General features: G+C 63.1%; 113 protein-coding genes, 2 tRNA genes and 5 pseudogenes (2 of these 120 running past the window's edge). 56 read left to right on the plus strand and 64 right to left on the minus strand.

Translation table 11 applies throughout. The features are described from left to right. Positions 1-269: the 3' portion of a DUF1176 domain-containing protein gene (locus NKJ26_RS06280; protein WP_352694542.1), read on the plus strand. 784 nt of this gene lie to the left of the window's left edge; 269 of the gene's 1053 nt are visible here — the last part of the coding sequence; its start codon lies beyond the left edge, outside the window; its stop codon occupies positions 267-269. Between the two features lie 27 nt (positions 270-296). Here the strand turns inward: NKJ26_RS06280 and NKJ26_RS06285 are convergent, their stop codons facing one another. From NKJ26_RS06285 to NKJ26_RS06315, 7 genes are all read right to left on the minus strand, one after another. Continuing rightward, positions 297-1148 carry an alpha/beta hydrolase family protein gene (locus tag NKJ26_RS06285; protein ID WP_352694709.1) on the minus strand — a complete coding sequence of 284 codons (852 nt, stop codon included), beginning with the start codon at positions 1146-1148 and terminating at the stop codon, positions 297-299. Between the two features lie 63 nt (positions 1149-1211). After that, positions 1212-2822 (minus strand): NTP transferase domain-containing protein, encoded by a 1611-nt coding sequence (locus tag NKJ26_RS06290; protein WP_352694544.1) that lies wholly within the window; start codon positions 2820-2822, stop codon positions 1212-1214. Positions 2823-2891: 69 nt separating this feature from the next. After that, a complete protein-coding gene (locus tag NKJ26_RS06295) occupies positions 2892-3629 on the minus strand; it encodes an XdhC family protein (protein ID WP_352694546.1) in 738 nt (245 codons plus the stop codon). A 6-nt stretch (positions 3630-3635) separates the two neighbouring features. Further along, on the minus strand, positions 3636-3974 hold the full coding sequence (locus NKJ26_RS06300) for an XdhC family protein (protein WP_352694548.1): 339 nt from the start codon (positions 3972-3974) through the stop codon (positions 3636-3638). Positions 3975-4028: 54 nt separating this feature from the next. Then, complete coding sequence (locus NKJ26_RS06305; protein WP_352694550.1) at positions 4029-5279, minus strand: vWA domain-containing protein; 1251 nt, start codon at positions 5277-5279, stop codon at positions 4029-4031. 4 nt (positions 5280-5283) lie between these two features. Further along, positions 5284-6213: an AAA family ATPase gene (locus NKJ26_RS06310; RefSeq protein WP_027028140.1), complete on the minus strand. Its 930-nt coding sequence runs from the start codon at positions 6211-6213 to the stop codon at positions 5284-5286. A gap of 25 nt (positions 6214-6238) precedes the next feature. Further along, entirely contained in the window at positions 6239-6733 is a 495-nt protein-coding gene (locus NKJ26_RS06315) for a flavin reductase (RefSeq protein ID WP_352694552.1), read from the minus strand. 179 nt (positions 6734-6912) lie between these two features. Here NKJ26_RS06315 and NKJ26_RS06320 point away from each other — a divergent pair, with 179 nt between their 5' ends. Beyond that, positions 6913-7986: a branched-chain amino acid ABC transporter substrate-binding protein gene (locus NKJ26_RS06320; protein WP_352694554.1), complete on the plus strand. Its 1074-nt coding sequence runs from the start codon at positions 6913-6915 to the stop codon at positions 7984-7986. Next, positions 7986-9011, plus strand: coding sequence for a P1 family peptidase (locus tag NKJ26_RS06325; protein WP_352694556.1), 1026 nt, complete (start codon positions 7986-7988; stop codon positions 9009-9011). The genes NKJ26_RS06320 and NKJ26_RS06325 overlap by 1 nt, the downstream gene beginning before the upstream one ends. A 15-nt stretch (positions 9012-9026) precedes the next feature. On the opposite strand, the gene NKJ26_RS06330 is transcribed toward NKJ26_RS06325, so the two are convergent. Next, positions 9027-9281: a DUF2171 domain-containing protein gene (locus NKJ26_RS06330; protein ID WP_352602329.1), complete on the minus strand. Its 255-nt coding sequence runs from the start codon at positions 9279-9281 to the stop codon at positions 9027-9029. 131 nt (positions 9282-9412) lie between these two features. Here NKJ26_RS06330 and NKJ26_RS06335 point away from each other — a divergent pair. From NKJ26_RS06335 to purB, 3 genes and pseudogenes are all read left to right on the plus strand, one after another. Next, positions 9413-9619, plus strand: a pseudogene (locus NKJ26_RS06335) (DUF2259 domain-containing protein); the annotation flags it as partial. Positions 9620-9770: 151 nt separating this feature from the next. Beyond that, positions 9771-10184, plus strand: coding sequence for a hypothetical protein (locus NKJ26_RS06340; RefSeq protein WP_352694558.1), 414 nt, complete (start codon positions 9771-9773; stop codon positions 10182-10184). Positions 10185-10243: 59 nt separating this feature from the next. Then, positions 10244-11551 carry an adenylosuccinate lyase gene (purB, locus tag NKJ26_RS06345; RefSeq protein WP_352694560.1) on the plus strand — a complete coding sequence of 436 codons (1308 nt, stop codon included), beginning with the start codon at positions 10244-10246 and terminating at the stop codon, positions 11549-11551. Positions 11552-11778: 227 nt separating this feature from the next. On the opposite strand, the gene NKJ26_RS06350 is transcribed toward purB, so the two are convergent. Continuing rightward, positions 11779-12591 (minus strand): VOC family protein, encoded by an 813-nt coding sequence (locus tag NKJ26_RS06350; protein ID WP_352602335.1) that lies wholly within the window; start codon positions 12589-12591, stop codon positions 11779-11781. Positions 12592-12833: 242 nt separating this feature from the next. On the opposite strand from NKJ26_RS06350, the gene NKJ26_RS06355 reads away from it, so the two are divergent. Both NKJ26_RS06355 and NKJ26_RS06360 read left to right on the plus strand, forming a co-directional pair. Then, positions 12834-13382: an RBBP9/YdeN family alpha/beta hydrolase gene (locus tag NKJ26_RS06355; protein ID WP_352694562.1), complete on the plus strand. Its 549-nt coding sequence runs from the start codon at positions 12834-12836 to the stop codon at positions 13380-13382. Positions 13383-13553: 171 nt separating this feature from the next. Further along, positions 13554-14723: an acyltransferase family protein gene (locus tag NKJ26_RS06360; RefSeq protein WP_352694564.1), complete on the plus strand. Its 1170-nt coding sequence runs from the start codon at positions 13554-13556 to the stop codon at positions 14721-14723. Between the two features lie 39 nt (positions 14724-14762). On the opposite strand, the gene NKJ26_RS06365 is transcribed toward NKJ26_RS06360, so the two are convergent. Beyond that, on the minus strand, positions 14763-15536 hold the full coding sequence (locus NKJ26_RS06365) for an HpcH/HpaI aldolase family protein (protein ID WP_352694566.1): 774 nt from the start codon (positions 15534-15536) through the stop codon (positions 14763-14765). Positions 15537-15639: 103 nt separating this feature from the next. After that, positions 15640-15960, minus strand: a complete 321-nt coding sequence (locus tag NKJ26_RS06370; RefSeq protein ID WP_027028128.1) for a DUF1476 domain-containing protein — start codon at positions 15958-15960, stop codon at positions 15640-15642. Positions 15961-16234: 274 nt separating this feature from the next. On the opposite strand from NKJ26_RS06370, the gene purC reads away from it, so the two are divergent. The 7 genes from purC to NKJ26_RS06405 are packed head-to-tail and all read left to right on the plus strand — an operon-like array spanning position 16235 to position 20018. Then, on the plus strand, positions 16235-17029 hold the full coding sequence (gene purC / locus NKJ26_RS06375) for a phosphoribosylaminoimidazolesuccinocarboxamide synthase (protein ID WP_352602343.1): 795 nt from the start codon (positions 16235-16237) through the stop codon (positions 17027-17029). Positions 17030-17058: 29 nt separating this feature from the next. Continuing rightward, on the plus strand, positions 17059-17301 hold the full coding sequence (gene purS, locus NKJ26_RS06380) for a phosphoribosylformylglycinamidine synthase subunit PurS (protein WP_352602564.1): 243 nt from the start codon (positions 17059-17061) through the stop codon (positions 17299-17301). Between the two features lie 18 nt (positions 17302-17319). Beyond that, the gene (locus NKJ26_RS06385) at positions 17320-17574 is read left to right on the plus strand and encodes a hypothetical protein (protein WP_352602345.1); all 255 of its coding nucleotides are present in this window, start codon (positions 17320-17322) and stop codon (positions 17572-17574) included. Then, positions 17571-18239 carry a phosphoribosylformylglycinamidine synthase subunit PurQ gene (gene purQ, locus NKJ26_RS06390; protein WP_352694569.1) on the plus strand — a complete coding sequence of 223 codons (669 nt, stop codon included), beginning with the start codon at positions 17571-17573 and terminating at the stop codon, positions 18237-18239. Before NKJ26_RS06385 ends, purQ begins: the two co-directional genes overlap by 4 nt. A gap of 56 nt (positions 18240-18295) precedes the next feature. Continuing rightward, on the plus strand, positions 18296-18961 hold the full coding sequence (locus NKJ26_RS06395) for a glutathione S-transferase family protein (RefSeq protein ID WP_352602347.1): 666 nt from the start codon (positions 18296-18298) through the stop codon (positions 18959-18961). A 5-nt stretch (positions 18962-18966) separates the two neighbouring features. Further along, on the plus strand, positions 18967-19365 hold the full coding sequence (locus NKJ26_RS06400) for a hypothetical protein (RefSeq protein ID WP_502903089.1): 399 nt from the start codon (positions 18967-18969) through the stop codon (positions 19363-19365). Between the two features lie 2 nt (positions 19366-19367). Further along, entirely contained in the window at positions 19368-20018 is a 651-nt protein-coding gene (locus tag NKJ26_RS06405; RefSeq protein ID WP_352694573.1) for a Pr6Pr family membrane protein, read from the plus strand. Here NKJ26_RS06405 and NKJ26_RS06410 read toward each other — a convergent pair. Further along, positions 19999-20250, minus strand: coding sequence for a DUF1127 domain-containing protein (locus NKJ26_RS06410; RefSeq protein ID WP_352602351.1), 252 nt, complete (start codon positions 20248-20250; stop codon positions 19999-20001). The genes NKJ26_RS06405 and NKJ26_RS06410 overlap by 20 nt on opposite strands. Before the next feature lie 93 nt (positions 20251-20343). On the opposite strand from NKJ26_RS06410, the gene NKJ26_RS06415 reads away from it, so the two are divergent. The 6 genes from NKJ26_RS06415 to NKJ26_RS06440 all read left to right on the plus strand — a co-directional run bounded on the left by NKJ26_RS06415 (position 20344) and on the right by NKJ26_RS06440 (position 27028). Then, positions 20344-21759: an aminotransferase-like domain-containing protein gene (locus NKJ26_RS06415; protein WP_352694575.1), complete on the plus strand. Its 1416-nt coding sequence runs from the start codon at positions 20344-20346 to the stop codon at positions 21757-21759. 163 nt (positions 21760-21922) lie between these two features. Next, complete coding sequence (gene purL / locus NKJ26_RS06420; protein WP_352694577.1) at positions 21923-24154, plus strand: phosphoribosylformylglycinamidine synthase subunit PurL; 2232 nt, start codon at positions 21923-21925, stop codon at positions 24152-24154. 70 nt (positions 24155-24224) lie between these two features. Next, positions 24225-24758, plus strand: a complete 534-nt coding sequence (locus tag NKJ26_RS06425) for a hypothetical protein (RefSeq protein ID WP_352694579.1) — start codon at positions 24225-24227, stop codon at positions 24756-24758. A 121-nt stretch (positions 24759-24879) separates the two neighbouring features. Beyond that, positions 24880-25113, plus strand: coding sequence for a BolA/IbaG family iron-sulfur metabolism protein (locus tag NKJ26_RS06430; protein WP_192253559.1), 234 nt, complete (start codon positions 24880-24882; stop codon positions 25111-25113). A 185-nt stretch (positions 25114-25298) separates the two neighbouring features. Next, positions 25299-25634 (plus strand): Grx4 family monothiol glutaredoxin, encoded by a 336-nt coding sequence (gene grxD / locus NKJ26_RS06435; protein WP_010909091.1) that lies wholly within the window; start codon positions 25299-25301, stop codon positions 25632-25634. A 140-nt stretch (positions 25635-25774) separates the two neighbouring features. Continuing rightward, positions 25775-27028 (plus strand): multidrug effflux MFS transporter, encoded by a 1254-nt coding sequence (locus NKJ26_RS06440; RefSeq protein ID WP_352694582.1) that lies wholly within the window; start codon positions 25775-25777, stop codon positions 27026-27028. A gap of 4 nt (positions 27029-27032) precedes the next feature. On the opposite strand, the gene NKJ26_RS06445 is transcribed toward NKJ26_RS06440, so the two are convergent. The 3 genes from NKJ26_RS06445 to rpsD all read right to left on the minus strand — a co-directional run bounded on the left by NKJ26_RS06445 (position 27033) and on the right by rpsD (position 29489). Then, on the minus strand, positions 27033-27860 hold the full coding sequence (locus tag NKJ26_RS06445; RefSeq protein ID WP_352694584.1) for an inositol monophosphatase family protein: 828 nt from the start codon (positions 27858-27860) through the stop codon (positions 27033-27035). Beyond that, entirely contained in the window at positions 27850-28743 is an 894-nt protein-coding gene (gene ttcA, locus NKJ26_RS06450) for a tRNA 2-thiocytidine(32) synthetase TtcA (RefSeq protein WP_352694586.1), read from the minus strand. Before ttcA ends, NKJ26_RS06445 begins: the two co-directional genes overlap by 11 nt. 128 nt (positions 28744-28871) lie before the next feature. After that, positions 28872-29489 (minus strand): 30S ribosomal protein S4, encoded by a 618-nt coding sequence (gene rpsD / locus NKJ26_RS06455; RefSeq protein ID WP_023773182.1) that lies wholly within the window; start codon positions 29487-29489, stop codon positions 28872-28874. 377 nt (positions 29490-29866) lie between these two features. On the opposite strand from rpsD, the gene NKJ26_RS06460 reads away from it, so the two are divergent. Next, a complete protein-coding gene (locus NKJ26_RS06460) occupies positions 29867-30064 on the plus strand; it encodes a hypothetical protein (RefSeq protein ID WP_027042433.1) in 198 nt (65 codons plus the stop codon). Between the two features lie 112 nt (positions 30065-30176). Here NKJ26_RS06460 and NKJ26_RS06465 read toward each other — a convergent pair whose 3' ends face one another. Genes NKJ26_RS06465 through NKJ26_RS06475 form a run of 3 tightly spaced genes read right to left on the minus strand, consistent with a single transcriptional unit; the run spans position 30177 to position 32126 of the window. Continuing rightward, positions 30177-30365 carry a DUF3008 family protein gene (locus NKJ26_RS06465; protein WP_352602367.1) on the minus strand — a complete coding sequence of 63 codons (189 nt, stop codon included), beginning with the start codon at positions 30363-30365 and terminating at the stop codon, positions 30177-30179. 59 nt (positions 30366-30424) lie between these two features. After that, on the minus strand, positions 30425-31213 hold the full coding sequence (gene murI, locus NKJ26_RS06470; protein ID WP_352602369.1) for a glutamate racemase: 789 nt from the start codon (positions 31211-31213) through the stop codon (positions 30425-30427). After that, the gene (locus NKJ26_RS06475; protein ID WP_027028109.1) at positions 31206-32126 is read right to left on the minus strand and encodes an RNA methyltransferase; all 921 of its coding nucleotides are present in this window, start codon (positions 32124-32126) and stop codon (positions 31206-31208) included. Before NKJ26_RS06475 ends, murI begins: the two co-directional genes overlap by 8 nt. Before the next feature lie 213 nt (positions 32127-32339). Between NKJ26_RS06475 and NKJ26_RS06480 the strand changes: the two genes are divergently transcribed. Continuing rightward, positions 32340-33551 (plus strand): NADP-dependent isocitrate dehydrogenase, encoded by a 1212-nt coding sequence (locus NKJ26_RS06480; protein WP_352694590.1) that lies wholly within the window; start codon positions 32340-32342, stop codon positions 33549-33551. A 21-nt stretch (positions 33552-33572) separates the two neighbouring features. Continuing rightward, positions 33573-34200: pseudogene (locus tag NKJ26_RS06485) on the plus strand (glutathione S-transferase family protein). A gap of 282 nt (positions 34201-34482) precedes the next feature. On the opposite strand, the gene alaS reads toward NKJ26_RS06485, so the two are convergent. Beyond that, positions 34483-37149, minus strand: a complete 2667-nt coding sequence (gene alaS, locus NKJ26_RS06490; RefSeq protein ID WP_352694592.1) for an alanine--tRNA ligase — start codon at positions 37147-37149, stop codon at positions 34483-34485. Positions 37150-37413: 264 nt separating this feature from the next. Beyond that, positions 37414-38511: a recombinase RecA gene (recA, locus tag NKJ26_RS06495; protein WP_027028105.1), complete on the minus strand. Its 1098-nt coding sequence runs from the start codon at positions 38509-38511 to the stop codon at positions 37414-37416. A 280-nt stretch (positions 38512-38791) separates the two neighbouring features. Here recA and NKJ26_RS06500 point away from each other — a divergent pair, with 280 nt between their 5' ends. Then, positions 38792-39736, plus strand: a complete 945-nt coding sequence (locus tag NKJ26_RS06500) for a carbohydrate kinase family protein (RefSeq protein WP_352694595.1) — start codon at positions 38792-38794, stop codon at positions 39734-39736. A gap of 76 nt (positions 39737-39812) precedes the next feature. Continuing rightward, the gene (locus NKJ26_RS06505) at positions 39813-40730 is read left to right on the plus strand and encodes a pseudouridine-5'-phosphate glycosidase (protein WP_352602382.1); all 918 of its coding nucleotides are present in this window, start codon (positions 39813-39815) and stop codon (positions 40728-40730) included. A gap of 112 nt (positions 40731-40842) precedes the next feature. Here the strand turns inward: NKJ26_RS06505 and NKJ26_RS06510 are convergent, their stop codons facing one another. Beyond that, the gene (locus tag NKJ26_RS06510; RefSeq protein ID WP_352602384.1) at positions 40843-41166 is read right to left on the minus strand and encodes a TfoX/Sxy family protein; all 324 of its coding nucleotides are present in this window, start codon (positions 41164-41166) and stop codon (positions 40843-40845) included. A gap of 92 nt (positions 41167-41258) precedes the next feature. Here NKJ26_RS06510 and NKJ26_RS06515 point away from each other — a divergent pair, with 92 nt between their 5' ends. Then, positions 41259-41756 carry a GFA family protein gene (locus tag NKJ26_RS06515; protein WP_352694598.1) on the plus strand — a complete coding sequence of 166 codons (498 nt, stop codon included), beginning with the start codon at positions 41259-41261 and terminating at the stop codon, positions 41754-41756. A gap of 126 nt (positions 41757-41882) precedes the next feature. Here the strand turns inward: NKJ26_RS06515 and sufA are convergent, their stop codons facing one another. From sufA to NKJ26_RS06550, 7 genes are all read right to left on the minus strand, one after another. After that, positions 41883-42263: a Fe-S cluster assembly scaffold SufA gene (gene sufA / locus NKJ26_RS06520; RefSeq protein ID WP_352602388.1), complete on the minus strand. Its 381-nt coding sequence runs from the start codon at positions 42261-42263 to the stop codon at positions 41883-41885. 112 nt (positions 42264-42375) lie between these two features. Next, positions 42376-42768: an SUF system Fe-S cluster assembly protein gene (locus tag NKJ26_RS06525; protein ID WP_027028098.1), complete on the minus strand. Its 393-nt coding sequence runs from the start codon at positions 42766-42768 to the stop codon at positions 42376-42378. A gap of 5 nt (positions 42769-42773) precedes the next feature. Continuing rightward, positions 42774-44015 carry a cysteine desulfurase gene (locus tag NKJ26_RS06530; RefSeq protein ID WP_352694601.1) on the minus strand — a complete coding sequence of 414 codons (1242 nt, stop codon included), beginning with the start codon at positions 44013-44015 and terminating at the stop codon, positions 42774-42776. A 45-nt stretch (positions 44016-44060) separates the two neighbouring features. Continuing rightward, positions 44061-45329, minus strand: coding sequence for a Fe-S cluster assembly protein SufD (sufD, locus tag NKJ26_RS06535; RefSeq protein ID WP_352694602.1), 1269 nt, complete (start codon positions 45327-45329; stop codon positions 44061-44063). A 40-nt stretch (positions 45330-45369) separates the two neighbouring features. Continuing rightward, complete coding sequence (gene sufC, locus NKJ26_RS06540; RefSeq protein ID WP_352694604.1) at positions 45370-46125, minus strand: Fe-S cluster assembly ATPase SufC; 756 nt, start codon at positions 46123-46125, stop codon at positions 45370-45372. Positions 46126-46152: 27 nt separating this feature from the next. Continuing rightward, the gene (sufB, locus tag NKJ26_RS06545) at positions 46153-47670 is read right to left on the minus strand and encodes a Fe-S cluster assembly protein SufB (protein ID WP_352694606.1); all 1518 of its coding nucleotides are present in this window, start codon (positions 47668-47670) and stop codon (positions 46153-46155) included. Positions 47671-47858: 188 nt separating this feature from the next. Next, the gene (locus NKJ26_RS06550) at positions 47859-49022 is read right to left on the minus strand and encodes a cysteine desulfurase family protein (protein WP_352694608.1); all 1164 of its coding nucleotides are present in this window, start codon (positions 49020-49022) and stop codon (positions 47859-47861) included. 238 nt (positions 49023-49260) lie between these two features. Between NKJ26_RS06550 and NKJ26_RS06555 the strand changes: the two genes are divergently transcribed. Both NKJ26_RS06555 and NKJ26_RS06560 read left to right on the plus strand, forming a co-directional pair. Further along, entirely contained in the window at positions 49261-49935 is a 675-nt protein-coding gene (locus NKJ26_RS06555) for an alpha/beta hydrolase (RefSeq protein WP_027028091.1), read from the plus strand. Between the two features lie 24 nt (positions 49936-49959). Beyond that, the gene (locus NKJ26_RS06560; protein ID WP_352694710.1) at positions 49960-50610 is read left to right on the plus strand and encodes an FMN-binding negative transcriptional regulator; all 651 of its coding nucleotides are present in this window, start codon (positions 49960-49962) and stop codon (positions 50608-50610) included. 69 nt (positions 50611-50679) lie between these two features. Here NKJ26_RS06560 and NKJ26_RS06565 read toward each other — a convergent pair whose 3' ends face one another. The 4 genes from NKJ26_RS06565 to NKJ26_RS06580 all read right to left on the minus strand — a co-directional run bounded on the left by NKJ26_RS06565 (position 50680) and on the right by NKJ26_RS06580 (position 54355). Next, complete coding sequence (locus NKJ26_RS06565) at positions 50680-51366, minus strand: phosphatase PAP2 family protein (protein ID WP_352694611.1); 687 nt, start codon at positions 51364-51366, stop codon at positions 50680-50682. A gap of 180 nt (positions 51367-51546) precedes the next feature. Then, on the minus strand, positions 51547-53196 hold the full coding sequence (locus NKJ26_RS06570; protein WP_352694613.1) for an ArnT family glycosyltransferase: 1650 nt from the start codon (positions 53194-53196) through the stop codon (positions 51547-51549). A gap of 96 nt (positions 53197-53292) precedes the next feature. Continuing rightward, positions 53293-53628 carry a lipid-A-disaccharide synthase N-terminal domain-containing protein gene (locus tag NKJ26_RS06575; protein ID WP_027028088.1) on the minus strand — a complete coding sequence of 112 codons (336 nt, stop codon included), beginning with the start codon at positions 53626-53628 and terminating at the stop codon, positions 53293-53295. Next, positions 53621-54355, minus strand: a complete 735-nt coding sequence (locus NKJ26_RS06580) for a glycosyltransferase family 2 protein (protein WP_352694615.1) — start codon at positions 54353-54355, stop codon at positions 53621-53623. Before NKJ26_RS06580 ends, NKJ26_RS06575 begins: the two co-directional genes overlap by 8 nt. 364 nt (positions 54356-54719) lie before the next feature. Between NKJ26_RS06580 and tyrS the strand changes: the two genes are divergently transcribed. Then, complete coding sequence (gene tyrS / locus NKJ26_RS06585) at positions 54720-55973, plus strand: tyrosine--tRNA ligase (RefSeq protein WP_352602412.1); 1254 nt, start codon at positions 54720-54722, stop codon at positions 55971-55973. A 284-nt stretch (positions 55974-56257) separates the two neighbouring features. On the opposite strand, the gene NKJ26_RS06590 is transcribed toward tyrS, so the two are convergent. From NKJ26_RS06590 to NKJ26_RS06625, 8 genes are all read right to left on the minus strand, one after another. Beyond that, complete coding sequence (locus NKJ26_RS06590) at positions 56258-56815, minus strand: hypothetical protein (protein ID WP_352694617.1); 558 nt, start codon at positions 56813-56815, stop codon at positions 56258-56260. Next, entirely contained in the window at positions 56812-57600 is a 789-nt protein-coding gene (locus tag NKJ26_RS06595) for a DsbA family protein (RefSeq protein ID WP_352602416.1), read from the minus strand. The genes NKJ26_RS06590 and NKJ26_RS06595 overlap by 4 nt, the downstream gene beginning before the upstream one ends. A gap of 41 nt (positions 57601-57641) precedes the next feature. After that, positions 57642-58325, minus strand: a complete 684-nt coding sequence (locus tag NKJ26_RS06600; protein ID WP_352602418.1) for an SCO family protein — start codon at positions 58323-58325, stop codon at positions 57642-57644. A gap of 57 nt (positions 58326-58382) precedes the next feature. After that, a complete protein-coding gene (locus NKJ26_RS06605; RefSeq protein ID WP_352602420.1) occupies positions 58383-58928 on the minus strand; it encodes a TlpA disulfide reductase family protein in 546 nt (181 codons plus the stop codon). 6 nt (positions 58929-58934) lie between these two features. Next, positions 58935-59375 carry a DUF411 domain-containing protein gene (locus NKJ26_RS06610; protein ID WP_352694620.1) on the minus strand — a complete coding sequence of 147 codons (441 nt, stop codon included), beginning with the start codon at positions 59373-59375 and terminating at the stop codon, positions 58935-58937. A gap of 37 nt (positions 59376-59412) precedes the next feature. Then, complete coding sequence (locus NKJ26_RS06615) at positions 59413-60849, minus strand: multicopper oxidase family protein (protein ID WP_352694622.1); 1437 nt, start codon at positions 60847-60849, stop codon at positions 59413-59415. Positions 60850-60987: 138 nt separating this feature from the next. Next, positions 60988-61365, minus strand: coding sequence for a hypothetical protein (locus NKJ26_RS06620; RefSeq protein WP_352694624.1), 378 nt, complete (start codon positions 61363-61365; stop codon positions 60988-60990). A 158-nt stretch (positions 61366-61523) separates the two neighbouring features. Continuing rightward, positions 61524-64922 carry a YhdP family protein gene (locus tag NKJ26_RS06625; RefSeq protein ID WP_352694627.1) on the minus strand — a complete coding sequence of 1133 codons (3399 nt, stop codon included), beginning with the start codon at positions 64920-64922 and terminating at the stop codon, positions 61524-61526. Positions 64923-65017: 95 nt separating this feature from the next. On the opposite strand from NKJ26_RS06625, the gene NKJ26_RS06630 reads away from it, so the two are divergent. The 7 genes from NKJ26_RS06630 (at position 65018) to NKJ26_RS06660 (ending at position 72192) form a co-directional block, all read left to right on the plus strand. Beyond that, entirely contained in the window at positions 65018-65485 is a 468-nt protein-coding gene (locus tag NKJ26_RS06630; RefSeq protein WP_352694630.1) for a peroxiredoxin, read from the plus strand. A gap of 220 nt (positions 65486-65705) precedes the next feature. Then, complete coding sequence (locus NKJ26_RS06635) at positions 65706-67010, plus strand: peptidoglycan DD-metalloendopeptidase family protein (protein ID WP_352694632.1); 1305 nt, start codon at positions 65706-65708, stop codon at positions 67008-67010. Positions 67011-67285: 275 nt separating this feature from the next. Beyond that, on the plus strand, positions 67286-68452 hold the full coding sequence (locus NKJ26_RS06640) for an ROK family transcriptional regulator (RefSeq protein ID WP_352602434.1): 1167 nt from the start codon (positions 67286-67288) through the stop codon (positions 68450-68452). Further along, positions 68449-69213 carry an ATP-binding cassette domain-containing protein gene (locus NKJ26_RS06645; protein WP_352602436.1) on the plus strand — a complete coding sequence of 255 codons (765 nt, stop codon included), beginning with the start codon at positions 68449-68451 and terminating at the stop codon, positions 69211-69213. Before NKJ26_RS06640 ends, NKJ26_RS06645 begins: the two co-directional genes overlap by 4 nt. Positions 69214-69252: 39 nt before the next feature. After that, complete coding sequence (locus NKJ26_RS06650; RefSeq protein WP_352602438.1) at positions 69253-70293, plus strand: sugar ABC transporter substrate-binding protein; 1041 nt, start codon at positions 69253-69255, stop codon at positions 70291-70293. A 119-nt stretch (positions 70294-70412) separates the two neighbouring features. Beyond that, entirely contained in the window at positions 70413-71408 is a 996-nt protein-coding gene (locus NKJ26_RS06655; RefSeq protein ID WP_352694635.1) for an ABC transporter permease, read from the plus strand. Between the two features lie 13 nt (positions 71409-71421). Beyond that, positions 71422-72192 carry an SDR family oxidoreductase gene (locus tag NKJ26_RS06660; protein WP_352694637.1) on the plus strand — a complete coding sequence of 257 codons (771 nt, stop codon included), beginning with the start codon at positions 71422-71424 and terminating at the stop codon, positions 72190-72192. 68 nt (positions 72193-72260) lie between these two features. Here NKJ26_RS06660 and NKJ26_RS06665 read toward each other — a convergent pair. Beyond that, positions 72261-72336, minus strand: a tRNA-Val gene (locus tag NKJ26_RS06665). Positions 72337-72553: 217 nt separating this feature from the next. Here NKJ26_RS06665 and NKJ26_RS06670 point away from each other — a divergent pair. Further along, positions 72554-72630: transfer RNA gene (locus tag NKJ26_RS06670), tRNA-Asp, on the plus strand. Positions 72631-72754: 124 nt separating this feature from the next. On the opposite strand, the gene rbsK is transcribed toward NKJ26_RS06670, so the two are convergent. From rbsK to NKJ26_RS06685, 3 genes are read right to left on the minus strand one after another with little or no spacing between them, the layout of a single operon-like run. After that, on the minus strand, positions 72755-73675 hold the full coding sequence (rbsK, locus tag NKJ26_RS06675) for a ribokinase (protein ID WP_352694711.1): 921 nt from the start codon (positions 73673-73675) through the stop codon (positions 72755-72757). Positions 73676-73703: 28 nt separating this feature from the next. Continuing rightward, entirely contained in the window at positions 73704-74156 is a 453-nt protein-coding gene (locus NKJ26_RS06680; RefSeq protein ID WP_352694639.1) for an RbsD/FucU family protein, read from the minus strand. Between the two features lie 27 nt (positions 74157-74183). Beyond that, on the minus strand, positions 74184-75233 hold the full coding sequence (locus NKJ26_RS06685) for an ABC transporter ATP-binding protein (RefSeq protein WP_352694641.1): 1050 nt from the start codon (positions 75231-75233) through the stop codon (positions 74184-74186). A 269-nt stretch (positions 75234-75502) separates the two neighbouring features. On the opposite strand from NKJ26_RS06685, the gene NKJ26_RS06690 reads away from it, so the two are divergent. The 3 genes from NKJ26_RS06690 to NKJ26_RS06700 all read left to right on the plus strand — a co-directional run bounded on the left by NKJ26_RS06690 (position 75503) and on the right by NKJ26_RS06700 (position 79315). After that, a complete protein-coding gene (locus NKJ26_RS06690) occupies positions 75503-77167 on the plus strand; it encodes an ABC transporter substrate-binding protein (RefSeq protein WP_352694643.1) in 1665 nt (554 codons plus the stop codon). A 96-nt stretch (positions 77168-77263) separates the two neighbouring features. Beyond that, entirely contained in the window at positions 77264-78385 is a 1122-nt protein-coding gene (locus tag NKJ26_RS06695) for a carbohydrate ABC transporter permease (protein ID WP_352694645.1), read from the plus strand. A gap of 12 nt (positions 78386-78397) precedes the next feature. After that, on the plus strand, positions 78398-79315 hold the full coding sequence (locus tag NKJ26_RS06700) for a carbohydrate ABC transporter permease (protein ID WP_352602452.1): 918 nt from the start codon (positions 78398-78400) through the stop codon (positions 79313-79315). A 191-nt stretch (positions 79316-79506) separates the two neighbouring features. On the opposite strand, the gene NKJ26_RS06705 is transcribed toward NKJ26_RS06700, so the two are convergent. After that, positions 79507-80250, minus strand: coding sequence for a creatininase family protein (locus NKJ26_RS06705; protein ID WP_352694647.1), 744 nt, complete (start codon positions 80248-80250; stop codon positions 79507-79509). Positions 80251-80252: 2 nt separating this feature from the next. Then, positions 80253-80819 carry a 6-phospho-3-hexuloisomerase gene (gene hxlB, locus NKJ26_RS06710; protein WP_352694649.1) on the minus strand — a complete coding sequence of 189 codons (567 nt, stop codon included), beginning with the start codon at positions 80817-80819 and terminating at the stop codon, positions 80253-80255. 160 nt (positions 80820-80979) lie between these two features. Here hxlB and NKJ26_RS06715 point away from each other — a divergent pair, with 160 nt between their 5' ends. After that, positions 80980-82002: an aldo/keto reductase gene (locus tag NKJ26_RS06715; protein ID WP_352602457.1), complete on the plus strand. Its 1023-nt coding sequence runs from the start codon at positions 80980-80982 to the stop codon at positions 82000-82002. Positions 82003-82079: 77 nt separating this feature from the next. Here NKJ26_RS06715 and NKJ26_RS06720 read toward each other — a convergent pair whose 3' ends face one another. The 4 genes from NKJ26_RS06720 to clpP form a co-directional block, all read right to left on the minus strand. Continuing rightward, positions 82080-82352, minus strand: coding sequence for an HU family DNA-binding protein (locus NKJ26_RS06720; RefSeq protein WP_023674657.1), 273 nt, complete (start codon positions 82350-82352; stop codon positions 82080-82082). A gap of 196 nt (positions 82353-82548) precedes the next feature. Further along, the gene (gene lon, locus NKJ26_RS06725; RefSeq protein ID WP_352602459.1) at positions 82549-84960 is read right to left on the minus strand and encodes an endopeptidase La; all 2412 of its coding nucleotides are present in this window, start codon (positions 84958-84960) and stop codon (positions 82549-82551) included. Between the two features lie 273 nt (positions 84961-85233). Further along, on the minus strand, positions 85234-86508 hold the full coding sequence (gene clpX, locus NKJ26_RS06730) for an ATP-dependent Clp protease ATP-binding subunit ClpX (protein ID WP_013532190.1): 1275 nt from the start codon (positions 86506-86508) through the stop codon (positions 85234-85236). 296 nt (positions 86509-86804) lie between these two features. Continuing rightward, complete coding sequence (gene clpP / locus NKJ26_RS06735) at positions 86805-87434, minus strand: ATP-dependent Clp endopeptidase proteolytic subunit ClpP (protein ID WP_013895939.1); 630 nt, start codon at positions 87432-87434, stop codon at positions 86805-86807. 338 nt (positions 87435-87772) lie between these two features. Between clpP and NKJ26_RS06740 the strand changes: the two genes are divergently transcribed. Beyond that, positions 87773-88363, plus strand: coding sequence for a hypothetical protein (locus NKJ26_RS06740; protein WP_352694652.1), 591 nt, complete (start codon positions 87773-87775; stop codon positions 88361-88363). A gap of 35 nt (positions 88364-88398) precedes the next feature. On the opposite strand, the pseudogene NKJ26_RS06745 reads toward NKJ26_RS06740, so the two are convergent. Then, positions 88399-88872: pseudogene (locus NKJ26_RS06745) on the minus strand (SMI1/KNR4 family protein); the annotation flags it as partial. 67 nt (positions 88873-88939) lie between these two features. Then, positions 88940-90043, minus strand: a complete 1104-nt coding sequence (locus NKJ26_RS06750; RefSeq protein ID WP_352694655.1) for an NAD(P)/FAD-dependent oxidoreductase — start codon at positions 90041-90043, stop codon at positions 88940-88942. 103 nt (positions 90044-90146) lie between these two features. Between NKJ26_RS06750 and NKJ26_RS06755 the strand changes: the two genes are divergently transcribed. Continuing rightward, complete coding sequence (locus tag NKJ26_RS06755) at positions 90147-91397, plus strand: cytochrome P450 (protein ID WP_352694657.1); 1251 nt, start codon at positions 90147-90149, stop codon at positions 91395-91397. Positions 91398-91452: 55 nt separating this feature from the next. Here NKJ26_RS06755 and NKJ26_RS06760 read toward each other — a convergent pair whose 3' ends face one another. The 6 genes from NKJ26_RS06760 to NKJ26_RS06785 form a co-directional block, all read right to left on the minus strand. After that, positions 91453-91800 (minus strand): cupin domain-containing protein, encoded by a 348-nt coding sequence (locus NKJ26_RS06760; RefSeq protein ID WP_352694659.1) that lies wholly within the window; start codon positions 91798-91800, stop codon positions 91453-91455. Positions 91801-91887: 87 nt separating this feature from the next. After that, complete coding sequence (locus NKJ26_RS06765) at positions 91888-93168, minus strand: O-acetylhomoserine aminocarboxypropyltransferase (RefSeq protein ID WP_352602468.1); 1281 nt, start codon at positions 93166-93168, stop codon at positions 91888-91890. A 158-nt stretch (positions 93169-93326) separates the two neighbouring features. Further along, on the minus strand, positions 93327-93848 hold the full coding sequence (locus NKJ26_RS06770) for a CoA-binding protein (protein ID WP_352602470.1): 522 nt from the start codon (positions 93846-93848) through the stop codon (positions 93327-93329). After that, positions 93835-94626, minus strand: a complete 792-nt coding sequence (locus NKJ26_RS06775; RefSeq protein ID WP_352694661.1) for an AAA family ATPase — start codon at positions 94624-94626, stop codon at positions 93835-93837. The genes NKJ26_RS06770 and NKJ26_RS06775 overlap by 14 nt, the downstream gene beginning before the upstream one ends. Further along, positions 94626-95048, minus strand: a complete 423-nt coding sequence (locus NKJ26_RS06780; protein ID WP_027028057.1) for a VOC family protein — start codon at positions 95046-95048, stop codon at positions 94626-94628. The genes NKJ26_RS06775 and NKJ26_RS06780 overlap by 1 nt, the downstream gene beginning before the upstream one ends. Positions 95049-95064: 16 nt before the next feature. Further along, positions 95065-95886 carry an enoyl-CoA hydratase gene (locus NKJ26_RS06785; protein ID WP_352694663.1) on the minus strand — a complete coding sequence of 274 codons (822 nt, stop codon included), beginning with the start codon at positions 95884-95886 and terminating at the stop codon, positions 95065-95067. A gap of 145 nt (positions 95887-96031) precedes the next feature. Between NKJ26_RS06785 and NKJ26_RS06790 the strand changes: the two genes are divergently transcribed. The 4 genes from NKJ26_RS06790 to rpsI all read left to right on the plus strand — a co-directional run bounded on the left by NKJ26_RS06790 (position 96032) and on the right by rpsI (position 98396). Then, a complete protein-coding gene (locus NKJ26_RS06790; RefSeq protein WP_352694665.1) occupies positions 96032-96478 on the plus strand; it encodes a PaaI family thioesterase in 447 nt (148 codons plus the stop codon). 64 nt (positions 96479-96542) lie between these two features. Next, positions 96543-97190, plus strand: a complete 648-nt coding sequence (locus NKJ26_RS06795) for a LysE family translocator (RefSeq protein ID WP_352694667.1) — start codon at positions 96543-96545, stop codon at positions 97188-97190. Between the two features lie 257 nt (positions 97191-97447). Then, on the plus strand, positions 97448-97912 hold the full coding sequence (rplM, locus tag NKJ26_RS06800; RefSeq protein ID WP_010915638.1) for a 50S ribosomal protein L13: 465 nt from the start codon (positions 97448-97450) through the stop codon (positions 97910-97912). A 1-nt stretch (position 97913) separates the two neighbouring features. Continuing rightward, positions 97914-98396, plus strand: coding sequence for a 30S ribosomal protein S9 (rpsI, locus tag NKJ26_RS06805; protein WP_027028053.1), 483 nt, complete (start codon positions 97914-97916; stop codon positions 98394-98396). A gap of 230 nt (positions 98397-98626) precedes the next feature. On the opposite strand, the gene NKJ26_RS06810 is transcribed toward rpsI, so the two are convergent. Both NKJ26_RS06810 and NKJ26_RS06815 read right to left on the minus strand, forming a co-directional pair. Then, positions 98627-99685, minus strand: a complete 1059-nt coding sequence (locus NKJ26_RS06810) for a glycerophosphodiester phosphodiesterase family protein (RefSeq protein ID WP_352694669.1) — start codon at positions 99683-99685, stop codon at positions 98627-98629. A gap of 95 nt (positions 99686-99780) precedes the next feature. Further along, positions 99781-100128, minus strand: coding sequence for a hypothetical protein (locus NKJ26_RS06815; protein WP_352602487.1), 348 nt, complete (start codon positions 100126-100128; stop codon positions 99781-99783). Here NKJ26_RS06815 and speB point away from each other — a divergent pair. Then, positions 100112-101119: an agmatinase gene (gene speB / locus NKJ26_RS06820; RefSeq protein ID WP_352694671.1), complete on the plus strand. Its 1008-nt coding sequence runs from the start codon at positions 100112-100114 to the stop codon at positions 101117-101119. The two genes, NKJ26_RS06815 and speB, sit on opposite strands and share 17 nt — an antisense overlap. Before the next feature lie 30 nt (positions 101120-101149). Then, positions 101150-102076, plus strand: a complete 927-nt coding sequence (gene argC, locus NKJ26_RS06825) for an N-acetyl-gamma-glutamyl-phosphate reductase (protein WP_352694673.1) — start codon at positions 101150-101152, stop codon at positions 102074-102076. Between the two features lie 8 nt (positions 102077-102084). Here argC and NKJ26_RS06830 read toward each other — a convergent pair. Continuing rightward, positions 102085-102251, minus strand: a pseudogene (locus tag NKJ26_RS06830) (aminoglycoside phosphotransferase family protein); the annotation flags it as partial. Between NKJ26_RS06830 and NKJ26_RS06835 the strand changes: the two are divergent. Then, positions 102249-102386, plus strand: a pseudogene (locus tag NKJ26_RS06835) (3'-kinase); the annotation flags it as partial. The pseudogenes NKJ26_RS06830 and NKJ26_RS06835 sit on opposite strands and share 3 nt — an antisense overlap. Before the next feature lie 15 nt (positions 102387-102401). On the opposite strand, the gene NKJ26_RS06840 reads toward NKJ26_RS06835, so the two are convergent. After that, the gene (locus NKJ26_RS06840) at positions 102402-103493 is read right to left on the minus strand and encodes a COX15/CtaA family protein (RefSeq protein WP_352694675.1); all 1092 of its coding nucleotides are present in this window, start codon (positions 103491-103493) and stop codon (positions 102402-102404) included. Positions 103494-103645: 152 nt separating this feature from the next. Between NKJ26_RS06840 and NKJ26_RS06845 the strand changes: the two genes are divergently transcribed. Then, on the plus strand, positions 103646-103861 hold the full coding sequence (locus tag NKJ26_RS06845) for a DUF2842 domain-containing protein (RefSeq protein ID WP_352602495.1): 216 nt from the start codon (positions 103646-103648) through the stop codon (positions 103859-103861). A gap of 22 nt (positions 103862-103883) precedes the next feature. Here NKJ26_RS06845 and NKJ26_RS06850 read toward each other — a convergent pair whose 3' ends face one another. Then, positions 103884-104942, minus strand: coding sequence for a polysaccharide deacetylase family protein (locus NKJ26_RS06850; protein ID WP_352694677.1), 1059 nt, complete (start codon positions 104940-104942; stop codon positions 103884-103886). A 92-nt stretch (positions 104943-105034) separates the two neighbouring features. On the opposite strand from NKJ26_RS06850, the gene NKJ26_RS06855 reads away from it, so the two are divergent. Beyond that, positions 105035-106261: a GNAT family N-acetyltransferase gene (locus NKJ26_RS06855; RefSeq protein ID WP_352694679.1), complete on the plus strand. Its 1227-nt coding sequence runs from the start codon at positions 105035-105037 to the stop codon at positions 106259-106261. Between the two features lie 48 nt (positions 106262-106309). Here the strand turns inward: NKJ26_RS06855 and NKJ26_RS06860 are convergent, their stop codons facing one another. Continuing rightward, a complete protein-coding gene (locus NKJ26_RS06860) occupies positions 106310-108562 on the minus strand; it encodes a GumC family protein (RefSeq protein ID WP_352694681.1) in 2253 nt (750 codons plus the stop codon). Positions 108563-108819: 257 nt separating this feature from the next. On the opposite strand from NKJ26_RS06860, the gene NKJ26_RS06865 reads away from it, so the two are divergent. The 3 genes from NKJ26_RS06865 to NKJ26_RS06875 form a co-directional block, all read left to right on the plus strand. Then, a complete protein-coding gene (locus tag NKJ26_RS06865; protein WP_352602503.1) occupies positions 108820-109383 on the plus strand; it encodes a polysaccharide biosynthesis/export family protein in 564 nt (187 codons plus the stop codon). Between the two features lie 10 nt (positions 109384-109393). Further along, the gene (locus tag NKJ26_RS06870) at positions 109394-110524 is read left to right on the plus strand and encodes a glycosyltransferase family 4 protein (protein ID WP_352694683.1); all 1131 of its coding nucleotides are present in this window, start codon (positions 109394-109396) and stop codon (positions 110522-110524) included. A 95-nt stretch (positions 110525-110619) separates the two neighbouring features. Beyond that, positions 110620-110869 carry the 5' portion of an undecaprenyl-phosphate glucose phosphotransferase gene (locus NKJ26_RS06875; RefSeq protein ID WP_352694685.1) on the plus strand. The gene runs 1286 nt beyond the window's last position, so only the first 250 of its 1536 coding nucleotides appear in the window; the start codon lies at positions 110620-110622; the stop codon falls past the right edge of the window.

The following is a 110869-nucleotide window of genomic DNA, read 5'->3' on the forward strand; positions in this document are numbered from 1 at the left end:
GCTATGTGAACAACGACACCGAAGGCAAGGTCGAATCCATGCACATCATTGGTTTCCAGACCACAGGCTGGGCCGTCAATTCCGACTATGACCAGAATGCCCACACGATCACCACATTCAACAAATGGCGCGGCATAGGCGACGCCTCGTCATCGGGCACCTATCTGTTCCGCAACGGCGATTTCTCGCTGGTCCAGTACGATGTCGATGCATCCTATGACGGAGAACAGAACCCTCAGACGGTCGTCGACTACAACACCGCGCCCTGAACGCAGGACCGGCTTCCCCTATGGCGATCAAGGCGCCTTCGACAGCATCCAGTTGAGCGTGCCGCGCCAGTCGACCATGCGGATCGGCGTGCCGTGGGTGCCTGTCTCGAAACGGACGAAGCGGGTCGGGTAAGTCTTTGATTTGGCGAGGATCGATCGAAAGAACGCTTCCTGGCTGGCCACGGGGAAGACCACGTCATGGCTTCCTTGGCCGAAGAAGACCGGCACACGCCGCTTGAAAGCGGGGCTGGCGAAATAGCTTTCGTCCCACAGCGACCCAAGCAGCAGCAAGCCATCGATGCGGCCGCCCGTGTCCTTGCGGGCGGCGAGTTTCCAGCACAATGCACCGCCCATGGAGCCGCAAGCGACGAAGATTTTCGCGGCCGGCGACTGTTGGGCATAATGATCGATCAGGGCTGCCACCTGTGCGGCGCCCTTGTCGCCGAAATCGGGGAAGTCGGGACTGAGATAGAGCCCGCCATTGCCGGCCATCAGATTCTTGAGCCGATTAAAGTTTCCGCCGAAGGTGAAGTCGTCGATCCCCTGCTTGCGGCTGCCGCCCTGCCCGTGCAGGTAAAGCACGATGATGCCGGCACCCTCGGTCTTGCCGACGGCAATATGCCTGACATCGCCGGCATCGGTCTTCAGCAGCAGATCCTGCTGCATCTTGCGCACGCTGGTGTCGGTGTACTGGGCATGCACTCGGCGCTCGGGCACCTGGTCGCGCTGGTTGATGTCGCGCAGTTCCCGGTAGTCGATGACCGTGTAAGCGCCGCTGGTGTCGGACGAAAGCGCGGCCGGATAGGCGAAGAGATCGTCCTTGAATGGTTTTAGCGACAGCGAGTCGGCATTGACGGCCGAAGAAAACAAGAAAAGCATTGCCGTGAGGAAAGCGGTACGAACAGCCATGCCAGCAGGCATGCGTAATTCAGCTCGCGTTTGTCAATCCTGCAGCACGCCGCCGGCGTCTTCGAGCGCCTCACGGGTGTCGACATCGACCGATGCCGCATCGCCGATCTCGACATCGATGACATCGAACCCTTCGGCCTCGACCAGGTGGCGCGCGCCGGTGTCGCCCTCGAGATGAGCGATGGCCGCAAACAGCGAGCGCGGCAACAGAACAGGGTTGCCACGCTTGCCTCCATGCGATGCGCGGACGACCGAAGTGCCGCCGGCCTTGCGGAACGCATCGATCAGCCTGTCGAGATCGTCGGACGAAACGCCCGGCATGTCGCCGAGAACGATCATAGCGCCGGCGGCATCTTCAGGCAGACAGGCAATGCCCGCCTTCAGCGATGTCGACAGGCCGTCGGCAAAATCCGGATTGTCGGCGAAGGCCACATCAAGTCCTGCCAGCGCCGTGCGCACTCTCTCGTCCTGATGGCCGGTGACGACAATCGTGCGGGACGCCTCCGAGGCCACAGCGCGCTCGGCGGTGCGGCGCACCAGCGGCTTGCCGTCGAACAGCGCCAGGAGCTTGTTCGGCCCGCCCATGCGGCTCGACCGGCCGGCCGCCAGAAGCACGATCCCGACCTTGAGTTGGTTTTTGCCCGGCAGCGGCTCGCGCGGCTGCGGCCGTGTCGGGATCTCCATCAGCAGACCGCCGACCCCCATGCCGGCAATATCCTTGGCGGTGACGTCGAGACCGGCAATCAGCCGGTCGAGAACCCAGTCGAAACCGTTCTCCTTGGGACTGCGGGCGCAGCCTGGCGCACCGATGACGCGCCTGCCGCCGAGCGTGCCGAGCACCAGAAGATTGCCGGGGTCGACCGGCATGCCTGCCCGGATGACGGTGCCACCAGCCTTCTCGATCGCCGCCGGAACGACATCCGCGAAATCGCTCATCGCCGAGGCGCCGAAGATCACCACGAGGTCGTTGTCGTGCGCAAGTGAAGCCGCGGCTTCCGCCACCGCTGCCACCTCGTGCGGCGTGCGGCGCTCCGCCGTCAGCCTGCCACCCGAGCGCGCCAGCCGCGCCTCGGTGACACGCAGGGTCTTATCGAGCACGCTCGGCTTGATGCCCGGCAGCACCGTCTGGATGACGCCGACACGCACCGGCTGCCAGGCGTTGACGGCAAAGATTTCGCCGCCGCCGCAAATTCTCGTCACGGCGTCGACCAGCACGGAGCCGACCGCGAAGGGGATGATCTTCACCGTGGCCACCATCTGCCCCTTCTCGACCGGCGCATGCTGGGGCAGCGTGGCGATGGTGATGACGGGATCGATGGCGTTGATGGCGTCGATCATCGCGGCATCGACCGTAAAGATGCCGGACGACCGCGCATGAAGGTTGACGCGCCCGGTCGCGGCCGGCCTGGCCTCGATGCCGCGAACGATCATGTTCTCGGCAATTTTTTGCGCGGCGGCGTCCTCGCCCAGATCGTCGGGAGCGAGCACCGCCGCGACGACTTCAGAAATGCCCGCCACTTTAAGTACCGCGACATCTTCGGCGCTCAGCCTGTGAGCCTTGCGAAAACGCCGCTCGCCGGCGGTGGTGGCATGCGCCAGCACGGCACCCTCGGCCGCCTCGATCGGGATCGGGCCGAATTTCACGCCGCTGCACCTGCAGAGCGCCGCGCGTCCTTCTGGACGCGCAAAGGACGCTCTACCGTTTTTTTGAATCTATGCATCGTGCTTTTCCAAAATTGATTCCGATTTTGGAGCCGATGCGGCGGCGTCGAGGCCGCGCGAACGGAAGGCGTGGATGGTCTGCGCGAGAATGGCGACGGCGATCTCGGCGGGGCTGGCAGCTCCAATGTCGAGCCCGATCGGCGCATGGATGCGAGCGATCTGGTCGGCGCTCGCGCCGAGCGCCAGCAAGCGCTCGACCCGCTTGGCGTGGGTCTTTCTGCTGCCGAGCGCGCCGACATAGAAGCATCCGGCGTCGAGCGCCGCCTTCAAGGCGAAGTCGTCGATCTTCGGGTCATGGGTCACCGCGGCGAGCGCGGTATAGCTGTCGAGCGGCTGGCGTTCCAGCACATCCTGCGGCCAGGCCGCATGCAGCGCCACATCGGGAAAGCGGTCCGGTGTGGCAAAGGCGGTGCGCGGGTCGATGATCTCGACGGGATAGCCGGCGATCTTCGCCATCGGCGCCAGCGCCTGGCTGATGTGGACAGCACCGATTACCACCAGGCGTGGCTGCGGCAGATGCGCATTGAGAAAGAAGGTCCGTCCCTCGGCCTCGACCGAGCTCGAACTGCCTGATCGAAACGCCTTGGCGATCGCGGCTCCGAGATCTCCGGCGACATGATCGCCTTCGCGCACGATACGGTCGCGACCATCACCGAGATCGGTGACAAGGATCGCCGCGCGGCGGGCGCGGCGTTCGGCGTTCAAAGTTTTTAACGCGTATGGATCCATCTGAGATCAGCCCACTCTTTCAACATAGACCTTGATGCGCCCGCCGCAGGACAGGCCGACCTGCCATGCGGTTTCGTCGGCGACACCAAACTCCAGCATCCTGGGCTTGCCTGTGTCGATCACGTCGATGGCCTCGGTCACCACGGCGCCCTCGACGCAGCCGCCCGAGACGGAACCATGGAAATTGCCCTCCGCGTCGATGACCAGGTGACTGCCTGCCGGCCGAGGCGCCGACCCCCAGGTCTCGACCACGGTGGCGACGGCCACGTCCTTGCCTTCCTTCATCCAGCCTTCCGCGATGATCAGGGGGTCGCGGGCCTCATCGAGATAGATGCTGTTTTCCATGATCGCTTCTCCGAGAGTCTGTTTTTCCGGGAGTCTGTCTTCGCAAACATATGGTCATGCGGCGTGCAGTGCGCCAGCGTCCAACCACCGGCGCGGGTCGACGGAAAGAGCCGATTTCTTGTCCAGCGAAGCGCAGAGATCGGCGAGCGCATCGAGGTTGTGCACCGAGCGGAATTCGTCGACATGCGGCAGCATCGCCTTGACGCCGCGCGCGCGCGCCTGGAAGCCGTCGAAGCGCAGCAACGGGTTGAGCCAGATCAGCCGCCGGCAGGATTTATGCAGGCGCTCCATTTCCTCGGACAGGCCGGCGACGTCGTCGCGCTCAAGACCGTCGGTGATCAGCAACACCACAGCGCCCTGCCCCAGCACGCGCCGCGACCATGTCAGGTTGAACTCGGCGAGCGCATCGCCGATGCGCGTGCCGCCCGACCAGTCCCTGACCGCAACGGAACAGTCCGCGAGCGCGGCATCAGGATCGCGATGACGCATCTGCCGGGTCAAATTGGTCAGCCGGGTGCCGAAGACGAAAGTGTGCACGCGCCGGCGTTTTTCGGTCAGCGCATGCAGGAAATGCAGGAAGATGCGTGTGTACTGGCTCATCGAGCCGGAAATGTCGGCGAGCACCACCAATGGCGGATGGACCTCGCGCGGTGAGCGGAATTTCGGCAGGATCAGCTCGCCACCGGTACGCGCGGCCGAACGCATCATGGCGCGCGGGTCGATGCGGCGGCCATGTGCATCGGACTTGAATCGCCGGGTCCGCACCAGGTCGAAAGGCAGCCGCAGCTGGGCGATCGCCTTCCTGGCGTCCGCCATTTCCGCGGCATCCATCTGGGCAAAGTCCTTGCCCCGCAGAACCTCGTTGCCGGAAAAGGTGAAGCGGGCATCGACCTCGATTTCGGGGATTTCCTGCGCCGGCTGGTTCTTCCGGTGGCCCTCGAACATCGCCTGGCTGACGCGATTTTCGGCGGGGCGCGGCTTCTGCTTTTCCCTGACATCCGGCGCCACCGGCGAGAACATCGCCAGCAGCTTTTCGATCAGTTCGCGCGATTTCCAGAATAGCCGGAAAGCTTCGTCGAAAATGGCATGGTCTTCGTGACGCGACACCAGCACTGCGTGCAGCGTCCAGTAGAAATCATCACGCGAGCCGATGCCGGCGACGAGTACCGCCTCGATGGCGTCCTTGACCGATGCCGGTCCGACCCGCATCCCCGCCTTTCGCAAAGTGCGGCCGAAATAGACGATGTTGTCGGCGATGCGCCCGTCCGCTCTCGCCTCTTCCGGTTCGGCGCGGGAGATTGTCATGGCCCTACTCCGCCGCCGAGAGTTCGGCCTTCACCTCGTTGAGGATGCGCCTGCCCTCGCCCTCGCCAATACGGGCAATGTCGTCCTGGTATTTCAGCAGCACGCCGATCGTGTCGGACACGGTTTCCGGATCGAGCGCCACCTTGTCGAGTTCGGTCAGCGCACCGGCCCAGTCTATGGTCTCGGCGACGCCCGGCACCTTGAACAGCTCGATCTGGCGCAACTTCTGGATGAAGGAGACCACTTCGGCCGAAAGCCGCTGGTTGGCCTGCGGCACCTTCCGGCGCACGATCTCCAGCTCGCGTTCGGCGTTGGGATAATCGACCCAGTGATAGAGACAGCGCCGTTTCAGCGCGTCATGGATCTCGCGGGTGCGGTTCGTGGTGATGATGACGATAGGCGGTTCCTGCGCCTTGATCGTGCCGAGTTCGGGCACCGTCACCTGGAAATCGGAAAGGATTTCGAGCAGGAAGGCTTCGAACGCCTCGTCGGTGCGGTCGAGCTCGTCGATCAGGAAGACCGGGGCAGCGCCCCCTTCGCCGGTCAGCGCGTCGAGCACCGGGCGGCGGATCAGATACTTCTCGGAGAAGACATTGCGCTCCATGGCGGAGCGGTCGACCTTGCCGGCCGCCTCCTCCATGCGGATCTCGATCATCTGCGCGGCATAGTTCCACTCGTAGACGGCGGAGGAAACATCGAGGCCCTCATAGCATTGCAATCGGATCAGCCGGCGGCCGAGCGCCTGCGCCAGCACCTTGGCGATCTCCGTCTTGCCGACGCCGGCTTCGCCCTCGAGGAACAATGGCCGCTTCATGCGCAGCGACAGGAACAGCACGGTCGCCAGCGACCGGTCCGCCACATAATCCGCGCCGGTCAGGAGATCGAGCGTCTCGTCGATCGTCCGCGGCACGGCTCGCGCCTTCAACTCGGCCATTCTCTCTCCGTGAATGCAACCATCGTCAGAGAACGTAATAGCCGCGGTCGTGATAGATCAGCGGCCGCAAATTATCGCCCATGCGCAGGCCTGTCACCTTGCCAAAAAGCACACGATGGGTGGCCAGATCCTTGGTATCGATCAGCTCGCAGTCGAATACGGCGAGCGCGTCCTTCAAGGTTGGCGCTCCAGTTGAGATCACGTCCCATTCGGCAAGCGCGAAACGCTCCCCGACCGGCAGGCCGGTGATGCCGGAAAAGCCGATCGACAGCGGCTCCTGGTGCGAAGCCAGCGTGTTCAGGGCAAATCTGCCATTCTTCACGAACGGTTCGTTCTTGGGATTTTCGCGGTTGAGGCAAACCAGAATGGTCGGTGGCGTATCCGATACCGAACAGGCAGCGATCACCGTCGCGCCGCGCTTGCCGGCGGGCCCGTCGGTGGTAACCACATGGACGTGACCGGCAAAATGGCTCATCGCGTCGCGATAGGCTTGCGGTCCAATATCATTCTTCTTCAGCAACAGAATTTTCCAAGGCCAGAAACACCACCGCTATATATGGCGAGATATGACATGCCACAAGCGAAGTGCTTGGCCCATATCCCGAATTCGCGTGTTGCACCGAGACCGGGCAGCCTTTAGGTCTTGGCGGGAAATGACGCTTGCGAAATGCCGCAGGCTTGGAGGAACACTTCAACAGGATGGGATCCGGGGCAACGATATCCGCCGCACTGGCCTGGCTGTTCCTGGCCGGCGGCGCCAGCGCCCAGACGCTAACGGTCGGCGTCGCCGCCCCCTTGTCGGGACCATCGGCTATCCTCGGCAAGCAGATCGAGGCCGGCGCCGGGCTCGCGGCGGAAGCGAACGGCATCGATCTCAGGACCGTGGATGACGCCTGTACCGCGGATGGCGGCAGGGCCGCGGCCGGGGAATTCGCCGCCGCCAAGGTCAATGTGGTGGTCGGCTTTCTCTGCACCGAGGCGATCGAGGCGGCGATGCCGATCCTGAAGGACGCCAACATTCCGGTAATCACCGTCGGCGTGCGAACCGAAAGCCTGACCGACCGCCGCGCCAAGACCGGCTGGCCGGTCTATCGCCTCGGGCCGCGCGGCGACGACGAGCGCAACGCCGTCGCCTCTACCCTCACCCGCTTGTGGCAAAACGAATTGTTCGCCGTCATCGACGATGGCACCATCTATGGCCGCGAGCTCGCCGAAACATTGCGCGCGGCTGCGGAACAGGCGGCATTGAAGCCGGTCTTCGTCGACACGTTCCGACCGCAGCTTGACAACCAGATCGGGATGATTGGCCGGCTGAAGAAAGCCGGCGCAATGCACGTCTTTGCGGGCGGCGACGGCGAAGACATCGCAATCATGGGCCGCGATGCGGCGCAGCTCAACGCCGGCATGGTGTTTGCCGGCGGCGAAAACCTGCGCGCACCACCCGGCGATGTGCCGTATGCAACGGGCACGTTGATGATCGCACCGCCGGAGTGGGCCGATGTCGCCGACGCAAAAGTGCTCGGCGCCTTTGCCACGCAAAAGGTCGCGCCGGACGGCTACACATTGCCGGCCTATGCCGCTGTCGAGATCGCCAAAGCGGCGTCAAGCCTGGCCGAGAGTTCAGGCAGGCCGCTCGCCGACGCACTAACCGGGCAAGATTTCGCCACTGCAATCGGACCGATCCGCTTCGATGCGAAAGGTGACCTCAGCCAAAACCCCTACCGCGTCTTCCGCTTCGACGGCACGCGCTTCGCGCCATTTGAAAGCAACTGATGTTCCGTACCGGCCCGCGCAATCTGATCACCGACGTTGCCGGCCTGCGCGTCGGCAATGCTTCGGACGGCAATCTGAAATCCGGCGTCACGGCGATCCTTTGCGACGAACCGGCGGTGGCCGGCGTGCAGATCCTGGGCGGTGCGCCGGGCACCCGCGAGACCGATCTGCTCGAACCGCACAACTCGGTCGAGGCGGTCCACGCCGTGGTGCTTTCGGGCGGCTCGGCTTTCGGCCTGGACGCGGCGTCCGGCGTGCAGGCGGCGCTGCGTGAACGTGGCATCGGCTTCGAGGTCGGTGGTTTTCGCGTGCCGATCGTCCCGGCGGCGATCCTGTTTGACCTGCGCAATGGCGGCGACAAAGATTGGGGCCGCTATCCGCCCTATCGCGACCTCGGCTATGAGGCGGCGCAAACCGCCGCCGCCGATTTCCAGCTCGGCACGATCGGCGCCGGCACCGGTGCGCTCACCTCAGGGTTGAAGGGTGGCTTGGGGTCGGCTTCGACGCTGCTCGACAGCGGCGTCACCGTCGGCGCCTTGGCCGCCGTCAATCCCACCGGCTCGGTGACCATCAGCCGAAGCCGCCATTTCTGGGCAGCGCCGTTCGAGATCGGCGACGAATTCGGCGGGCTTGGCTATCCCTCGCCGATGCCGGTCGGCGCAAAAAAGATCTTGCTAAAGTACCGCGACAAACATCTCGGAAGCCAGATGGAGACCGGCGGCAACACCACCATCGCCGTCATCGCCACCGACGCCGTCCTCACCAAGGCCGCAGCAAAGCGCCTGGCGATCTCGGCCCATGATGGTTTCGTGCGCGCCATATGGCCCACGCACACGCCAGCCGACGGCGATCTGGTGTTTGCGCTGGCGACGGGGACGAGTGGGGTCGAACTCGCGGCGGACGCGGCGATCGATCTCTATGCCATGGCCGGCGCCACCATGGCGCGCGCCATCAGCCGCGGCGTGTTTGCCGCGACGCCAGCCGCAGGTGATCTGTTTCCAGTCTGGTCGTCCCGCTCGGGGTGAAGCGAAGGATGTCGATCAGACCCGGCCGGATTTTTCTTCCTCGAACGTCACCGCGACATCGGCATTCGCCGACAGCCACACCTTGTTGCCATCGGCCTCGGCAATCAGGCTCAGGGGAATATAGTGATGATGACCCTTGTGAGCACCCTCACCGCTGTCGACCTTGGTCAGCTTGATGCGCTCGCCCTCGATCCTGTCGACGGTGCCGACATGCACGCCATCGGCGCCGACGACTTCCATATGTTCACGAATTTTGCTGGTGTCGGTCATGGTGGTTCTCCATTGGGACTGCCGACAATAACAAATGACCGGCCGATTGGATGCATCGGCTTCGACCGCACGACGTTTCGATCCCGTCGTGGTAGGGGATTGCAACGACTAAGGCTGCCGGAGTGAGAAAAATGCGACTGCTTTTCCTGTTCGCCCTTTCCCTGCTCGCACAGTTTGCAATGTCCATCGCTGTTCGTGCCGGCGATGTCGCCGAGCTCGAAATTCTGGGCTTCAACAAGGATGGCAGCATGTTCGCCTTCGAGGAGTATGGCGTCCAGGACGGATCGGGCTTTCCCTACGCCAATCGCTATTATATCGACGTGCGCCAATATGGCTTCGAGGGGCCGGACTTTCGCTGGATCGCGGTGACCGGCCGCCCGTGATACCGCTCATCCAGCCCGCCAGGCGCCATCGCGCCCTGAACCGCCTCCGGAGCGCGGTGCCGAGGCTCCATACAGCGTTTTCGGCGCCTTGTTGTGGGCCGTGGCGATGGGCGCCAGCGCGCTGGCCAACCTGATGTTGGGCGACTGGGAGACGCCGGAGAAAATCCGCACCGTGTCGCTGCTTTTTGCGAGCGGCGGTGTACTCGCCTTTCCGGCGGGTTTGTTTGCGGCGCGGCTGGTCTCGCTCGGCAGAGGCTCGGAGGTCGGTTTCGCCGCGGCTTTCGCATGCCTCGCTGGCGCGACGGTCGGCCTGACCAGCGGGCTGTTTGCGCTGCAATACCGATCCTATTACGCCGAATGGCATGCACCTGCCTTCACCCTCACCTGGGGCTTCCAGTTGGTCTTCACGATGCTGGTGGCGCTCTACCAGTTCGTGGTGCTGGGCATCCGGCTTTATTTTCCGCTTGGTTTCGTCGCCTTGTTTGCCGCCAGCGTCTGGTTTGCGCGGCAGCAGCGTTGAGCATTTGGTCCACCTCTGTTAGGACGCGGGCTAACCCTCCGACACATCAGGACTGACCGATGATCCCTCGCTATTCCCGGCCGGAAATGGTCGCCATCTGGTCGCCCGAAACCCGGTTTCGCATCTGGTTCGAGATCGAGGCCCATGCCTGCGACGCGCTGGCCGAACTCGGCGTCATTCCGAAGGAAGCGGCAAAAACCATCTGGCAAAAAGGCGGCGCGGCGCAATTCAACGTCGAGGCGATCGACGAGATCGAGCGCGTCACCAAGCATGATGTCATCGCCTTCCTTACTCACCTTGCCGAATTCGTCGGACCGGACGCTCGCTTCATCCACCAGGGCATGACGTCTTCGGACGTTCTCGACACTTGCTTTGCGGTTCAGCTCACCCGGGCAAGCGACATCCTGCTCGCCGATATCGACGGCCTGCTTGCGGCGCTCAGGCGCCGTGCCTTCGAGCACAAGGACACCGTCACCATCGGCCGCAGCCATGGCATTCATGCCGAGCCTACGACCTTCGGCGTCAAACTGGCGCAGGCCTATGCCGAGTTCTCGCGCTGCCGCGAGCGGCTGGTGCATGCCAGGGAAGACATCGCCACCTGCGCGATTTCTGGCGCGGTCGGCACGTTCGCCAATATCGACCCCTATGTCGAGGAGCATGTGGCGGCAAAGCTCGGTCTGAAGCCGGAGCCGGTGTCGACGCAGGTGATCCCGCGCGACCGCCATGCCATGTTCTTCGCCACGCTCGGCGTCATCGCCTCGTCGATCGAACGGCTCGCGGTCGAGGTCCGGCATCTGCAGCGCACCGAGGTGCTGGAAGCGGAAGAGTATTTTTCGCCGGGCCAGAAAGGCTCGTCGGCGATGCCGCACAAGCGCAACCCGGTGCTGACCGAAAACCTCACCGGCCTTGCCCGCATGGTGCGCTCCATGGCGCTGCCGGCGATGGAGAATGTGGCGCTCTGGCACGAGCGCGACATCTCGCACTCCTCTGTCGAGCGGATGATCGGCCCGGACGCCACCGTGACGCTGGATTTCGCGCTGTCGCGGCTGACCAGCGTCGTCGACAAGCTGGTCGTCTATCCCGAGAACATGCTGAAGAACATGAACAAGTTCCGCGGCCTCGTGCATTCGCAGCGCGTGATGCTGGCACTGACCCAAGCGGGCCTGTCGCGTGAGGATTCCTATCGGCTGGTGCAGCGCAACGCCATGAAAGTGTGGGAGCAAGGCGCTGATTTTCTTGAAGAACTGCTGGCCGACAAGGAAGTGACCGCAGCGCTGCCCGAGACGGAAATTCGCGAGAAATTCGACTTGGGCTATCACACCAAGCACGTCGATACGATTTTTAGGCGGGTGTTCGGGGAAGCCTGAGGCGAGCTGTCCTTCTCCCCGTTCACGGGGAGAAGGTGCCCGAAGGGCGGATGAGGGGCGGCGCCAGCTTCGGCGACTATCACACCCGTCTGTCGTGAAACCTCCTGACGCTGGCGCTGCCCCTCATTGCCCTGCCCGTCCTCCGCAGCAGCTGCGCTGCAGCTACGGAGGGTGGACCGGGCATTTCTCCCCGTAAACGGGGAGAAAGAGGCTGTCGCCACCTCCGCTCACGCCTTGCCAGGCACAGTCCTGATCACCGTACCCCAGGGATCCTCGCGGGTCGTCTCGCCGGTCACATTGTCCGAGCGCATTTCGACCCATGCTAGACCCGCGCGCGAGGCGTCTCGCCGGCCAGCACCTGGGCTGCGCCAGGCATTGGCGCCGATGTGGTGGTGATAACCACCGGATGACAGGAACACCGCCTGGCCACCGTATTTGGCCACCGTGTCGAAGCCGAATTCCTGGTTCCACCAGGCCTCGGCGTCTTCCGGCCTGCCGACGCGCAGGTGGACATGGCCGACAATGCTGTTTTCCGGCGCGCCCTGCCAGCCGGCATCGCCCGCCGGCACATCGGCGACGACGGAGGGAATGTTCAGCCGTTCGGTTGCCATGGCGATCTTATCGCCATTCCATTTCCAGTCCTGCGGACGGCGGTCGGCATAGATTTCGATGCCGTTGCCCTCGGGATCCGTCAGGTACAGCGCCTCGCTGACCAGATGGTCCGAAGCACCCTCGATGGCGATGTTGTCGGCGATCGCGTGATTGATCCAGCGGCCGAGATCGGCGCGGCTGGGCAGCAGGAAAGCGGTATGGAACAGGCCGGCGCTCTGCGGATCGTCCGGCTTGGCCGAAGGATCCGCCTCGATGACCAGCAGCGGACGGTTCGCGGCGCCAAGCGTGATCGCACCACCGGCACGGCTCAATTCCCTGAGCCCGACGACGCTGCGATAGTAGGCGGCGAGACCCTCGGCGTCGCGCGCTTTCAGGCCGACGCGCGACACGCTGACCGGCGTGGTCGCGGCAAAAGGCAGTTCACTCATCAAACTCTCCGTTCGGCCGGCCCTGAAATTCCCAAAACCGGGAGCCCCGCGCCGCCGCTCACTATACGTCGTGTCAGTTCCAAAGGAGGATTCTGCACACGGCTGTTTCTTGTCTTGACGTAAATCGTCTATCGGCATCGTTCACACAAGGCTTGAAGAAGCGAACATCGTGTTCACTATTGTGATCAAGAGCGTGGTCCAGGACCGTTGCACGAAGCGATGCCGCTCGCTATCTCAGCGCCATGAAGGTCAAAGACGCAGATATTCTCATCGTGCCCGGCTACACCAACTCCGGACCCGAGCATTGGCAAAGCCGCTGGCAATCGAAGCTGTCGACCGCGCGGCGCGTCGAGCAGGCGGAGTGGTCGAAGCCCGTGCGCGAGGACTGGACCGCAAGCGTGGCCAAAGCCGTCAATGAGGCCGACAGGCCGGTTGTCATCGTCGCCCACTCGCTTGGCGTCGCCGCGGCCGTGCAGGCCATCCCGCGGTTCGTGAAGCCGGTCGCCGGCGCCTTCTTCGTGGCGCCACCCGATGTTGCCAATCCCAAGATCAAGCCGAAGCATCTGATGACCTTCGGCCCCTACCCGCGCGAGCCGCTGCCTTTCCCTTCGATCGTGATCGCCAGCCGCAACGACCCGTTCTGCGCCTTCGATGTCGCCGAGGACATCGCCGGCACCTGGGGCTCGCTGTTCATCGATGCCGGCGAAACCGGCCATCTCAACGCCGATTCAGGCTTTGGCCCGTGGCCCGAAGGCTCAATGACCTTCGCCAGGTTTCTGACGGACCTGTGATACAGACTACCAAAAGTCTGCGCGGAGAGCATAGGAAGAAGTCTTTGGGCTCCAATAAACAATAATTTAAGGCGGATCGCGATAATCTCTTCAGACATAGCGCAATGTGTCTGAATAAACATGCGCTACAGCTAAAATAACAAATCTTCGCCGTCAAACAAAGGCCAACACGTGCGCAAGGATGCTTCCCTCGAACTCTTGAGAGGCGTGGCGGCGCTCGTCGTTGTGAACGGGCATACTCTGCATGCTTTTGCGCCGTCGGCGGACGGCGCTGGAGATAAGGCCGCGCAATCGCTCAAAACAAGTCTCGCTTTCATCGCCTTCAATGGCAGCTCCGCCGTCTGCTTGTTCTTCGTCCTTTCGTCCTATGTGCTTGTGAAGCGTTATTTTCAGTCCCGCAAAGCAGAAGATCTTCTGCTGGGCGCGATCAAGCGCTTGCCGCGCCTGGCTGGTCCAGTGGTTGTCGCGGTTCTGTCGTCCTGCATCATCTTCAAGCTCGACCTGTACTTTTTCGAGGATGCGGCCGCTCTCACCCAGTCTGAGTGGCTGAGCAGCTTCGGCAATGCCTCAAAGGTGCTTTCGCGAGAGACCGCGAGTTTCGCCGACGCGTTCCTGCAAGGGGCCTGGCGGACGTTCGTTTACGGTGACCGGTATTATGACAGCAGCCTCTGGACCATGGGGCTCGAGTTCTGGGGGAGCATGCTGACCTTCGCCCTCGCCCCGATTATCTTTTTCGTCCAAGACCGCTCGGCGCTGCTGTCCTGGTTCGGCATCGCGATAGGCATATTCCTGACGTTGCAAGTCAGCTTCTTTTTTTGCGCCTTTCCGGCCAGCCTCCTGCTCTATTCTTTTCTTGCCATGGGTTTTCGTCCGAATCGGTGGCTGACAGGTGCCATGGTGACGTTTTCCCTGGCGCTTCTGGGCTATGCCGGGAGTTCTGTAGGCATATACAGCCCCTTCGCCGTGCTTGAGATTGCAGTTTCCGATATAGGCTTGCGGCAAGCCTGCGTGGCCATCCCGGCAAGCATCATGTTGGTCTACGCCATGCTGAGTATGGATGCTCCGCCGCCATGGCTCTCTGGTAAGGCAGCACGTTTCCTGGGCGATCTGTCTTTCCCGCTGTACCTCGTGCATGTGCCGGTCATCTGCTCACTGGGATCATGGGTCCTGTTGGCCAGCGGCTCCGCCGCACTCGGCGCCGCAGCCGCCATACTGGGCTCGATCCTGGCGGCTTTGCCGCTGATGGCCTTCAACAACTGGTGGGTCCGGACGATCGCTGCCCCGTTCGACAAATTGAGACGCGACCGGTCCGTCGCAGCGGCGCTCGCGGCGAAGGCCTGACCACATGATACTCGCGGCGGCCGTTCGTCCGGTTCGGATTCAGGCTTCGATCGAGTCCCGAATGCCCTTCAGCAGGGTCTTTGCCCCCAGTGAAATCAGCGAATGCTCGGATCCGGTGGCCAGCAGGCGATAGCCCATCGCCACGACGCGGCCGGCGATGGCCGGTTCGATGACGTAGATCGCCGCGTGCTTGCCGGCCTTGCGGGTACGCTCGGCGATCGAGGCCACGGTTTCCATCATGCTTTCGAGCGTCGAATTGACGGTTGCGCCGTTCGACCAGGCGATCGAGAAATCCGACGGTCCGAGGAAAATGCCGTCAATGCCCGGCGTGTCGAGAATGCCGTCGAGCGCGTCGAGTGCGGCGCGCGTCTCGACCATGGCGAAGGCCATGGTGCGCTGGTTGGCGTCGCGCAGCCATTCGGCCTGGTCGCCCTTGCCATGGCGCGGGAAGGCATAGGTCGGACCCCAGGAGCGCTCGCCGAGCGGCGGATATTTCATCGCCGCGGCGAAGAGTTTTGCATCGGCGACCGAGTTCACCATCGGCGCGATGACCGCCTCGGCGCCGAAATCGAGCGCCCGGCTCGCCATATCGAAACGGCCGACGGGAATACGCACCAGCGCCGGCTTGCCGGTTGCCAGCACCGGCGCGAGGCCCCGCAGAACGCTGTCCTCGTGATGCCCGCCATGCTGCATGTCGAGGGTGACGGCATCGAAGCCCTGCCTGGCGAGGATCTCGACGGTCAAGGCGTCCGGTACGCCCGACCAGGCGGTGATCAGCGTTTCATCGGCGGCAAGGCGGGACTTCAGGGACATCGGAGCTTTCCTTGTTAATCACCGCAGTTTCAGCTTGAAATCGCGGCAAAGCAAAGAAAAACCGCCCGGGCGAACCGGGCGGTCGATTGGTCCAGCGGCCGGATCAGGTGTTCTTGATCTGCTCGATCGCCTGCGCCATCAGTTCGTCCATGGTGCGGCGGATCTGATGATCGGACTGATCGACACCGGCGGCATCGAAATCCTTGCGGATCTTGCGGAACACGTCGTGGTCGCCGGCTTCCTCGATATCGGAAACAACCACTTCCTTGGCATAGGCGTCGGCATCGGCGCCGGATTTTCCGAGCTTTTCGGCGGCCCACAGGCCGAGCGCCTTGTTGCGGCGCGCCGCAGCCTTGAACCGAAGTTCCTCATCGAAGGCGAACTTGCGCTCAAACCCCTCTTCGCGATCCTTCATGCTGCTCATGGCGTCCCTCCGGGTCAAATCCGATTCGTTGAAGGCGAATATGTGTGTCGCCGAAGCACAAACCAAAAGGTCGCGAGCCGGTCAATATGCTTCATTGCATGCTGCGCTGCGGCATTTCAGTCCCGAAAGCGGTTGATTGAAAGGATTTGCCGATTGAGCAAACGGTGCGATTGGGATAGACCCGGCATTGAACCCTACCGTAGCCGCACTATTTCAGGCCCACGGACAGGAAATGGTTGCTTGCCGCCTGCCCGGAAATCCAGAGAAAAATCAGATGAAAAATCGCCGCCGCATTTATGAAGGCAAGGCCAAGATCCTCTATGAGGGCCCCGAGCCGGGCACGCTCATCCAGTTCTTCAAGGATGACGCGACCGCATTCAACAAGAAGAAACACGAGGTTGTCGACGGCAAGGGCGTGCTCAACAACCGCATTTCCGAGCACATCTTCAATCATCTTAACCGCATGGGCATCCCGACCCACTTCATCCGCCGGCTCAACATGCGCGAGCAGTTGATCAAGGAAGTCGAGATTATCCCGCTCGAAGTGGTCGTGCGCAATGTCGCGGCCGGTTCGCTGTCGACGCGCCTCGGCATCGAGGAAGGCACCGTTCTGCCGCGCTCGATCATCGAATTCTATTACAAGGCCGACGCGCTCGACGATCCGATGGTGTCGGAAGAACACATTACCGCCTTCGGCTGGGCAAGCCCGCAGGAAATCGACGACGTCATGGCGCTTGCCATCCGCGTCAACGACTTCCTCTCCGGCCTGTTCATGGGCGTCGGCATCCAGCTTGTCGATTTCAAGATCGAATGCGGCCGCCTGTTCGAGGGCGACATGATGCGCATCGTCGTCGCCGACGAGATTTCGCCGGACTCCTGCCGCCTGTGGGACGTGGCGACGCAGGACAAGCTCGACAAGGACCGTTTCCGCCGCGACATGGGCGGCCTCGTCGAAGCCTACCAGGAAGTTGCCCGCCGCCTCGGAATCATGAACGAGAACGAGCCGCCGCGCCCCATGGGCCCGGTGCTTGTCGCCTCGACCGAAGGCATCAAAGGCAAGCCGCACTGACCAGGGATTCGAACAGGAGCATGTCCAGCGTGATCAAGGCCCGCATTACCGTGACCCTCAAGAACGGTGTCCTCGACCCGCAAGGCAAGGCGATCGAGCACGCGCTGTCCGGGCTGGGGTTCGGCGGCGTCGGTGCGGTGCGCCAGGGTAAGGTGTTCGACGTCGAACTGGCGGAAAGCGACAAGACCAAGGCCGAGGCCGATCTGAAGGCGATGTGCGACAAGCTGCTGGCGAATACCGTGATTGAGAACTATAGTGTGACACTTACCTGAGGTTGTACCGGAGGCATGATGTCGGAAGTCACGAATGAATTGATGTTCGAACTTCTGAAGCGCGTGCATCACGAAGTCGCTGAACTCCGTCAAGATGACGCCAAGGTTAAGCGGGAGTTGAATGTGATACGCGGCCACATGGTCGCGACCCAAAACGATATCCATAACATATATGGCATTCTCACTCGTCACGACGATCGGATCGAACGCATAGAACGCCGTACCGACCTGCGCGAACGCGCCAAAGCCCAGAGGCCTTACGAACCACAATGAAATCAGCCGTCGTCCTCCTGCCTGGTCTCAACCGCGACCGCGACATGATCGCGGCGCTGACCAAGATTTCCGGAAAGCCGCCGGTCACGGTGTGGCAGACCGACACCGAGATCCCGGACGTCGACCTGATCGCCATTCCGGGGGGCTTTTCCTTCGGCGACTATCTGCGTTGCGGCGCGATCGCGGCACGCATGCCCATCATGCGGGCGGTCGCCGAAAAGGCAGCTGCGGGGGTGACGGTCATCGGCGTCTGCAACGGCTTTCAGATCCTGGTTGAGGCCGGCCTGCTGCCAGGCGCCTTGATGCGCAACACTTCGCTGAAGTTCGTCTGCCGGCAGGTGAAGCTTGAGATCGCCAACGCCAACACCATGTTCACCCGCCGCTATCAGCCGGGCCAGATCATCCGCTCGCCGGTCGCCCATCATGACGGCAACTACTTCGCCGATGCCGACGCGCTTGCCCGCCTCGAAGGCGAGGGACAGGTGGTGTTCCGCTATGCGGAAGGCACCAACCCCAACGGCTCGATCAACGACATTGCCGGTATCATCAACGAACGCGGCAATGTGCTCGGCCTTATGCCGCACCCGGAAAACCTGATCGAAGCGGCCCATGGCGGCAGCGACGGTCGTGGGCTGTTCGAGAGTGCGCTCGGCATTGCCGCCTGACATCATTCCAGCCCGCTTCATTGGGCAAGTCCGTTTTATGGGGGAGAGAGACGGTCATGAAACTCTATTCGCGGCCGTTGTCGCCCTATTCATCCATCGTGCGGGCGCTGGCCTACATCAAGGACGTGCCGCTCAAGATCATCGCGCCGCCGCCCGGCTTTCCGATCCCCGAAGCGTTTCGCGCCATTTCACCACTCAACCGGATTCCGGTACTGATCACCGGCTCGGGCGAGACGATCGTCGAATCGGTGGTCATCGCCGAATATCTGGAAGAGCGCTTTCCCGAACCCGCGCTGCTGCCGCCCGATTCCAAGGACCGTGCGCTGGTGCGCATGTTCGCCCGCATCACCGATCTCGATGTGCTGACACCGACGATGAAGCTTTTCGAGCTGCATTTCGTGCCGAAGCGCGACAGCGCACAGATCGACGCCCAATTCGCCCGCCTGCATCACGGACTGGCGGCAATCGAGACGCGCATGGCGCAGGGCCCGTTCGCACTCGGCAACGACATCAGCTTCGCCGACGCATGGCTAACCCCGACGCGATTCATCTTGAACAATTTCCGCGCCATGACCGGCCGCCACGACCTGCTCGACGCCTATCCCAAATTCGACGCCTATGAACAGATCGCGTCGCAGCACCCGGCATTGTCGCGAGTGTGGGGGGAGATGACCGACGGCTTGAAGATCTTTCTGTCCGAACTCGAGATGGGTGCCGCTTGATCAAGATGAAGACGATCGCCCTCGTTGTCGCGGCGGGCTTCACCCTTGCATCCTGCCAATCGACCCCAAAGAGCGCACCCGTCCCTTCGGGCAAAAGTGCCTCGCTGCTCGCCATGGAACAGGTGGCGATATCAGCCCATAAATGCTGGATCGCCAGCAAGGACCCGGCCTTCAAGCAATATCAAATGGCCAACGAACTGAACTCTTTCAGCGGCACGCCGCGTTTCCTGCTGGTGCCGGCCAAGCACTATGGCGGCAAACCTTTGCTCGTCGTGCAGGCGCAAGGCAATTCGAACCGCGTCGACGTGTTCGGACCGCTGATGAACGACCCGCTGGGCGCGCGCATCGGCTCGGACATTGCGCGCTGGCAAACGGGCAATCCCGCCTGCGCCGCAGCCGCATAGCGGTGGGCCGCTTTCTGCAGGTCGCGGGCCTGGCCACAGGCCTGGCCGGGCTTGTCCTGCAGTTCTTCATCACCATTCCGGCGTCGATGGAAGCGGGCCGCGGCCTGCCTGGTTCGATAGTCTTTTATTTCAGCTTCTTTACCATCCTGACCAATATCGGCGCGGTGCTGGTGCATATGTCGTTGCTGTCGCCAGCCGCGCACGCATGGCTGCCTGCCTTCGCCGGCCCCCGGATCCGGGCCGGAGTCGCGGTTTCAATCACTCTGGTGTTCATCGTCTACGCCACGGTGCTGGCCCGGCTCTGGCATCCGCACGGCTTGTTCCTGCTCTGCGATGTCCTTCTGCACTATGTGACACCGGTGCTGTTCGTACTGTGGTGGCTGACAGCGGGCGCAGACGGCAGGACCCGCTGGGCCGACATATCCTGGTGGATGCTCTACCCCATTGCCTATCTGGCCTATGCGCTGGCGCGAGCGCCATTTGCCGGCGAGGTGCCCTACCCGTTCCTCGATGTCGCCAGGAACGGAGCGGCCAGCGTCGCATTGGCGGCGCTCGCTATCACCGGGCTGTTCCTGGTGATATGCGTCGTCGCCGTTCCCGTCGATCACGGTGTCGCGCAGCTCAGGACCAAGGCTAATCCCAGAAGGGCCTGATGCCCTCCCGATGGGCATCGCAGCGCGAGACGCCGATATCCTTGAGCTGATCGTCGGTCATTTCGAGCAGCGCCAGCCGGTTGCGCCGACGATCAAGCATCGCGTCGATCCATCTCGCCAGCGACGTGAACACGCGCACCACGCGGCTGACAAAGCCTCGCCGGCCCGACGGGCGTACCGCTTGGCCCGACAATTCGGCTGTTGAACGGTGGATTGTCACAATTGTATTCATTTTCTTTCCGCCAGAACTTTCAATTGCGCCCTTTTTGATGCGATACTGATATGTATTGACTCCTAAATCCACGCAATATAGAAAATTGTCACCATGACAAATTGGGTTCCAAATCTCACGGGCTCCGGGCCGCTGTACCAACGCCTGGCGGATGCAATCGAGACGGACATCGATCGGGGGACGATCGAGGCCGGAGCAAAGCTGCCACCGCAGCGCGACCTCGCCTACGATATCGGCGCCACGGTCGGTACGATTGGCCGGGCCTACCAATTGCTGCGCGAACGCGGGCTGGTGAGCGGCGAAGTCGGGCGTGGCACCTATGTGCTCGGCCAGCGTGCCGACGGCGTGAAACCGGATTTCCTGGTTCCGGAGACTGCCGGCGAAGGCACACGTTATATCGATGCGCCGCGCGGCAAGCTGCGTTTCGACAGCACGGCAGCGCCTGATATCGGCCAGGGCGCTGATATCGCCGAGGTCCTGTCGCGCACGGCGCGGGATCACCCGCACGAGATTTCAAGCTACACGCGGGATTTTCCGGACCGCTGGTATGAGGCCGGCGCCCGCTGGCTGTCGCGAAATTCCTTCCGCCCAACCGCTGACATGATCGTTCCGACGCTCGGTACCCATGCCGCGGTCATGGCGGTGATCGCGGCACTGACCACGCCCGGCGATTATGTCGCCTTCGAGCACCTCACCTATTCGCAGATTTCCCGCAGCGCCGGACTGATCGGCCGGCGGACGGCTTTGGTTGCGTCGGACGACCAAGGCATCGATCCCGCCGATTTCGAGCGCGTCTGTGCGCAAAAGCATCCCAGGATGATGTTTCTGATACCGACGGCGCAGAACCCAACCCTGGTGACCTTGTCGGCGGCGCGCCGTGAGGCAGTTGCGCGCGTCGCGCGCGAATACAACGTCATTGTCATCGAGGACGATCTCTATGGCGATCTGACCGATGACCCGACGCCACTGCTTGCCGAATATGCCCCGGAGAGAACGATCGTCGCCGGCGGCCTGTCGAAGTCGGTCGCAGCGGGCGTGCGCGGCGGCTGGCTCTCCTGCCCGCCTGCCTATCGTCATCGCATCCGGGTCGCCCACAAGATGATGACCGGCGGCATGCCCTTCCTGCTGGCGGAAGTGAATGCGCGGCTGGTGCTTTCCGGCCAGGCCAGCGACATCCGCAAGCGCAGCATCGCCGAAATCAATGCCCGTACCGCGATCGTGCGCGATACCTTGGCCGGTTTTGAGTTCCGGTCGCACGATAACGTGCCCTTTGTCTGGCTGACCCTGCCTGATCCCTGGCTTTCCGGCACCTTCAAGAATGCCTGCCTCGGGCACGGCGTGCTGATCGATGACGAGGACGAGTTCAAGGCGGGCCGCTCCGAGCAGGTCTTCCACGGTGTTCGCTTCGGCGTTTCGCAGCCAAGTCAGCGTAAAGACGTTGCCGAGGGCGTCGCCGTGATCCGGCGGCTTCTCGATGAGGGCCGCGCCGGCTACGACAGCTTCTCCTGAGCGCCAGGCGCCTCGCTCGCGCAGGAAAGCCAGCCGCTTCGGATTGCCTTGTGGCTTTGTCCGGTTTCGTGCGTTTTTCGGTAGTCCATGGGTGTATTGGCCTGTCGGCTTGCGATAAGACGAGACTCAAAATCCCAATGCACCCGGATAAAAATCGCCACCCATGACAATTTCCAATTCCGTGCCGATCACCCCCGAGCTCATCGCCTCACACGGGCTGAAGCCCGACGAGTATCAGCGCATTCTCGATCTCGTCGGTCGCGAACCGAGCTTTACCGAGCTCGGCATCTTCTCGGCGATGTGGAACGAGCACTGCTCCTACAAATCCTCGAAGAAATGGCTGCGCACATTGCCAACCACCGGACCCCAGGTCATCCAGGGTCCGGGCGAGAATGCCGGCGTGGTCGACATCGGTGACGGCGACTGCGTCGTCTTCAAGATGGAGAGCCATAACCACCCCTCCTTCATCGAGCCCTACCAGGGTGCCGCGACCGGCGTCGGGGGCATTTTGCGTGACGTCTTCACCATGGGCGCGCGGCCGATCGCGGCGATGAACGCGCTGCGCTTCGGTGCTCCGGACCATCCCAAGACCAGGCATCTGGTCGCCGGCGTGGTTTCCGGCGTCGGCGGATACGGCAATTCCTTCGGCGTGCCGACGGTCGGCGGCGAGGTCAATTTCGACGCCCGCTACAACGGCAACATTCTGGTCAATGCCTTTGCGGCGGGTCTTGCCAGGACCGACGCGATCTTCCTGTCGGAAGCCAAGGGCGTCGGCCTGCCTGTCGTCTATCTCGGCGCCAAGACCGGCCGCGACGGTGTCGGCGGTGCCACCATGGCGTCGGCCGAATTCGACGACAAGATCGACGAGAAGCGCCCGACCGTGCAGGTCGGCGACCCCTTCACCGAAAAATGCCTGCTGGAGGCCTGCCTCGAACTGATGGCCTCGGGCGCGGTCATCGCCATCCAGGACATGGGGGCGGCCGGCCTCACCTGCTCGGCTGTCGAAATGGGAGCCAAGGGCGACCTTGGCATCGAGCTCGATCTCGACAAGGTGCCGGTGCGCGAAGAGCGCATGAGCGCCTACGAGATGATGCTGTCGGAAAGCCAGGAGCGCATGCTGATGGTGCTGCGCCCCGAAAAAGAAAAGGAAGCCGAGGCGATCTTCCACAAATGGGGCCTCGACTTCGCCATCGTCGGCAAGACCACCGACGATCTGCGCTTCCGCGTGCTGCACCAGGGCGACGAGGTCGCCGATCTGCCGATCAAGGATCTCGGCGACAAGGCTCCGGAATACGATCGCCCCTGGGTCGAGCCGAAGAAACCGGCGCCGCTTGCCGCCAACGACGTTCCGCAGGCCGACATCGCCGAGGCGCTGTTGAAGCTGCTCGGCGGGCCCGATCTCTCCTCGCGCCGCTGGGTGTGGGAGCAATATGACACGCTCATCCAGGGCAATTCGCTGCAACTTCCAGGCGGCGATGCCGGCGTGGTGCGTGTCGACGGCCATCCCACCAAGGCGCTCGCCTTCTCCTCCGACGTGACGCCGCGCTACTGCGAGGCCGATCCCTACGAGGGCGGCAAGCAAGCGGTGGCCGAATGCTGGCGCAACCTGACCGCCACCGGCGCGCTGCCGCTCGCCGCCACCGACAATCTCAATTTCGGCAATCCGGAACGGCCCGAGATCATGGGCCAGCTGGTCGGCGCGGTGAAAGGCATTGGCGACGCCTGCCGCGCACTCGGTTTCCCGATCGTCTCCGGTAACGTCTCGCTCTACAACGAAACCAATGGCCAGGGCATCCTGCCGACACCGACCATCGGCGGCGTCGGCCTGATATCAGACTGGTCGAAGATGGTACGCGCCGGCTTCGCGGCGGAAGGCCAGATGATCCTGCTGGTCGGCGCGCCCGCTTCGTGGGGGACGCATCTCGGCCAGTCGGTATATATGCGCGATATTCACGGACGCACCGACGGCCCACCGCCGCCGGTCGACCTCGAGCATGAAAAGCGCGTCGGCGACCATGTGCGCGCCCTGATTGCCTCCGGCATTGTCACGGCGGCGCATGATGTTTCCGACGGCGGCATCGCGGTGGCGCTGGCCGAAATGGCGATGGCGTCGGGCATCGGTGCGACCGTTCCCGGCCTTGTCGGCACCGATCCGATTCCGGTCTGGTTCGGCGAGGACCAGGGCCGCTATCTGCTGACGCTGTCGATCGACCCGCATGGCGATGAATGGGACGCCATCCGCAAGCAGCAAAATGAAGCCGGCATTTTCGCGCCATGGATCGGCTCCACCGGCGGCAACACGTTGAAGCTTGGCGAAGCACGGGCAATCCCGGTCAGCGACTTGACCGCCGCGCACGAAGGCTGGTTCCCCCGCTTCATGGACCAGGCCATTTGACCAGGATATGATCCCGAAAAGTGGGAACCGGTTTTCTCGGACAAACGGAAAATCGTTTTGTCCAGCGATCATGCTCAATCACAGGAAACTGGCCGCCCGGGCGCTGCTCGCAGTCGTCTTCTGGCCGTCGCTGTTCTTCTTCTGGTTCCTCGGGCCGTTCGTTCTTTTCCTGCTGTCGACGACCTCGAGCGAGGTTTGCCCGCGGCTGGAAACGCGTGCGGAATTTCTTGACGCGGCCAATGGCACTATTCCGATGCTCCTCGCCCAGAACCTCATCTATGCCGTTCCGATCGCCTGCCTGGTGCTATGGGGCCGAATTTCGCCGGAGCCGGCGCGGGCACGACATATCGTCACCTGCATCAAGCTTTTCATCGCCGCGGCGGCCATAGGGGCGCTTTGGGAATACGGCTCTTCGCTTGCCTGCGACGGTTATGGCCAGCCCTTCTTCTCGCCCGCCTGGCGGATGACCGGCTACCTCCCGATTGCCAGCCTGGCGGTGAACATTCCGCTCTATGTGCTGGTCTTCAGTCTCGGCCGCGCCTTTTCGACGCGGGAGGATGATCCGACGGACGGCGCGGTTCATCCGGGCGAGACGATCTCGTAAAGCTCAATCACCCGAGGCTGGACGGAACCGCTTCAATCCAGCCCAGAAAGGCTTTAGGCTTGCCCCGACTCTCATCGCACGGGCAGCCGCGTGGCCGCCCGCCCGAAACAGGAATTCTGCCATGGCAATGGACGCCCACGACATCGAAAAACTGATCAAGGCCGGCATTCCGGACGCAAAGGTGACGATCCGCGACCTCGCCGGCGACGGCGACCACTATGCGGCCGAGGTGGTGGCCGAGAGCTTTCGCGGCAAGAGCCGCGTCCAGCAGCACCAGATGGTTTATGACGCGCTGAAGGGTAACATGGGCGGCGTGCTGCACGCGCTGGCGCTGCAGACGAGCGTTCCCGACTGAGGCATTTCCGGCCCACCAAAAGGACCGCTCGCGAGTTACGGCGTCAAAAGTCGCTTGGCCCAAAACGACCCATCCTTTGCGCCATTTCGGTCCTGGCACGGCTAAAGTCTTGTTTCGGGCAACCTATGGGTTTATTTGAAAGGCATGCTTCGAGCCTGACTCCCACAGGCGTGAAAGGATATTCTATGAGCGGCATCAACGACTACATCGACAATGAAGTGAAGGGCAACGACGTCGTCCTTTTCATGAAGGGCACGCCCGGTTTCCCGCAATGCGGATTTTCCGGCCAGGTCGTCCAGATCCTGGATTATATCGGCGCCGACTACAAAGGCGTGAACGTGCTGGATTCGGCCGAACTGCGCCAGGGCATCAAGGATTATTCCAACTGGCCGACGATCCCGCAGCTCTACGTCAAGGGCGAGTTCGTCGGCGGCTGCGACATCGTGCGCGAAATGTTCCAGGCGGGCGAGTTGCAGACTTTCCTCGTCGAAAAGGGCGTGAGCGTCAAAGGCGCCGCTTAATTTCGGTCTGGGCATGTCGATATCGGCATGCCCGGGGGATCCGGGGCACCTCGGCAATTTTATGTCCCTGATGTCGGGGACCAGGACGAGCCAATGCGCCGGCCCGCCGGCGCGTTTTCGTTTGAGAGATCGGATTTGCCGTGGACCAGCAAACATCGGCGCCGCAATCGGCAAGCAAACTGCCTATTCCGCGCTGGGAATTCATTGCGTTGTGCGCGGCGCTGATGGCGCTGAACTCGCTGGCCATCGATATCATGCTGCCGGCACTGCAGCAGATCGGCGCCTCACTCGGCGTCGCGAATGAAAACCACCGGCAATATGTGATCACCGCCTACATTCTGGGGTTTGGCGGCGGCCAGCTGTTCTTCGGGCCGATCTCGGATCGGTTCGGACGCCGCGCGCCGCTGGTCGCAGGCCTGATCATTTACGTGGCGGCGGCTGCCGCGGCCGCCATCGCGCCGAGCTTTGAGACACTTCTGCTATGCCGGGCCGTGCAAGGCATCGGCGCCGCCGCCACGCGCGTCATCGCCGTCTCGATCGTGCGCGATACGTTCGACGGCCGGCGCATGGCCGAGGTGATGTCGCTGATCTTCATGGTGTTCATGGCCATCCCGGTCGTGGCGCCGGGGATCGGCCAATTCATCATGCTGTTCGCGACCTGGCATCTGATCTTCGTCACCATGGCCGTCGGCGCGCTCATAGTTTCGGCGTGGTCGCTGCTGCGCCTGCCCGAGACGCTGCATCCAGAGTACCGCCGACCACTGACGGTTTCATCCATCGTCGGTGGATTCCGCATCGTGCTCACCAACCGCATCGCGCTCTGCTATGCCTTCGCCAGCACCTTCATCTTCGGCGCCATGTTCGGCTTCATCGCCTCGGCGCAGCAGATCTACGTCAACATCTTCGATGTCGGCGAGATGTTCCCGGTCATCTTCGCCGGCGTCGCCGGCGTGCTCGCTTTCTCCAATTATCTGAACTCGCGCCTTGTCGGCCGCATCGGCATGCGCCGCCTGTCGCAAAGCGCGCTGCTGCTGTTTTTGACCATCAGCCTCGCCTGGCTGGTCGTGTCGCTGGAAATGAAGATGCCGCTCTGGCTGTTCATCACCTTCTTTGCCTGCGCCATGCTTCCGTTCGGCGCGCTCGGCGCCAATTTCAATGCGCTCGCCATGGAGCCGCTCGGCCAGCTGGCCGGAACGGCGTCATCCATCCTTGGCTTCATGCAGACTTTCCTCGGCGGCATTCTGGGTACGCTGATCGGCCAGGCCTTCAACGGCACGGTGACGCCGCTCGCCGCCGGCTTCTGCAGCGTCTCGGTGGCGGCGCTGCTGATGATCCTGCTCGCCGAGCGCGGCAAGCTGTTCCAGCCGCAGAATCCGCCCGTCAAGGCTCTGTAGTTTTCTATTCCGCCCAGAGTTCGCGGCGCAACTCCTGCCAGCTTTCCTTGTCGGGCGCGACAAGCAGGCCGCCGCCAAGATGCGACGGCAGATAGGCGCTGCCGTCGAAGCGCGCGGCATGGCCGCCGGCCTCGGCATGGATCAGCACGCCGGCCAGGTGATCCCACGGCATCAGCTTGTTGTAGACGACGAAATGGGCATGGCCGCTGGCCAGCAGGCGGTATTCATGCGCCGCGCAGCGATAGGCGAATTGCGACAGGACCTTGGTCTGGTTGCGCGCCAGCCGTGACCGCTCGGGCTCCAACATGTATTGCCAGGAGACGGAACCGGTCATTTGCGAAATCGGCGCCGGTGCCGCGACACGGACCTTTTCCAGGTCGCCATGCGCATGCCTGATATGGCTGCCGGCGCCTTTGGCACCGATCAGCCAATCCTTGCCGACGGGATCGTGGATGGTGCCGACGACGGTCTCCCCCTTGGCCACCACCGCCAGCATGACGCCGAACAGCGGCACGCCGGACGCGAAGTTGAAGGTGCCGTCCACCGGATCGATGACGAAGGCCAGGTCGGCATCGCCCACGCCATTCAACAACGCCGGATCGTCGGAACAGGCTTCCTCGCCGACGACCATTGCGGCGGGGTAGCGTTCACGCAACCTGGCGGTGATCAGCCGCTCGGCGTTGACGTCGGCCTCCGTCACCAGGTCGGCGGCAGAGGTCTTCTGGCGGATGTCGCCGTCGCCCAGCCGACGGAAGCGCGGCATGATTTCGGCTTCGGCGGCTTCGGCCAAGATGCCGGCCAGCCAGTCGATCGCGGTGTCGTCAAACGTCATCGGAAATGTCTTGCCTACTGGAGAGCGCTTCGTCGAGGCCGGCGAAATCGAACAGTTTCCTGTCGAGCAGATGCGACGGCCTGCTGTTGGACAGGGCACGAAGCATCGTATCCTTGCGGCCGGGCATGCGCTTTTCGATGTCGTCGAGCATTGCCTTCATGGCGTTGCGCTGGAGGCCTTCCTGGCTGCCGCAGAGATCGCAGGGAATGATCGGAAATTGCATCGCGGCGGCGAATTTCTCCAGGTCGATCTCGGCGCAATAGCTCAGCGGGCGCAGCACCATGACGTCGCCTTCGTCGTTGAGCAGTTTTGGCGGCATGGCGGCGAGGCGGCCGCCATGGAACAGGTTCATGAAGAAGGTTTCGAGAATGTCCTCGCGGTGGTGGCCGAGCACCAGCGCCGAGCAGCCCTCCTCACGCGCGATGCGGTAGAGATGGCCACGCCTGAGCCGCGAGCACAGCGAGCAATAGGTGCTGCCCTGCGGCAGCTTGTCGGTGACGACGGAATAAGTGTCCTGGTATTCGATACGGTGAGGAATGGCGTAAGTGTCGAGATAGTCGGGCAGGATGTGTTTTGGAAAATTCGGCTGGCCCTGGTCGAGGTTGCAGGCCAGCAGCTCGACCGGCAGCAGGCCGCGCCATTTCAAATCCAGCAGCATGGCAAGCAGGCCGTAGGAATCCTTGCCGCCCGAAAGCGCCACCAGCCAGCGCTCACCCGGTTTGGCCATCGAGAAGTCCTCGATCGCCTGGCGGGTCAGCCGCAGCAGCCGCTTGCGCAATTTGTTGAACTCGACCGAGGACGGCACGTCGGCGAACAGCGGATGAAAACCGCCTTCGCCGTCGGCGACCGGTTCAAGCGATTGAGCGTTCGGCAGCATGTTCATGGCGTCAGTTCCAATCCTGGAGCAACGGACGTTCTGCATTTCGTTGCGCCCGGGATTAGCGGACATGGCCGACAAAGAAAAGGCCGCCTCGGGGGCGGCCTTTGGATGGTATCGCAAAATGCGTTCGATCAGCGCGAATAGAATTCGACGACCAGGTTCGGCTCCATCTGGACGGCGAACGGGACGTCCGCCAGGCCGGGGATGCGCGAGAAGGTCGCGACCATCTTGTTGTGATCGGCTTCGATGTAATCCGGAACGTCGCGTTCGGCGAGGCCGACCGATTCCAGAACGATCACCAGCTGCTTCGACTTTTCGCGCACTTCGACGACGTCGCCCGGCTTGCAGCGGTACGAGCCGATGTTGACGCGCTTGCCGTTCACATTGACGTGGCCGTGATTGACGAACTGACGGGCGGCGAAAATGGTCGGCACGAACTTGGAGCGGTAGACGACCGCGTCCAGACGCGATTCGAGCAGGCCGATCAGGTTCTCGGAGGTGTCGCCCTTGCGGCGATCGGCCTCTTCATAGACCTTGCGGAACTGCTTTTCCGAAACGTCGCCATAGTGACCCTTCAGCTTCTGCTTGGCGCGCAGCTGCAGGCCGAAATCGGAAAGCTTGCCCTTGCGGCGCTGGCCGTGCTGGCCGGGGCCGTATTCGCGCTTGTTGACCGGGGACTTCGGGCGGCCCCAGATATTTTCGCCAAGACGGCGGTCGATCTTGTACTTCGCGGATTCGCGCTTGCTCATCGCATTCCCTTTCAAAACAACATAACCCGGAACCTCATGGTCCGGGTGAAGGAAACGCGCCCTCCTCTGGCCTCCGTTTTCGAGACCTGACAGGGTTTTCCCACGCAACGCGGCGGAAAACCCACGGGACACGTCAGTTCAAACAGGATCAGAAACGACTGGGTGACCGATCCTGCGTATACAAAACAAACACCGGACATCGCTGCCCGGCGTTGGCGGCTGGTTAAACCGAGTTTTAACCGGTGTCAAGCTTGCGGCTGGATTTGGATATGGCGACGATATAGCGTTTGCCTTGTCCGATACAGTGCCGGATGTGGCGGGAGGTCGTTGCGCCAGCGGCACCAGGAAGGAACTGGAGCTAGAGGAGCGCAATTCTTATGAAGAAATTCTTCCTTACCCTGGCAGGCGCCGCGGTGCTTGCGGGTTCGATGGCGGTGGCGCCGGAACCGGCAATGGCGCGCCATTGGCACGGACACAAACAGGTCTGCCGCATCATCGTGAAGAAGAGAGTCGTGTGGCGGCATGGTCACCGCAGGGTGATCGTGGAGAGGATACGGCGCTGCCACCGCTGGTGATATAGGCGAAAACAAGTGCTTGAATGCGAAAGCCCGCGGTTCCGCCGCGGGCTTTCATCCGTTTGGAGCAAGTTTTTCGGGCACGGCGGCAAGAATCTTTCGACCAGCGAAATCAGTCTTTCGACTTCTTCTCCGGCAGCCCCTTTCGCTTGGTCTCGGCGAATTCCTCGAGCTGCTTTTCGCTCATCGATTCGTACATTCCCCTGGACGCGCCTTTGAGTTCGCGCTTTTTCGTCTCGCCGCGCTTGGCGGAGAGCGCTGCGCCGGCGGCTTTCTGCTGGGCTTTCGAAGTGGCTGGCATGGCTGGTTCTCCCTTCGCGACAGGAGACCAACGCAGTCCTTCTCCCTATGTTCCTGATATCAGCCGATCGTCAGCCCAAAACCCTGCATCAGCCGGCTCACGGCGAAATCCGCCTTGCCGGACGTGAAGACGGCGATATCGGGCGCGTTTTGCGGCAGCGCGCCGTCAATGGGCGGCAGCAGCGACAGGGCTCGCCGGGCAATCGCCTCCGCCGGATCGATCCAGTCGACCGGCCAGGGCGCGGTCTTGCGCATGCGATTGACCAGAAAGGGATAGTGCGTGCAGGCGAGCACGACGATATCGGTCCGCATGCCGTCACGCTCGATGAAGCACGGCGCGATTTCGGCCCGCACGGCCTCCTCGTCGACGAAGCCCTGGCGCATGTAGGCTTCGGCAAGCCCCGCCAGATTGTTGCTGCCGACCAGGCGGACATGGCATTTCTGCGCCCACTTGCTGATCAGGTCGCGCGTGTATTGCCGTTTCACCGTGCCCGGCGTCGCCAGCACCGAGACCAGTCCGGAGCGCGTGCGCTCCGCCGCCGGCTTGACCGCCGGCACGGTGCCGACAAAGGGGTGGCCGGGAAAAGTGTCCCGCAGCGCATCGATCACCAGCGTCGAGGCGGTGTTGCAGGCAATGACCGAAATGGCCGGCGTAAACCTCTCGAGCAACCTGGCGAACAGCTTGAGTATATGGGTCCGCAACGCCGGCTCTTCCCAGGCGCCAAAAGGGAAAGCCGCATCGTCCGCGACATAGATGAAGCGCCGGTCCGGCATCAGCACGCGCGCCTCGCGCAACACGGTCAGCCCGCCGACCCCAGAATCGAACATCAGGATCGGCCGCTCAGTCATTGTCGGTTCCCCTGCCGCCCAGCGGTGGCGTGTCGTTGTCGTCGCCATCGGCGGGGGGCGCCGGGCGATCGACTTCCGCCTTGCGGGCGCGAGCGGCCGCCGCAGGCAGCCGCCTCGGATCATCGCCTGGAGAGCCGTCCCCGCGCGGCATCGCCGGCGAGAACCTGTCGAGCGAGGAAATGATGCCGCGCAGCACCTTCAGTTCAGGCTCGGCGAAGCCGGCCCGCGTCAGCACGGCGCGCAGATTGTCGACCATCTTCGGCTTCTTCGGCGCGGGGCGGAAATAACCGCGCGCTTCCAATGCGCCTTCGAGATAGGCGAACAGGCCGTGCAGTTCTTCCTTGCTCGCCGGCTTCATGTCCGGACCGGCAAAGTTGGTTCTGGTCTCGTCTTCCAGGCCGGACTTCATCCACTCATAGGACATCAGCAGAGCGGCCTGGGCGATGTTGAGCGAGGAGAAATCGGGATCGACGGGAAAGGTGACGATCTCGTCGGCAAGGCCGACCTCGTCATTATAAAGCCCGAAGCGCTCACGGCCGAACAGGATGCCGGTGCGCTGCCCCATTTCGTGACGGGCCCGGAGCACCCTGCCCGCTTCCACCGGGCCGCGCACGGATTTGAAGCCGTCGCGCTGCCTGGCCGTGGTGGCGAAAACGAAGTTCAGATCGGCAAGCGCGGAGGCCAGATCGTCGAAAACGGTGACGGCATCGATGACGTGGTCGGCGCGGCTCGCCGCGGCGCGCGCCTTCTCACTCGGCCAGCCGTCACGCGGATTGACCAGGCGCAGCTCCGACAGGCCAAAATTGGCCATGGCGCGCGCGACCATGCCGATGTTCTCGCCAAGCTGCGGCTCGACCAGGATGATCGCCGGGCCGGCGGCGGACGTGCTATCTGGATCTTTGGTGACGGGCATGATTGTCAATGAACTGCTGTTTGCGGCATTTCAGCGTCCCCTGCCATATTCGGCCGCGAAAATGAAGCATTCGCAAACGATGGCGACTATCACCTCGCATTCGGGCCGATCGCCGTTTGCGCGGCCAAAAACGCTTTGATATACGGGCGCATCCCCGGCCGAACGCCACGCGGGCAAGGCCGTCCCCATTCCCAGCAACGAGGCATTCTTTCCATGGCGAAGATCAAGGTGGCGAACCCGGTCGTCGAACTCGACGGCGACGAGATGACCCGCATCATCTGGCAGTTCATCAAGGACAAGCTGATCCACCCTTATCTCGACCTCAAGCTCGAATATTACGACCTCGGCATCGAGCATCGTGACGCCACCAACGACCAGGTGACCATCGATTCGGCGAACGCCATCAAGAAATACGGCGTCGGCGTGAAATGCGCCACGATCACGCCCGACGAGCAGCGCGTCGAGGAATTCAAGCTGAAGAAGATGTGGAAGTCGCCGAACGGCACCATCCGCAACATTCTTGGCGGCACGATTTTCCGCGAGCCTATCATCATGAAGAACGTGCCGCGCCTTGTGCCCGGCTGGACCAAGCCGATCATCGTCGGCCGCCACGCCTATGGCGACCAGTACCGCGCCACCGATTTCCGCTTCCCCGGCAAGGGCAAGCTGACGATCAAGTTCGTCGGCGAGGACGGCAAGGTGATCGAGCACGACGTGTTCGACGCGCCCGGCGCCGGTGTGGCCATGGCCATGTACAATCTCGACGAATCGATCCGCGAGTTCGCCCGCGCCTCGCTGAACTACGGCCTGCTGCGCAACTATCCGGTCTACCTGTCGACCAAGAACACCATCCTGAAAGCCTATGATGGCCGCTTCAAGGACATTTTCCAGGAAGTCTACGAGGCTGAATTCGAGGCCGAGTTCAAGGCGAAGAAGCTGTGGTACGAGCACCGCCTGATCGACGACATGGTGGCCTCCAGCCTGAAATGGTCGGGCGGCTATGTCTGGGCCTGCAAGAACTATGACGGCGACGTGCAGTCCGACACGGTGGCGCAAGGGTTCGGCTCGCTCGGCCTGATGACCTCGGTGCTGATGACGCCGGACGGCAAGACGGTGGAAGCCGAAGCCGCGCACGGCACCGTCACCCGCCATTACCGCCAGCACCAGAAGGGCGAGGAAACCTCGACCAATTCGATCGCCTCGATCTTCGCCTGGACGCGTGGCCTCGCCCACCGCGCCAAGCTCGACGACAATGCCGAGTTGAAGCGCTTCGCCGAGACGCTGGAAAGGGTCTGCATCCAGACGGTCGAATCCGGTTTCATGACCAAGGACCTGTCGCTGCTGATCGGCCCCGATCAGCCTTGGCTTTCGACCGCCGGCTTCCTCGACAAGATCGACGAGAATTTGCAGAAGGCGATGGCGTAACCCGCCTCGTCCGGGAGCACCATGGGCAAGCCGGTCGTCTACGGAGCGGATTACAGTGTCTATGTCCGCATCGTGCGGCTGGCGCTCGAGAGGAGAAGGGCATCGATTACGAGCTTGTGCCGGTCGATGTCTTTGCCGCCGAGGGCATTCCGCCTGGTATTTCGAGCACCACCCGTTCGGCCGCATCCCCGCTTTCGAGCATGATGGGTTTCGGCTGTTCGAGACGAGCGCGATTGCTCGCTATGCCGATGAAGCGTTTGACGGGCCGGCGCTGCAACCGAAGGAGCCGCGCAGCCGTGCGCGGATGAACCAAATCATCGGCCTGCTCGATGCCTATGCCTACAGGTCGATGGTCTGGGATGTCGCCGTCGAGCGCCTGGAGAAGGCGGCGCCGGACGAGGCGCTGATCGCCGGCGGACTTTCACAGGCGCGCAAGGTGCTTCAGGCGCTGTCCTCGCTAAAAGCGCCGGGGCCATGGTTGCTGGGCGACCAGCTGACGCTGGCCGATCTGCACGCGGCGCCGATCATCGGCTATTTCCTCAAGGTCGCGGACGGGCGGGAATTGCTGGCCGAATTTTCTGAGATCCAGGACTGGTGGCACCGCATCGCCGCGCGCGCCAGCTTCGAGAGGACGGAGCAGATCGGCTGACGGCGACGGGCTCGATGGGCAGGCAATCGCTTCGGGCTTGAATCGAGGCGTTGGCGCTGCCCCTCATCTGGCTGCCGCCATCTTCTCCCCGTATAGTGACGGGGAGAAGGACGCTTTCGTCGATGATTTCGCTAATCGCCAGCGTCGCGGCATCTCCCTTCTCCCCGTCACTATACGGGGAGAAGTGCCCGGTCCACCCTCCGCAGCTGCAGCGCAGCTGCTGCGGAGGACGGGCAGGGCGATGAGGGGCAGCGCCGACCTGGAATTGGTGGTCTCCAGCGATCAAGCCGCCTCGAGTGCCGCCCTCACCGCCGCGATCGCATCATCGGCCCTGGATGCATCGGGGCCGCCGGCCTGGGCCATGTCGGGGCGGCCGCCGCCGCCTTGCCCACCAAGGGCCGCCGAGGCGACACGCACCAGGTCGACGGCGCTGAAGCGGCTGGTCAGGTCGTCCGTCACGCCCACGACGACACTTGCCTTGTTGTCCTCGCCGGCGCCGACGAAGACGACGATGCCGGAACCGAGCGACCTCTTGCCGGCATCGGCCAAGGGCTTCAGGTCCTTCGGCGAGACGCCGGAAACCGCCTTGCCGAGGAAACCGACGCCGGCAATGGTTTCGTTTTCGGCGGGCGCACCGGCTGGCGAGCGGTCGCCCAGCGCCAGCTTCTTGCGCGCCTCGGTCAATTCCTTCTCGAGCTTCTTGCGCTCGTCGAGCAGCGCCTCGACGCGCGCCTGCACGTCGGCCGGCGAAATCTTGAGCGTCGCCGCGACCGATTTCAGACGCCGGTCCTGTTCGTCGAGATGCCTGCGCGCGGCCTCGCCGGTCAACGCCTCGATGCGGCGCACGCCGGCGGCAACCGCGCTGTCCGACACCACGCGCACCAGACCGATATCGCCCGTCGCCCTGACATGCGTGCCGCCGCACAGCTCGACCGAATAGGGCCGGTTGGCCTTGGCGCCATGCAGGCCCGTGCCCATCGAAACAACCCGCACTTCGTCGCCATACTTCTCACCGAACAGCGCCATGGCGCCCTCGGCAATGGCGTCGTCGACCGACATCAGGCGCGTGGTCACCGGGCCGTTCTGGACGACGATCTCGTTGGCCATGCGCTCGACCTCTTCGAGGTCCTCCGGCGAGATCGGCTTGTTGTGCGAAATGTCGAAGCGCAGGCGCTCGGGCCCTACCAGCGACCCCTTCTGCGCGACGTGGGTGCCCAGCACCTCGCGCAGTGCCTCGTGGATCAGATGCGTGGCGGAATGGTTCGCCCGCAGCCTGGTGCGCCTGATATGGTCGACCTTCAGCTCGACGGCAGCACCGGTCCTGGCCGTGCCGCTCGCCACCTTGCCCAAATGCACGAACAGGCCGTCGGCCTTCTTCTGCGTATCGGTCACCTCGATCGAGAACCCTTCGCCCGAAATGACGCCGGTGTCGCCCATCTGGCCACCGGACTCGCCGTAGAACGGCGTCTGGTTGACGACGATCGCAACCGCTTCGCCCTCGCCGGCGCTGTCGACGGTCTTGCCGTCTCTTACAAGCGCCTGGATGAGGCCTTCCGCCTGCTCGGTCTCGTAGCCGAGGAACTCGGTAGCGCCCGTCTTTTCGCGGACCGCGAACCAAACCGTCTCGGTGGCCGCATCGCCGGAACCCGCCCAGTGGGCGCGCGCCTCGGCCCTCTGCCGCTCCATCGCATTGGTGAAGCCGGCAAGATCGACGGAGATGCTGCGCTGGCGCAGAGCATCCTGCGTCAGGTCGAGCGGGAAGCCGTAAGTGTCATAGAGCTTGAAGGCCGTTTCGCCATCCAGCATGTCGCCGGCATGCATTTTTTCGGTAGCCTCCGAAAGCAGGCCCAGGCCGCGCACCAGCGTCTTTCGGAAACGGGTTTCCTCGAGCTTCAGCGTCTCGGTGATCAACTGTTCGCCGCGCACCAGTTCAGGATAGGCCTGGCCCATTTCGCGCACCAGGGCCGGCACCAGGCGCCACATCAGCGGATCGCGGGAACCCAGCAACTGCGCATGACGCATGGCGCGGCGCATGATGCGGCGCAGCACGTAGCCACGGCCTTCATTCGACGGCAGCACGCCGTCGGCGACCAGAAAGGAGGACGAGCGCAGGTGATCCGCGATGACGCGGAAGGACCCTACCGTCTCCGCGTCCGGAGCACGCCCGATCGCGGAGGATGTGGCGTCGATCAGGTGGCGGAACAGGTCGGTCTCGAAGACGCTTTCCACGCCTTGCAGAATCGACGCCATGCGCTCCAGGCCCATGCCGGTGTCGATGGACGGCCGCGGCAGGTCGACGCGTTCGTCCTTCGTCACCTGCTCATACTGCATGAACACCAGGTTCCAGAATTCGAGGAACCGGTCGCCGTCTTCCTCGGGGCTGCCTGGAGGGCCGCCCCAGATGTGTTCGCCCCGGTCGATGAATATCTCGGAGCACGGCCCGCAAGGGCCGGTGTCGCCCATGGCCCAGAAATTGTCCGATGTGGGAATGCGGATGATGCGGTCGTCGGAGAGGCCTGCGATCTTCTTCCAGAACCCGGCTGCCTCGTCGTCCGTATGATAGACGGTGACCAGCAGCTTGTCCTTGTCCAGCCCGAACTCCCTGGTGATCAGGTTCCAGGCAAGTTCGATGGCGCGCTCCTTGAAGTAGTCGCCAAAGGAGAAATTGCCGAGCATCTCGAAGAAGGTCAGATGGCGCGCGGTGTAGCCGACATTGTCGAGATCGTTGTGCTTGCCGCCGGCGCGAACGCTCTTCTGGGCGGTGGTGGCGCGCGAATAGGGCCGCTTCTCCAAACCGGTAAAGACGTTCTTGAACTGCACCATGCCGGCATTGGTGAACATCAGCGTCGGATCGTTGCGCGGCACCAGCGGGCTCGATGCCACGATTTCGTGACCCTCCTTGCGGAAATAGTCGAGAAATGTCGACCGGATCTCGTTCACGCCACTCATGAAATGCTGCCTTTTCGAGAGAACCGCCGGGGCGGAAAATGGACATGGCCTTTTAGCGGTCGCACCGCACCCTGTCCAGAAACACGGAATGGGCCAATTGGCGGCTTCCGCCAGCAGTTGGAACCGCCTCTACCCCGCCAAAACGCAAACCGCCGGCACGAAGCCGGCGGTTTGAAACACAACAACACAGAACTCAATTACATAAGCCCGAGATAATAGAGCAGGATTATGGCCGAACTCCGGCGGGTACCCCTGCCCGGGCCGTTACATGGCGCCGGCTTCATCCTCGAACCCATCGTCGCCACCTTCGGAACCGCCATTCTCGAGGAATTTCTCGGCGATCAGCCCGGCATTCTGCCTGAGCGCAAGTTCGATCTCGCGGGCGGTATCGGGATTGTCGCGCAGGAACAGTTTTGCATTCTCGCGGCCTTGGCCCAGACGCTGCGAATTGTAGGAAAACCAGGCGCCTGATTTCTCGACCACGCCGGCCTTGACGCCGAGGTCGACCAGTTCGCCGGTCTTGGACACGCCCTCGCCATACATGATGTCGAACTCGACCACCTTGAAGGGCGGCGCCAGCTTGTTCTTGACCACCTTGACGCGGGTCTGGTTGCCGACGACCTCGTCGCGGTCCTTGACCGAGCCGATGCGGCGGATGTCGAGACGGACAGAAGCATAGAATTTCAGCGCGTTGCCGCCGGTGGTGGTTTCGGGCGATCCGAACATGACGCCGATCTTCATGCGGATCTGGTTGATGAAGATGACCATGGTGTTGGAGCGCGAGATCGAGGCGGTCAGCTTGCGCAGCGCCTGGCTCATCAGGCGGGCCTGCAGGCCCGGCAGAGAATCGCCCATCTCGCCTTCGATTTCAGCGCGCGGCGTCAACGCCGCGACCGAATCGACCACCAGCACGTCGATGGCGCCGGAGCGCACCAGCGTATCGCAGATCTCCAGCGCCTGCTCACCGGTGTCGGGCTGCGAGATCAGGAGGTTTTCCAGATCGACGCCGAGCTTGCGGGCATAGACCGGATCGAGCGCGTGCTCGGCATCGACGAAGGCGCAGATGCCGCCCTTCTTCTGGGCTTCCGCCACCGTGTGCAAAGCAAGCGTCGTCTTGCCCGAGCTTTCCGGCCCGTAGATCTCGATGATGCGGCCGCGCGGCAGACCGCCGACGCCAAGCGCGATGTCGAGGCCAAGCGAACCGGTCGGCACCGTTTCGATCTCGACGACCTGCTCGTTCGCGCCGAGCCGCATGATCGAGCCCTTGCCGAAAGCCCGCTCGATTTGCGACAGCGCCGCATCCAGAGCCTTTGATTTGTCCACTGCCTTATCCTCTACAAGCCGCAAAGTATTCTGAGCCATGATACATCACCCCTTGGTCGTCAATGAAGGCCGGACAATCCGTTATCCCTATCTGTTTGTACCTTTTTTGTTCTCATTTGTCAAGATGCGCCAACTTATTGAAAAACAACCAACATCCTGATTTGTTCTTTTTTTGTCTCGCGATTTCGCCCCGGGATGCCCCTGAATCCGCCAAACTCAGGTTGCCGTGCAGGCCTCGCGAATCGCTCCCGTTGGCTGCGAAGCTCCGTCGCACGGCATGGCGCTTGTGCGTGACGGCCAACAAAGGTCATATCGGCATATGGTGAAATCTCCAAGAATCCTGGCGGTCGGCGGTGCCCATATCGACCGGCGCGGCCAGGTGTCCGGACCCTACGTGCCGGCGGCCTCCAATCCGGGCACGATGCGCGAGGATGTCGGCGGCGGCGTCTTCAACGCCTTGCGCAGCACGGTGCGGCGCGGCGTCTCGGCCTCGCTGCTGTCGGTGCGCGGCGGCGATGCAGCCGCCGATACGGTTTCGCGGGCCATCGCCGAAGCAGGCATTGCCGATCTGTCGGCGGTGTTCCTCGATCGCACGACGCCGAGCTATACGGCTCTGATCGACCGCGAGGGCGAACTGCTCGTCGGCTTTGCCGACATGGCGCTCTATGAGCTGGCGTTTCCCAAGCAGATCCGTCGCTCCAGGGTGCGGGAGGAGATCGCCGCCGCCGATGCCGTCCTGTGCGACGCCAACCTGCCATCGGCGGCCCTGGAGCGGCTGGTATCGCTTGCCGCCGGCAAGCCCGTGTTCGCCATCGCCATTTCACCGGCCAAGATCGTGCGCTTGAAACCCGTCCTTGGCGATCTGGCCCTAGCCTTCATGAACAGGCGCGAAGCGGTCGCACTTGCCGGGCTTGACGATGCCGCCTCCCGGCAAGACATCGTCGACGGGCTGAGAAGCACCGGCCTCGTCAGCGCGGTGGTCACAGCGGGAGGCGGCCCGGTGCTGGGCTTCGACCGCGACGGCACCTTTGCCGTCATTCCGCCGCCTCCGAGGAAGGTCGCCGACGTCACCGGCGCCGGCGATGCGCTGGCGGGCGCGACGGTCGCCGCCTTGCTGCGCGGCATGGCCTTGCGTGCGGCGCTGCGGGAAGGCGTCGCCGCCGCGACGCTTGCCGTCGAGAATGCCAATGCGGTGCCGGATTTCACCGCGGCGGCGTTCACCGAAGCGCTGGCTCTTGTGCCCGATGCGCAGGAAATGGCATGAGACCGGCCAGTTCATAGTGCCGCGGTGCCGCTCAAGCGTCCGATAGGATGCGCCGCACTCCGGATTGGAGATCCAGATGACCCCAGAGACCGCCCGCCCCTTCATCGATGTCCACGCGCCGGTGGCGCAAGCCCTGGCCGCCGGGCAGCCTGTCGTGGCGCTGGAAAGCACCATCATCACCCACGGCATGCCCTACCCCGACAATGGCGCCATGGCAGCGGACGTCGAAAAGATCATCACCGATGGCGGCGCGGTGCCGGCGACGATCGCCGTGGTCGGCGGCCGCATCAAGATCGGCCTCTCCGACGGCGAGCGCGAATCGCTGGCCATGACCGGCGATGCCATGAAGCTGTCGCGCGCCGATCTCGGCTTTGCCGTGGCGCAAGGGCGCACCGGCGGCACCACGGTCGCCGCCACAATGATCGCGGCGCATATGGTCGGCATAAAAGTGTTCGCCACCGGCGGCATCGGCGGCGTGCACAAGGGCGCGGAAAAGAGTTTCGATATTTCCGCCGACCTCGACGAACTGGCCCGCACGCCGGTCATCGTCGTCTCGGCCGGCGCCAAGGCCATCCTCGACATCGAGAAGACCTTGGAGGTGCTGGAGACGCGCGGCGTGCCCGTGGTCGGCCATGGCTGCGAAACGATGCCGGCCTTCTGGTCCAGGCATTCGCCGTTCCGCGCGCCGCTGACCTTGCAAAAGCCGGAAGACATCGCGCATTTCTACCTGACGCGGCAGGCGCTGGGGCTGGCGGGCGGCATGCTGATCGCCAACCCGGTGCCCGAGGGCCACGAAATCCCGGCCGACGAGATGGCGGGCTATATCGACGCGGCACAAAAGGCCGCCGAGGCTCTCAACGTGACCGGCAAGGCGGTGACGCCGTTCCTGCTGTCGAAAATCCTCGAACTGACCGGCGGCAGGAGCCTGAAGACCAACATCGCGCTGGTCGAGAACAACGCCAGGCTGGCGGCGCGGATTGCGAAGGCGCTGTAGTACTCGGATATTCAAGCGGCAGCACATGGCCAATCGCGACTGCCGCGTTCCGTCACGTCCCTCGGCATTTCCGAAAAATTCGGTACAGCCGGAACGCTCGAAAGTCTCCGTGTCACTTCCCCGCTCGCCGCCCCGCCTCGTAAGCGCGGCGCGCCCAGACCGTCATCTCGTCGGGATCGTCAAAGGCGCTGTCGGGAATGCTCCAGTAGGGCATGGAGACGAGCTTGCCGTGGCGCGAGCCGGTATAGGTCCATTGTCGGCAGCCGGCGGCTTCGAAATCCGGCACACTTTGCTCGTCGGCCTTCAGCATCAATTCGCCGCGCAGCACGATGGCAACGATGACGCCATCGAAATAGATGCCCTTGCCGCCGAACAGCTTGCGGATGCTGACGGCGCCCAGGCCCTCGAAAAGTTCGGCGATGCGTTCATTGTCCATGCCGCGATCATGTCATCGCTGCCGGCGCTTGTCATCGCCGCAACCAAAACGCTGCTGACAGGTTGAAAGACCGTCGATCGGAGTCTCCCATCATGCCTGTTCTGCTCAAGGGGTCCTGCCGCTGCAATGCCGTTCGTTTCGAGGTGGAGAGCCACACGCCGGTGCCGTTCATGCTGTGCTACTGCTCGATCTGCCGCAAGCAGCAAGGCGGCGGCGGTTTCGCCATCAATCTCGGCGCCAACTATGAGACGCTGAACGTCAGGGGCAAGAGCAGCCTCGGCGTCTACCGGGCCGAGATCGAGGATGACGAGCATCCGCGCTGCGAGATATCGACCGGCGAGCGCAATTTCTGCCGCAGATGCGGATCGGCGCTGTGGCTCTACGACCCGACCTGGCCGGAACTCGTGCATCCCTTCGCCTCGGCAATCGACAGCGATCTGCCGAAGCCGCCCGAAAAGGTGCATCTGATGCTGAAATACAAGGCGAACTGGGTCGAGCCCGACGTCGGACCGAACGACAAGGTGTTCGACGTCTACCCGGAGGAATCCATCGCGGACTGGCACAAGCGAACGGGAATGTGGGTGGAGTAGCGTTCTTCGCCCCGTTCACGGGGACAAGATTCCCGGCAGCGGTGCGGCGCGAACTATCGAGGGTTGGCGCTGCCCCTCATCCGGCCCTTCGGGCCACCTTCTCCCCGTAAACGGGGCGAAGGAAGATCAGGCGGAGGCGCGGGCTTCGGCCAGGGCCTTGAGATCGGCCGGCTTCAATTCGACCGACTCGCCGCAGCCGCAGGCCGAGCTCTGGTTCGGGTTGCGGAAGGTGAAGCCGGTGCGCAGCGTCGTCTGCTCGAAATCCATCTCGGTGCCGAACAGGAAAAGGGCTGCCTCGGGCGCGACATAGACATGGGCGCCGTCGCGTTCGATATGGTCGTCCTTGGTGTTGGGCTCGGTCACCAGGTCGACCGTGTATTCCATGCCGGCGCAGCCGCCCTTTTTGATGCCGAGGCGAATGCCATGCGCATTGTCGCGCGTGGCGACGATCTCGCGCACACGGTCAGCGGCCTTTTCGGTCATCGTGATGACGGCAAAGCGTGCCATGTCTTTTCCTTTTCCATTCCATGCAGGTTCAAGGCCTGCCGAATGATTCCTCACCTAAAATGGTGAAGTTTTTCCACTGGCGCAAGTGCGCCGATCTTTGTCAGGCTCGACGCTAATACCAGCCTACCGCCACCTGCGCCTCTTCCGACATGCGGTCGGGCGACCAAGGCGGATCGAAGGTCATGTTGACCTCGACGCCGGAAACGCCTTCCACGGCGCCGACGGCATTTTCGACCCAGCCGGGCATTTCGCCGGCGACGGGGCAGCCCGGCGCGGTCAGCGTCATGTCGATCTTGACCGAGCGGTCGTCCTCAATATCGATCTTGTAGACGAGGCCGAGTTCGTAGATGTCGGCCGGGATTTCCGGGTCGTAGACCGTCTTCAGCGCCGAGACGATGTCGTCGGTCAACCGCGCCAGTTCATCGGCGGGGATGGCCGTCGCGGAAACGACGCCGTTGGCGGCGGTTTCCGGGGTGGTCTCGGCAGCAGTGCTCGCATCTTCCATGGTCGTCACCCGAAAAACTTGCGCGCTTTTTCCAGCGCATCGGCCAAAGCGTCGACTTCGGCCCTGGTGTTGTACATGCCGAACGATGCCCTGCATGTGGAGGTTACGCCGAAGCGTTTCAACAGCGGCTGGGCGCAATGGGTGCCGGCGCGGACGGCAACGCCTTGCCGATCGATCACCATCGACACGTCATGGGCGTGAATGCCTTGCAGCTCGAAGGAGATGATGGCGCCCTTATCAGGCGCGTCGCCGAAGATGCGCAGCGAATTGATCGAACGCAGCCGCTCATGCGCATAGGCCTTGAGATCGGCTTCGTGGGCGGCGATGCGCTCGCGTCCGACCGTGTCCATGTAGTCGAGCGCCGCGCCCAGCCCGATCGCCTGGACGATCGGCGGCGTGCCGGCCTCGAAGCGGTGCGGCGGCTCGTTGTAGGTGACGATGTCTTCCGTCACCTCCTCGATCATCTCGCCGCCGCCCATGAAGGGGCGCATGCCCGCGAGAATGTCCCTCTTGCCGTAGAGCACGCCGATGCCCGACGGGCCATAAACCTTGTGGCCGGTGAAGACGAAGAAATCGCAGTCGAGATCCTGCACGTCGACAGGCATATGGACGGCGCTCTGGCTGCCGTCCACGAGGACGGGAATTCCACGCGAATGCGCGATGCGCACGATCTCCTTGATCGGCGTCACCGTGCCCAGCGCATTCGACATCTGGGTGATGGCAACCAGCTTGGTGCGGTCGGTCAGGCGCTTTTCGAATTCCTCGATGTGGAAGACGCCGAGATCGTCGACTGGCACCCAGACCAGCTTGGCGCCCTGCCGTTCGCGGATGAAATGCCACGGCACGATGTTGGAGTGGTGCTCCATGATCGACAGCACGATCTCGTCGCCCTCGCCGATATTGGGCATGCCATAGCCATAGGCGACCGTGTTGATGGCCGACGTGGTGTTCGAGGTGAAGACGATGTTGTCGGTGCTTGGCGCATTGAGAAAGCGGCGCACCGTCTCGCGCGCCTTTTCATAGGCGTCGGTGGCGGCATTGGACAGGAAATGCAGCCCGCGATGGACGTTGGCGTATTCCTGGCTATAGGCGTGCTGGATGGCGTCGAGCACGGCCTGCGGCTTCTGCGCCGAGGCGCCATTGTCGAGATAGACCAGCGGTTTTCCGTACACTTCCCGCGACAGGATCGGGAAGTCGCGGCGGATCGCCTCGACGTCATAGGGGATGTTTTCGACTTTCTGGTCCATCACAAGCTCTCTCGAGGCATCGCCTCATTCCGCCCCCCAGGCAAATTAGCCGTGCGCCAAAAACCAGCCGTCGAGCCGCGTCTCCAGCGCCTCGACGATCGCCTCGTCGTCCAGTTCCTCGATCACCTCGGCGACGAAGGCTTTCACGAGCAACCCCCGCGCGGACTTCTCGTCGACGCCGCGCGCCATCAGGTAGAACAGATGGTCGTGGTCGATCTCGGTGACGGTGGCGCCGTGGCCGCAGACGACGTCGTCGGCGAAGATTTCGAGCTCGGGCTTGGTCGAGAACTCGCCATCGTCGGACAGCAACAGCGTGTTGCAGGCCATCTTGGCGTTGGTCTTCTGCGCATATTGATGGACGTTGATGCGGCCCTGGAAGACGCCGCGCGCCTTGCCCGTCACCACATTGCGGATGATTTCGGTCGAGGTCGTATGCGGCACGGCATGGTCGAGCACCATGGTCACGTCGGTATGGGTGTCGCCGGCCAGGAGATTGATGCCACGCAGTTTGAAGTCGGCGCCTTCGCCGGTCGTCCTGACCACGATCTCCTGCCGAACGAGCTTGCCGCCGGCGTTCATGATGAACAGCGTCAGCTTCGCGTTCTTGCCGAGATGAGCCTTGAATTGCGCCAGATGCGTCGCCGTTTCCGGCTGCTCCTGGACGATCAGCCAGGTCACCTCGGCATCCTCGCCGAGTACGAGCTGGCTGACCGAGCTCGTCAGCGCCGCGCCCTCGCCGGCCTGGCGCTCGACGATGACGGCCTTGGCGCCGGCACCGACGCGCACCGGCAGGCGCACATGGGTCTGGCCGCCGGCCTGCAAATTCTGCAGCTCGATCGGCTTTTCCAGCTCGGTGCCATCGGCGATGTCGACAAAATAGCCGTCAGCGACGAAAGCGGTGTTCAGCGCACCGATGGCATCGTCGCTGCCATAGCGGTCGAGCCCCGGCGCGATGCTGCCGTCGATCAGCTTTTCCGCCAGGCTTTGCACGGTAACGCCCGCGACGGCCGGCAGCTTCGTGCTGGACTTGCCGTTCAGGATCGGCAAAACGGCCGAGCCTTCCACGATCGGCGCAATGGCCTTGGCCAGCGCGGTCGGGTCGAAGTCCGGGATCGCATTCAAGAGCCGGCGCAGGTCCGTGTAGTGCCAGGATTCGATGCGCCGCGTCGGCAGGCCGTGCTTGATCGATTCTATCGCGTCGTCGCGCTTCAGCATCACCGCGCCGTCGCCCGGCAGCAGCGACAGCCGGTCGCCGAACGCGTCGATCAACGCTGTTTCGGCCGGTGTCCGCTGCGGTTGTGCGTGCATGTTCATCAGTTTTGCCCCGCCTTTTGGCACAAAATGGCCCGGCATCTCACGCGGCTTGCCCAATCACGCCGGCATAGCCATTGGCTTCTAGGTCGAGCGCCAGCGACTTGTCGCCGGACTTGATCACCTGGCCCTTGTAGAGCACGTGCACACTGTCCGGCACGATGTGTTCGAGCAGGCGCTGGTAGTGGGTGATGACGACGATGGCCCGGTCGGGCGCGCGCAGCGCGTTGACGCCGTCGGAGACGATCTTCAGCGCATCGATGTCGAGGCCGGAATCGGTCTCGTCGAGCACGCAGAGTTTCGGTTCCAGGAGCTTCATCTGCAGGATCTCGGCGCGCTTCTTCTCGCCGCCGGAGAAGCCGACATTGAGCGGCCGCTTCAACATCGCCATGTCCATGCTCAGCGAGGCGGCGGCTTCCTTCACCCGCTTGAGGAATTCCGGTATTTTCAGCGGTTCTTCGCCGCGCGCCTTGCGCTGCTCGTTCATCGCCACTTTCAGGAATTCCATGGTCGCCACGCCCGGTATCTCCATTGGATACTGGAAGGCGAGGAAGATGCCGGCCGTCGCGCGCTCGGCCGGATCCATCTCGAGGATCGACTGGCCGTTGTAGAGGATGTCGCCTTCGGTCACTTCATAATCCTCGCGGCCGGCCAGGATGTAGGACAGCGTCGACTTTCCCGAACCGTTGGGGCCCATGATGGCGGCGACCTCGCCGGCTTTCACCGTCAGGTTCAGGCCGCGGATGATTTCGGTGCCGTCATCGACGATACGGGCGTGCAGGTTCTTGATCTCAAGCATTCTTTTGTTTCCTGAATATCTGTCCGGTCAGCCGACCGAGCCCTCGAGCGAAATCCCGATCAGCTTCTGCGCCTCGACGGCGAATTCCATCGGCAGCTGCTGGATGACGTCCTTGACGAAGCCGTTGACGATCAGCGCGATCGCTTCCTCTTCGGGGATGCCGCGCTGCATGACGTAGAATTTCTGATCCTCGGAAATCTTCGAGGTCGTCGCTTCGTGCTCGAACTGCGCCGTCGAGTTCTTGGCTTCCATGTAGGGCACGGTGTGCGCGCCGCACTGGTCGCCGATCAGCAGCGAGTCGCAATTGGTGAAGTTGCGGGCGTTGGTCGCCTTGCGGTGCGCCGAGACCTGGCCGCGATAGGTGTTCTGCGAATACCCCGCGGCGATGCCCTTGGAGATGATACGGCTCGACGTGTTCTTGCCGAGATGGATCATCTTGGTGCCGCTATCGACCTGCTGATAGCCGTTCGACACGGCGATCGAATAGAACTCGCCGGAGGAATCGTCGCCGCGCAGGATGCAGCTCGGATACTTCCAGGTGATCGCCGAGCCGGTCTCGACCTGCGTCCACGAAATCTTCGAGCGGTGGCCACGGCAGTCGCCGCGCTTGGTGACGAAATTGTAGATGCCGCCCTTGCCCTCGGCGTCGCCGGGGTACCAGTTCTGCACCGTCGAATATTTGATCTCGGCATCGTCGAGCGCGACGAGTTCGACAACCGCTGCATGCAACTGGTTCTCGTCGCGCTGCGGCGCCGTGCAGCCTTCGAGATAGGAGACGTAAGCCCCCTCCTCGGCGATGATCAGCGTGCGCTCGAACTGGCCGGTGTTCTTCTCGTTCATGCGGAAATAGGTCGACAGCTCCATCGGGCAGCGCACGCCCTTGGGCACGAAGACGAACGAACCGTCGGTGAACACGGCTGAATTCAGCGTGGCGTAGAAATTGTCGGAGGTCGGCACCACGGAGCCGAGATACTTCTTCACCAGCTCCGGATGTTCGCGGATGGCTTCCGAGATCGAGCAGAAGATGACGCCGGCCTGCGCCAGCTCCTTCTTGAAGGTGGTGACGACGGACACGGAATCGAACACCGCGTCGACAGCGACGCGGCCCGATTTGTAGACGTTGTCGCTGGCTTCTTCGAGTTCCGAAGCGTCGGTCTTCTGCACGCCGGCGAGGATTTCCTGCTCCCTCAACGGAATGCCGAGCTTTTCGTAAACCTTCAGCAGCTCGGGATCGACATCGCTGAGCGAGGTCGGGCCGGGCGTGCTCTTCGGCGCCGCATAGTAGTAGAGGTCCTGGAAATCGATTTTCGGATAGTGAACGCGCGCCCAGGTCGGCTCGTCCAGCGTCAGCCAGCGGCGATAGGCTTCCAGGCGCCATTCCAGCATCCAGGACGGCTCGTCCTTCTTCGCCGAAATGAAGCGGATAATGTCTTCGCTAAGCCCCTTTGGGGCTTTGTCCATCGCGATTTCGGTCTGGAATCCATATTTATACTGATCGACGTCGATCTTTCGGACCCGATCGATCGTGTCCTGCACAGCAGGCATAAGCGTTCTCCATCCACGCCGGGGTCAAGGCCCGACAGTTTTCAAACTATGGCACCGCCGGAATCGAACACCGAAACGGCATCCGCGGCAGCGTAAGTTTCATATAGTGCATTTCGACCGGAAATTCACCCGGCCAGCATGAAACGCACGGCTCTACCAGGCCGAAAGGCCCAAAATCGTCCAACCGCCTAAGCTGCCTTTTCCTTGTCCGCCCTGCGTGCGGCTATTCCCGCAAGCGCTTCGCGGAACAGTTCGATGTCCTCGGCGCCGGTCACCCGGCCGATCGACACCCGCAAGGCGCCAAGGCCGTCACCGTGCCCCATGGCCTTCAGCACATGGCTCGGCCCGACCTTGCCCGACGAGCAGGCGGAGCCGGCCGACAGCGCGACGCCGGCCAGATCGAAGGCGATCTGCGCGGTTTCGGCCTTGATGCCGGGAATAGCGAAGAATGTCGTGTTGGCAAGCCTTGGCGCACCAGTTCCAAAGATTTCCGCCTCCGGCACCAGCATTTTCACGACGGCTTCGATCTCGTCGCGACGCTGCCGCACCGCCTCCATGGCCGGCAGGCCGTCAAGCGTCTCGCGCGCGGCCGCGCCAAAACCAGCGATGGCGGCGAGGTTTTCCGTGCCGCCGCGATGGCCCTTTTCCTGGCCGCCGCCATTGATCAGCGGCTTCGGCATCATCAGGTCGGCAGCAGCGACAATGGCACCAACCCCCTTGGGGCCGCCGATCTTGTGCGAGGACAGAATCAGGTAATCGGCGTAACCCGCTGACATATCGATCGAAACGCGGCCTGCGGCCTGAACGGCGTCGACCACGAGAACACCGCCCGCCGCCTTGACGATTTCGGCGATGCGATCGATCGGCTGGATGACGCCGGTCTCGTTATTGGCGGCATGGATGGCAACCAGCGGCAGGCCGTCGGTCTTGTCATGACGGGCAAGTGCTGCCGCCAAAGCGTCGAGGTCGGCGATCCCGTCGGTGTCGACGCCGATCCGCGTCACCTCCGCCGCCAGGAAGCGACCGCCCTTCAGCAGGCAGGGATGATCGGCCTCGGACACGTAAAGCCGGCTCATGCGCACGCTGCCGCGGCCCATCCGCCAGTCTGGCGTCAGCAGCGTCGAGGCGGCTTCCGTCGCGCCGGAGGTGAACACGACATGCTCGGCCCTGGCATTGACCAGCGCCGCCACGTCGCGCCTCGCGGTCTCGATCAGGCGCCGCGCGGCACGCCCTTCGGCATGAACCGACGACGGATTGGCGGCGACGTCCAGAGCCGCGACCATGGCCTCGCGCGCCGCGGCAAGCAGCGGCGCACTGGCATTATAGTCGAGATAGGCGCGCTTTCCGGCCATTTTCGTCCAGTTAGTCCCTTCCGAAGCCATTCCGCTGGCTTATCGCGTTATTTCCTTGAAATTCCAAGGTGAGCCGTCCTATTTACGCGGCTTGCGGCGCGGGTGGCCGGCTCGATGTCTGGCCACTCAGTTTTGAACAGTTCTAAACTAGCTTCTAAGAAGACGCTCGCCCTGCGTCAAGGCCAGAGGAAAGACATGTTCCGGGCGCCGCGCATTCGTATACCAAGTGGAGTATTTCATGCCTGAGGTCATTTTCACCGGTCCGGCCGGCCGCCTGGAGGGACGCTACCAGCCCTCGAAGGAAAAGAGCGCGCCGATCGCCATTGTGTTGCATCCACATCCGCAGTTCGGCGGAACGATGAACAACAAGATCGTCTACGATCTCTTTTATATGTTCCAGAAGCGGGATTTCACCACCCTTCGCTTCAATTTCCGCGGCATCGGCCGCAGCCAGGGCGAATTCGATCACGGCACCGGCGAATTGTCGGATGCGGCCGCAGCGCTTGACTGGGTGCAGTCGCTGCACCCGGATTCTAAGAGCTGCTGGGTCGCCGGTTATTCCTTTGGCTCGTGGATTGGCATGCAGTTGCTGATGCGCCGGCCCGAGATCGAAGGTTTCATCTCGATCGCGCCGCAGCCCAACACCTATGATTTCTCCTTCCTGGCGCCCTGCCCCTCCTCGGGGCTGATCATCCATGGCGATGCCGACAAGGTGGCGCCGCCTAAGGACGTGCAGGGCCTGGTCGATAAGCTGCACACGCAAAAGGGCATCACCATCACGCAGAAGACCTTGCCCGGCGCCAACCATTTCTTCGCCAACGACGCCGACGTGTTGATCGAGGAATGCGCTGACTATCTCGATCGCCGGCTGGCGGGCGAGTTGTCGGATCCGCGGCCGAAGCGGCTGAGATAGACGAGAGGAGGCGTGAGCACGGATATGTACGAGCCTCCTCATTTCCAGGAAACACGGCCGGAAGTGCTGCACGGCCTGATCAGGGCGCATCCGCTCGGCATGCTTGTCTCGAACGGCCCCGACGGTCCGGTCGCCAACGCGGTTCCCTTCCTGCTCGACGCTGACGCGCAACCCAACGGCAGGCTGCGCGCCCATCTGGCGCGGGCCAACCCGCAATGGCGCCTCATCGCCGACAATCCGGCATCGCCCGTGCTGATCGTCTTCCAGGGCACCGACGCCTATGTGACGCCGTCCTGGTACGAGACCAAGCGCGAGACCGGCAAGGTGGTGCCGACCTGGAACTATGCCATCGTGCAGGTGCGCGGCACGGCCAAAGTGATCGACGACCAGGACTGGCTGGCGCGGCAGATCGCCGACCTGACCGCGTCCCAGGAAGGCAGCCGCGAGGCGCCCTGGGCGGTGACTGACGCGCCCGCGCCCTTCATCCAGTCGCAGATCAAGGGCATTATCGGGCTGGAGATCGAGATCAACGAAATCCACGGCAAGTGGAAGGTCAGCCAGAACCGTCCGGTCGCCGATCGCGCCGGCGTTGCGCAAGGGCTTGAAAGCGAGACGATCAATTCGTCCGACATGGTTCGCCTGGTAAGGTCCTACGGCGGCCTGGAAGGCAATTAAGGCGGTTGTTGACCCAACTCCGGACGGAAAAAGCGTTTCGCACTTTTCCTGGAATGCTCTGGCGGCCGCCTATCTTTCTGGGGCAATCAGCCGGAAGGACGCTTTGCGAACCGGCAAGCCCGACGCTGCCGGGCGGAAGATGAAGCCGAGCCGGGCAAAGACTATGCCGCAGACCAGTGCGAAGGCGCAGCCGAGGCCGAAGCCGGCGACGGTGTCGCTTGGGTAATGCGCGCCGACGAAGACCCTGGTCGAGGCGATGCAGGCGGTGATCGCCAGCGCGACGTACCAGCGCCGCGGAAACAACAGCAGAAGAATGCCGAACACGGCGCCCATCGTCGTGGCATGGCCGGACGGAAAGCCGGCGAAGCGGGCGTCGAAAGCAAAGGGACGCAGCGACAGCATGCCGAAGTCCTGGAAGTAGAGCGGGCGAGCCCGGCCGATCGCATATTTCAGCAGATTGACCGTCAGCCCGGACAGGCCGACGGCGCTCAGCACCAAAAAAGCCAGGCAGGTCCAGTTGTAGACCAACATCAGCGATCGTCGCGACAGGCTTCGCCAATCGGTCAGATTGGCCGCGGCGAGAAAAAGCGCCGACGGGATGAGATACCAGCCGCCAAGGCCGAATTGCGTGAAGAAGTCGGCAAGCCGAGCGAAATTTGCCGACCACTGGCCGTGAAGCATCCCGGCCGGCGTGTCGAGGCGAACAAACGCCAGCGCCGTCAGCAAGACCCAGACCAGCCCCCAGACCTGCCACACGATGTTCGGGTATCTGGCGGGACGAGACGCAAAGCGCCCTTTCGCGATCCGCATCGTATCGCGAAAATTGTCCAGGGATCGGCGCCCCACCCCAAGGAGCAGGCCGGAAACTGAAGGGCGCGATTTCACCAGCATTGGAAACTCGACCCCATTGTTGCCGTCATGGGCATCGACGAGCCGTCATTGGGCCACACGATAGAGACCGAGCGTCAGTTTGTCTCCCGACGAGTAGTTGAGCCCATCGATTTGGGTCAGGCGGTTCGCCGATTTGCCCTGTGCCGCCAGCAGTCCATTCAATTTCTGCTCGTCCCCGATCTGCGCCAGCGCCAGCGCACAGGCGGGGTCGGCAAGCAGATGCCTGGCGACGCCATCGACGTCGGTCAGAACCGTTTTCGTACCCACCAGGAATACCAGGCTCGGTTCATGATAGTCCGCCGAGGCCAGAACCGTGGTGTCGCAAGGCTTGTCGGCGCGCATCGCTTCCTCGATCGCCGGGCTTAGCCAGATCGGCTTCAGGGACGGCGCAATGACGCCGAACAGCAAGGCATAGGTGATGCCCGCACAGACCGCGACCGCGCCGATACGGCGCAGCGGCACCTGCAGCTGCCAGGAAAAGGCGAAGTAGCCGGCGCCGAGCGCTGCCGCGGCAGCCGGAATGCTCCACCAGGAGAACGTGCCGGCGAGATAGAGCGGCGCTCCGACGCAGACCGCCGCCAGGCCGAGGCTGACGACGACCAGGCCGAATGCGGTCGACCACCACAGCCAACCTTGCCAGCGCTTGAGCGGTGCGTTGGCGTCCTGCGGCGACAATGTCAGCAGCCAGCCGATCAGCAACGCCATGCCGGGATAGGCCGGCAGGACATAATGCGGCAGTTTGGTCGGGATCAGCTCGAACACCAGCCAGAACGGAATGTACCAGGCCAGGCAGAAGCGCAGCCGGGGGTCGTCGCGCAACCGGTTGAGGGCCTGGAGCCCGGCGCCGACCGCTATCAGCCCGAACGGCCACATGAACAGCGAATAGGTCAGCATGTAGAAGCCGGGCGGCAGGCCATGCGATTCCTCGCCCGACGCGACCTTGCCGAGCATGTCCTTGCCGACGGCCTGCTGCAGGAAAGCGCCATGGCTTTTCCAGGTGATCAGGGCAAGCCAGGGCAACACGATCAGCACAACAAGCGCCAGGCCGCGCCCAATCCTCAGCTTCGACAGCCAGCGCCCGTCGCGCTCGAAGGCCAACAGCACCGCGATGGTCAGCGCCGACAGCAGCGGGCCGATCGGCCCCTTGATAAGGATCGCCGCGCCCTGCGCTATCCAGAAGATCCACCAGAGATGGCCGGCGGCCGGTTCGTTGCGGCGCGATGCCAGGTAGATCTGCGCCAGCGCGCCTTGCGCCGCCACGCAACAGGCCAGCAGCATCGCATCGGTCTTGGCGTCGCGGCCCTCGAAAGCGGTGGCGAAGATCGCGGCCATCACCAGACCGGCGGCGATGCCGGCACTGGCTCCGAACAGATTGGTGCCGGTCCAGGCGATGGCCAGCACCGCAATGGCGATGCCAAGCGCCGAGACCGTGCGGTAGACCCAGATCGGTGCTTCGGCGCCCTCGCCGCTCAGCATCACGGCCGCCGATTGCAGCCAGTAGATGCCGATCGGCTTCTGGTAGCGCGAGGCATCCTGAAAGCGGATGTCGACATAGTCGCCGCTCTCGACCATCTGCTTGGTGGCCTGGACGAAGCGCGGCTCGTCGCGGTCGAGCGGCGGCATGGATGCCAGTCCCGAAACCGTCATCACCAGGCTGAACAGGAAGAGAAGGATGTAATTCCTGTTCAACGCCATGTTTCAGCCTCTCCGATCATTTGCGTCATGCATGTTGCCCAAAGTGTGCAGCGGTTTGGCAAAGCGACATGCAAAAAGAATTATCTGACGGGCTGCTCAATCGACCTTGGTCATCGCCGCCGCCTTGCGCTCGTTGGCGATCAGCCAAAGATTGCGGATATAGATGAACATGCCCAAGGCCTGGCCGGCGATGAAAACCGGATCCTGACGCTGGATGGCATAGATCAGCAGCAGGCCGCCACCGAACAGGGAAAAGAACCAGAAGGCGACCGGCACGACGCTGCGCTTGGCCTTTTCCGAGGCGAGCCACTGCACGACGAAACGCATGCTGAAGAAGAACTGGGCGACGAAGCCGAGCAGGACCCACGCGTCGAATTGCTTGATGAAGACCTGGTGAAGCCAGGTCGCCAATTCCTGAAGCACGCTACCCATGCCTGATTTCCTCTACTTTTGGCATCCTGCGGCGCCGGCGGCGCAGCCACCAGACACCGCCGAGATCGAGCGCACCCTGCAGGCCGCGATCGAAAATGCCGTAGTTCGACTTGCCGTGCCGGCGCGAGCGGTCAACGACGTCGCAATGCACGACACGGTACCCTTCCTGGATGACCAGCGCCGGGACGAAGCGATGGGTGCCGTCGAAGAACGGCAGTTTGCGCAGGATGTCGGTATGGATTGCCTTCAGGCCGCAGCCGGTGTCGCGCGTCTCGTCATGCAGGATGGCGTTTCTCAGCCAATTAGCGAAGCGTGACGCCAGTTGTTTGACCTTGCTGTCGCGGCGTTTGAGGCGCTGCCCCTGTGCGGCGCCGAAATCGGGCCCGGCCTGCCGAAGCGCATCGACCAACACCGGAATGTATTGCGGGTCGTTCTGGCCGTCGCCGTCGATCGTGGCGACGATGCCGCCGCGCGCCGCCCAGGCGCCCGAACGCACCGAAAGGCTCTGGCCGGCGGATTTCCGGTGCCGCAATTCCCGCACGGGAAAGGGCCGAAGCGCCGCCTGCTCGGCCAGCACGGCAGTGGTTTCGTCGGTCGAACCGTCATTGACGATGATCAGTTCGAAGTCGCGCCCGGCCATCGCCGCCTCGATCTCGTCGATCAGCAGCGGCAGGTTCGCCGCCTCGTTCCTGCAAGGAATGACGATGGATATCAATGCGTCCGGCATGTCGCGTGGGGCTCTGTCGTCGGATATGGCATTGGGTCGATGCCGTGCGGTGCCGCTTGAGGTCGTGGGCTGCAAGGACCTTTTGGCGCGCGCCTCATTACGCCAGCCGAAACAATGAAGCAAGCATTCGCGCCGGAAGGCGCGTTGCAGCGTTTCAACAACGGGTGATCGCCTCCGCGTCCTACAACCTCGGCGCCAGATCCAACGCAAAACCGGATTCCACTTTTGCTGATCGCGACCCCTCGTCGACGCGCGATCCAACGCAAAACCGGGATTCCACTTTTGCTGATCGCGCTTGGATGCTAAACGCGCGCGTTCACATACGCCCGCGCCGGACCGGCCGGGCGCTTTCGGGAAAGAAAACATGCCTGCCTTCAAGTCCGATTTCCTGCGCACGATGAACGAGCGCGGTTTCATCCACCAGACTTCGGATGATTCCGGCCTCGACAATCTCTTCGCCACGGAGACGGTGACGGCCTATATCGGCTTCGACGCGACCGCCAAGAGCCTGCATGCCGGCTCGCTGATCCAGATCATGATGCTGCACTGGCTGCAGCAGACGGGTCATCGGCCGATCGCGCTGATGGGCGGCGGCACCTCGATGATCGGCGACCCGTCCTTCAAGGACGAGGCTCGCAAGCTCCTGACCCCGCAGGATATCGACGACAATCTCGCCGGCATCCGCCGCAACTTCATGCCGTACCTCAAATTTGGAAGCGGCCCGAATGACGCTATCATGGTCAACAATGCCGACTGGCTGATGGAGATCAACTACGTCAATTTCCTGCGCGACGTCGGCCGTCACTTTTCCGTCAATCGCATGCTCGCGTTCGATTCCGTCAAGCTCCGGCTCGATCGCGAGCAGTCGCTGTCGTTCCTCGAATTCAACTACATGATCCTGCAGGCCTATGATTTCGTCGAGCTCCACAAGCGCCTCGGCTGCCGCTTGCAGATGGGCGGCTCCGACCAGTGGGGCAACATCATCAACGGCATCGATCTCGGCCGCCGCATGGAGGACGCGCAACTCTATGCGCTGACCACGCCGTTGCTCACCACCTCATCCGGCGCCAAGATGGGCAAGTCGGCCTCGGGCGCGGTCTGGCTCGATGCGGACATGCTGAGCCCCTACGAATTCTGGCAATACTGGCGCAACACCGAGGATGCCGACGTCGGCCGTTTCCTGAAACTTTATACGACGCTGCCGTTGGGCGAAGTCGCGCGCCTGGAGCAACTCGGCGGATCCGAGATCAACGAGGCGAAGAAGGTGCTTGCCACCGAGATCACCGGCTTGCTGCACGGTCGTGCTGCCGCCGAACAAGCCAGCGACACGGCGCGCAAGACGTTCGAGGAAGGCGCGCTCGCTGAAACCCTGCCGACCGTCGAGGTGGACAAGGCAGCGCTTGAAGCCGGGCTTGGCGTGTTGTCGCTGCTCGTAACCGCCGGGCTGGCGGCGTCGAATGGTGAGGCGCGGCGGCATGTGCAAGGTGGCGCCGTGCGCCTGAACGACCAGCCGGTCAGCGACGAGCGCCGGCTGGTGACATCTCAGGATTTGAGTCCGGAAAACGTCGTAAAGCTTTCACTCGGCAGGAAAAAGCACATTCTGGTGCGGCCGGTCTGAGCCAAACTGGATCAGCTTCGCAGGTATTTGACCAGCGCGGCTATGCCGAGCACAAGCGTGATGAAAACCAGGACCCAGATGAGCGCCATGCCGCCCATCATCCAAGCCGAGCCATCCATCATGGCAATCATCCTCCATGGGTGACGAGAGCCGGCCTCGCCGGCGCGCTTCGGCGATTGCAGGGTGAACTAGGTCGCCGCGCAAGCCCGTCAAGGCGACGAGGATTCCGGTTGGCGAGCGGCGGCGCTCAGCGGGCGGAATGCCATCTTCCCGGCAAGCCTACATTACATCGCTCCGCCGCAGCCGTCGGAAAGATCCCACACATCGACGATCCGATTGCCGTCGAAGCCATGCTCGTGGATCAGGTATTTCGCCAGTCCGCCGTACACCTTCCAGCGCCAGCATGGGCAGCAGCAGGGACCTTTCTCCTCGGAATTGGCCATCGCGTAGTCGTAGCTCTTCTGCTCATCGCCGGTGAGCTTGAGATCGTAATACGGCAGCATCTGCTGCGCTGTCGCCGCCGGTATGTCGTATGGATCAGTGGGGATCATCGGGATGGATCGATATTTGACCAGCCCTTTCACCTGCTCGCCATAGCGCTTCAAGTCCATCGGGCTGCAGCACGACCCTTTGATGCGCGCCATCGGCGGCATACTGGCGATCGACTCCGTGAACTTGGCAGAGCAGGTACTGTTGCCGTTCTGGCTTAGATCCCTGAAGCGCTTTGCTAATTCCCGATCCTCGAAGGCGACGGCCGAAGCGGGTCGCGCCAGAAAGCCCGCAGCCGTAGCAACGCCAAACACGCCAAAAACAATGGTGCGCCGACTTGGGGTGTTGATCATTTTCCGGTCCTCGCTTGTTCGACGAGTTGCTTCAGCGTCGCAAGATCGGTCGCGCCGGGAAATATCCGGTCGCCGGCGACGAAGCCCGGCGTTCCTGAGATTCTCAGCGCCTGGGCCAGTTCCGTGTTGCGATCAATCATTGCCTGGATGTCGGGCTGCCGCATGTCCGTCTTCATGCGCTCGACGTCCAGCCCGGCCTTGTCGGCGACCCTGAGCACAACCGCCTCTGTCACTCTTGTCTTCGCTCCGTAGAGCGCCTTGTGAAAGGCCGCGTACTTGCCTTGCTTGTCGGCGGCGAGCGCCGCCTTGGCCGCGAACACCGAATCCGGACCGAGAACGGGGAATTCCTTGTAGACGATCCTGAGTTGTGGATCGTCGGCCACCGCCTGGTCCATGATCGGCGCCATCACACGGCAGTAAGGGCAATTGTAGTCGAAGAATTCGACCAGGGTGACATTGCCTTGCGCATTGCCGCCGATGGGGCTTTGCTTGTCGCGGAAGATGTCGTCCGCGCGTTCCTTAAGCACCTTCCTGGCCTCGGCCGCATCCGCTTCGCGCTGGCGCTGGTCCAGGCTTTGCAATGCCTGCACGAGAACTTCCGGATGCGCGAGGATATAGTCATGGATCCGCTGGTCGAGCTGGTCCTGGAACGTTTCGCCGGCTGCAAGCGCCGATCGTTCGAAGCTCTGAACGCCTGGATTGAGCAGAAACCATCCTGTCACGCCCGCAATCAGGATAGTGCGGAAGATGCGTCCGAAAAACCGGCTCGTGTGCGCCTTGGTCAACATATGCTTCCCTTTCCCTTTTCGAAAGCGGTGGGCCTGCCTCACAGTAAGTTCTTCAGTTTCGCCAGCCAGCCCTCGTCCTGCTCGTGGTGCGTGCGCTCGAGGTTGTTGGTCAGCGCGTTGACGAGGGTGACGAGGTTGAGCGGAGCGAAGTTCAGCCCGTGGAAATTCGCCCTCCACCGGCCCTCCGCGTCGATCACATGGGTGACGATGCCGTGCATCTGGTAGCCGTCTTCGGTGAGGGTGAACTTGTGTCCAAAGGACTCCGCCAATTTGCGGGTCGCATCTTCCGGCTGGCCCAGGGCGGTGGTCAGGAACAGCCAATTGACCGGGTCGAGCCCATGCGTCGGCCCATAGGTCTTCAGCACCTCAGGCGTGTCTTTCCGCGGGTCGGTGGTGATGCTGATGAAGACAACTCGATCCTTCATCGGCGTCGAGTTCACCATTTTCTGGACTTCGGCGATCTTCTCGGCATGCAGCGCGCAAACGTCTGGACATGAGGTGTAGATGAAATGGAGCACGACAACCTTGCCGGCGAGATCGGCCGGCCGCACCACGCGCCCGTCGGCGCTGCGCAGCGTGAAGTCCGGCATCGTCTTGTCGATCGGCTGGAAATATTTCTCGTCGCCCTGCAGCATGGCGTCGATGTCGGCCAGCGAATGTGCCCGGGCGCCGTGGACGAAGCCGACGGCCGCGAGCGCGATCAGGCCAAGCAGCAAGCGCATGCAACCCGGTAAGCGACAACGATCCGCCGGCTTGTGCCGTGTCCGAACAAGCATCGTTCATTTTTCCTTCTGATCGGCGGCGATGCGGCCGCCGATGAACTCGACTATGTCGGGTGCGTCCCATTCGGCCGGGCCGATCAGCCGGCCGATTTCCTTGCCGCGCCGGTCGATCAGCAGCGTCATTGGAAGGCCGACGGCGCCAAGCGTGAACATCGCCTTGGCCGAGGTGTCGATGTTGAGCGCGAGGTGCGTGACGCCGGTCTCGGCGAAGAATTTCCTCACGGCGTCGGGACCTTTGCGGTCCATCGACAGCGCAACGACCTCGAAATCCGGCCCGCCGAGCTTGGCCTGCAGCCTGTCGAGCGTCGGCATTTCCTGACGGCAGGGCGCGCACCATGTCGCCCAGATGTTCAGCAGCACCACCTTGCCGGAATAGTCAGCGAGCGTCCTCGGCTGGCCGGCGGCGTCCGCGAAGCCGATCTCCGGCACGGCGGCGGGCGTGTCGAGAACGGCGAAGTTCTGCGGCGCCTCGACCGCCGTTGCGGGCAGCGAGGTCGCGAGCAGTATCGCCGATAGGGCCAGGGCCAGTTTGCGTGCGGTCATGGGCGCTCATTGCGTCGCATAGACGGTCGGCGCCTTGCCATCCTTGGTGAAGGCGTAGATCGTCCAGGTTCCATCCTTCTCGCCACCCATGCCGGGCGCGCCGGCCGGCATTCCGGCGAGCGTGATGCCGGCAATGGCCGGTCTTTCGGTAAGCAGCTTCTTGACGACGTCGACCGGCACCAGGCCATCGATGACATAGCCGTCGACCATCATCGTGTGGCAGCCTTCGAGATCGGCCGGCACGCCGGCGTCTCCGCTGATCTGGGAGAGATTGTTGACAGGCTTGACGTCGACCTTGAAGCCGTTCTGCTCGAGATAGGCGGCATAGGCCTCGCAACAGCTGCATTGCGGGTTCTTGTACATCACCGCATTGATCGTCGCGGCAAGCGCCGGCAGCGGCGTTGCGATTGCGAGGCCAAAGGCGGTCAGCGCGCAGGTCAGTTTCATTTTGCAGTTCTCCTTGGTTGATGGATTGAATTGAAAATCAGGTCACCCGGAACACCGTCATCAGGCCAGCCATCTGGTGATCGGCGACGTGGCAATGCAGCATCCAGTCGCCGGGATTATCGGCGACGAAGGCGCACTCGACCGTATCCTTCGGCGCCAGCAGCACCGTGTCCTGCCATTGCCGGTGTGGCACCGGCGAACCGTTACGAGTGAGCACCGACAGGCTGAAGCCGTGGACATGCATCGGGTGCCACCAGGCGGTTTCGTTGCGCATGGTGAGGCGACAGGTGGTGCCGCGTTCGAGCGTGAACTGCGGCGCCATGCCGGCATGGCCGTCGCCGGTCATCGACATGCCGTTGATGGCCCAGGCGGCTCCGCCGTTCATGCCGGGCATGCCCATGCCCATCATGCCGCCCACCCCGGCGAGCTTGCCGCCACCCATCATGCCGCCCTGCAGCGCGATCTCCTGGCGCACGGCTTTGGCGAGGTCGGGCGCTGACAGTGGATTGCGTGGCAGGCCGACAGGCGCATCGAGCCGGTGCGCCCTGAGCGGCGACGCCTTGTCATAGGCGAGATTGACCAATGTGTAGGCAAGGCCGTCGTAGAAGTCGTCGATCGTGGCGTGGCGGCTGCCGGGGTCGCCCTGCATGTCGAGCACGATGTCGACGCGCATCGCTGGCGCCAGCACGACACGGCCATTCTCCGGCTCGTGCGGGACGCAGGGTTGGCCGTCGACGGCGACGACGACCGGCCGGTGTCCTTCGAAGCGCAGCGCCATCAAGCGGGCAACCGAAGCATTGGCAAGCCGCAGCCGGACGCGTTCGCCGGCCCTCACGGCTTGATCGGGCTGCGCCTGCCCGTTGACGGTGACGAGGTTGCCAACGCGGCCGGACATCGAGGCATCCATCATGCTGCCGAAGCCGCCGGCGACCTGGCCGTCTTTAGTAAGCCGCCAGTCTTGCAGCAGCCACAGCAGATCGCGGTCGAAGGCGACGGGCTCGGCCTCCTCGACGATCAGCGGGCCGGCCAGCCCGCGACCGATCTGCACCAGGCTGTCGGCATGCGGATGGTACCAGAAGGTGCCGGCATCGGGCGGCGTGAACTCGTAGACGAAGCTTTCGCCGGGCTTGATCGGCCTCTGGGTGAGCCCCGGCACGCCGTCCATGGCGTTCGGCAGGCGGATGCCGTGCCAGTGGACGGTGGTGTCCTCGTCCAGCCCGTTCTCGACGACGATGCGGACCGGCTGGCCTTGCCTGAGCCGCAACGCCGGACCGGGAACGGTGCAGTTATAAGTCCAGACGGCGGTGGAGGGACCGTTCGCGCCGTTCAGCCGGGCTTCGCCGGGCGCGATCTTGATTTGGCGTTCGTCGACGGCGGAGGCGCGGGCGGCGCGCATCGACGCGGATGCGGCGGCACCCGCCACGGCCGCCAGAAACGCGCGGCGCGACATGTTGCAATGGAAATCGTCATTCACCCTTCAAACCCTTTGCGATCTCGACCGATGGTGAGCGGTTCGGCATCGAACTGGACTGCTATGCACGCCCGCGGCGCGAGAGTGCGCAACGCAGGCGATCAGGCGCCGGGGATCAGCCGTGTTGCGGCTGAAACGGCGTCAGGCGCCGGGTCTGGGAGGGAATGGGTCGGGCGGGGAACTTCGCCCGTGCAGGAACGGGGTGGACTGCGCCGACGGCTGCTGCGGGCGCAGCGCCATCGTCACGGCAAGATCTTGCGGTAGCACGCCGATCATCGGTGCAATGCAGACAGGTGGACACTGCTTGAGGCTACCTTTGTCAGCCATGTCCTTGAGGCACGCGTTGCAATCGCCCTTCATTGCGCCGCCGGCGCCCATGCCGGCATCGGCGGCCATGGCCATGCCGCTTGCCATGGTGGCCGGCATGACGCCAGCTTGAGCAGCAGACAGGCTGAGCCCCGCAGCCAGAAAGACCGCGAGGAGCATGACAGCGAGATGTTTTGGCGAAAGCCGTGCCATTGTCGGCTCAGGCTGACGGCAAAGTGCGGCTTTTGCAAGTCCCGAGCCCGTGATCGCCCGCTGGTGCGGCATTTAAGCCAGGCTCATGCCCTTTTCCTGCTCAGCTGGCCAAGGGTTCTGATGCTGGCTGCTGTAGGGCATGTTTTGGGCAACCGGCCTCACCGGTACTCGAAGATCGACCTGAATATCCCCGGCGCGATGACCGAGAGCGGATTGATGTCCAGCAAGGGCTTGTTGGCATTGCCCCTGAGCCGGTAGGTGACGCCGATCAGGCCACGGTCGCGGCCATTGCCGAGCAGCGCGCCGACGATGGGCAGTTCGCCGAAAATGCGGTTGAGGCCGTAGACCGGCATGAAGGTTCCGGTCATGTCCATGTTGTTGTCCTGGTCATAGAGCGTGCCCTGGAACGTCGTGCCGATGCGCGGACCGCGCAGCACGCCATTGGCCAGCTTGAGGTAACCGCCACCCTTTTCGATTTCGGCGTAGCCGCGCTCGAACTTGACCCGCGAGGTGTCGAGATTGCCCTTGACGGCCTGGTTGAGGCTGCGGTTGTCGCCGGCCGGCGTGGTGGAGACAATCGAGGCGAGCTTCGGCTCGTTGACGATAAAGAAGTTGCTGGTGTCGACCTTGCCCTTCATCGGCCCGTCGGTGGCTCCCGCCAGCGCCAGCGTGATCGACCCGCCTTCCATATGCTCGTAGACGTTGAGGAATCTCAGGATTGCGCCAGCGTCCGCCGACTGCACGTTGAGCGCGCGTCGCCCATTGCCGGTCGTATTGTTGATGGCTATGGCGGCACCGGAACTTGCCGTGGCAGCGACCTTCAGCCCGTTCACCCTTGAGCCCGCCGCGCTGTAGTCGAGTTTGAGGTTGGACAGTTGCTCGTCGTGGAAACCAGTCAGCCGATCGACATCGGCGCTGACGGAAATGGCGTCGGAACCCGTGGTCTTGGTCGCGGTGTCGACGTCCGAGGTGAACTGCTTGACGAGCGAGCGGGCATCGAGCGCGCTGCCTGATATGTCGACCGCATAGCCCTTGCCCGATCGCTTCACCGACACCGCGACATCGTCGCCCCTGTTCAGGGTGACCTTGCCGAACCTTGCCGACGACAAGGCGCCGTTGACCAGCACGACGCTGCCGTCGTCGGAGAAACTCTTGCCGTCGAGGTCGAAGTGGGACAGCGTCGTGGTGTCGCCGGATTTGGTCATGACGAAGGTGACGTTGGCGGGGATCCCTGCCCCCTTGCTCCAACCCGCCCAGGGAATGTCCAGCCGGGCGTTGGTCAGATCGGCCGAGACGTTCTGGTCGCCATTGCCGCTCTTGTCGATCGCGACCTTTATCGTCCCGGAAAGCAGCGGCGTCAGGCCGGGCATCGCCGCGGCACGGATCTTGTCGTCGATCACCAAAGCCACCTTGCGGCTGCGCGCCGGTCCATCGTCTTCCAGCGGCTCCACCAGGTCGAGTTCGGCCGGGATGCCGTTCAGCGATGCCTTGGCGGAGATCACGGCCTTTTCGCGATCGACCGTGATCGAGCCGTCGGCATCCGTCACGGCCTGCCCCTCGAAGGGCTTGGCCAGGGACAGGCCGCTATAATCGAGCGACACCAGCCAATCGAGCTTCGAGCTGTCGACGCCGGACTGCAACGGGATATCGGCCTTGACATGGCCGGTGACGCTGCCGGAGAGGTCTTCCGGCAGCAGGCCGACATGGCGCATGGCGTTGATCGGTTCGTAGGACGCCAGTTCGGCGACTGCGGACGCTTCACCTTCGACGTCGATGTCGAGTGCGCCGACGACCGGCGGACGGTTGGCCGCCTTGACGGTCAGCGTGCCGTTGCTGGCCGCCACCGTGCGCCCGCTCGGCATGAAGACGGTGCCCGAGGACAGGGAGATGTCGACGTCGTTGCCGTGGAAGGCGACCATACCGACCGCATCGCGGATCGGCGGAATGCGGCCAGCCGTGTCGAAACGCGATCCCTCGATCTGAAAGCGGCCGAACACTTCGTCCGCCGAAAGGGGCACGCCGTTGCCAAGACGGTCCGGCACGACCTGGAACTGAAGATTGGCGTCGACGACGCGCCCGCCGAACAGATTGTTCAGCACCCAGAGCCGCGCATTGCGCGCCGAAAACCACGGCCAAAGCTGCTTGACGTGCGAGACCGGCATGTTGTGGATGTTGAGCGCCACATTGATTCCAGGCGCCTTGCCGTCGACGAGTTTCACCGCTGCGGTTCCCAGCACCTCGCCGCTGGAATCCGAACGAATCGCGATCTGCTCGGCCACAACCTTGTGGCTTACGGGCTGGTAGACGCCGGCAATGCGAGCGAGGAAAGTGAGCGCGGGCTCCGGCGATTCCGATGGCGCGAGCTTCGAACCGTCGCTGGTCAGGTCGTAGCGGTAGGAGGCCTCCTCACCCGCCGCCCCCGTCGCAGGCTTCGGGCCGACCGAACCGGCAAAATCGAATGTCGATCGGCCGGTCTTCAGCAGCAGCCTGTCCACCTGGATCTTGTTGCTGCCATGGACAAGCGTGGCATTGACATCGACGTCGGCCGGCAGCAGCCCGCGTGTGCCAAGATCGAGCACGGAACCGGTCGACGACAGACCGGCCGTCAGCCGCGAGACATTGGCGCCCGATCCTTCCGATCCCGTCAGCTTCAGCGTAACCGCACCCAGCCTGCCGGCGCCGGCCTTGGTGCCGCCGGCATCCACCAGATCTTTGGCATCCGCCAGATCGATATCGGCATCCAGCGCCGTTATCCGGTGCGCGGCGACATCGCGGCTGGCGGAAGCGGTAACGGCAACCGTCCTGCCGTCGACGTCCACTTCGGACGAAAACTCCATGCCGCCCGGCCCCGATTGCTCGACGGTGGCGTCGGCGATCCTGACCATCTTGACCGCCCCGCTGTCGGGCAGAACGAATTCGACATTGCTGAGATCGATCCGGCGCATCGAATCTTCCCGCACGGCGTCGAGCGCGCGATGGACGTTGCCGAACACCGCATCGGACAGTTTCTCCGGATCGATGAGCCCACTTTCGTTGCGCAGGGCGGCGGTCCAATCGCCGCCGGAAGGCATCGCCGCCACGACGATGCGCGCATCGGAGATCCTGGCGCTGGTCAGCCGCACATCGCCCCAGAGCAGCGGGATCAGGCGCACGCCGAAGCGCACGCGGCCGGCATTTGCCATCGGCTTGCCATTTGCCGTTTTCAGGCTGACATCGCTGACCTGCAAGGCCACGAAACTCGACCCGTCAAGGGTGATGCGCGCCGGACCGACCGAGACGTCGACATCGACGCCGGCGAGTTTCTCGATGGCGGTTTCCGCTTCGGCCTGAAGGCGATCGGAGCCGACGCCGGAAACACCGACCATGTAGACAAGGACCGCCACCAGCAAAATCAGGCTGGCGAAACCGGCGAACACACGCGCCAGGATGCGAAAGCCGCGTCCGATCCGTGCCTGGCCGAGCGGCGGGATCCGGCAGGCGGACGGCAAGGCCCCCAGGTCGGTAATTTCATCCCGCCTGAACCTGATCTTTTCGTGCTGCGGTTGCTCCTGATCCACGCCATCTTCCGTTGTACGAATTCGCTCGTGGACGAATCCCCGCTCGACACTATATCGGTGTGGCTTCGCGCGTAACCTCAAACAAGGGCATCGGTATGGCTGACCTCGACGTAGGCGACCTTGCGCCGCAGTTCGAGCTGCCCCGGGATGGCGGCGGCTCGCTCAACCTGGCGGCATACGCCGGAAAGCCCGTCGTCCTCTATTTCTATCCGCAGGACGACACGACGAGCTGCACGCAAGAAGCAATCAGCTTTTCGCAGCTGAAGCCGGAGTTCGAGAAGGCCGGAGCCGTGGTGATCGGGCTGTCGCCCGACAGCGCCAAGAAACATGACAAGTTCAAGTCGAAATACGATCTCACCATCGACCTCGCCGCCGACGAGGAGCGCAAGGTGATCGAAGCCTATCATCTGTGGGTCGAGAAATCGATGTATGGCCGCAAGTATATGGGTGTCGAGCGCGCGACGTTCCTGATCGGCCGCGACGGCCGGATCGCCAGGATTTGGCGCAAGGTCCGGGTCAAGGGTCATGCCGAGGAAGTGCTGGAGGCCGTCCGCGCGCTTTGACGCATCCTGCGGCGTCGCGCGATTTCAAGGCGCTGCGGACAAGCGGCGATTGTCGAAGTCGGCACCGGCGCTCGGAAGCCGATTGGCCAACGTGAAGCGATAGCCGCCTGCGACCTCGTCTCGCGAGCATTCGTTACCGACCGCCCGGCCCCGCAAAACTTTGTTAACCTTAATAATGTGTAGTCCAGCTGTCGTGGTGTCGTAACGAAAGCTTGGTCCCGTGAACGTAACCGGTCAGTCAGCGGTCTTCGGCAGGCGCAAGGAGCCGCATACGGTCATCATCGCCCGGGGCGACGAGATCAGGCACTTCACGATCCGGCCCTGGCTGGCGGCATTCATCGGTTCGGCACTGGCCGCCATCGCCATCGGCTACCTCCTGGCCACTTCCTACCTCGTCTTGCGCGACGACTTGATCGGCGCCACCACGGCGCGGCAGGCACGCATGCAACAGGCTTACGAGGACCGCATTTCCGCGCTTCGCGCCCAGGTCGACCGCATCACCAGCCGCCAGTTGCTCGACCAGCAATTGATGGAAACCAAGGTCAGCGAACTGCTTGAACGCCAAAGCCAGTTGAGCCAGCGCCATGGCCGCCTCGGCCCGCTGCTCGAACGCGCCGAGGGTGAAGTCGGAACCGCGCCGGCCGAGGATCCGGCAGCGGCCGGAAAACCGGACAAACGCGCCGAAGTGACCGGCAGCATCAACGAGCCCGCGCAGAACTATGCCGTCGCCAGCCTGAGTGCCGCCGCTGGCGCCGGCGACACCAGGCCGTTCTCATTGTGGTCGACCCGCTCCGATCCGCTGCCCAGCGATTCGGCCGCCGATCGTGCCGACAGACTGTTCGTCTCGATCAACCAGTCGCTGAAATCCATCGAGAGCGAGCAACTCAGCCGCATCAGCACGCTTGCCGACAACGCCTACAAGAGCGCCGACGCGATTACGCAGGCGCTCGCGGCGGCCGGACTGCCGGTCGACAGCGATTTCGGCAAGAACGATACCGATGTCGGCGGACCGCTGATCCCGCTCGACAGTTCGATGGTCTTCGACAGCAAGGTCAAGGAACTGGACGAGGCGCTGGACGCGCTCGACCACCTCAAGAAGGAAGCACGCCAGCTGCCGCTTGCCAATCCAGCCCCCGGCCACTCCGTCACCAGCCCGTTCGGCGTGCGCACCGATCCCCTCCTCGGCACCGCCGCGCTGCATTCGGGAATGGACTTCAGGGCGCCGATCGGCATGGCCGCCAAGGTCACGGCGCCCGGCATCGTCACCAAGGCCGGCTGGAACGGCGGCTATGGCCGCATGGTGGAAGTCGATCACGGCAATGGCTTTGCGACGCGCTACGGGCATCTCAGCGAAATCGACGTGACCGCCGGCGAGAAACTGGACGCCGGCGCCGTCATCGGCAAGACCGGCAGCAGCGGCCGCTCGACCGGCCCGCATTTGCATTATGAAGTCCGCCACAATGGCGAAGCGATCGATCCCTTGCGCTTCCTCACCGTCGGCAAGAAGGTCGCCCAGTATCTCTGAGCCACGCAGGCCGGGATCTGGTCGGCGCCCCCGTATTCAGAGACCAGCGCTGTCCCGGCTCCCAGGCAATCCAGATGGGCCACGTCCTCGCTGCCTCATTCTTTTTTCGGTTCGCTTGGATAACCGCGGCTTTTCCTGGCCATGGCTCACCGGCACCTGGATTTCGGTTGACGGCATCCAAGTTGCACGCACTGTCCAACTGCAAAAATATTTTTGAATTCCATTTGACTGAATAAATCTTTGGTGCGAACCTTGCGTCAGCTGGGGGCGCAAGCATGGCATTGCGAGGGACCAATCAGGAGTTCGGGCGGCCGTACAACCGGCGCATCGTGCTGGAGTCCATCCGCCGTCACGGTCCCATTGCCCGAGGCGATATCGCCACGCGCGTCGGGCTCACCGTGCAGACCGTATCGACCATTGTCCGCGAGCTCGAGGAACAGGGCTACATCCTGTCCGTGCGCGAGGAACCCAAGGGCCGCGGGCTGCCGCCGGCGACGCTGCGCATCAATCCGGAGGGCGGCTACGCCGTCGGCATCCATCTGACGCCGCTCGGGATAGATGCGGCACTCATCAATCTTAGCGGCGACGTGATCGAGAGCGCGCATCGCGACGCCCCCAACGCGGCGCCCGATCACGCGTTCGAACAGATCGGCGCCATGGTCCACGATCTCACGGCGAAGCGTGCCGGCGGCCGTGTCATCGGCATCGGCATGGCGCTTCCCGGTCCGTTTGGCGTCGAGTCCATGAGCTTTGTCGGCCCGACCACGATGACCGGCTGGAAGGACGTGGCGCTGCGCGAGCGGCTGGCGGCCTCCACCGGACTGCCGGCCTTCTTTGAAACCGACATGGCGGCCGCGGCCATGGGCGAGCGCCTCTACGGCCTCGGCGCTGATTTTTCCGAATATTACTATCTCTATTTCGGCGTTGGCCTTGGCGGCGTGATGGTTCATGACGGCGGCGCTTTGCGCGGCGCCTGGGGGAACGCCGGCGAAATCGGACATATCCCCGTCGTCCCCGGCGGCGAACCTTGCCCCTGCGGCAATAGCGGCTGCCTCGAAAGATACCTCTCGCTCGAAGCGCTTCGGCGCTGGAATGGCAGCGAGGCCGATTGGGTCACCGAAGTCGGCAGGATTTTTCACAACGCCATCGCCATCATCGAGAATCTGTTCGACCCTGAAACAGTCATTCTTGGCGGGCTGGCGTCCACCGACCTGCTCGAACGGCTGGCTGGTTCGGCGGCAGGCCTGCACAACTCCGTCTCCGCGCGCAAGGACCGCACGACGCCGCGCATCATGGTCGCTCGCGGCGGACAGCATTCGGTGTTGCGCGGCGCCGCCGCCCTTGCGGTTTCCGGAGTGCTGTCGCCGCGCTTCGGCCAGATGTTCACCGCCGGGCGCGAACGCGGGCGCGACCTCCTGACGGCCAAGGAGATTGCCGCATGAGCGAACCCCTGCTGGTGCTCGACAACGTCACTAAGAACTATGGCGCGATCGAAGCGCTGAAGGGGATCAGCTTCTCGATCGGCAAGGGCGAGGTCGTGGCGCTGCTCGGCGACAACGGCGCCGGCAAGTCGACGCTGGTCAAGATCATCGCCGGCGGGCTGGAGCCGACCTCGGGCCGCATGCTGTTCGAGGGCAAGGAGTTCCTGGCCAAAACGCCGGCAGAAGCCAAGGCCGCGGGCATCGAGACGGTCTACCAGGACCTTTCGCTGTGCACCAATGTCGATGTGGTGGCCAATTTCTTCATGGGCCGCGAAATCACCAGGAAGGTTCTTGGCGTTCCGGTGCTCGATGAACGCGCCATGGAGGCCGTCGTCGAAAAGGCGCTGGCCAGCGCCGGCACCCGCATTCCCTCGCTGCGCACCAATGTCGAGCACCTCTCGGGCGGCCAGCGGCAGGCCATCGAACTCAACCGGTTCGTGCACTGGGGCGGCAAGCTGGTCCTGCTCGACGAACCGTTCGCAGCGCTCGGCGTCGAGCAGACGCGGCGCGGCCTCGACATGATCCGCCAGGTGGCGAACCAGGGCATCGGCGTCGTCATCATCACCCATATCATGCAGCAGGCTTTTCAGGTCGCCGACCGGATCGTGGTGATCCGGCAAGGTGTCGTGGCGGGCGACGTTGCCCGCAACAAGACAAGTCCCGACGCGGTGATCAACATGATCACCGGAGAGACGCTCGCCGGTGCCGGACCGGCGGGCTGAGGGACAAAGAGGGGTCCGGCTCAACAGGGAGCGAATGACATGAAGCGAATACTTCTTGCTATCTTCGGTATCCTGGCACTGGCCTTTGCCACGCTCACGCCGGCATTCGCCCAGTCCAAGGGGATCGTCTACTATATGGTGCCGACATTGCTCGATGAGTTCCAGACCGGCTCGGTCAGCGCGCTGGAGCTGTTCCTGAAGCAGGTCGGCTACGAAATGAAGACGCTGAACGCAGACAACAAGACCGACGCTCAGCAGTCGCAGATGAACGACGTCATCGCGCTGAAGCCGAAGGCGATCATCCTGGCCGCCGTCGATTTCAACGCGCTGAAGCCGTCGATCGAGGCCGCGCGCGCCGCCGGAATCCCGGTGGTCGAGTTCGACCGCCAGATCACGTCGACGCCGTCCGACTTCACCTCGGTGGCGGGAACGGTCGAAATCGGTTACGTCGCCGCTGACCAGGCCGAGAAGCTGCTCAAGGCGAAGAACGGCTCGGTCAAGGGCAAGGTGCTGCAGGTGCTCGGCGATCCCGGCGACCCTTACACGCTCGACATCCAGAAGGGCTTCGAGGAGAAGATGAAGGCGTTCCCGGACGTCAAGATCATCTCGCTCCCGGCCATGCAGTGGGAAGCCAGCAATGCCGGCACGATCGTCGCAGACCAGATGCTGGCCAACCCCGACATCGACCTCATCTTCAGCCATGCCGCGCACCTGTCGGTCGCTGCCGTCGCCTCGCTCGAGGCCGCCGGCAAGAAGCCGGGCGACGTCATGCTGATGAGCTCGAACGGCGCGCCTGTCGGCCTGGACCTGATCCGCAAGGGCTGGCTCAACGTCGAAGTCGAGCAGCCGCTCTACGCGCAAGCCGCGGCTGTCGCCATGTTCATGGACAAGGTCGCCAACAAGCAAGAGATCAAGCCCGGCGAATATGATGTGCTCGGCCTGAAATCGACCGTCACCAAGGAAGCCTGGGGCCCGAACATCAAAATCCCCGGCGCTGCCATCACCAAGGAAAACGTCGACAATCCAGCTTTCTGGGGCAACCAGAAGCCGCCGACGGACACCGTCAAGCCGGTCGAATAGGCACGTCGCCGAATGCTCCGGGCCGGCGGCCCGGAGCCATTCTCCACAACTCCAATCCGCGCATGTTCCTTTCCGAGATCCAACCAATTTCGGGGGCATGCGGCCAGCCGGACCAGCCCATGAATCCCCGCACGCGCCACGCCCTTGAGTTCATTCTCGACAATCTCGTCTGGTTCATGCTGGTCTTCGTGCTGGTGATGTTCTCGCTATTCATTCCCAACTATTTCCAGCTCGGCATCTTCGCCAACATCATCGAGGCTTCCAGCGTGCTGGGCGTCATGTCCATCGGCCTGGCGCTGGTCATCATTGCCGGCCACATGGACCTGTCGGTCGAATCGGTGGCGGCGCTCAGCGCCATGGCTGTCGGCATCCTGTTCTGCTCGTCGGGCATCGGCATGGGCGTGCAGCTGCATCCGGAATGGCTGATGGTTCCGGTGTCGCTGCTCGTTGCACTGGCCGTCGGCGGCCTCATCGGCGCGTTCAACGGGTTCCTGGTCGTCAAGGTCAAGATGAGCGCCTTCATCATCACGCTGGCGTCCTACATCTGGGTGCGTGGCCTGGTGCTGGTCATTTCGGGCGGCCGCTCGGCGCAGGATCTGGCGCCGGCCATCCGCTGGTTCGGCATCCAGCGGCTGATCGGCCTGCCGCTCACCGCATGGATCGCCATCGCCTGTTTCGTGGTCTTTTCGCTGATCATGGCCAAGACGCCGTTTGGCCGGCATCTCGTCATGATCGGCGGCAACGAGACCGCGACCTTCCGCGCCGGCATCCGGGTGAACCGCAATCTGGTCATCGCCTTTGTGCTCGCCGGCGCCATCGCCGGCCTCGCCGGCTGGTTGCTGGCGATCCGCACCTCGGGCGCCACAGCAAATCTCGGTGTCGGCCTTTTGTTCAACGCCTTCGCCGCTGTCGTCATCGGCGGTGTCAGCCTGAAAGGTGGTGTCGGCACCCTGCCCGGCGTCTATGCCGGCGTGCTTTTGCTGTCGGCCATCAACACGGCGATCAACCTGATGGGCCTGCCCGCCAACTTCACCCAGGTCATCCATGGCCTGCTGGTGCTGGCTGCGGTGCTGCTCGACGCGTTCAAGCAAACCATTCGCCAACGGCTCGCATGACAGGACGGCTCGCATGACCAACCGGCTACAAGACAAGGTCGCGCTGATCGTCGGCGGCGCGCGTGGCATCGGCAAGGGCATCGCTCTGCGCTTCGCCGAAGAAGGGGCAAGGCTGGTGCTCGCCGACACGGAGGTTGAAGCCGGGCAGGCGACCGCTGACGAACTCGGCTCTCCTTTCATCCGCACCGACATCTCGCTGATGGCCGACGCCGAGGCCGCCGTGGCGCTGGCGCTGGCCCGCTACGGCCGCCTCGACATCATCGTGCAGAATGCCGGCATCTATCCCTGGCAACTCATCGAAAACACCAGTCCGGACGACTGGGATCGCGTCATGGCCGTCAATCTGCGCGGCACCTTCAACGCCACCCGCGCCGCCCTGGTGCCGATGAAGGCGCAGCGCTTCGGCCGCATGCTCTACACCTCCTCCATCACCGGCCCGCACGTCACCAGCCCGGGGCACGGGCACTACGCAGCGACCAAGGCTGGCATAAACGGCTTCATCCGTTCGGCGGCGCTGGAATTCTCCGGCTACGGCATCACCGTCAATGGGGTCGAACCCGGCAACATCCTGACCGAAGCGATCGAGCTGCATCGCGGCGCCGCCTACATCAAGAACATGGAAGACTCCATTCCGCTCGGCCGCCTCGGCAGCCCGCGCGACGTGGCCAATGCCTTCCTGTTCCTGGCCTCCGACGATGCCAGCTACATCACCGGCACGACGATCGTCGTCGATGGCGGGCAGTTGCTGCCCGAAGGTAACGATTTTCGGATGGTGCCGCCTTGATCACGGCTCCGCGTCGCCGGGTGACTCGGCTTCCGTGTCTGGGCGATTGTTGGAATGTGGGGCTGGAATGGTGGGCGATGACGGGCTCGAACCGCCGACATCTTCGGTGTAAACGAAGCGCTCTACCAACTGAGCTAATCGCCCGCTCCGGGCCGGACCTTTAAGCGGTCGGAACCGGCTTCGCAAGGCTAAATGAACAGGCGACGTCCTGTTTGCAGGCCGGTTTTGCCGACAAAACGCCGGCTGTCAAAAAACCTTCTCCAGTTTGCCGTTATGATGGTTTCGTGCGCTTGACACCCGGTGGCGAACCCCTTATCCACCGGCCCAACGACGAACACGGCTGACACGTGCTCGTCAATGCGCGGGTGTAGCTCAGTTGGTTAGAGTGCCGGCCTGTCACGCCGGAGGTCGCGGGTTCGAGCCCCGTCACTCGCGCCATTTCTCTCAAGGGATACAATCCCTTGGCTTCAGGGAAATGTCGACGTTATTGTCAAAAAATCTTCCTTGCACGAGGCCTGAGGTAACTCAGGTCCATTAGAAGTCGAGATCGACTTCTTCCCCATCAAGCCCTTGCCAGCAGCGCCTCGACCTCTTGCAGCGTCGGCATGGACGGCGCTGTGCCTGGCCGGGTCACCGAAATGCCAGCAACGGCGCAGGCGAAGCGCACCGCTTGCAGCGGCTCTACGCCTCGCGAAAGTGCCGCGGCAAAACCGCCATTGAAGGCATCGCCGGCGCCTGTCGTTTCGACCACCGGTCCCGCACTGATGGCCGGGACATGCTCGGAGCGATTCTTCGTGTGCAAAAGCGCGCCCTTGTCGCCGAGCGTGACGATGACGGTGCCGACGCCGTTTTCAAGCAGCTTGTCGGCGGCAGCGCGGGCATCGTCGACCGAGGAGACCTTCATTCCGGTCAATTCCTCAGCCTCCGTCTCGTTGGGCGTGAGGTAGTCGCACAGTGTGTAGATGCGGTCGGGCAGCGTGGCCGCCGGAGCCGGGTTGAGGATGGTCGTCACCCCTGCCCCGCGCGCGATCTCCAGCGCCCGCAGCGCCGCATCGATCGGCTGTTCGAGCTGCGTGACGAAGACGCCGGCGGTGCGGATCAGCTCGGCATTGGCTTCGATGTCTTCGGGTGAGATCAGCATGGCGGCACCCGGGCTGACGATGATGGCGTTGTTGCCGCTCCCCTCCTCGACGAAGATGTAAGCCGCGCCGGTATAACTGTCCGGCGTGTCGATGACGGCGTCCTTGACGCCTGCCTGCGCCCAGGTCTGCCTCGCCATGTCGGCGAAGGGATCGACGCCGAGGCGGGTGAGGAACGTGACGTCGGCGCCCAGCTTGCCGGCGGCGACCGCCTGGTTCGACCCTTTGCCGCCGGGGCCGAGCTTGAAGGAATTGCCGAGAATGGTCTCGCCCATGCGCGGCTGCCGCTGCGCCCTGTAGGCGGTGTCGGCGACGAAGACGCCCAATATCACAACAGGCTTCATCATTGTCGGCTTGCCCGAGGCCACACCCTTACTCCGCGTCCGGCGGCACGACGCCCTTGCGGAAGGCGAAGCAACCATAGAAGCGGCGCTCGCCGGTCTGGATGACACAATAGGCCTGCTTGGCGCGTTCGTAGAAGGCGTAGCGCTCGACCGGCAGCATCGGCCAGGACTTGCCCTCGGCCGCATCGATCTCCTTCTGCACTTCCTTCTGCACGGCCGGTATCTCGTCCGGCTTGCCGACGATCTCCATGCGCGCCGCGGAATCATCGACGAACGTGTCCAGCGGGTAAAGCGACAGCACCGCCTTGACCACATCGGCCGCCGGCGCATCGATGCGCAACAGGCGGCCAAGCGCCGTCTGGCGCGCCACCGAATCGGACGGGAAGTTGGTGTCGGCGATGATCAGGTCGTCGCCGTGGCCCATCGCCCGCAATGCCTGGAGCACGTCGGCATTAAGCAGAGGATCGATCCCTTTGAGCATGATATTCCTCGTGAAGTCCGTTTGAGATCAGAGACGCTTGCCGGTCTCGGCATCGAAGAGGTGGATGTGGTCGAGCCTTGGCCGGAGCGTGAGCGTATCGCCGGGCTTGAAGTCGTGGCGCTCGCGGAACAGCGCCACCATCTCGCCGTCGCCAAAACGCAGGAAGACCAGCGTTTCCGACCCGGTCGGCTCGACCACCGAAATCTTCGCCGGCACGCCATCGGGATGGATCTCGAGATGTTCCGGGCGCACGCCATAGACGACGCCACGCCCCTCCTCAACCGCGCTGTTGGGAGCGACCGGGAATAGCGTTCCGGCGATATCGACGCCGCCCTTGCGCATAACTCCCTTGAGCAGGTTCATCGAAGGCGAGCCGATGAAACCAGCGACGAAAAGATTGGCGGGCCGGTCGAACAGCTCCAGCGGCGCGCCGACCTGTTCGATGCGGCCATCGCGCATGACCACGATCTTGTCGGCCATGGTCATGGCCTCGATCTGGTCATGGGTGACGTAGATGGTGGTGGTCTTCAGCCGCTGGTGCAGTTCCTTGATCTCGGTGCGCATCTGCACGCGCAGCTTGGCGTCGAGATTAGAGAGCGGCTCATCGAACAGGAACACCTGCGGGTTGCGCACGATGGCGCGGCCCATGGCCACGCGCTGGCGCTGGCCGCCCGAGAGCTGCCGGGGATAGCGTTTGAGATATGGGGCGAGATCGAGAATGTCGGCGGCGCGCTTGACCCGCTCGGCAACCACGGCCGGATCGGTTTTGCGCAGCTTGAGGGCAAAAGCCATGTTCTGCTCGACCGTCTTGTGCGGATAGAGCGCGTAGTTCTGGAACACCATGGCGATGTCGCGCTTGGCCGGCGGCAAATGGTTGACGACGCGGTCACCGATGGCGATCGTGCCGCCGGAGACGGTCTCCAGCCCGGCCACCATTCTGAGCAGCGTGGACTTGCCGCAGCCCGACGGGCCAACCAGCACCACGAACTGACCGTCGGCGATGTCGACGCTGACTTCGTGCAGAACCTTCACGGTTCCGAACGCCTTGGCCACATTGCTGATCGCGACTTGAGCCATTGCCCCCCCTTTCGTTGCGGTGAAGCTAGCCAACGCGAACGGCAAGGGCAAGTCGGTCCCTTATAGATAAAAATCCATCCTCGTTGACACGCCATCCCGTTGCGAGAATAGTGACGGTCGCTGATCCGAATGCCGGACCTCATCCGGAAAACGGAACTCCAGGCGACGCAGGGTGGGGTCCCACGTCCTCTATTATCGAAGGAGACCGCTGACGTTTCGGCGTCCGAGAGATTGGCAATTCAATTCATGGCTGTTGGGAGGAATGGTAGATGAGAGTCGGTCTTTACGAAAAAATGATCCGTGCGGGAGCGACCCGGCGTGACATATTGAAGGGCGCGGCCAGCATGGCCGCGATTGCCGCCGCGTCCGGCGCCGGGCTTGGCGCGTTGACGCGTCCAGCGTCCGCCGCCAGCGAGCTGCGCTCGAAGATCCTGCAGATCCCCGGTGTCGGCAAAGGCCAGCCGACGGATGCCGACTTCCAGAAGGTCGGCGAACTCTGCCTCGAAGCAACCAAGGCCAACGTCAAGGAAGGCGAGTTCGCAGGCGTCGAACTGACCTTCATGGGGTTGAACAACCAGAACCTGCACAACGTGCTGTTCCGTGGCTTCCTGAAGCCGTGGGAGACCTATACCGGCGCCAAGATCAACTGGATCGACCTGGCGCAGGCCGACTACAATGCCCGCCTGCAGCAGTCGATCGCCACCGGCACCGTCGATTTCGACATCATCGAGATGGGCGCGCCGTTCGAAGGCGATGTCTGCGGCAAGGGCCTGACATCCGAGATGCCCGACTGGGTCAAGACCCAGATCGATTTCGACGATCTGGTCAATTATCTCAAGCCGCCCGTCGGCACATGGAACGGCAAGCAATATCGCGTGACCGTCGACGGCGACGCGCACAACTTCAACTACCGCACCGACGTGTTCGCCGATGCCGATCTCGCCAAGGCCTGGAAGGACGGCGGGGAGACAAGCGAATGGGGCGTGCCGAAGACCTGGCAGCAGGTCCAGGCGGTCACCAAGTTCCTCAAGGGCAAGCAGGTCAAGGGCCAGGATGTCTACGGCTATCTCGACGCGCCAAAACCCTGGGGCGGCTTCGGCTTCTACTTCCTCGGCAGCCGCGCCACCGCCTATGCCAAGCACCCCGACGACAAGGCCTGGCTGTTCGACGCCGACACGATGAAGCCGCGCGTCAACAATCCGGCCTGGGTGCGTGCCATCCAGGACGTCATCGACGCGCTGCCGTCCGAACCCGCCGACCAGATCAACGCCGACCCCAACACGACCGCCTTCCAGCAGTTCCTGGCCGGCACCGGTTCCATGGTCACCTGGTGGGGCGACGTCGGTTCGAACGTCAAGACCAATGACTCGTCCGTCATCGGCGACGTCACCGGCTTCTCGATCCTGCCGGGCTCGGACGATGTCTACAATTCCAAGACCGGCCAGTGGGACAAGCTCGCCAGCGGGCCGAACTACGCGCCGAACTGCGCCTATCTCGGCTGGGGCGTCTATGTCATGGCCCGCGTCGATGCGGACGAGAAGAAGAAGAAGGCGGCATGGTCCGCCGCCGCCCATCTCGGCGGCAAGGACCTGTCGATCTGGACGGCAATGTATCCGTCGGGCTTCCAGCCCTACCGCAACTCGCATTTCGACATTCCCGAATGGGTGGCGGCCGGCTACGACGAGGCGTTCATCACCTCGTACCTCAAGTCGGAAGGCGACAGCTACAACCATCCCAACGCGGCGATCGAGCCACGCATCCCCGGCATCTTCCAGTACTATTCCGCCGCCGAGGACATCCTGGCCAACACCTTCGCCGGCAAGATGAAAGCGCAGGAAGGCGCCGACGCCATCGCCGCGGCCTGGGAGAAGCTGACCGACCAGATCGGCCGCGACAACCAGGTCAAGCTCTATAAGGCCTCGCTCGGCTTGTAGGCAGGCCCATGATAGGATCGCGGCCCGGCGACACGTCGTCGCCGGGCCGTGTTTTGACCGGCTCCCGCCGGTTTTTGCGCAGAAGAGGCGAGAGGCGTGGCTGACCAGACTTCGACCACGAATGCGTGGCCGGCAAATTCCGCACCGATCGATCTGATCCCGCCTGGCCGCAAGCGCCTCGGTTGGGGCCTGATGGCAGCGGCGACCCTCGGGCTCCTGGCAACGATCCTGGTTCAGATCCTCTACAAGAGCGAGGTCGATACGATCGGCTTCGAGACATGGCGCCCCGTCGTCTATGCCTACGTGCTGTGGGGCGTGGCGCTGGGCATCGGCCAGGTGCTGACGCGCGGCGAGGACGGCCAGCGCGCGCTGTTCCTGCTGCCGGCGCTGCTGTTCACCATCGCCATGGTGATCTTCCCGACCTTGTTCGGTTTCTACATCGCGCTCACCGACTGGAACCTGAGTTCGTTCGCGGGCCGCAAGTTCAACGGGCTCGACAATTTCTGGCAGATGCTGGGCGATCCCTACTACCGCAATGCGCTGTTCAACATGGTGCTCTACGTGCTGGCGGTGCTGGTCGAATATATCATCGCCTTCGGGCTGGCGCTGCTGCTCAACGCGCAGATCCGGGCGCGTAAATTCTTCCGCGTGGTCTTCCTGATGCCGCTGATGCTGTCGCCGGTCGCGGTGTCGTGGATGATCGGCAAATCGCTTATGGAATACCGTTTCGGGCCTGCCGCGACGCTGGCGCGCCATCTCGGGTGGGAAAATCCCGCCTTCTTCAGCGACCCGATCATCGCCCGCATCTCGATCATGATACTCGACGCCTGGACGTTCATTCCGTTCATGATGATCATGCTGCTCGCCGGCCTTCAGGCAATGTCGCGCGAAGTGCTGGAGGCGGCGCGCGTCGACGGCGCCACGGCGTGGCAGACTTTCTGGCAGGTCACGTTTCCGCTGATGCTGCCGGTCTCGGTAACGGCGGTGATCCTGCGCATCATCTTCAAGCTGAAGCTTGCCGACATCATCATAACGGTCACCTCGGGCGGCCCCGGCGGTGCCACCGATTCCGTCTCCAGCTTCATCTACCGCGAATACCGCGACCGCTCGAATGTCGGCTACGGCACCATGCTGGCGATGGCCTATCTGGTCATCATCGTGGTGTTCGTCACCTGGCTGCTGAAGGTCGCAAACCGCTTCGTGCGCAACGTCAACTGAGCTTCCGGAATCATGAGCGTCCAGACCACCGACTATACCGTTTCCGAGATCCGCTCGCCGGCGAGCTTCCTCGCCAGCCGCGTCTTCATCTATGGCGCGCTGGTGTTCTGGGCCTTCGTCTGCCTGTTTCCGATCTACTGGACGATAACCACCTCGTTCAAATCGGCGGTAGACGTCACCCAGGGCCATCTGATCCCCTTCGTCGATTTCCAGCCGGACTGGAAGGGCTGGCGGTCGCTCGGCCTGTCGCCGGATTCGATCTCCCAGACCTCCACGGTGCGCGACGAGTTTTTCAAGCGGTTCATGAATTCGGTCATCACCTCGGTTGGCGCATCGAGCCTGGCCATCATCATCGGCAGCCTGGCGGCCTACGGCCTCACCCGCTATCGCTACCACTTCGCCTGGTTCAAGAACGAGGACATCTCGTTCTTCTTCCTGTCGCAGCTCATCCTGCCGCCAGTGGTATTGGCCCTGCCCTTCCTGGTGCTCTACCGCGAAGTCGGGCTGCTCGACACCCGCATCGGGCTGATCCTGCTCTACACGCTGATGGTGCTGCCGATCGTCATCTGGATCATGCGCGACCAGTTCAACTCGATCCCGGTCGAGCTCGAGGAAGCGGCGCTCGTCGACGGCCTGTCGATCTGGGGCGCGTTCTTTCGCATCGTCATGCCGATCGCGCTGCCGGGCATGGTCGCCGCCTTCATTCTGGCGATGGTGCTGTGCTGGAACGAGTATTTCTTCGCCGCCCTGCTGACCTCGACCGACGCCAAGACGATCCCTGTCATGGTGGCGAGCCAGACCGGCTCGCAAGGCATCAACTGGTGGTCGATGGCTGCCCTCGCCACCGCGGCGATAGCACCGCTGGCGGTCATCGGCATCGCGCTGGAACGCTACCTCATCATGGGCATGACCGCGGGAGCGGTGAAGTAGGGCGGGACGGCGCTCGCAGCGTCGTCATCGCAGGCACTGAGGGTGAACAGTCTTGCCAGCGGGACAGCGCCCCCCTCTGTCCTGCCCGTCCTCCGCAGCTGCTGCGGAGGGTGGACCGGCCATCTCCCCCACTTGCGGGGAGATTGGCAGCTTCGGCGGCTGCAATACCGGCAATGGAGCACTGCGCTCCGTTAGCGGGACAATATCGCGCGCAGGTGCTCCATGATCATGGCGACACCCTGGTGACCGAGTTCCGCAGAGGCATCCCTGGCGCTCGCCGTGTACCAGCTCGTATTGTCGGCGAAGCGGGCGCCATCGACGGCCTCCGGGCACAGCGCCAGCATCAAGGATGTCTCGCCGATGCCGGCATGGTCGAACGGGTACTTGCCGTTCATCGCCGCCGGCATCAGCGGATGCACCTGCACCCAGTTGAAGAAGTTTTCACCCGCGGCGTGGCCGGCATAGTAGTCGGCCATGGTGTCAGATCCCCACCAGCCTTCGCCGCGCTGCTTTTCCAGGAAGCGGAAGATCGCCTGGCGGCCGGCGGTCTTGAAGGCGAGATCGGTCGGCATGCCGGCGGCGAAGTTCTCGGTCTGGTGATGGACGATGGCATGGATGTTGCGAAAGCCGATGCGCAGCAGACTGTAGAACAGTTCCTCCGCGAAGGGCGCCAGTTGATTGCCGCCGACCTGCACCGAACCGCTGCCTTCCGGCGGCGCTACCGCGTAGCTCGCCGCGCCATAGTAGAAGGGCGGCAGGATGACGATGTCGCTCTCCTTCTCGAACAACTCCAGCATCTTGACGACTGCCAGCGTGTCCATGCCGACGGCCATGTGCTCGCCATGGTATTCGAGCACGCCAAGCGGCAGTGCGACCGGCCAGTTCTCGGCGATCGCCTTGCGGATCTGGTGGGGCAGCATCAGTTCGTAGCGCATGACTATTCCATATTGGTGTGGCGGGCGCGCATGGCTTCCGGCGACGTGCCGGTCAGCGACTTGAGTTTCAGCACCATCACTTCGAACAGCAGGAACAATGCGCCTTCGAATACCGAGCCCATCGGCAGCACCGATGTCTTTTGCGAACCCTGGTCGTCGGCCATGGTTTGCGCCGGGATGAGCAGCGTGAAATCGGCGTGCCTTGCGGCGCTGCTCTCGGGCTGAGCGGTCAAGAGCAGGTTGGTTGCGCCGGCGTCGTGGGCAACCCGCATCAGGGTCAGCACCGTCGAGGTTTCGCCCGGCCCGGAGCTGACGAGGAAAACATCCCCCTTGCCCAGCGGCGGCGTGGTCATGTCGCCGACCACCGAGACCGGCAGGCCGAGATGATAGAGCCGCATGGCAAAACCCTTGACCTGCAAGGCTTCGCGGCCGCAGCCATAGACGACGATCCGCCCGGCCCCGGCCAGCATCCCGCAAGCGGCGTCGATCCGGCTTTCGTCCACGCGCGCCAGTACCCGGCCGAGTTCACTAAGCGCGGTGTTGAACAGGTTTTCGTTCCGATCGCCCACGGCAAGCTTCCTCGAAATCGTCCCGGGATTTTCCCACGAACAGCTTGATTTCGTTCATGCTAGCAACCGCGAAAATGCGTGTCCAACGCTGCGCGGCGCTTTTGCCGGACGACAGGCATGATAGGGTCGACTCGGACAAATCGAACCGGGAATGGCAGATATGAAGACACGGCATTTCGACCGCATCGGCAATGGCGGCATCAGCTTTACGGAGCTCGGCTTCGGCACCGCGCCGCTCGGCAATCTCTACCGCGCCGTTTCGGACGAGGACGCCAATGCCACGCTGGAAGCGGCCTGGGCGACCGGCTGCCGCTACTACGACACCGCGCCGCTCTACGGGCTTGGCCTGTCGGAAACGCGGCTCAATCCCTTCCTGCGCTCGAAGAAGCACGACGACTACGTGCTGTCGAGCAAGGTCGGCCGCATCATGCGCGCCTGCCCGCCGGAAGAGCGCACGGGCATCGGCAAGTTCTTCGACACGCCGTCGCGCCGCGAGGTGTACGACTACAGCTATGACGGCGTCATGCGTTCGTTCGAAGCTTCGCTCGAGCGCCTGGGCGTCGACCGCATCGACATCCTCTTCGTGCACGATGTCGACATCTTCACCCATGGCAGCAAGGAGGCGTCCGACCGACGCATCGATGAGTTCATGCGCTCGGGCTATTACGGGCTGCTGGCGTTGCGCGACCAGGGCGTCATCAAGGCATTCGGCGGCGGCATCAACGAATGGCAGGTCGCCCAGACATTGGCCGAGCGCGGCGACTTCGACCTGTTCCTGCTTGCGGGGCGCTACACGCTGCTGGAGCAGGAGGCGCTGACATCCTTCCTGCCGCTCTGCCAGGCGCGCGGCATCGGCATCGTCCTCGGCGGCCCCTACAACTCCGGCATACTGGCGACGGGGCCGAAGCCCGGCGCCTACTACAATTATTCCGAAGCGCCCAAGGACATCCTCGACCGGGTCGCCGCCATCGAGAGCGTCTGCAAACGCCATCACGTGCGTTTGATCGAGGCGGCCCTGCAATTTCCGCTGCTGCATCCGTCGGTCGTCTCGGTCATCCCCGGCGGCCAGCGGCCGAGCGAGGTCGAGAGCAACCGATCGCTGCTCGACGCGAAGCTGCCAGCGGCGCTTTGGGCCGACCTGAAGAAGGAAGGTCTGATGCGTCCTGAAGCACCGACCGCATAGCCCGTCCGCTTCGGAGTCCACCTGCACAAAAAAGAAAAGCCGGGGCAAGCCCGGCTTTTCTGAACTCTGAAATGGTCTTAGTTGACCGCGTCCTTGAGGCCCTTGCCGGCCGAGAACTTCGGCACGGTGCGTGCCGGGATCTTCACTTCGGCGCCGGTCTGAGGATTGCGGCCGGTCGAGGCCGCACGCTGTGACACGGTGAAATTGCCAAAGCCGACAAGCCGGACATCGCCGCCCTTCTTCAGTTCGCCGGTGATGACGGAGAATACCGCATCGACCGCCGACTGCGCGTCACCCTTCGAGATGCTCGCGGCGTCGGCGACAGCGGACACCAATTCGTTCTTGTTCATAAAAATTCCCTTCCATGAGAACACCGGAACTAACGACTCATCCGGCAGGAAACGGACTTTAGAAAGAAGCGTCTCCACAACCAAGTCGAAATGCCCGAGAAAAAGCGGAAAAAGCCCGGAATTCCGGGGTTTTTCACATGAAAAAGCCGGGCATGAAGCCCGGCTCTCTGTTTGTGCGGCGCAACCTTAGCGATTTTTAATGCGCAAGCGTTTTGCCGGCCTCATCCACGGCGTCCGTCGTGGCCGGAGGATTGACAGGTTCGACCCACTCGATCGGCTCCGGCATACGCACCAGCGCGTGGCGCAACACCTCGCCGACCCGCGCGACCGGAATGATTTCCATGCCGTTCTTCACGTTGTCGGGAATATCCGCCAGATCCTTGGCGTTGTCTTCCGGGATCAGCACCTTCTTGATGCCGCCGCGCAATGCGGCGAGCAGCTTCTCCTTCAGCCCACCGATCGGCAGCACCCTGCCGCGCAGCGTGATCTCTCCGGTCATCGCGACATCGGCCTTGATCGGAATGCCGGTCAGGACAGAGATGATCGCGGTCGCCATCGCCACGCCAGCCGACGGTCCATCCTTGGGCGTAGCGCCCTCCGGCACGTGGACATGGATGTCGCGCTTGTCGAACAGCGGCGGCTCGATGCCGAAATCAAGGGCGCGGGAGCGGACATAGGACGCCGCCGCCGAGATCGATTCCTTCATCACGTCGCGCAAATTGCCGGTCACCGTCATGCGGCCCTTGCCGGGCATCATGACGCCTTCGACCGTCAGCAGCTCGCCGCCGACTTCCGTCCAGGCAAGACCGGTGACGACACCGACCTGATCGTCGGCCTCGACCTGACCGAAGCGGAAGCGCGGAACACCGAGGTAATCGGCGAGGTTCGCCGCCGTGATGTCCACCGTCTTCTTCTTCGTCTTCAGGATCTCGGTCACCGCCTTGCGCCCGAGCTTCATCAGCTCGCGCTCCAGGCTTCTGACGCCCGCTTCACGGGTGTAGGTCTGGATAATGGCGCGGATCGCGTCCTCGCCGACGGAGAACTCCTTCGGCTGCAGCGCGTGATCGCGGACCACCTTCGGCATCAGGTGCCGCTTGGCGATTTCGATCTTCTCGTCCTCGGTGTAGCCGGCGATGCGGATGATCTCCATGCGGTCCATCAAGGGCGCAGGGATGTTCAGCGTGTTCGCCGTCGTCACGAACATCACGCTCGACAGGTCGTATTCGACCTCGAGATAGTGGTCCATGAACGTCGAGTTCTGCTCGGGATCGAGCACCTCGAGCAGCGCCGACGACGGATCGCCGCGGAAATCCTGGCCCATCTTGTCGATCTCGTCGAGCAGGAAGAGCGGATTGGACTTCTTCGCCTTCTTCATCGACTGGATGACCTTGCCGGGCATCGAGCCGATATAGGTGCGCCGGTGGCCACGGATCTCGGCTTCGTCACGCACGCCGCCAAGCGCCATGCGGATGAATTCGCGGCCGGTCGCCTTGGCGATCGACTTGCCGAGTGAGGTCTTGCCGACGCCGGGAGGGCCGACGAGGCACAGGATCGGCCCCTTCAGCTTCTTCTGGCGGCTTTGCACGGCAAGATACTCGACGATGCGGTCCTTGACCTTGTCGAGGCCGAAATGATCGGTGTCGAGCACGTTCTGCGCGAAGGCCAGGTCCTGCTTGACCTTGGAGTTCCTGCCCCACGGGATCGACAGCAGCCAATCGAGATAGTTGCGCACCACGGTCGATTCAGCCGACATCGGCGACATCGTCCGCAGCTTTTTCAATTCGGCTTCCGCCTTTTCGCGGGCCTCCTTGGAGAGCTTGGTCTTCTTGATGCGCGCCTCGATCTCGGCGGCCTCGTCGCGGCCGTCTTCGCCCTCGCCGAGTTCCTTCTGGATCGCCTTCATCTGCTCGTTGAGGTAGTATTCGCGCTGCGTCTTCTCCATCTGGCGCTTGACGCGCGAGCGGATGCGCTTCTCCACCTGCAGGACGGAGATCTCGGCTTCCATGAAGCCCATCGCCTTTTCCAGCCGCTCCTTGACCGAGAGCGTGGCCAGCATTTCCTGCTTTTCGGGGATCTTGATGGCAAGATGCGAGGCGACCGTATCGGCGAGCTTGGAATAATCGTCGATCTGGCTGGCGGCGCCCACCACTTCGGGCGAGATCTTCTTGTTCAGCTTGACGTAGTTCTCGAAGTCGGTGACGACGGAACGAGCCAGCGCTTCGACCTCGACCTCTTCCTCTTCCGGCTCGACCAGCGCCGTAGCGCGGGCTTCGTGGAAGTCGGGACGGTCGGTGAACGCGGTGATTTTCGCGCGCGAAGCGCCTTCGACCAGAACCTTGACGGTGCCATCGGGCAGCTTCAGCAATTGCAGCACATTGGCGAGCGTGCCGATGTCGAAAATTGCATCAGGCTCGGGGTCGTCGTCGGCGGCATTCATCTGGGTGGCAAGCAGGATCTGCTTTTCCTGACCCATCACCTCTTCGAGAGCCTTGATCGATTTCTCACGCCCGACAAAGAGCGGAACGATCATGTGCGGGAACACCACGATGTCGCGCAGTGGGAGGACTGCGAAGACGCCGTCGCTGGGAGCCTTGGATATTTTGGCCATTGTCCAACCTTTCATATCGCGGCCGCCAATCAGCCAACCGCGAATCTCATATTAACGACCGGGGATCGTTCCGCCTACCACCGTTTGTGACGGGAGTTTTACAGCACAGAAATCGGGCACCTCGGCCTTCTGCTGTTAGGTGGATGCAAGCGTGCCAAAGATCAAGGGTTAACATGGTCCGCATATCAGCTCCGTCACCAGCCTGCATGCCCTTCACAGCAAAACGGCGCCCTCGGGGCGCCGTTCCACAAAAATATCGGAAAAGATGCCATCTCAGGCGCTGACATTGCCCTTCTTTTCCTTCTGTTCGGAATAGATGTAGAGCGGCCGGGCGCTGCCGGTCACCACCTCTTCCGAAATCACCACCTCGCGCACGCCTTCGAGCGCCGGCAGTTCGAACATCGTGTCGAGCAGGATCGCTTCCATGATCGAACGCAGGCCGCGCGCGCCGGTCTTGCGCTCGATGGCGCGCTTGGCGATCGCCGACAGCGCGTTCTCGTGGAAGGTCAGGTCGACATTCTCCATCTCGAACAGTCGCTGGTATTGCTTCACCAACGCGTTCTTCGGCTCGGTCAGGATCTGGATCAGCGCCGGCTCGTCGAGGTCCTCCAGCGTCGCCAGGACCGGCAGACGGCCGACGAATTCTGGGATCAGGCCGAATTTCAGCAGATCCTCGGGCTCGACCAGGCGGAAGACGTCGCCGGTGCGGCGATCCTCTGGCGAAGCGACGACGGCGCCGAAGCCGATGGACGTCTTGCGGCCGCGATCCGAGATGATCTTGTCCAGCCCGGCGAAAGCGCCGCCGCAGATGAACAGGATGTTGGCGGTGTCGACCTGCAGGAACTCCTGCTGCGGGTGCTTCCTGCCGCCCTGCGGCGGCACGGAGGCCACGGTGCCTTCCATGATCTTCAACAGCGCCTGCTGCACGCCCTCGCCCGACACATCGCGGGTGATCGAGGGATTGTCGGACTTGCGCGAAATCTTGTCGATCTCGTCGATATAGACGATGCCGCGCTGGGCCCGCTCGACGTTGTAGTCGGCCGACTGGAGCAGCTTCAGGATGATGTTCTCGACATCCTCGCCGACATAACCGGCTTCGGTCAGCGTCGTCGCGTCAGCCATGGTGAACGGCACGTCGATGATGCGGGCCAGCGTCTGCGCGAGCAAGGTCTTGCCGCAACCGGTCGGGCCGATCAGCAGGATGTTGGACTTTGCCAACTCGACATCGTTGTTCTTGCCGGCATGGGCAAGGCGCTTGTAGTGGTTGTGGACGGCCACCGACAGCACGCGCTTGGCGTAAGGCTGGCCGATGACATAATCGTCGAGAACCTTGAGGATCTCCTGCGGCGTCGGCACGCCTTCGCGCGACTTCACCATCGAGGTTTTGTTTTCCTCGCGGATGATGTCCATGCACAGCTCGACGCACTCGTCGCAGATGAAGACCGTCGGACCGGCGATCAGCTTGCGTACCTCGTGCTGGCTCTTGCCGCAAAACGAGCAATAGAGCGTGTTCTTGGAATCACCGCTGTTGTTGCCGACCTTGCTCATCTTCATGTCCTTTCATGGCCGCCCGCCGATGGTCTGGCTGAAAGGGCGCAAACTTCAATCTATCGCGGGAATCCGCCGCCGCCAGTGTCCCGGCTCCCGCAACGTATTCCGTACGAAACACAAATCAGAAAACGTGGCAATGATTCGCAGCAACCCCACACAAAGCTAAGCCGTCGAAAATCAACATAGCCTTAACGTAGGCAATCCCGACCGTCGAGGGAACAGCCAAATGTGGCCGAAATGCCGCAAGACGCGCCAAAAGCGCGTGATACCGCCAGCCAACTGCCGATAAGCCCTTATGCCAGTGCCCCTTCGGCCGCCTCGCGCGACGAAATGACCTTGTCGATGAGGCCGAAATCCCTGGCTTCGTCCGCAGTCATGAAATGGTCACGGTCGAGCGTCTTTTCAATCTCTTCGTAGCTTTTGCCGGTGTGCTTGACGTAGACCTCGTTGAGGCGGCGCTTCAGCTTGATGATGTCCTGGGCATGGCGCTCGATGTCGGAAGCCTGCCCCTGGAAGCCCCCGGAGGGCTGGTGAACCATGATGCGGGCGTTCGGCGTGGCGAAGCGCATGTCCTTGTGGCCGGCGGTCAGGAGCAGCGAGCCCATCGAGGCTGCCTGGCCGATGCAGAGTGTCGACACGGCCGGCTTGATGAACTGCATGGTGTCGTAGATCGCCATACCAGAGGTGACGACGCCGCCCGGCGAATTGATGTAAAGGTTGATTTCCTTCTTCGGATTCTCGGCTTCGAGGAACAGCAGCTGCGCGCAGACCAGCGTCGCCATGCCGTCCTCGACCGGACCGGTGATGAAAATGATGCGCTCCTTGAGGAGGCGCGAGAAAATGTCGTAGGCCCGCTCGCCGCGATTGGTCTGTTCGACCACCATCGGAACGAGGTTCATGTAGGTTTCGACGGGGTTCTTCATCAGTTATCTCTTATCTCGCGGTGGGGATTCCGGCGCCGGGAAGGCAGGCAATTCGGACAGAATCGGTTCTGGATCGTTATTGCGTAAATAGGATGCCGGCTCATCCTTGTGCAAGGCCGACCCGTCCTAGCCATCTGGGTAAGTCGAATCAAGCTTTTGGACAAGGATTCGCTTCGGCAAGCGCCTCCACCGGCGGACGCCCGCTCCTCGGGGCCGATTTGCGTAGCAATTTCTTAACCGCGTCGCTTAACGAAATGCGCCGAAACCGCTTTTCTGCGAGACGGCTTCCCCTACAATTCAACGTTGAACTTGTGCCTAGGTTCAAACAGGGGGATGTCATGCTTGGGAAGTCAGCATGTTTCACCATTGCCGGGCTGACCCTGCTCGGCACGATTTCGCAAACCGCCGCTGGCGGCCGCGCCGTGGAATGCTATGAACCCGTGCGTGCGCCTGATGTCTACGACACGGTCTACGAGGACGTGACGGTCAGCCCGCCCGGCCAGCAGGTCGACTACATCCCTGCCATCTACGGCACGCGGGAACGCGTGGTGATGACCGTTCCGGCGCAGCTGAGCTACAAAATCGTGCCCGCAGTCACCCGCACCGTCTACCGCACGGTCCAGGTCGACGACGGCGGCTATTCCTGGGAATGGCGCGTCATCCATGGCCGCAAGGTGCTGTGCAAAATTTGGCGCAAGGCGCGCTACGAGCGCATCGCCGAGACAGTTGTGATCCAGCCGGAGCGCACCCGGCGCGTCGTCATCCCCGCGCAGTACGATGAGATCGCCGAGGAGGTCCTGGTGCGGCCGGAGCAGAGGCGCATCATCGATGTCCCCGCCTCCTACCGGACCGTGGCGCGGCGCGTACTGGTCCGCGAAGGTTCGTCCGGTTGGCGGCGCGTGCATATCCCGAGGCATTGCGGAGGATAAGAGCAGCAGCCGTCAGTCGGCCCATCCCTGGGACTTCACAATTGAGGTGTCGACTTCGAATTGGCAGGCGTAACAACCTCATTCCAAAACCGTACATATTCAAAATGCTGGCCACGTGTCAGCCATACTCTATTGGCAGGATCGACCGGATCTCCGCCGAGCAAGACTGGTTTCAGTTCCGCGAGTTGCATTCCGGCGCGGGAAGTGTTGGCCTGCCGGGGTGTCAGAGTTCTGTGCCAAGCGTCAAAATCCTTCGCGATGGCAATCGCGAATTTCCAACTCATGCCGACGAATGGAACTCGAACCACAGGCATACCAATTGAACGAATATCGAACCCATAGGCCTCCGCACTGCCATCCGACCCAAACAAAAACAATCCAGGCGAAAGGGTTTCAACGCGGTACTCGCTGTTGAACGGCGCCAATTGGTCTGCGCTCCAGGTAAAGACAAGGTCGTCACCGCAATCCCATTCGCATCCATCATGGCGACTGAGAAAATCAACATAAGACGGCGGAAGCGGCTATCTTAAGTCTGCCAAATTAGTCTTCGTTGAAGTGTTTGACATGGAATGCCCGCTAGGCCACCTCAGCCCGCAGCCATCTCTTGAGGCCGGCGACATTGCCGTCACCAATAGCGGCCGCGACGCGCCGGCCGACCGCCGCGCCGAACTTGTAGCCATGGCCCGAGCAGGCCGAGACAACAAGGCATTTGCCCTTCTCATGGGCGAGGAATTTCTCGTCTTCGGTGAAGGTGTAGGCGCAGGTGACGACCTCCGTCACCCTGTACTCCTCGATGCGGGCGATCGGCGGCGAGAACAGGTTGCGGATCGCCTCGCCCTCGCCCGGTACTGGCTGACGGTTCCAGTCGGCGTCGCTGGTCGATACGCGGTGCAGCCCGGAACCGAATTTCATACCGGCGCCGCCGGAGGGTGGGATCACGTAGCCGTCGGTCTTGCCGCCGACGTCGAGAACAACGGGCGCGGCCTCCCAGGCCGTCTTGAGATCGGCCGGCGGCTCGACATAGGCGAGCGCGGTTCGGTATGTCTTCAATTCGCCGCCCAGTTCGGGAAACAGTTTCAGCACCCAGGCGCCCGCAGCGACCACGATGCGGTCGGCCTGCATCGTCTCGCCGGACGCGAGCACGATATTGCCTGCCTCGGCATCGATCTTCTTCACCTTGCTGTGCTCGTAGACGTTGGCGCCGTTGGCGCGCAGCCATGCTGCCAGGCCGGAAGCGATCTTGCGGCAATGCAGCGCGCCGCCTTCCGGCGAAAAATAGGCATAGCGGAATGTGCTCGTCTCCAGGAAAGGCCAGCGCTCGGCTGCGGCGTCGGGTTCAAACAGTTCGAATGGAAAATTGCCTTCTTCCAGGCCTTCGCGGTATTCCTCGGCCTCGTCGCCCGGCTCGCGCGAAATGCACACAAATCCGCGCGCATCGAGATGGTTCTCACCGAGGTCGCCCCACATCTCGTCCCAGGCCTCATAGGCTTCGGTGATCAGCCGGCCATAGCCGGTTCCCGCCCGGTAGGCGCGGCGGATGATGCGGTGGTGGTCGCCCGAGGCGGCCAGCGGATTTGGGATCGGCCCCTGCTCGACGATGGAAACGCTGTGACCAGCCTTGACCAGCGACCAAGCCGTGGAGAGACCGGCAATGCCGGCACCGACAACAATCACATTCATGAGATGGACTTTCCGCAGCCGCACCGGCTGGCTCAATTCTTGGTTTATCGGGCGCCAACATACGGTCTGGAATGAGGCTGGCAAGCCGCGCTATGGATCTGGCATGACCAAATTGACGCTCCCTTATCTCGCCTTTGATCCAGCCACGCGCCACCTCAGGCTTGACCCGCACGAGCCGGCTTTCTTCCAGAACCCCTACGAGGCCTACGGGTTTCTGCACGGCGCATCGAATGCATTCTTCTGGGAGGAATTCGGCTTCTGGTGTTTTGGCGGTTTCGATGACGTCAACCGGCTGCTGCGCGACCGGCGCTTCGGCCGCCAGAACCCGGCCGGGGTTCCCGACAGCCGCGGCGCCGGCCAGGACCGGACCCACCTCGGCGCCTTCGACGGCATCGAGGCCAATTCGATGCTTGAGCTGGAACCACCCGTGCACACGCGGCTGCGGACGCTGGTCAACCGCGCCTTCGTCTCGCGGCAGGTCGAACGGCTGCGGCCGCGTGTCGAGGCACTGGCCAATGAACTGATCGACCGCTTCGATCCGACCGGACCTGTCGACCTGCTGCCCGCCTTCGCCGCCCCTTTGCCGATCACCATCATCGCCGAAATGCTCGGCGTGCCGGTCGAAATGGGACCGCAACTGCTCGACTGGTCGCACAAGATGGTGGCCATGTACATGCATGGCCGCCCGCGCGAAACCGAGGAGACGGCCAACCTCGCGGCGAGCGAATTCGCCGATTTCCTGCGCGGCTACGTCACCGAGCGGCGCCGGAACCCCGGCGACGATTTGCTGTCGCTGCTGATTTCGGCGCAGGAGGACGGCCAGAAGCTGACTGAGGACGAGATGGTGTCCTCGGCGATCCTGCTGCTCAACGCCGGCCATGAAGCGACCGTGCATCAGACCGGCAACGCGGTCGGCTCGATCCTGGCGCAAGGCGGCGACCCACGCCGTTTCTTCACCTCACCGGCAGCGACCGCGGCAACGGTCGAGGAATGCCTGCGCTTCGACGCCCCGCTGCACATGTTCATGCGCTATGCCTATCAGGAGATCGAAATCGCCCCCGGCATCGTCGTGCAGCCGGGCCAGAAGATCGGTTTGCTGCTTGGCATGGCCAATCATGACCCCGGCGCCTTTGCCGAACCGCTGGTCTTCCGGCCGGATCGTGCGGACCAGAAGAATGTGTCGTTCGGCGCCGGCATCCATTTCTGCATCGGTGCGCCGCTCGCCCGGCTCGAATTGCAGGTATCGCTGAAAACCTTGTTCGATCGGCATTCGAAGCTCTATCTTGCCGAACAGCCGCGCTTCCGCGACACCTACCATTTCCATGGGCTGGAAACGCTCGCCGTCGGCTTTTGAGCAGTCGCGAGCCTGCGATGAGACTGTCTTCATAAGGGTGGGCGCGGCTAAGTGATCAAAGCTTGATCACATACTCCTTGCGAGTCGTTTCAAGCACTTCCCAACTGCCCCTGAAGCCGGGCCTCAGCACGAAGCTGTCACCGGCCTTGACTGTGCGCGCTTCGCCGCCCTCCTCCGCGATCACTGAAACGCCGGACAGGATGTGGCAGAATTCCCATTCGTCATAGACGATGCGCCACTTGCCGGGAGTCGATTCCCAGATGCCGGCGTAGAGGCCGCCGTCCCGCTCCTCGACATTCCAGGTGCGGAATTTCGGGTCGCCGGAGATCAGCCGGTCCGGCGCCGGGGCGCCGGATTCGGGTTCGACGGCGTCGGTCGATATTGCCTGATAATGCGCGGACAAGAACCTGTCTCCATCAAAAGCCGGGGTTGGGGCGGCTCACCCCAACCCGGCGCTGCGCGCCGCTCCCTAAAGGGGGACGGTGAAAGATCAGACCTTGGCGAGTGCCTGTTCGAGGTCGGCAACGATGTCGGTGACGTCCTCGATGCCGACGGAAAGCCGCACGGTGTCCGGGCCGGCTCCGGCCTTGACCTTCTGCTCGTCGGAAAGCTGGCGGTGCGTGGTCGATGCCGGATGAATGACCAGCGACTTGGTGTCGCCGACATTGGCCAGGTGCGAGAACAGTTCCAACGCCTCGACGAACTTGATGCCGGCCTCATAGCCGCCCTTGAGGCCAAAAGTGAATACGGCACCGGCGCCTTGCGGCGAGTACTTTTTCTGCAAGGCATTGTTCTTGTCGCTCGGCAGGCCGGGATAGTTCACCCAAGCGATCTTGGGGTGGTTGGATAGCCAGCCGGCGACCGTAATCGCGTTGTCGCAGTGACGCTGCATGCGCAGCGGCAAGGTTTCCAGCCCGGTCAGGATGAGAAAGGCGTTGAACGGCGAGATCGCCGGGCCGAGATCGCGCAGGCCGAGCACCCGCGCGGCGATGGCGAAAGCGAAATTGCCGAAGGTTTCATGCAGCACGAGGCCGCCATATTCGGGACGCGGTTCCGACAGCATCGGGTATTTGCCCGACTTCGACCAGTCGAACGTGCCTCCATCGACGATGGCGCCGCCGATGGAATTGCCGTGGCCGCCGATGAACTTGGTCAGCGAATGGACGACGATATCGGCGCCGTGCTCGATCGGCCGGATCAGGTAGGGCGAGGCCAGCGTGTTGTCGACGATCAGCGGCAGGCCATGCTTGCGCGCGATGTCGCCGATCTTCTCGATGTCGACGAAAGTGCCGCCCGGATTGGCGAGGCTCTCGATGAAGATCGCCTTGGTCCTGTCGTCGATCTGGCTTTCGAAGGTCGAGATGTCGTTGGTATCGGCCCAGTGCACTTCCCAGCCAAAGTTCTTGAAGGCATGGCCGAACTGGTTGATCGAACCGCCATAAAGCTTGTTGGCGGCGACGAAATTGTCGCCCGGCTGCATCAGATTGTGGAACACGATCACCTGCGCGGCGTGGCCGGACGCGACCGCAAGCGCGGCCGTTCCGCCCTCGAGGGCGGCGATGCGCTCTTCCAGAACGGCCTGCGTCGGGTTCATGATGCGGGTATAGATGTTGCCGAAGGCTTTCAGTCCGAACAGCGAGGCCGCGTGATCGGCATCGTCGAAGACGAAGGAAGTCGTCTGGTAGATCGGCGTGGCGCGCGCGCCGGTGGCCGGATCGGGTTTGGCGCCGGCATGGACGGCGAGCGTGTTGAAACCAGGCGTGCGGGTCACTGAAAAACCTCCCTCAAAAACCTTCTGAAATTCGCCGGGCATTCTTGGCGAAGGCGGACCCGGAATGCAAAGAAGAAAATACCCTTCGGCGTCGAACCTTCGATCAAGCAGAAGGAAAATACGGCGCTGGCCGGAATAATTTTGCGCCTTCGCCTCGCCTACTTCTGGCGCACGCCGAAACTCTGGAATCCCTGGCGCATCAGCGGCTTCTTCGACGACAGCACGCCGGAATTGACGCCGGTCCAACCGATCTCGCCTGAAAGCTTGCCGTACTCGATCTTGGGACAGCGGTTCATCACCACCTTGACGCCGGCGGCTTCGGCGCGCGCGGCGGCTTCGTCATGGCGTATACCAAGCTGCGTCCAGACGACTTTCGGCAAGGGATCGAGCCGCAACACCTCGTCGACGACACCAGGCACTGCCGCGCTCGCACGGAAGACATCGACCATGTCGATCGGTTCCGGAACATCGGCAAGCCTGGCATAGGTCATCCGGCCGAGGATTTCCTTTCCGGCCTGGCCAGGATTGATCGGGAACACCTGATATCCCTTGGCCAGCAAGTATTTCAGCACGAAATAGCTCGGCCGCACATCATTGGCCGATGCACCGACCATGGCGATGGTCTTCACCGAATTGAGGATGCCGGCGATGTAGGCATTGTCGTAACTATCGTGGTTCATGCCTGTCCTCATACAATGCCTCGGCCAGAAAACCATCTGGGTCATTGCTGAAATCGCGCATCATTCGGAAGTGGTCCGTATCACGAAAATCTGTCGGGTCGAGCCCGAAGCCACTGATGCGGAACAGCCGCGCGCCGGGACAAGCCATCAGCAGCGGCGAATGCGTCGCCATGATCACCTGCGCGGTGCCTGACTGATCCATGCGCCGCAGCATCTTGAGCAGTTCGATCTGCCGTGACGGAGAGAGCGCACTTTCAGGCTCGTCGAGAATATAGATGCCTTGCCTGCGGCAGCGCTCCTCGAAGAAGCGGATAAATCCCTCGCCATGCGACCAGGACAGGAAATCCGGCGGCGGTGGCCCGAAGGGGTCTTCCAGCGCAGCCTGGTCGAGATAGCGGGCGACGGAGTAGAAAGATTCGGCGCGAAAGAACCAGCCGGCGGTGACCTTTGGAAGCCATTGACCGCGGAAGGTGTTTGCCAGCGCGGCGCCGCTTGTGTCGATGGCGCCGGAATGGTCGACCGGGCGGTAGCCCTTGCCGCCGCCGGCTTCGTCATAACCGGCCAAAGCGCCGATTGCCTCGAGCAGCGTCGATTTTCCGGTGCCGTTCTCGCCGACGATGATGGTGATCGGCGTGGTGAATTCGAGTTCGAAATCGCGGCTTCGAAACAGCGGCAGGCTCCAAGGATATTTTTCCCAATCCTCGACCCGCGCCGGGTCAAGCAGGATACGCTTGAGATAGGGTGACTTGAGCCGCGTCAGCTGCTTGCGGTAAGCCATCAAGCGGGCAGCGAAATCGTGCCGTCTTCCGCGATCGGGAAGGCCGGATTGTGCGCCACTTCCCAGACATGCCCGTCGGCATCGGCGAAATATCCATACCAGCCGCCCCAGAAGGCGCGGCCGGCCGGCTTGACGATGCGGCCGCCGGCCTTCTCGGCCATCGCAAGCACCTCGTCGACTTCCGCGTCGGAGCGGGTGTTGTAGGCGAGATAGACCGCCGACGGCGCCTCGGCGAAGGTGATGCCGGAATCCTCCTCGGCGCTGGCGCGCGGGAACAGGCCGAGAATGACGCCGCCCATCTGGAAGAAGGCGACGCCTTCGGTGATACCGGCATGCCGTTTCAGGCCCATCGCTTCGTAGAAGCGCACGGCGCGGTCGAGATCGTCGGTGGCGATGGTGATGATGGAGATGCGCGGTTCCATGATCTATCCTCCCGTATTACTCCTCCGTCCATTCGGGCTTGCGCTTGCCGATGAAGGCACCGATGCCTTCCTCGGCGTCGCGCGCGAGCATGTTCTCAACCATCACGCGTCCGGTATAAGCATAGGCGTCCGCCAGCCCCATCTCGGCCTGCGCGTAAAACGCTTCCTTGCCGGTCTTGACCACCAGGGATGATTTGGAAGCAATGGTTTGCGCGTATTTGGTAACGATCTGATTCAGGTACTCGCGCGGCACGACGCGGTTGACCAGGCCGAATTCCTTGGCGGTCGCCGCATCGATCGTCTCGCCGGTCAAAAGCATCTCCATCGCATGCTTGCGGGAGACGTTGCGCGACAGCGCCACCATCGGCGTTGAGCAGAACAGGCCGATGTTGACGCCCGGTGTGCAGAAGGTCGCCTCATGCGAGGCGATCGCCAGGTCGCAACTGGCGACCAGCTGCAGCCCCGCCGCCGTCGCCAGGCCGTCGACCTCGGCGATGACAGGCAAGGGATGCCGCACGATCGCCTGCATCAGCGCGGCGCAGGCGGCAAAGGTCGCTTCGAAGAATGCCTTGCCATGATCGGCGTCGGCGCGCCGCGCCGTCATTTCCTTGAGATCATGGCCGGCGCAGAACACCTTGCCAGCCGCCGACAGCACGATGACGCGGACGGCCTTGTCGGCCTTGGCGCGGTCGAGCTCCGCCGTCAGCGCCGCCATGACCGCCAGCGACAAAGCATTGGCGGGCGGATTGGCAAGCGTCAGGCGCAGCACGCCCTTGTCCAGCCTTGCCGCGACAGGACCCTCGACAGCGGCAGGCTTGATGGCAAGGATTTCGGCCATGGATAAGGTCTCCGCGATTCCGGTCGGGCTGGCAGAATATCTAATATCGGATCGGGTTTCGTCCAACACTCATTGCTTGCGCCGGGAGGTGTTGCCAGAAACACTCCGCTACGCTCATACAGGCTGGCCCAAAAGAGGGACCGACATGCCCGCCCAGACCAACCTCAAGCCGGTGCTGACCGCATCACAAGTCAACACGCTGATGGAAACCGTCTACCCGCAGCTCAATGAGCAGTTCAAATATTACGAGACGATCGACGTGTTCCCGGGCGGCTGCATTGTGCGGCTCAATGCCGGCGAGCGGCATCTGCGTCCTGGCGGTACGGTATCCGGCCCGTCGCTGTTCACGCTGGCCGACATCGGCGGCTATGCCTGCGTGCTCAGCCATGCCGGGCCGGATGCGCTCTCCGTCACCACCAATCTCAACATCAATTTCGTCCGCAAGGCCGAGGCCGGACCAATCGATGGCCATTGCCGCATCCTGAAGCTGGGCAAGAGCCTGATGGTGTTCGACATCGACATCGTCGCCGGGCCTGAGGGACATACGGTGGCGCATGCTACCGGCACCTATTCGATCCCGCCGAAACGCTGACACGCACGGAAGACCGATCCGAGGCTTTGGCCGGAACTCCCCATCGACAGGTTCGTTTTGCGGCATGCCCGATCTGACAACCTACCTTGCCTTTCTCGGCGCCGTGCTTGTCTACCAGCTTTCCGGCGTTGGGCCCGATATGATGCTTGTGATCAGTCGCGGCGTCGGACAGGGCTGGCGTCAGGCGCTGGCGGCCGCGACAGGCTGCGTATCGGCCGGCGTCGTGCAAATTCCATTACTTGCGATGGGACTTGCCACGCTGATCACATCCTCGCCGCCTCTTTACAACCTTCTCCAAATCGTCGGCGCCATCTATCTGATCGCGATCGGGCTCAAATTCCTGTTGGCGCACCGGCAGGATGAAAATCATGCCTCTGCCTTTGCTAACACAAGTGGCGTTGCAGCTGTTTTCTGGCAGGGCATGATCTGCAATCTCACCAATCCGACGACGCTTGCCTTCATGCTGGCGGTGCTGCCGCAATTCGTTCACCCTTGGGCTGGTCCACCGGCGTTGCAGTTCGTCATTCTCGGCGCGACTATGAAGATGATGGGAATGGTTGTCCTCGGCGCTTTAGCGCTGACCTCTGGCGCGGTCGGCGGCTGGCTGTCGCGCCGAAGCAACTTCGTCGTGTGGCAGGAAAGGCTGGCCGGAGCCATCATGGTCGCCATCGGCATCAGACTCCTGCTTGCCGTGACGAGTGGCCGGCGGTGAGCGAATACCAGCGATTTTGGCGGTTGGCCGTGTTGTAAAATAATACCACATAGGTTAATCATTGAAATTTAATGACTTTTCGTTTTCATGGACCGCCAATGATGCTTGACGAGGGCTACCCCCTCACCTATAAGCCCCCTCACGAAGCAGCGGCCCGCAAAGGCCGCCGTTTTGTTATTGGCGGCGGGCAACCTTCGCCAATCCAAGCAACAAGAAACGCCTTCCCTTATGAAGGTCCGAACCGAAAGCAGAAAACCATGACAACCTTTTCGCAGAAGCCTGCGGATGTGGTGAAGAAGTGGATCCTGATCGACGCCGAGGGTCTCGTCGTCGGCCGTCTCGCCACTGTCATCGCCAATCATCTTCGCGGCAAGCACAAGCCGACCTTCACTCCGCATGTCGACGACGGCGACAACGTCATCGTCATCAATGCCGACAAGGTGGTGTTCACCGGCAAGAAGTTCACCGACAAGGTCTATTACTGGCACACCGGCCACCCCGGCGGCATCAAGGAGCGCACCGCGCGCCAGCTGCTCGAGGGTCGTTTTCCCGAGCGTGTCGTCGAGAAGGCCGTTGAGCGCATGGTCCCGCGCGGCCCGCTCGGCCGTCGCCAGATGAAGAACCTGCGCGTCTATGCAGGCGCCGAGCATCCGCATGTCGCCCAGCAGCCAGAAGTCCTCGACGTGGCCAAGCTGAATTCCAAGAACAAGAAGGTCGCATAAGATGGCTGAGCTTTCCTCGCTCGCAGAACTGGGCGCCGCAACCGGCAACACCAACACGCAGGCCGCCGCCCCCGTCCACGTCCAGAAGCTCGATAAGTCGGGCCGCGCCTATGCCACCGGCAAGCGCAAGAACGCCATCGCGCGCGTCTGGGTGAAGCCGGGTTCCGGCAAGATCGTCGTCAACGACAAGGAATTTGCGAGCTATTTCGCGCGTCCTGTCCTGCAGATGATCCTCAACCAGCCGATCATCGCCTCCAACCGTTCGGGCCAGTACGACATCGTCGCTACTGTCGTCGGCGGCGGCCTCTCGGGCCAGGCGGGCGCGGTGCGTCACGGCATCTCCAAGGCGCTGACCTACTACGAGCCCGCGCTACGCGCCGTGCTCAAGAAGGGCGGCTTCCTGACCCGCGACAGCCGCGTCGTCGAGCGCAAGAAGTACGGCAAGGCGAAAGCCCGCCGGTCGTTCCAGTTCTCGAAGCGCTAAGCGCAACGCAGCTTCAGACAATCGAAAGGCCGCCTCCGGGCGGCCTTTCCTTTTTAGGGTTCGCCGATCACCCCACCCGCGCCTGCGGTGCGACCTCCCCATCAAGGGGAGATGCGAGGTCGCGCCTTGGATTCAGACCACCGGCAGCCGTCAGCATTTGCAGAATGCTCGCAGGGCGGATGGGGAGGTCGGCGCGCAGCGCCGGTGGGGGGAAGCATTCACGTCGAATATCAGTTGATGCTCGCCGTATTCGCGGGCTCAGCCGACCGTGAATCATCGCCATAAGGCACGCGGTAACCGTTCGTCGCCAGCCATTCGATGGCTGCCTTCGGTTCGTCGGTCTGGATGATGGTGGCGCCGCGGTCGGCCCAGAAGCCCCAGGCTTCGCGCGGCAGACTGGCCTGCACCGCCAGTTCGTCGCCGCGGCCGCCCGCCAGGAAACCACCCGGCTTGTTCACGATGGCATAGGTGTCGGCCCAGATGTGCCAGTCGCCCCGCACCGCGGCGGCGCGCATGCGCGTGCTGAACAGTGGTCCGCCGGTTTCGGTCAGTTTTTCGGCACCAGCCCGCCAGTTGATCAGTTCGATCGCGCGCGATGAGAAAGCGCGGTCGACCGCCTCGGCAAAACCAGAATCATGGACCGCGTCGTCGGCGATGATCGGCATGAACTGGAAGCCGCCGCCGATCGCGTCCATGGCGGCTTTCACCGTCGCAATCCGGGTAGAGTTCCAGAGGTTCTCCTTGACGATGACCTGTTCGGCCATGGCGAGGTCGCGAGCGACCGCGATCATGCCTGAGAGGTCGCCAACATCGAGCTTGTTGTCGAGATTGACGAGAATCTTGCCCTTGGCCGCGATCAGCATCTCGCGCAGCGTCGAAACCGTCTCATTGGTGACAATTCCGGTGCCTTCGATCACCAGCCGGCATCTCCTCAATTCGGCCAGCGTGCGCTTGGCCACCTCGCCCTTGCAGGTCGTGGTGCGGTCGAGCCAGCTGTCATGCATGACGACGAACTCACCCTCCCTGGAGCGCCTGATGTCCACCTCGATGATCTCGGCACCCATGGCGATCGAGCCCTCCACGGCGGCGAGCGAATTTTCCGCATAAAGCGTCTTGCCTGCCTGCATGCTGCCGGCGCGATGCGCGGCGACCATTACATGGTCGCGCCACTGGTTTGCGTGTTCGAAGCGATCGAGGATCCGGCTGGCGCGGGTTTCACCCGCCAGTGCTTGGGTGACGGAGACCGCAAGTGCGGTTGAAAGCAGAAGGCTCAGCCAAAGGGTCCGCATCGAGAATCGCTCCTTGCCGGATCGAGCCGGGGATAGGCGATGCCCGTGACATCCAGGTGAACGAAGCCGGCTAGGATGTTCGTAATGCGTTCGCGTCAGATGCGTTTCGAGAGCCGGCGGAACCAGGCCATGGCCGGCATTTCAATGAAGCGCCAGGTGACCCAAGAGGCAGCGATGGTGGCGACGAGCATGACAAGGATTGCCGCCACGCCCATCCAGCCGGCACCGAAACCCGTCGCGGGATCGCCGGCTTGGGTCGACATCACGGCATGGGGAGGATTAAGAAACGCCGTCTGCGTCATGATGATACAAATCCTGTCTTGCCGTGGCGCCTGGGCGGCCGCGCTTCGTCTCCCCAGACTGTGACTGGCATCTTCCTTGCCGGTTCTGTAGTTGTTGCACCCCGATGAAAAACGAGGATCCTTAATGGCGACCAAGAACATCGACCACGCCTTCACCGCCCGTTCCAAAACGGGCGGCGCCCTTGAGCCGACCTATTCCGGCGCGCTGTCGTTCATGCGGCGCAAATACACGAAGGACGTGAAGGGCGCGGACGCGGTGGTGTGGGGGATCCCGTTCGATGCCGCCGTCACTAACCGGCCCGGCGCCCGTTTCGGGCCGCAGGCTATACGCCGCGCCTCGGCGATCCTCGACAATGACCCGCAATACCCGTTTTCACGCGACCTGTTCGAGCATCTCGCGGTGGTCGACTATGGTGATTGTCTGCTCGACAGCGGTAACCACCAGAAGACGCCGGGAACGATCGAGCGCGAAGCGGCGAAGATCCTGAAGTCGGGCGCCTTCCTGCTGACGCTGGGCGGCGATCATTTCGTCACCTGGCCGCTGCTGAAGGCGCATGCCGCCATCCACGGCCCGCTCGCCCTAGTGCAGTTCGACGCGCATCAGGATACATGGGAGGATGACGGCAAACGCATCGACCACGGCTCCTTCGTCGGCCGAGCGGTCAAGGAAGGCATCATCGATCCGGACCGTTCGATCCAGATCGGCATTCGCACCCATGCGCCCGACACGTTCGGCATCAAGATTCTCCACGGCCATGAGATCGAGGAGATGCGCGCGTCGGATATCGCCTACGCCATTGTCGACCGCACCGGCGGCAAGAAGACGTATCTGACCTTCGACATCGACTGCCTCGATCCGGCCTATGCGCCCGGAACTGGCACGCCGGTTGCCGGCGGGCCGTCCTCGGCCAAGATCCTGTCGACGCTGCGCCAGCTCAACCAGATCGACATTGTCGGCGCCGATGTCGTAGAGGTTGCGCCGGCCTACGATCACGCCGATATAACGGCGATCGCCGGCTCGATGGTGGCCATGCAGTATCTCGGCCTGTTGGCGGAGCGAAAGGCCCGGCAGGAAGAGCTGAACAACGGCAACCACAGCGGTGCCGCGGTGAATCAAGGTCAAGGCATATAGCCTTGAAATACCAGGGAATTTGATCAGGCAATGAAACCGACAATCTTCATCGACGGCGAACACGGCACCACCGGTCTGCAGATCCGGGCGCTGCTTGCCGAGCGTGGCGACCTGGAGATCATTTCCATTCCCGTCGAGCGCCGCAAGGAAACAGCGGCGCGCGCCGAGTTCCTCAATGCCGCCGATATAGCGATCCTGTGCCTGCCGGACGATGCGGCGAAGGAAAGCGTTTCGCTGATCGCCAACGGCACCACCAAGGTCATCGATGCGTCGACAGCGCATCGCGTGGCCGAAGGCTGGGAGTACGGCTTCGCCGAAATGGACAAGGGACAGGCGAAGAAGATCGCCTCGGCCAAGCGCGTCGCCAATCCCGGCTGCTGGCCGCAGGGACCGATCGCGACGCTCAGGCCGCTGGTTACCGCCGGCCTGCTGCCGGCTGATTTCCCGGTCACGGTGAATGGCATTACAGGCTATTCGGGCGGCGGACGGCCGATGATCGAGGATTATGTCGCCAAGGGCGAGGACGCCTCGGAGTTCCTGCCCTACGGCCTCACCCTGCAGCACAAGCATGTGCCCGAACTGAGGGCCTATGCCAGGCTTTCGCATGATCCGATCATGCAGCCGGCCGTCGGCAACTTCGCGCAAGGCATGATCACGGTGGTGCCGCTGCAGCTCGGCGGTCTTGACCATGTGCCGACGGGTGCGGAGCTCCATGCGGCCATCGCCGACCACTTCGCCGCCATCGAGGGTGGCGTGGTCGAGGTGGCGCCTTATGTGCATCTGGAGCGCGTCCCGGAGATCGACCCGGAGGTCTACAACGGCACCAACCGGATGAAGGTCTATGTCTTTGCCAACGACAAGCGCGCGCAGGCGCTGCTGCTGGCGGTCTACGACAATCTCGGCAAGGGTGCCTCGGGTGCGGCTGTCCAGAACATGGACCTGATGCTCGGCCTCTGATGGAAGTGCGTCTGGCCGAGCGTTCTGGCAGATGTCTCGGCCATATGCGCGACGCGCCGCGGATCGAGGCAGAGATTGTCCGGTCGAGCGGGTTGTAGAACATGTTCGCGGCGTCGAAGCCGGGGTCGCCGAGAACACCCTTTGGATCGATCGCCAGCCAGCCGCGCGGCCGCCGTCCGCGATTCTCGACCATGCCATCGCCTATGGCTGCCTGTCGGCGTCCTGGCATCGCGAGGACGACAATGCGGTCGAAGAGAATCGCGAGCTGTCGATCGCCGCGGCGATCCGCACGGTGCGGGCAAGCTTCTAAGCGCCGAAAAAAGCCTCAGCTTCTCAGCGCTATTTGTGTCGGCAAGGGATAGGCGCCCTTGGTGCCGCGCCAATGCGCGGCGGCGAAGCCCAGCACGACAAGCGCGAACCCCTGATGCGCCAGCGCCATATGGAGCGGCACCTCCATCAGCAGCGTACCGATGCCGATCGAGGCCTGCACCAGCACCAGCAGAAACAGCAGCGTCGCGCGGCGGGCGTGTGTTGAGCCTGGCAGGCGCAAACGCGTGGCAATCATGTGCCAGAGTGCCACGGCGAAGATCGTATAGGCGCCGAGCCGATGGATGAACTGAACCGTTTTCGGGCTTTCGAAGAAATTGCGCCATGCCGGGTCGAGGATCAGCAGGTCGCCGGGAATGATCTTGCCGTCCATCAGCGGCCAGGTGTTGTAGCTCATGCCGGCGTCGAGCCCGGCGACAAGGCCGCCGAGATAGATCTGGATCAGCGCCAGAAGCACGATGAAGCCGGCCAGCCTCTGCGTCCGGCGATCGGCGGCGGGCTCGGAATGCGGCGCCAGCCCTCGCGCGACGACCATGGTGGCGGTGAAGATCAGCGACGCTAGCGTCAGGTGCGTGGCCAGCCTGTATTGGCTGACCGACACGCGGTCGACAAGGCCAGACGCCACCATCCACCAGCCGATGACGCCCTGAAGGCCGCCGAGAAGCAGAATGCCTACCAGTTTTGGCTCAAGGCCGCGCTCGATGCGGCGCGTCACCCAGAAGAACAGCAGCGGCAAGGCAAAGACCAGGCCGACACCGCGGGCCAAGAGACGGTGTGCCCATTCCCACCAGAAGATGGACTTGAATGCCTCGACGCTCATGCCCTTGTTGAGCTCGGCATATTGCGGGATCTGCTGATAGAGCTGGAATTCCTCCTGCCACTCGGCGTCGTTGAGTGGCGGAACGATGCCATGGATCGGCTGCCATTCGGTGATCGACAGGCCGGATTCGGTAAGCCTGGTCGCGCCCCCTACCAGCACCAGCGCGAACAGCACCAGAAGCACGACGTAGAGCCAGCCGCGCACCAGCGCCCTGTTGCGCAGGTCGCGGTCGCGGATATCGTAAGGCGCGGCGGCAGTGATGGCGGCCATGGATTATCCCGGCAGGTTGAATGTCGCGGATTGGTGGACCATCGTACCGGTGGTGGCAAGACCATGCGGCGCGGCACGCCGTCGCGCCGCCCGTCGCGGGTTGCGCGCGTCTTGCGTTCGGCCTAAGCGATAGCCGTCAACGAGACCGTGCCATGCCCATTCGCCTGAAAAAACTGATCGGAATGTTGCTCCTGGTGGCGCTGGTCGTCATCTATGCGCTGGTCGCATCGATCTTCGCCGTCGCCCGGCTGTCGGATGCCGGCCCATGGGTGCATTTCCTGTTTTTCCTGCTGAGCGGCCTGCTCTGGGTACTGCCGGCCATGGGCATCATCAAATGGTTGATGCTGGAGCCACGGGCCAAGCGCTGAGGCGCGGCCCGCACAATCGCCGTCAGACGGTAACCACCCGCTTGCCGGCATTAGCGAGCGGCGTCGTCACGCCCGACAGCATGGTGCGGATGTGAGCGAGGCTCTGGTAGCGGCCGTTGACTGAAATGCGCGGAAGCGCATGCAGGAAGCCGGCATGTTCGGCGCGCAGCACGCCATGGCGAGTGGTCACGGCCGAGGTATAGCCGGCGTCGCGGGCAAAGCCCACTTCGCGACAGCCGACGGCGCTTGCATAGCCGTAGGGATAGGCGAAATGGCGCGGCTCCTGGCCAAGCTCGGCCCGCAGCATGCCCTTCACGGCGCCGATCTCGTGCCGCGCATGGGATTCGGAAAGCCGCTTCAGATTGGTGTGATTGATCGTATGGGCTCCGATCGTCACCAGCGGATGCGTAGCGATGCTGCGGATCTCGTCCCAGTTCAACAACGTCTTGAGACGTGGCCGTTCCATGTCGACGCCATTGGCATCAGCCAGTTGGCGCAGTACGGCGCGCTGGTCTTCCTCGCGCACTTGCGTGGTGAGATAGGCGTACAACCGGGCGATGGCCTGGTGTTTCCTGGCAGCGGTCGCGCAATCGATCACGGTTAGGCCGTTCGGCGTCGACAGGGTCAGCCGGTCGCGCGCATTGACGATATCCTCGACCACGTCCCACCACAGATCCGCGGTGCCGTTGATCAGCCCGGGCGCGACATAGATGGTGATCGGCGCGCCATGCTTCTCCAGGATCGGCAGCGCCTCGGTCATGTTGTCGCGATAGGCGTCGTCGGCGGTGATGGTGGCGAACTGGCCGCCCTTGCCGCCTGCCTTGATACGCTCGACCGCCTCGTCCATCGACACGAAGGCGTAGCCGTCCGCCTTCATGCCGGCGACCACGGCGTCGAGGAAGCTCGGCGCGATGTTGAGATGCCGGTTGACGCTGTCGGGCTTTTCGGGAGTCGCCGTCACACGGTGCAACATCAGGATGGCACCGATGCCGCCGACAAACGGCTTGGCCAGCGGTGCGAGGCCTGTATAGCGGGCGACGTTGAGCGCCAGCTTCCGGAACGCCTCCCCACCGTCGATCATTCATTCACCTTTTGCGCCTAGGCTGATCCAAGCACGGAATACGCCAAAGCGAACCCCCAAAATGGGGATGAATAAGCCTTAAGGATTGAGGTATGGTTGACGCCACGGCGCCATTTGACGGCAATCGTGTCGCCGCAACGGAAGCTTCGCCACGTGCCCTGACGAAGGATGCGGCGGGATCGACGGTGTCCGTCGCGGCCGCAGAAGGCCTCGCGGCCTATGCAGGTTTCTGTCGCTCGGCGCTCCACGCGCCGGCACAGAGCGCCGCATGGATCCAGAACTGGGCCGCACAGATCAAGCCGGACGCGCTCGTGGCGACGCTCAGACTCGAAGGCCGGCCGGTTTTCGCGCTGGCGCTGGAGGTTGTCCGTCGCGGTCCGTTCCGGGTCGCCCGCTTCATGGGCGACCGCCACGCCAATGGCAATTTCGTCGCCGCCGATCCGCAATGGCTGGCCGGAGCTGATATCGCGGCCATTCGAACGATGCCGGCAGCCATTGCCAGAGCCCGTCCCGACATCGATCTCGTCGCGCTCGAAAGATTGCTGCCCGACCTCGAAGGCGTTGCCAATCCGCTGGCATCTTTTCCGCATTTTTCCAGCCCCAATCTGTCGCTGGCCGTCGATCTGGCGGGCGGCTTCGACGCGCTGCTCTCCCGCGCCAGCGGCAAGCGCAAGCGCAAGAAACACCGTTCGCAGATCCGAAAGTTCGAGGCCGTCGGCAGCTATCGGCGCATCGAAGCCGCTACCCCCGACGAGGTGAACAGGCTGCTCGATGCCTTTTTCGAGATGAAGGAATTCCGTTTCCGCAAGATGGGCATCGCCAACGTCTTCGGCGACGATCAGACGCGTGCCTTCTTCCGGGCGCTGTTCACGCAGGCGCTTGCCGAGGACAGGCCCTCTTTCGTCCTGCACGGACTGGAGGTTGCCGGCAAGCTGCGTGCCATCACCGGGTCAAGCCGTTCCGGCAAGCGCCTGATCTGCGAGTTCGGGGCGATCGCCGAGGACGATCTCGCTCACACCAGCCCGGGCGATTTCCTGTTCTTCGACAATATCCAGGAAGCCTGCGAAACCGGTTTCGCCGTCTATGATTTCTCCGTCGGCGACGAGTCCTACAAGCGATTGTGGTGCGATATCGAAACGCAGCATTTCGAGGTGCTGGTCCCGCTGACGCCGAAGGGCCGCGCACTGGCGCTGACGCTTCGCCAAGGGGGGCGGCTGAAAGCCTTCGTCAAGAACAGCCCGACGATCTGGAAGCTGACCAAAATGCTGCGCCGCAGGACGGCCGGGCAGACCACGCCCACGGGCGAGGATCAGGGCTAACCCGGCTGGGGACCTGAGGTTTTCGGGAATTCGCCCAGTCGATAGATCTCAGGCAGCGGAGCGCCGTCCCGGCACCGGGGTTCCCGGCGGTTGGTGGCCGACCGGCGTCACCAATGTCAGGTCGGGATAGCCGCTTTCGATCAGCTTGACCGCGGCCTGCGTCACCTCATCGTCCGGTTCCAGCATGGAGAGGAACACCTCGGTGGCATCGCCACCCAGACGGCTGATGCCTTGCGCGTCCGCTGGCCCGCACTCGACCACGACCAGATCATAGGCGGTGGTCAGCGATTGCATGATGATCGGCAGCCGGTCGGCGGCGCGCATGGCGCGGACGGGATCGGCGGTGCCGACGGGAATGACATGGCAGTCGGAATAGAGATCGGCATGGATCACGTCGCTGAACTGCGCCTGCGAGGCGAGCAGATTGGTGATGCCGGGGAACAGACCGCTGTCCAGCATCGGCCGCGAAGCGGCGCCCGAGGCGGTGAGGTCGAGCAGCAGGACGCGCAGGCCGGCATCGGAAACCTCGCGTGCCACCAGGATCGCCGACGCCGCGGCCTCGTCGCCTTCTGGCGAAACGAATATCGCGCGCGAGGCTCCGCTGGCGATCAGCTTTTCCGCAGCGTTCTCGACGTCGATCTCGCCCAGCACCGAGCGCGGCGGACGGGCCACAGCGACAGGCTCTGGTTCCGACTCGGCGACAGGCGCGGGTTCGTCAATGGACTCTGGCTCGGCGGGGGGCCCGGCGACAGGCTGCGGCCGAGCGGCAATGTCCGGCTCCGCAATCATTGGAGTTCGCGCCTCCTCGGTGGCACGATCATAGAACTCATCGGCGACCGCCGGCTCCTGTCGGGCCGCCGCGGGCATCGCCACCTCGTCGATGGGCTCAAAGCGAGCACCGGTGGCCGGGCGCATGGCGCGGCCAGAAAACAGCTCCCGCAGCAGCGTCGCCACCGCCATCAAAAGCAGCGAAGCGACAAAGGCGGCACCGACGATCGGCAGTATCTTCGGAAAATATGGTTCGGAGGGGACGACGGCCCGCGAAAACACACGGGCATCGACCGGCAGGTAGTTGCGGTCCTTGCGCGACGAAGCTTCGCGGAAGCGTGTCAGATAGGATTCGAGCAGCTGGCGCTGGGCGGTCGCTTCGCGCTGTAGCGCATCGAGTTCGACCTGCTGCTCGCCAGCGTGCGCCGAAGCGGCCTTGAGCGTGTTGACGTCCGCGACCAGCTGATTCTCGCGCGCCTGCGCCGTCTGCGCCTGCGTCATCAACCCTTTCATCAACTTTTCCGCTTCGTTGCGGATCTGGCCGTCGAGATCGGCAAGTTGCGATCTCAGTGCCCGGATGCGCGGGTGATTGTCGAGCAAGGTGGTGGAAAGATCGGCAATATTGGCCCTGAGCTCGACCTGCCGTTCGCGCAGGCGCTGGATCAGGTCCGACGACAACACCTCAGGAACCGAATCCAAAGAGCCGCCATTCTGCAACGCCTTGCGCACGCTGTCGGCGGTTGCTTCCGCGGCGGCGCGATTGGCGCGCACCTTCGACAGTTCGCTCGAGAGTTCCGAAAGCTGCTGGGTGGCCAGCACCGAATTGTTGCCGCCCATCAAGAGGTCGGACTGCGAGCGGTAGTCGGCGACCTTGGCCTCGGCATCCTTGACCCGCTGAGACAGGTCGGCGATTTCGGGAGCCAGCCAATCGGTCGCCGCCGAATTCGATTCGAGCTTGGCGTCGCCCTGGACGGAGATATAGGTCTCGGCGATGGCGTTGGGGATGTCGGCCGCGAGCCTGGGGTTCTCGGATGAGAACTCGATGACGATGACGCGAGACTTTTCAACACGATAGACGTTGAGCTTCTCGCGCATCTTCTTCAGTACGCGCTCTTCCGGTGGAATCTCGCTTGGATCGCTCTTCAGGCCCGCGATGACGAGCAGCCGGCTCAGCGCCGACATATTCTGCGTCTCGTCGAATTCGGCCAATTTCGACAGGCTGAGCTTCTGCGCCACCTGCTTGAGAATGTCGGTGGAGGAGATGACCTCGACTTGGCTGGTCACGCCTTCCTCGTCGAGGATCGGCTTGTCGTTGTCATTGGTGCCGTCGGGGCGCGTGAAGACAGATTCGCGGGTTTCGATCAGCAGCCTCGTCTCGGCCTTGTAGTGCGGCGTGGCAAGCCAAGCCAGCGCGAATGCCACGCCGGTGACGATCAACGAGACGACGAGGATGCGCAGGAAGTTCCTCGCCAGGCTGGCGAAGAGCTGCCTGAGATCGATGTCGACGTCGGCGGCCGCGGACTGAACGGACATGCATCCCTACTCCGAAACTGGGTCAGGATGCACCGTAAACAACTATGGTAACTCAGCGGTTAAGATCACGGTAAGAGTCCGTTAGGCTTTACTGGCGGGCGACAAATAAGCAAATCGAAATCGTAAAACCATCGCCGGTTCTGGCCGTATCAGCCGCCGCCTTTACCGGCCATTAACCCTAACAGGATGATAACGGACCTCGATCTCAGATGTTTGCCGCGACGCAGCAGCGGCCAGCCGAAGGTACGTATCCGGTCATGAAGAGCACTGCTTCCCTATTTCGCGCGCTGCTTGCCGTATCGATGCTCGCCGGCTGTTCAAGCTACCGGCCGACGCCGGCGGCTTTCCACGAGGTGCTCGACCAGCCCTACCGCCTCGGCGCCGGCGACCGTGTCCGCGTCACCGTGTTCGAGCAGGACGGACTGACCAACACCTACAGTGTCGACCAGTCCGGTTATCTCTCGTTCCCGCTCGTCGGCTCCATACCGGCGCGCGGCCACACCGCGCAGCAGATGGAAAAACAGATCGCCGACAAACTGCGGCAAGGGTATTTGCGCGATCCCGACGTTTCGGTAGAGATCGACCGCTACCGGCCGATCTTCGTCATGGGCGAAGTGGGCGCTGCCGGCCAATATTCCTACGTCCCGGGCCTGACGGTGCAGAAGGCCATCGCCATAGCCGGCGGCTTCACGCCGCGCGCCAACCAGGAAAGCGTCGACATCACCCGCGACATCAACGGCAAGGTGATGACCGGCCGCGTGGTCACCTCCGACCCGCTGCTGCCCGGAGATACGGTGTACGTCCGCGAACGCCTGTTCTGACTGATACCACGTGGCGGACAAGCTCAGGATCGTCCACTGCTTTCGTTCACCCGTCGGAGGAATCTTCCGGCATGTGCGCGACCTGACCGAGGCGCAGGTCGCCGCCGGACATTCGGTCGGCATCGTGTGCGATTCGACCACCGGTGGCGAATTCGAGGAGCGCCTGTTCGAACGGATGAAGGACGTGCTGTCGCTCGGCATCCATCGTACGCCGATGCAGCGTCATGTCGGGCCGGGTGACGCGGCGTCGGCGTGGCGTACCTACAGGATCATCAAGGAATTGCGGCCGGACGTGTTGCACGGGCATGGCGCCAAGGGTGGCGCCTATGCCCGTTTGTTCGGCTCACTGTTGCGGGTATCAAGGTCTCGCGTAGCCCGCCTTTATTCGCCGCATGGCGGCTCCCTTCACTATGACGAAAGCACGGCAACCGGAAAACTGTTCTTCGCCCTCGAGCGCTTCATGGCCCGTTTCACCGATTGCCTGCTGTTCGTCTCCGACTATGAGCGGGGCACATATCGCCGGAAGGTGGGCGAGCCGCCCGTCCCCAATGCGCTGGTCTATAACGGCCTGCGCGCCGCCGAGTTCGAGCCGGTGACCATGGGACCCGAGGCGGCCGACCTGCTCTACATCGGCATGATGCGCGACCTGAAAGGGCCCGACATATTCATCGACGCCCTGGCTGCCGCCGGCCCCCGGCTCGGTCGCGCGCTGACCGCGGTGATGGTCGGCGACGGCGACGACCTGCCGCGCTACCACGGGCAGGTAAAGCGCCTTGGCCTCGAGGGCCACGTCCGCTTTCTGCCGCCAATGCCTGCCAGGGAAGCCTTCGCGCTGGCAGGGCTCGTCGTCGTTCCCTCGCGCGCCGAGGCCATGCCCTATATCGTCCTGGAGACGCTTGCCGCGGGAAAGCCGATGATCGCCACTTCCGTCGGCGGCATACCCGAGATTTTCGGCGCCGGCTCCCCTGCCCTGATCCGGCCCGACCCGGCCGAACTCACCGACAAGATGAGCCAGGCGCTGGCCGATCCTGCCGCCTATCGCAAACTCATGCCCGATGCCGCCAGCCTTGAGGCGCGTTTTGGCGCCGACGTGATGGCCGCGGAGATCGAGAAGGCCTACTTCGCCGCGCTCGACAGGTAGATCCAAGCCCCAGGCCGATCCAAAGCCACCTGTTGTTTCAAGGGTTTCTTAGCTCTCTTTTGCTATTCACCGCAGCGAAGCCTGCGGAAAGCCCCATGAACGAGATCGATCCCGCGCACCGCTTTTCAGCAGAGGCGGTGCGTAAATTCGACGGCCCGGCCGGAGGCGACGCGCCCGGCGGCATGAACGATATCGCCCGCCAGGTCGCGTCGCAGTATCGGCGCGATACGATGTCGCCGATCATGGTGAGCGGCGTCCTGCGCATGGTCGAGTTCGGCTTGCTGTTCCTGTCCGGCCTTGCCGTCTATTTCCATTTTGTCGGGTTCTTCAACTATCTGGCCTGGC

It is taken from the genome of Mesorhizobium sp. M0152, assembly GCF_040322415.1.
Lineage (GTDB): Bacteria > Pseudomonadota > Alphaproteobacteria > Rhizobiales > Rhizobiaceae > Mesorhizobium.

Bases quoted from the DNA above. Each gene is read 5' to 3' on its own strand.
- NKJ26_RS06285 (WP_352694709.1), bottom strand. From the start codon at position 1,148: ATGCTTTTCTTGTTTTCTTCGGCCGTCAATGCCGACTCGCTGTCGCTA.
- NKJ26_RS06295 (WP_352694546.1), bottom strand. From the start codon at position 3,629: ATGGATCCATACGCGTTAAAAACTTTGAACGCCGAACGCCGCGCCCGC.
- NKJ26_RS06300 (WP_352694548.1), bottom strand. From the start codon at position 3,974: ATGGAAAACAGCATCTATCTCGATGAGGCCCGCGACCCCCTGATCATC.
- NKJ26_RS06305 (WP_352694550.1), bottom strand. From the start codon at position 5,279: ATGACAATCTCCCGCGCCGAACCGGAAGAGGCGAGAGCGGACGGGCGC.
- NKJ26_RS06310 (WP_027028140.1), bottom strand. From the start codon at position 6,213: ATGGCCGAGTTGAAGGCGCGAGCCGTGCCGCGGACGATCGACGAGACG.
- NKJ26_RS06320 (WP_352694554.1), top strand. From the start codon at position 6,913: ATGGGATCCGGGGCAACGATATCCGCCGCACTGGCCTGGCTGTTCCTG.
- NKJ26_RS06325 (WP_352694556.1), top strand. From the start codon at position 7,986: ATGTTCCGTACCGGCCCGCGCAATCTGATCACCGACGTTGCCGGCCTG.
- NKJ26_RS06330 (WP_352602329.1), bottom strand. From the start codon at position 9,281: ATGACCGACACCAGCAAAATTCGTGAACATATGGAAGTCGTCGGCGCC.
- NKJ26_RS06340 (WP_352694558.1), top strand. From the start codon at position 9,771: ATGGGCGCCAGCGCGCTGGCCAACCTGATGTTGGGCGACTGGGAGACG.
- purB (WP_352694560.1), top strand. From the start codon at position 10,244: ATGATCCCTCGCTATTCCCGGCCGGAAATGGTCGCCATCTGGTCGCCC.
- NKJ26_RS06350 (WP_352602335.1), bottom strand. From the start codon at position 12,591: ATGAGTGAACTGCCTTTTGCCGCGACCACGCCGGTCAGCGTGTCGCGC.
- NKJ26_RS06355 (WP_352694562.1), top strand. From the start codon at position 12,834: ATGAAGGTCAAAGACGCAGATATTCTCATCGTGCCCGGCTACACCAAC.
- NKJ26_RS06365 (WP_352694566.1), bottom strand. From the start codon at position 15,536: ATGTCCCTGAAGTCCCGCCTTGCCGCCGATGAAACGCTGATCACCGCC.
- NKJ26_RS06370 (WP_027028128.1), bottom strand. From the start codon at position 15,960: ATGAGCAGCATGAAGGATCGCGAAGAGGGGTTTGAGCGCAAGTTCGCC.
- purC (WP_352602343.1), top strand. From the start codon at position 16,235: ATGAAAAATCGCCGCCGCATTTATGAAGGCAAGGCCAAGATCCTCTAT.
- NKJ26_RS06385 (WP_352602345.1), top strand. From the start codon at position 17,320: ATGTCGGAAGTCACGAATGAATTGATGTTCGAACTTCTGAAGCGCGTG.
- purQ (WP_352694569.1), top strand. From the start codon at position 17,571: ATGAAATCAGCCGTCGTCCTCCTGCCTGGTCTCAACCGCGACCGCGAC.
- NKJ26_RS06395 (WP_352602347.1), top strand. From the start codon at position 18,296: ATGAAACTCTATTCGCGGCCGTTGTCGCCCTATTCATCCATCGTGCGG.
- NKJ26_RS06400 (WP_502903089.1), top strand. From the start codon at position 18,967: ATGAAGACGATCGCCCTCGTTGTCGCGGCGGGCTTCACCCTTGCATCC.
- NKJ26_RS06410 (WP_352602351.1), bottom strand. From the start codon at position 20,250: ATGAATACAATTGTGACAATCCACCGTTCAACAGCCGAATTGTCGGGC.
- NKJ26_RS06415 (WP_352694575.1), top strand. From the start codon at position 20,344: ATGACAAATTGGGTTCCAAATCTCACGGGCTCCGGGCCGCTGTACCAA.
- purL (WP_352694577.1), top strand. From the start codon at position 21,923: ATGACAATTTCCAATTCCGTGCCGATCACCCCCGAGCTCATCGCCTCA.
- NKJ26_RS06425 (WP_352694579.1), top strand. From the start codon at position 24,225: ATGCTCAATCACAGGAAACTGGCCGCCCGGGCGCTGCTCGCAGTCGTC.
- NKJ26_RS06430 (WP_192253559.1), top strand. From the start codon at position 24,880: ATGGCAATGGACGCCCACGACATCGAAAAACTGATCAAGGCCGGCATT.
- grxD (WP_010909091.1), top strand. From the start codon at position 25,299: ATGAGCGGCATCAACGACTACATCGACAATGAAGTGAAGGGCAACGAC.
- NKJ26_RS06445 (WP_352694584.1), bottom strand. From the start codon at position 27,860: ATGACGTTTGACGACACCGCGATCGACTGGCTGGCCGGCATCTTGGCC.
- ttcA (WP_352694586.1), bottom strand. From the start codon at position 28,743: ATGAACATGCTGCCGAACGCTCAATCGCTTGAACCGGTCGCCGACGGC.
- rpsD (WP_023773182.1), bottom strand. From the start codon at position 29,489: ATGAGCAAGCGCGAATCCGCGAAGTACAAGATCGACCGCCGTCTTGGC.
- NKJ26_RS06460 (WP_027042433.1), top strand. From the start codon at position 29,867: ATGAAGAAATTCTTCCTTACCCTGGCAGGCGCCGCGGTGCTTGCGGGT.
- NKJ26_RS06465 (WP_352602367.1), bottom strand. From the start codon at position 30,365: ATGCCAGCCACTTCGAAAGCCCAGCAGAAAGCCGCCGGCGCAGCGCTC.
- murI (WP_352602369.1), bottom strand. From the start codon at position 31,213: ATGACTGAGCGGCCGATCCTGATGTTCGATTCTGGGGTCGGCGGGCTG.
- NKJ26_RS06475 (WP_027028109.1), bottom strand. From the start codon at position 32,126: ATGCCCGTCACCAAAGATCCAGATAGCACGTCCGCCGCCGGCCCGGCG.
- NKJ26_RS06480 (WP_352694590.1), top strand. From the start codon at position 32,340: ATGGCGAAGATCAAGGTGGCGAACCCGGTCGTCGAACTCGACGGCGAC.
- alaS (WP_352694592.1), bottom strand. From the start codon at position 37,149: ATGAGTGGCGTGAACGAGATCCGGTCGACATTTCTCGACTATTTCCGC.
- recA (WP_027028105.1), bottom strand. From the start codon at position 38,511: ATGGCTCAGAATACTTTGCGGCTTGTAGAGGATAAGGCAGTGGACAAA.
- NKJ26_RS06500 (WP_352694595.1), top strand. From the start codon at position 38,792: ATGGTGAAATCTCCAAGAATCCTGGCGGTCGGCGGTGCCCATATCGAC.
- NKJ26_RS06505 (WP_352602382.1), top strand. From the start codon at position 39,813: ATGACCCCAGAGACCGCCCGCCCCTTCATCGATGTCCACGCGCCGGTG.
- NKJ26_RS06510 (WP_352602384.1), bottom strand. From the start codon at position 41,166: ATGGACAATGAACGCATCGCCGAACTTTTCGAGGGCCTGGGCGCCGTC.
- NKJ26_RS06515 (WP_352694598.1), top strand. From the start codon at position 41,259: ATGCCTGTTCTGCTCAAGGGGTCCTGCCGCTGCAATGCCGTTCGTTTC.
- sufA (WP_352602388.1), bottom strand. From the start codon at position 42,263: ATGGCACGCTTTGCCGTCATCACGATGACCGAAAAGGCCGCTGACCGT.
- NKJ26_RS06525 (WP_027028098.1), bottom strand. From the start codon at position 42,768: ATGGAAGATGCGAGCACTGCTGCCGAGACCACCCCGGAAACCGCCGCC.
- NKJ26_RS06530 (WP_352694601.1), bottom strand. From the start codon at position 44,015: ATGGACCAGAAAGTCGAAAACATCCCCTATGACGTCGAGGCGATCCGC.
- sufD (WP_352694602.1), bottom strand. From the start codon at position 45,329: ATGAACATGCACGCACAACCGCAGCGGACACCGGCCGAAACAGCGTTG.
- sufC (WP_352694604.1), bottom strand. From the start codon at position 46,125: ATGCTTGAGATCAAGAACCTGCACGCCCGTATCGTCGATGACGGCACC.
- sufB (WP_352694606.1), bottom strand. From the start codon at position 47,670: ATGCCTGCTGTGCAGGACACGATCGATCGGGTCCGAAAGATCGACGTC.
- NKJ26_RS06550 (WP_352694608.1), bottom strand. From the start codon at position 49,022: ATGGCCGGAAAGCGCGCCTATCTCGACTATAATGCCAGTGCGCCGCTG.
- NKJ26_RS06555 (WP_027028091.1), top strand. From the start codon at position 49,261: ATGCCTGAGGTCATTTTCACCGGTCCGGCCGGCCGCCTGGAGGGACGC.
- NKJ26_RS06560 (WP_352694710.1), top strand. From the start codon at position 49,960: ATGTACGAGCCTCCTCATTTCCAGGAAACACGGCCGGAAGTGCTGCAC.
- NKJ26_RS06570 (WP_352694613.1), bottom strand. From the start codon at position 53,196: ATGGCGTTGAACAGGAATTACATCCTTCTCTTCCTGTTCAGCCTGGTG.
- NKJ26_RS06575 (WP_027028088.1), bottom strand. From the start codon at position 53,628: ATGGGTAGCGTGCTTCAGGAATTGGCGACCTGGCTTCACCAGGTCTTC.
- NKJ26_RS06580 (WP_352694615.1), bottom strand. From the start codon at position 54,355: ATGCCGGACGCATTGATATCCATCGTCATTCCTTGCAGGAACGAGGCG.
- tyrS (WP_352602412.1), top strand. From the start codon at position 54,720: ATGCCTGCCTTCAAGTCCGATTTCCTGCGCACGATGAACGAGCGCGGT.
- NKJ26_RS06590 (WP_352694617.1), bottom strand. From the start codon at position 56,815: ATGATCAACACCCCAAGTCGGCGCACCATTGTTTTTGGCGTGTTTGGC.
- NKJ26_RS06600 (WP_352602418.1), bottom strand. From the start codon at position 58,325: ATGCGCTTGCTGCTTGGCCTGATCGCGCTCGCGGCCGTCGGCTTCGTC.
- NKJ26_RS06605 (WP_352602420.1), bottom strand. From the start codon at position 58,928: ATGACCGCACGCAAACTGGCCCTGGCCCTATCGGCGATACTGCTCGCG.
- NKJ26_RS06610 (WP_352694620.1), bottom strand. From the start codon at position 59,375: ATGAAACTGACCTGCGCGCTGACCGCCTTTGGCCTCGCAATCGCAACG.
- NKJ26_RS06620 (WP_352694624.1), bottom strand. From the start codon at position 61,365: ATGGCACGGCTTTCGCCAAAACATCTCGCTGTCATGCTCCTCGCGGTC.
- NKJ26_RS06630 (WP_352694630.1), top strand. From the start codon at position 65,018: ATGGCTGACCTCGACGTAGGCGACCTTGCGCCGCAGTTCGAGCTGCCC.
- NKJ26_RS06640 (WP_352602434.1), top strand. From the start codon at position 67,286: ATGGCATTGCGAGGGACCAATCAGGAGTTCGGGCGGCCGTACAACCGG.
- NKJ26_RS06645 (WP_352602436.1), top strand. From the start codon at position 68,449: ATGAGCGAACCCCTGCTGGTGCTCGACAACGTCACTAAGAACTATGGC.
- NKJ26_RS06650 (WP_352602438.1), top strand. From the start codon at position 69,253: ATGAAGCGAATACTTCTTGCTATCTTCGGTATCCTGGCACTGGCCTTT.
- NKJ26_RS06655 (WP_352694635.1), top strand. From the start codon at position 70,413: ATGAATCCCCGCACGCGCCACGCCCTTGAGTTCATTCTCGACAATCTC.
- NKJ26_RS06660 (WP_352694637.1), top strand. From the start codon at position 71,422: ATGACCAACCGGCTACAAGACAAGGTCGCGCTGATCGTCGGCGGCGCG.
- rbsK (WP_352694711.1), bottom strand. From the start codon at position 73,675: ATGAAGCCTGTTGTGATATTGGGCGTCTTCGTCGCCGACACCGCCTAC.
- NKJ26_RS06680 (WP_352694639.1), bottom strand. From the start codon at position 74,156: ATGCTCAAAGGGATCGATCCTCTGCTTAATGCCGACGTGCTCCAGGCA.
- NKJ26_RS06685 (WP_352694641.1), bottom strand. From the start codon at position 75,233: ATGGCTCAAGTCGCGATCAGCAATGTGGCCAAGGCGTTCGGAACCGTG.
- NKJ26_RS06690 (WP_352694643.1), top strand. From the start codon at position 75,503: ATGAGAGTCGGTCTTTACGAAAAAATGATCCGTGCGGGAGCGACCCGG.
- NKJ26_RS06700 (WP_352602452.1), top strand. From the start codon at position 78,398: ATGAGCGTCCAGACCACCGACTATACCGTTTCCGAGATCCGCTCGCCG.
- NKJ26_RS06705 (WP_352694647.1), bottom strand. From the start codon at position 80,250: ATGCGCTACGAACTGATGCTGCCCCACCAGATCCGCAAGGCGATCGCC.
- NKJ26_RS06715 (WP_352602457.1), top strand. From the start codon at position 80,980: ATGAAGACACGGCATTTCGACCGCATCGGCAATGGCGGCATCAGCTTT.
- NKJ26_RS06720 (WP_023674657.1), bottom strand. From the start codon at position 82,352: ATGAACAAGAACGAATTGGTGTCCGCTGTCGCCGACGCCGCGAGCATC.
- lon (WP_352602459.1), bottom strand. From the start codon at position 84,960: ATGGCCAAAATATCCAAGGCTCCCAGCGACGGCGTCTTCGCAGTCCTC.
- clpX (WP_013532190.1), bottom strand. From the start codon at position 86,508: ATGAGCAAGGTCGGCAACAACAGCGGTGATTCCAAGAACACGCTCTAT.
- clpP (WP_013895939.1), bottom strand. From the start codon at position 87,434: ATGAAGAACCCCGTCGAAACCTACATGAACCTCGTTCCGATGGTGGTC.
- NKJ26_RS06740 (WP_352694652.1), top strand. From the start codon at position 87,773: ATGCTTGGGAAGTCAGCATGTTTCACCATTGCCGGGCTGACCCTGCTC.
- NKJ26_RS06750 (WP_352694655.1), bottom strand. From the start codon at position 90,043: ATGAATGTGATTGTTGTCGGTGCCGGCATTGCCGGTCTCTCCACGGCT.
- NKJ26_RS06755 (WP_352694657.1), top strand. From the start codon at position 90,147: ATGACCAAATTGACGCTCCCTTATCTCGCCTTTGATCCAGCCACGCGC.
- NKJ26_RS06770 (WP_352602470.1), bottom strand. From the start codon at position 93,848: ATGAACCACGATAGTTACGACAATGCCTACATCGCCGGCATCCTCAAT.
- NKJ26_RS06775 (WP_352694661.1), bottom strand. From the start codon at position 94,626: ATGGCTTACCGCAAGCAGCTGACGCGGCTCAAGTCACCCTATCTCAAG.
- NKJ26_RS06780 (WP_027028057.1), bottom strand. From the start codon at position 95,048: ATGGAACCGCGCATCTCCATCATCACCATCGCCACCGACGATCTCGAC.
- NKJ26_RS06785 (WP_352694663.1), bottom strand. From the start codon at position 95,886: ATGGCCGAAATCCTTGCCATCAAGCCTGCCGCTGTCGAGGGTCCTGTC.
- NKJ26_RS06790 (WP_352694665.1), top strand. From the start codon at position 96,032: ATGCCCGCCCAGACCAACCTCAAGCCGGTGCTGACCGCATCACAAGTC.
- NKJ26_RS06795 (WP_352694667.1), top strand. From the start codon at position 96,543: ATGCCCGATCTGACAACCTACCTTGCCTTTCTCGGCGCCGTGCTTGTC.
- rplM (WP_010915638.1), top strand. From the start codon at position 97,448: ATGACAACCTTTTCGCAGAAGCCTGCGGATGTGGTGAAGAAGTGGATC.
- rpsI (WP_027028053.1), top strand. From the start codon at position 97,914: ATGGCTGAGCTTTCCTCGCTCGCAGAACTGGGCGCCGCAACCGGCAAC.
- NKJ26_RS06810 (WP_352694669.1), bottom strand. From the start codon at position 99,685: ATGCGGACCCTTTGGCTGAGCCTTCTGCTTTCAACCGCACTTGCGGTC.
- speB (WP_352694671.1), top strand. From the start codon at position 100,112: ATGGCGACCAAGAACATCGACCACGCCTTCACCGCCCGTTCCAAAACG.
- NKJ26_RS06815 (WP_352602487.1), bottom strand. From the start codon at position 100,128: ATGTTCTTGGTCGCCATTAAGGATCCTCGTTTTTCATCGGGGTGCAAC.
- argC (WP_352694673.1), top strand. From the start codon at position 101,150: ATGAAACCGACAATCTTCATCGACGGCGAACACGGCACCACCGGTCTG.
- NKJ26_RS06840 (WP_352694675.1), bottom strand. From the start codon at position 103,493: ATGGCCGCCATCACTGCCGCCGCGCCTTACGATATCCGCGACCGCGAC.
- NKJ26_RS06845 (WP_352602495.1), top strand. From the start codon at position 103,646: ATGCCCATTCGCCTGAAAAAACTGATCGGAATGTTGCTCCTGGTGGCG.
- NKJ26_RS06850 (WP_352694677.1), bottom strand. From the start codon at position 104,942: ATGATCGACGGTGGGGAGGCGTTCCGGAAGCTGGCGCTCAACGTCGCC.
- NKJ26_RS06855 (WP_352694679.1), top strand. From the start codon at position 105,035: ATGGTTGACGCCACGGCGCCATTTGACGGCAATCGTGTCGCCGCAACG.
- NKJ26_RS06860 (WP_352694681.1), bottom strand. From the start codon at position 108,562: ATGTCCGTTCAGTCCGCGGCCGCCGACGTCGACATCGATCTCAGGCAG.
- NKJ26_RS06865 (WP_352602503.1), top strand. From the start codon at position 108,820: ATGAAGAGCACTGCTTCCCTATTTCGCGCGCTGCTTGCCGTATCGATG.